General features: G+C 70.8%; 92 protein-coding genes, 1 tRNA gene and 2 pseudogenes (2 of these 95 only partly in view). 64 read left to right on the plus strand and 31 right to left on the minus strand.

Features of this window, described 5'->3' with window-relative positions; genetic code table 11:
* The 13 genes from GWK25_RS19000 to rfbB form a co-directional block, all read left to right on the plus strand.
* Nucleotides 1–1585, plus strand: partial view of a type I polyketide synthase gene (locus tag GWK25_RS19000; protein ID WP_215451757.1) — the final stretch only. It extends 4568 nt beyond the left edge of the window; the window shows 1585 of its 6153 coding nt (coding positions 4569–6153); its start codon lies off the left edge, out of view; it ends in the stop codon at nt 1583–1585.
* 1 nt (nt 1586) lies between these two features.
* On the plus strand, nt 1587–2459 hold the full coding sequence (locus tag GWK25_RS19005) for a 3-hydroxyacyl-CoA dehydrogenase family protein (protein WP_215451758.1): 873 nt from the start codon (nt 1587–1589) through the stop codon (nt 2457–2459).
* The gene (locus tag GWK25_RS19010; RefSeq protein WP_215451759.1) at nt 2456–2734 is read left to right on the plus strand and encodes an acyl carrier protein; all 279 of its coding nucleotides are present in this window, start codon (nt 2456–2458) and stop codon (nt 2732–2734) included. The genes GWK25_RS19005 and GWK25_RS19010 overlap by 4 nt, the downstream gene beginning before the upstream one ends.
* Nucleotides 2727–3842 carry an acyl-CoA dehydrogenase family protein gene (locus GWK25_RS19015; RefSeq protein ID WP_215451760.1) on the plus strand — a complete coding sequence of 372 codons (1116 nt, stop codon included), beginning with the start codon at nt 2727–2729 and terminating at the stop codon, nt 3840–3842. Before GWK25_RS19010 ends, GWK25_RS19015 begins: the two co-directional genes overlap by 8 nt.
* Nucleotides 3839–4996 (plus strand): HAD family hydrolase, encoded by a 1158-nt coding sequence (locus tag GWK25_RS19020; protein WP_215451761.1) that lies wholly within the window; start codon nt 3839–3841, stop codon nt 4994–4996. The genes GWK25_RS19015 and GWK25_RS19020 overlap by 4 nt, the downstream gene beginning before the upstream one ends.
* Nucleotides 4993–5271 carry a hypothetical protein gene (locus GWK25_RS19025; RefSeq protein ID WP_215451762.1) on the plus strand — a complete coding sequence of 93 codons (279 nt, stop codon included), beginning with the start codon at nt 4993–4995 and terminating at the stop codon, nt 5269–5271. The genes GWK25_RS19020 and GWK25_RS19025 overlap by 4 nt, the downstream gene beginning before the upstream one ends.
* A 35-nt stretch (nt 5272–5306) precedes the next feature.
* Complete coding sequence (locus GWK25_RS19030) at nt 5307–6560, plus strand: glycosyltransferase (protein WP_215451763.1); 1254 nt, start codon at nt 5307–5309, stop codon at nt 6558–6560.
* A gap of 163 nt (nt 6561–6723) precedes the next feature.
* Nucleotides 6724–8226 carry an NDP-hexose 2,3-dehydratase family protein gene (locus GWK25_RS19035; protein ID WP_215451764.1) on the plus strand — a complete coding sequence of 501 codons (1503 nt, stop codon included), beginning with the start codon at nt 6724–6726 and terminating at the stop codon, nt 8224–8226.
* Entirely contained in the window at nt 8226–9275 is a 1050-nt protein-coding gene (locus GWK25_RS19040; protein WP_215451765.1) for a Gfo/Idh/MocA family protein, read from the plus strand. Before GWK25_RS19035 ends, GWK25_RS19040 begins: the two co-directional genes overlap by 1 nt.
* Nucleotides 9275–10018, plus strand: a complete 744-nt coding sequence (locus GWK25_RS19045) for an NAD(P)-dependent oxidoreductase (RefSeq protein ID WP_215451766.1) — start codon at nt 9275–9277, stop codon at nt 10016–10018. The genes GWK25_RS19040 and GWK25_RS19045 overlap by 1 nt, the downstream gene beginning before the upstream one ends.
* Nucleotides 10019–10364: 346 nt before the next feature.
* Entirely contained in the window at nt 10365–12377 is a 2013-nt protein-coding gene (locus tag GWK25_RS19050) for a carbamoyltransferase C-terminal domain-containing protein (protein WP_251829938.1), read from the plus strand.
* A gap of 279 nt (nt 12378–12656) precedes the next feature.
* A complete protein-coding gene (rfbA, locus tag GWK25_RS19055) occupies nt 12657–13565 on the plus strand; it encodes a glucose-1-phosphate thymidylyltransferase RfbA (protein WP_215451768.1) in 909 nt (302 codons plus the stop codon).
* Nucleotides 13562–14542 carry a dTDP-glucose 4,6-dehydratase gene (gene rfbB / locus GWK25_RS19060; RefSeq protein ID WP_215451769.1) on the plus strand — a complete coding sequence of 327 codons (981 nt, stop codon included), beginning with the start codon at nt 13562–13564 and terminating at the stop codon, nt 14540–14542. The genes rfbA and rfbB overlap by 4 nt, the downstream gene beginning before the upstream one ends.
* 225 nt (nt 14543–14767) lie before the next feature.
* Here the strand turns inward: rfbB and GWK25_RS19065 are convergent, their stop codons facing one another.
* The 3 genes from GWK25_RS19065 to GWK25_RS19075 form a co-directional block, all read right to left on the minus strand.
* Complete coding sequence (locus GWK25_RS19065) at nt 14768–15436, minus strand: O-methyltransferase (protein WP_215451770.1); 669 nt, start codon at nt 15434–15436, stop codon at nt 14768–14770.
* Between the two features lie 119 nt (nt 15437–15555).
* On the minus strand, nt 15556–15879 hold the full coding sequence (locus GWK25_RS19070) for a hypothetical protein (RefSeq protein ID WP_215451771.1): 324 nt from the start codon (nt 15877–15879) through the stop codon (nt 15556–15558).
* 20 nt (nt 15880–15899) lie between these two features.
* On the minus strand, nt 15900–16685 hold the full coding sequence (locus tag GWK25_RS19075; protein ID WP_286014537.1) for a thioesterase II family protein: 786 nt from the start codon (nt 16683–16685) through the stop codon (nt 15900–15902).
* A gap of 203 nt (nt 16686–16888) precedes the next feature.
* Between GWK25_RS19075 and GWK25_RS19080 the strand changes: the two genes are divergently transcribed.
* From GWK25_RS19080 to GWK25_RS19100, 5 genes are all read left to right on the plus strand, one after another.
* A complete protein-coding gene (locus GWK25_RS19080; RefSeq protein ID WP_215451772.1) occupies nt 16889–17713 on the plus strand; it encodes a metallophosphoesterase in 825 nt (274 codons plus the stop codon).
* Nucleotides 17710–18390: a 4'-phosphopantetheinyl transferase superfamily protein gene (locus GWK25_RS19085; protein ID WP_215451773.1), complete on the plus strand. Its 681-nt coding sequence runs from the start codon at nt 17710–17712 to the stop codon at nt 18388–18390. Before GWK25_RS19080 ends, GWK25_RS19085 begins: the two co-directional genes overlap by 4 nt.
* Before the next feature lie 114 nt (nt 18391–18504).
* The gene (locus tag GWK25_RS19090; protein WP_215451774.1) at nt 18505–20610 is read left to right on the plus strand and encodes an AfsR/SARP family transcriptional regulator; all 2106 of its coding nucleotides are present in this window, start codon (nt 18505–18507) and stop codon (nt 20608–20610) included.
* A 103-nt stretch (nt 20611–20713) separates the two neighbouring features.
* The gene (ccrA, locus tag GWK25_RS19095) at nt 20714–22102 is read left to right on the plus strand and encodes a crotonyl-CoA carboxylase/reductase (protein WP_215451775.1); all 1389 of its coding nucleotides are present in this window, start codon (nt 20714–20716) and stop codon (nt 22100–22102) included.
* Nucleotides 22099–22962: a 3-hydroxybutyryl-CoA dehydrogenase gene (locus GWK25_RS19100; protein WP_215451776.1), complete on the plus strand. Its 864-nt coding sequence runs from the start codon at nt 22099–22101 to the stop codon at nt 22960–22962. The genes ccrA and GWK25_RS19100 overlap by 4 nt, the downstream gene beginning before the upstream one ends.
* An 80-nt stretch (nt 22963–23042) precedes the next feature.
* On the opposite strand, the gene GWK25_RS19105 is transcribed toward GWK25_RS19100, so the two are convergent.
* Genes GWK25_RS19105 through GWK25_RS19125 form a run of 5 tightly spaced genes read right to left on the minus strand, consistent with a single transcriptional unit; the run spans nt 23043 to nt 27587 of the window.
* A complete protein-coding gene (locus GWK25_RS19105) occupies nt 23043–24878 on the minus strand; it encodes an ABC transporter ATP-binding protein (protein WP_215451777.1) in 1836 nt (611 codons plus the stop codon).
* A complete protein-coding gene (locus tag GWK25_RS19110) occupies nt 24875–25312 on the minus strand; it encodes a lasso peptide biosynthesis B2 protein (RefSeq protein ID WP_215451778.1) in 438 nt (145 codons plus the stop codon). Before GWK25_RS19110 ends, GWK25_RS19105 begins: the two co-directional genes overlap by 4 nt.
* Nucleotides 25309–25563, minus strand: coding sequence for a lasso peptide biosynthesis PqqD family chaperone (locus tag GWK25_RS19115; RefSeq protein WP_215451779.1), 255 nt, complete (start codon nt 25561–25563; stop codon nt 25309–25311). The genes GWK25_RS19110 and GWK25_RS19115 overlap by 4 nt, the downstream gene beginning before the upstream one ends.
* A gap of 36 nt (nt 25564–25599) precedes the next feature.
* The gene (locus GWK25_RS19120) at nt 25600–27450 is read right to left on the minus strand and encodes a lasso peptide isopeptide bond-forming cyclase (protein WP_215451780.1); all 1851 of its coding nucleotides are present in this window, start codon (nt 27448–27450) and stop codon (nt 25600–25602) included.
* A 26-nt stretch (nt 27451–27476) separates the two neighbouring features.
* Nucleotides 27477–27587, minus strand: a complete 111-nt coding sequence (locus GWK25_RS19125; RefSeq protein ID WP_107047813.1) for a keywimysin-related RiPP — start codon at nt 27585–27587, stop codon at nt 27477–27479.
* 590 nt (nt 27588–28177) lie between these two features.
* Between GWK25_RS19125 and GWK25_RS19130 the strand changes: the two genes are divergently transcribed.
* On the plus strand, nt 28178–29560 hold the full coding sequence (locus tag GWK25_RS19130) for a DUF5685 family protein (protein WP_215451781.1): 1383 nt from the start codon (nt 28178–28180) through the stop codon (nt 29558–29560).
* 66 nt (nt 29561–29626) lie between these two features.
* On the opposite strand, the gene GWK25_RS19135 is transcribed toward GWK25_RS19130, so the two are convergent.
* Both GWK25_RS19135 and GWK25_RS19140 read right to left on the minus strand, forming a co-directional pair.
* Nucleotides 29627–30481, minus strand: a complete 855-nt coding sequence (locus GWK25_RS19135; RefSeq protein ID WP_215451782.1) for a YhjD/YihY/BrkB family envelope integrity protein — start codon at nt 30479–30481, stop codon at nt 29627–29629.
* Between the two features lie 7 nt (nt 30482–30488).
* On the minus strand, nt 30489–31355 hold the full coding sequence (locus GWK25_RS19140) for an oxygenase MpaB family protein (protein ID WP_215451783.1): 867 nt from the start codon (nt 31353–31355) through the stop codon (nt 30489–30491).
* A 150-nt stretch (nt 31356–31505) separates the two neighbouring features.
* Here GWK25_RS19140 and GWK25_RS19145 point away from each other — a divergent pair, with 150 nt between their 5' ends.
* The 3 genes from GWK25_RS19145 (at nt 31506) to GWK25_RS43545 (ending at nt 34456) form a co-directional block, all read left to right on the plus strand.
* Nucleotides 31506–32183 (plus strand): class I SAM-dependent methyltransferase, encoded by a 678-nt coding sequence (locus GWK25_RS19145; protein WP_215451784.1) that lies wholly within the window; start codon nt 31506–31508, stop codon nt 32181–32183.
* A gap of 107 nt (nt 32184–32290) precedes the next feature.
* On the plus strand, nt 32291–33343 hold the full coding sequence (locus GWK25_RS19150) for a hypothetical protein (protein ID WP_215451785.1): 1053 nt from the start codon (nt 32291–32293) through the stop codon (nt 33341–33343).
* 480 nt (nt 33344–33823) lie between these two features.
* On the plus strand, nt 33824–34456 hold the full coding sequence (locus tag GWK25_RS43545; protein WP_251828923.1) for a hypothetical protein: 633 nt from the start codon (nt 33824–33826) through the stop codon (nt 34454–34456).
* A gap of 19 nt (nt 34457–34475) precedes the next feature.
* Here GWK25_RS43545 and GWK25_RS19160 read toward each other — a convergent pair whose 3' ends face one another.
* Nucleotides 34476–35327: a class II glutamine amidotransferase gene (locus GWK25_RS19160; RefSeq protein WP_215451786.1), complete on the minus strand. Its 852-nt coding sequence runs from the start codon at nt 35325–35327 to the stop codon at nt 34476–34478.
* 200 nt (nt 35328–35527) lie between these two features.
* A complete protein-coding gene (locus GWK25_RS19165) occupies nt 35528–37333 on the minus strand; it encodes a helix-turn-helix domain-containing protein (RefSeq protein ID WP_215457440.1) in 1806 nt (601 codons plus the stop codon).
* A 239-nt stretch (nt 37334–37572) separates the two neighbouring features.
* Between GWK25_RS19165 and GWK25_RS19170 the strand changes: the two genes are divergently transcribed.
* The 13 genes from GWK25_RS19170 (at nt 37573) to GWK25_RS19230 (ending at nt 54191) form a co-directional block, all read left to right on the plus strand.
* Entirely contained in the window at nt 37573–39351 is a 1779-nt protein-coding gene (locus GWK25_RS19170) for an FAD-dependent monooxygenase (protein WP_215451787.1), read from the plus strand.
* An 18-nt stretch (nt 39352–39369) separates the two neighbouring features.
* A complete protein-coding gene (locus GWK25_RS19175; protein WP_215451788.1) occupies nt 39370–40266 on the plus strand; it encodes an intradiol ring-cleavage dioxygenase in 897 nt (298 codons plus the stop codon).
* A 5-nt stretch (nt 40267–40271) separates the two neighbouring features.
* A complete protein-coding gene (locus GWK25_RS19180) occupies nt 40272–41339 on the plus strand; it encodes a maleylacetate reductase (RefSeq protein WP_215457441.1) in 1068 nt (355 codons plus the stop codon).
* Between the two features lie 106 nt (nt 41340–41445).
* On the plus strand, nt 41446–42357 hold the full coding sequence (locus tag GWK25_RS19185; protein ID WP_215451789.1) for a YceI family protein: 912 nt from the start codon (nt 41446–41448) through the stop codon (nt 42355–42357).
* Nucleotides 42358–42475: 118 nt separating this feature from the next.
* Nucleotides 42476–43684, plus strand: coding sequence for a TIR-like protein FxsC (locus GWK25_RS19190; RefSeq protein WP_215451790.1), 1209 nt, complete (start codon nt 42476–42478; stop codon nt 43682–43684).
* A 35-nt stretch (nt 43685–43719) separates the two neighbouring features.
* Nucleotides 43720–47676 carry an FxSxx-COOH system tetratricopeptide repeat protein gene (fxsT, locus tag GWK25_RS19195; RefSeq protein ID WP_215451791.1) on the plus strand — a complete coding sequence of 1319 codons (3957 nt, stop codon included), beginning with the start codon at nt 43720–43722 and terminating at the stop codon, nt 47674–47676.
* 170 nt (nt 47677–47846) lie between these two features.
* Entirely contained in the window at nt 47847–48059 is a 213-nt protein-coding gene (locus GWK25_RS19200) for a hypothetical protein (protein WP_215451792.1), read from the plus strand.
* The gene (locus GWK25_RS19205) at nt 48041–49309 is read left to right on the plus strand and encodes an FxsB family cyclophane-forming radical SAM/SPASM peptide maturase (RefSeq protein WP_308404265.1); all 1269 of its coding nucleotides are present in this window, start codon (nt 48041–48043) and stop codon (nt 49307–49309) included. Before GWK25_RS19200 ends, GWK25_RS19205 begins: the two co-directional genes overlap by 19 nt.
* A gap of 47 nt (nt 49310–49356) precedes the next feature.
* A tRNA-Pro gene (locus GWK25_RS19210) sits at nt 49357–49430 on the plus strand.
* A 393-nt stretch (nt 49431–49823) separates the two neighbouring features.
* Nucleotides 49824–51044 (plus strand): ABC transporter substrate-binding protein, encoded by a 1221-nt coding sequence (locus GWK25_RS19215; RefSeq protein WP_251828924.1) that lies wholly within the window; start codon nt 49824–49826, stop codon nt 51042–51044.
* 70 nt (nt 51045–51114) lie between these two features.
* Nucleotides 51115–52074 (plus strand): carbohydrate ABC transporter permease, encoded by a 960-nt coding sequence (locus GWK25_RS19220; RefSeq protein WP_251828925.1) that lies wholly within the window; start codon nt 51115–51117, stop codon nt 52072–52074.
* Nucleotides 52074–52907: a carbohydrate ABC transporter permease gene (locus GWK25_RS19225; protein WP_184902218.1), complete on the plus strand. Its 834-nt coding sequence runs from the start codon at nt 52074–52076 to the stop codon at nt 52905–52907. Before GWK25_RS19220 ends, GWK25_RS19225 begins: the two co-directional genes overlap by 1 nt.
* 90 nt (nt 52908–52997) lie before the next feature.
* Nucleotides 52998–54191: an ABC transporter ATP-binding protein gene (locus tag GWK25_RS19230; RefSeq protein ID WP_215451793.1), complete on the plus strand. Its 1194-nt coding sequence runs from the start codon at nt 52998–53000 to the stop codon at nt 54189–54191.
* Between the two features lie 75 nt (nt 54192–54266).
* On the opposite strand, the gene GWK25_RS43550 is transcribed toward GWK25_RS19230, so the two are convergent.
* Nucleotides 54267–55622: a helix-turn-helix domain-containing protein gene (locus GWK25_RS43550; RefSeq protein WP_308404266.1), complete on the minus strand. Its 1356-nt coding sequence runs from the start codon at nt 55620–55622 to the stop codon at nt 54267–54269.
* A gap of 268 nt (nt 55623–55890) precedes the next feature.
* On the opposite strand from GWK25_RS43550, the gene GWK25_RS19245 reads away from it, so the two are divergent.
* Nucleotides 55891–56433, plus strand: coding sequence for a peptidoglycan-binding protein (locus GWK25_RS19245; RefSeq protein ID WP_215451794.1), 543 nt, complete (start codon nt 55891–55893; stop codon nt 56431–56433).
* Between the two features lie 56 nt (nt 56434–56489).
* Here the strand turns inward: GWK25_RS19245 and GWK25_RS19250 are convergent, their stop codons facing one another.
* On the minus strand, nt 56490–57524 hold the full coding sequence (locus tag GWK25_RS19250; protein WP_374200622.1) for a glycoside hydrolase family 43 protein: 1035 nt from the start codon (nt 57522–57524) through the stop codon (nt 56490–56492).
* A gap of 113 nt (nt 57525–57637) precedes the next feature.
* Between GWK25_RS19250 and GWK25_RS19255 the strand changes: the two are divergent.
* A pseudogene (locus tag GWK25_RS19255) lies at nt 57638–58622 on the plus strand (aldo/keto reductase).
* 212 nt (nt 58623–58834) lie between these two features.
* Here GWK25_RS19255 and GWK25_RS19260 read toward each other — a convergent pair.
* Nucleotides 58835–59314 (minus strand): MarR family transcriptional regulator, encoded by a 480-nt coding sequence (locus tag GWK25_RS19260; protein WP_308010910.1) that lies wholly within the window; start codon nt 59312–59314, stop codon nt 58835–58837.
* 225 nt (nt 59315–59539) lie between these two features.
* Here GWK25_RS19260 and GWK25_RS19265 point away from each other — a divergent pair, with 225 nt between their 5' ends.
* Complete coding sequence (locus GWK25_RS19265) at nt 59540–60508, plus strand: alpha/beta hydrolase (RefSeq protein WP_215451795.1); 969 nt, start codon at nt 59540–59542, stop codon at nt 60506–60508.
* 102 nt (nt 60509–60610) lie between these two features.
* On the opposite strand, the gene GWK25_RS19270 is transcribed toward GWK25_RS19265, so the two are convergent.
* The 3 genes from GWK25_RS19270 to GWK25_RS19280 form a co-directional block, all read right to left on the minus strand.
* Entirely contained in the window at nt 60611–62830 is a 2220-nt protein-coding gene (locus GWK25_RS19270; RefSeq protein ID WP_215451796.1) for an NADP-dependent isocitrate dehydrogenase, read from the minus strand.
* 203 nt (nt 62831–63033) lie between these two features.
* On the minus strand, nt 63034–64116 hold the full coding sequence (locus GWK25_RS19275) for a mechanosensitive ion channel family protein (protein WP_215451797.1): 1083 nt from the start codon (nt 64114–64116) through the stop codon (nt 63034–63036).
* 268 nt (nt 64117–64384) lie between these two features.
* Nucleotides 64385–65347, minus strand: a complete 963-nt coding sequence (locus tag GWK25_RS19280; RefSeq protein ID WP_215451798.1) for a lysylphosphatidylglycerol synthase domain-containing protein — start codon at nt 65345–65347, stop codon at nt 64385–64387.
* Nucleotides 65348–65496: 149 nt separating this feature from the next.
* On the opposite strand from GWK25_RS19280, the gene GWK25_RS19285 reads away from it, so the two are divergent.
* On the plus strand, nt 65497–67395 hold the full coding sequence (locus GWK25_RS19285) for an ABC transporter ATP-binding protein (protein WP_215457446.1): 1899 nt from the start codon (nt 65497–65499) through the stop codon (nt 67393–67395).
* Nucleotides 67396–67415: 20 nt separating this feature from the next.
* Here the strand turns inward: GWK25_RS19285 and GWK25_RS44765 are convergent, their stop codons facing one another.
* The 7 genes and pseudogenes from GWK25_RS44765 to GWK25_RS19315 all read right to left on the minus strand — a co-directional run bounded on the left by GWK25_RS44765 (nt 67416) and on the right by GWK25_RS19315 (nt 70485).
* Nucleotides 67416–67508 carry a DUF6766 family protein gene (locus tag GWK25_RS44765; RefSeq protein WP_374200693.1) on the minus strand — a complete coding sequence of 31 codons (93 nt, stop codon included), beginning with the start codon at nt 67506–67508 and terminating at the stop codon, nt 67416–67418.
* 64 nt (nt 67509–67572) lie between these two features.
* Nucleotides 67573–67737: pseudogene (locus tag GWK25_RS44770) on the minus strand (DUF6766 family protein); the annotation flags it as partial.
* An 87-nt stretch (nt 67738–67824) separates the two neighbouring features.
* Entirely contained in the window at nt 67825–68277 is a 453-nt protein-coding gene (locus tag GWK25_RS19295) for a hypothetical protein (RefSeq protein WP_251828927.1), read from the minus strand.
* 91 nt (nt 68278–68368) lie between these two features.
* Nucleotides 68369–69124 carry a metallophosphoesterase gene (locus GWK25_RS19300; RefSeq protein WP_215451799.1) on the minus strand — a complete coding sequence of 252 codons (756 nt, stop codon included), beginning with the start codon at nt 69122–69124 and terminating at the stop codon, nt 68369–68371.
* Nucleotides 69121–69429, minus strand: coding sequence for a BON domain-containing protein (locus GWK25_RS19305; RefSeq protein ID WP_251828928.1), 309 nt, complete (start codon nt 69427–69429; stop codon nt 69121–69123). Before GWK25_RS19305 ends, GWK25_RS19300 begins: the two co-directional genes overlap by 4 nt.
* Entirely contained in the window at nt 69413–70030 is a 618-nt protein-coding gene (locus GWK25_RS19310) for a nucleotidyltransferase family protein (protein ID WP_215451800.1), read from the minus strand. The genes GWK25_RS19305 and GWK25_RS19310 overlap by 17 nt, the downstream gene beginning before the upstream one ends.
* Nucleotides 70031–70224: 194 nt before the next feature.
* Nucleotides 70225–70485, minus strand: a complete 261-nt coding sequence (locus GWK25_RS19315; protein ID WP_215451801.1) for a DUF5988 family protein — start codon at nt 70483–70485, stop codon at nt 70225–70227.
* 518 nt (nt 70486–71003) lie between these two features.
* On the opposite strand from GWK25_RS19315, the gene GWK25_RS19320 reads away from it, so the two are divergent.
* On the plus strand, nt 71004–73844 hold the full coding sequence (locus GWK25_RS19320) for an RICIN domain-containing protein (protein WP_215451802.1): 2841 nt from the start codon (nt 71004–71006) through the stop codon (nt 73842–73844).
* Between the two features lie 29 nt (nt 73845–73873).
* Complete coding sequence (locus tag GWK25_RS19325; RefSeq protein ID WP_215451803.1) at nt 73874–75580, plus strand: ThuA domain-containing protein; 1707 nt, start codon at nt 73874–73876, stop codon at nt 75578–75580.
* A gap of 75 nt (nt 75581–75655) precedes the next feature.
* On the opposite strand, the gene GWK25_RS19330 is transcribed toward GWK25_RS19325, so the two are convergent.
* The 3 genes from GWK25_RS19330 to GWK25_RS19340 all read right to left on the minus strand — a co-directional run bounded on the left by GWK25_RS19330 (nt 75656) and on the right by GWK25_RS19340 (nt 82114).
* Complete coding sequence (locus tag GWK25_RS19330; RefSeq protein WP_215451804.1) at nt 75656–76870, minus strand: IS30 family transposase; 1215 nt, start codon at nt 76868–76870, stop codon at nt 75656–75658.
* Nucleotides 76871–76998: 128 nt separating this feature from the next.
* Nucleotides 76999–78489: an arabinofuranosidase catalytic domain-containing protein gene (locus GWK25_RS19335; RefSeq protein ID WP_215451805.1), complete on the minus strand. Its 1491-nt coding sequence runs from the start codon at nt 78487–78489 to the stop codon at nt 76999–77001.
* A gap of 73 nt (nt 78490–78562) precedes the next feature.
* Nucleotides 78563–82114, minus strand: a complete 3552-nt coding sequence (locus GWK25_RS19340; protein ID WP_215451806.1) for a ThuA domain-containing protein — start codon at nt 82112–82114, stop codon at nt 78563–78565.
* 584 nt (nt 82115–82698) lie between these two features.
* Between GWK25_RS19340 and GWK25_RS19345 the strand changes: the two genes are divergently transcribed.
* The 6 genes from GWK25_RS19345 to GWK25_RS19370 all read left to right on the plus strand — a co-directional run bounded on the left by GWK25_RS19345 (nt 82699) and on the right by GWK25_RS19370 (nt 90667).
* Complete coding sequence (locus GWK25_RS19345) at nt 82699–84210, plus strand: sugar ABC transporter ATP-binding protein (RefSeq protein WP_215451807.1); 1512 nt, start codon at nt 82699–82701, stop codon at nt 84208–84210.
* Nucleotides 84207–85178, plus strand: coding sequence for an ABC transporter permease (locus GWK25_RS19350; protein WP_215451808.1), 972 nt, complete (start codon nt 84207–84209; stop codon nt 85176–85178). Before GWK25_RS19345 ends, GWK25_RS19350 begins: the two co-directional genes overlap by 4 nt.
* Nucleotide 85179: 1 nt before the next feature.
* Entirely contained in the window at nt 85180–86151 is a 972-nt protein-coding gene (locus tag GWK25_RS19355) for an ABC transporter permease (RefSeq protein WP_215451809.1), read from the plus strand.
* A 22-nt stretch (nt 86152–86173) separates the two neighbouring features.
* On the plus strand, nt 86174–87346 hold the full coding sequence (locus GWK25_RS19360; protein WP_215457449.1) for an ABC transporter substrate-binding protein: 1173 nt from the start codon (nt 86174–86176) through the stop codon (nt 87344–87346).
* Nucleotides 87347–87350: 4 nt separating this feature from the next.
* Complete coding sequence (locus GWK25_RS19365; protein WP_215451810.1) at nt 87351–88229, plus strand: sugar phosphate isomerase/epimerase; 879 nt, start codon at nt 87351–87353, stop codon at nt 88227–88229.
* A gap of 119 nt (nt 88230–88348) precedes the next feature.
* Nucleotides 88349–90667, plus strand: a complete 2319-nt coding sequence (locus GWK25_RS19370; protein WP_215451811.1) for a ricin-type beta-trefoil lectin domain protein — start codon at nt 88349–88351, stop codon at nt 90665–90667.
* A gap of 58 nt (nt 90668–90725) precedes the next feature.
* Here GWK25_RS19370 and GWK25_RS19375 read toward each other — a convergent pair whose 3' ends face one another.
* Nucleotides 90726–91496, minus strand: coding sequence for a FadR/GntR family transcriptional regulator (locus GWK25_RS19375; RefSeq protein WP_215451812.1), 771 nt, complete (start codon nt 91494–91496; stop codon nt 90726–90728).
* A 159-nt stretch (nt 91497–91655) separates the two neighbouring features.
* Here GWK25_RS19375 and GWK25_RS19380 point away from each other — a divergent pair, with 159 nt between their 5' ends.
* The 11 genes from GWK25_RS19380 to GWK25_RS19430 all read left to right on the plus strand — a co-directional run bounded on the left by GWK25_RS19380 (nt 91656) and on the right by GWK25_RS19430 (nt 104595).
* Nucleotides 91656–92927: an ABC transporter substrate-binding protein gene (locus GWK25_RS19380; protein ID WP_215451813.1), complete on the plus strand. Its 1272-nt coding sequence runs from the start codon at nt 91656–91658 to the stop codon at nt 92925–92927.
* Nucleotides 92928–92940: 13 nt separating this feature from the next.
* Entirely contained in the window at nt 92941–93912 is a 972-nt protein-coding gene (locus tag GWK25_RS19385) for a carbohydrate ABC transporter permease (protein ID WP_374200623.1), read from the plus strand.
* Entirely contained in the window at nt 93912–94739 is an 828-nt protein-coding gene (locus GWK25_RS19390) for a carbohydrate ABC transporter permease (RefSeq protein ID WP_215451814.1), read from the plus strand. Before GWK25_RS19385 ends, GWK25_RS19390 begins: the two co-directional genes overlap by 1 nt.
* Nucleotides 94740–94742: 3 nt before the next feature.
* Nucleotides 94743–95945: a mandelate racemase/muconate lactonizing enzyme family protein gene (locus GWK25_RS19395; protein ID WP_215451815.1), complete on the plus strand. Its 1203-nt coding sequence runs from the start codon at nt 94743–94745 to the stop codon at nt 95943–95945.
* Nucleotides 95942–96205, plus strand: coding sequence for an SDR family oxidoreductase (locus GWK25_RS19400; protein ID WP_251828930.1), 264 nt, complete (start codon nt 95942–95944; stop codon nt 96203–96205). The genes GWK25_RS19395 and GWK25_RS19400 overlap by 4 nt, the downstream gene beginning before the upstream one ends.
* A 115-nt stretch (nt 96206–96320) precedes the next feature.
* Entirely contained in the window at nt 96321–97310 is a 990-nt protein-coding gene (locus GWK25_RS19405; RefSeq protein ID WP_251828931.1) for an RNA polymerase sigma factor, read from the plus strand.
* 441 nt (nt 97311–97751) lie between these two features.
* On the plus strand, nt 97752–99233 hold the full coding sequence (locus GWK25_RS19410) for a ricin-type beta-trefoil lectin domain protein (protein WP_215451817.1): 1482 nt from the start codon (nt 97752–97754) through the stop codon (nt 99231–99233).
* Nucleotides 99234–99336: 103 nt separating this feature from the next.
* On the plus strand, nt 99337–102258 hold the full coding sequence (locus GWK25_RS19415; protein ID WP_215451818.1) for a glycoside hydrolase N-terminal domain-containing protein: 2922 nt from the start codon (nt 99337–99339) through the stop codon (nt 102256–102258).
* Nucleotides 102255–103574, plus strand: a complete 1320-nt coding sequence (locus tag GWK25_RS19420) for an RICIN domain-containing protein (RefSeq protein WP_374200624.1) — start codon at nt 102255–102257, stop codon at nt 103572–103574. Before GWK25_RS19415 ends, GWK25_RS19420 begins: the two co-directional genes overlap by 4 nt.
* Before the next feature lie 184 nt (nt 103575–103758).
* Nucleotides 103759–104178, plus strand: coding sequence for an aspartate 1-decarboxylase (gene panD / locus GWK25_RS19425; protein ID WP_184902292.1), 420 nt, complete (start codon nt 103759–103761; stop codon nt 104176–104178).
* Between the two features lie 72 nt (nt 104179–104250).
* A complete protein-coding gene (locus GWK25_RS19430) occupies nt 104251–104595 on the plus strand; it encodes a GNAT family N-acetyltransferase (protein ID WP_215451819.1) in 345 nt (114 codons plus the stop codon).
* A 514-nt stretch (nt 104596–105109) separates the two neighbouring features.
* Here GWK25_RS19430 and gndA read toward each other — a convergent pair.
* Nucleotides 105110–106549 carry an NADP-dependent phosphogluconate dehydrogenase gene (gene gndA, locus GWK25_RS19435; RefSeq protein WP_215451820.1) on the minus strand — a complete coding sequence of 480 codons (1440 nt, stop codon included), beginning with the start codon at nt 106547–106549 and terminating at the stop codon, nt 105110–105112.
* Nucleotides 106550–106884: 335 nt separating this feature from the next.
* Here gndA and GWK25_RS19440 point away from each other — a divergent pair, with 335 nt between their 5' ends.
* A complete protein-coding gene (locus GWK25_RS19440; protein WP_215451821.1) occupies nt 106885–108042 on the plus strand; it encodes a transglycosylase family protein in 1158 nt (385 codons plus the stop codon).
* A gap of 33 nt (nt 108043–108075) precedes the next feature.
* On the opposite strand, the gene GWK25_RS19445 is transcribed toward GWK25_RS19440, so the two are convergent.
* The gene (locus tag GWK25_RS19445) at nt 108076–109269 is read right to left on the minus strand and encodes a DMT family transporter (protein ID WP_215451822.1); all 1194 of its coding nucleotides are present in this window, start codon (nt 109267–109269) and stop codon (nt 108076–108078) included.
* Nucleotides 109270–109497: 228 nt separating this feature from the next.
* Between GWK25_RS19445 and GWK25_RS19450 the strand changes: the two genes are divergently transcribed.
* From GWK25_RS19450 to GWK25_RS19470, 5 genes are all read left to right on the plus strand, one after another.
* Nucleotides 109498–110238, plus strand: coding sequence for a (2Fe-2S)-binding protein (locus GWK25_RS19450; RefSeq protein WP_215451823.1), 741 nt, complete (start codon nt 109498–109500; stop codon nt 110236–110238).
* 96 nt (nt 110239–110334) lie between these two features.
* Entirely contained in the window at nt 110335–111486 is a 1152-nt protein-coding gene (glgA, locus tag GWK25_RS19455; RefSeq protein WP_215451824.1) for a glycogen synthase, read from the plus strand.
* A 55-nt stretch (nt 111487–111541) separates the two neighbouring features.
* Entirely contained in the window at nt 111542–112762 is a 1221-nt protein-coding gene (glgC, locus tag GWK25_RS19460; protein WP_215451825.1) for a glucose-1-phosphate adenylyltransferase, read from the plus strand.
* A gap of 178 nt (nt 112763–112940) precedes the next feature.
* Nucleotides 112941–114284 carry a wax ester/triacylglycerol synthase family O-acyltransferase gene (locus tag GWK25_RS19465; protein WP_215451826.1) on the plus strand — a complete coding sequence of 448 codons (1344 nt, stop codon included), beginning with the start codon at nt 112941–112943 and terminating at the stop codon, nt 114282–114284.
* 203 nt (nt 114285–114487) lie between these two features.
* On the plus strand, nt 114488–115343 hold the 5' portion of the coding sequence (locus GWK25_RS19470) for an SDR family NAD(P)-dependent oxidoreductase (RefSeq protein ID WP_215451827.1). 647 nt of this gene lie beyond the right edge of the window; only the first 856 of its 1503 coding nucleotides appear in the window; the start codon lies at nt 114488–114490; its stop codon lies off the right edge, out of view.

The following is a 115343-nucleotide window of genomic DNA, read 5'->3' on the forward strand; positions in this document are numbered from 1 at the left end:
GGACCAGGATCTGACGGCGTTCGTCCTGTTCTCCTCCTCCGCCGGAGTCTTCGGCAGTCCGGGCCAGGCCGCCTACGCCGCCGCCAACGCCTTCACCGACGCCCTGGCCGCCGCCCGCCACCGGGCGGGGCTGCCCGGCACCTCCCTGGCCTGGGGGCTGTGGGAGCAGCGCACCGGTCTCACCGACGGCCTCGGCGACACGGACCTGCGGCGGATGGCACGCAGCGGGGTGCGCGCCCTGCCCACCGAGGAGGGCCTGGCCCTGTTCGACGCCGCACTGGCGGGCCACGACCCCGTCCTCGTCCCGGTGGGCCTCGATCTGCGGGCCCGGTCGGGCGGTCCGGTGCCCCACCTGCTGCGGTCGCTGGTCCGGACCCCCGCCGTACGCCGGCGTGGCCCGCAGACCGACGCGTCGCTGCGGCCCCGGCTGGCCGCCGCGCCGGAGGCCGAACAGGGCCAGATCCTGCTGCGGCTGGTGCGGACCCAGGCGGCCGAGGTGCTCGGCCACGCCGACCCGGACGCGCTGTCCGGGGGTGACGCCTTCCTGGAGAGCGGGTTCGACTCGCTGACCGCCGTCGAGTTGCGCAACCGTCTCGCCGCCGCGCTCGACCTGCGGCTGCGCCCCACCGCCGTACTCGACTCGGGAACCCCCGCCCGGCTGGCCGAGCACCTGCGGGCGGAACTGGCCCGCGCCACCGCTCCCGGAGCCGGGCGAGGGGCCGGTGAACCGCCGCACGACCCGGTCAGCGCCCTGTTCCGGCAGGCGTGCGAGGTGGGCCGGATCCACGAGGGCATCCAGATCCTCCAGCAGGCCGCGAAGCTCCGCCCCGACTTCGGGTCCGGCCCCGAGCTGCTGAGCTCGTCCGGACGGCGTCCGGAGCTGCTGCGGCTGCACGTGCGCGACGACGCGCCCGAACTGGTCTGCTTCGCCTCGGTGGTGGCGCTCGGCGGAGCCCATCAGTACAGCCGCTTCGCGTCCGCCTTCGAGGGCCGATACGGGGTCAGCGCGCTGGACGCGCCGGGCTTCGCCCCCCACGAGCCACTGCCCGCCGACATGTCCGCCCTGCTGGACTTCCAGACCGAGGTCCTCCTGCGGCGCCTCGGTGACCGGCCGAAGGTGCTGCTCGGCTCCTCGTCGGGCGGCACCCTCGCCCACGCCGCCGCCGCCCGCCTGGAAGCCCTCGGGGCAGGACCGGCCGCCGTGGTGCTGCTGGACACCTATCTGTCCGGGGACGAGGCGATGACCCAGTTCGACGACGTACTGGTCAGCGGCATGTTCGAGCGCGAGGACCGGGCCGCCCCGATGGACGGCACCCGGCTGACCGCCATGGGCCGCTACTTCCAGCTCCTGGACGACTGGGTGCCGCCGCCCGTCGAGGCACCCGTGCTGCTGGTCCGCGCATCGAGCCCCCTGGCGGAGCCGGCACCGGACAGCGACGTCGACTGGCGGGCCTCATGGCCGTCCGCGCATTCCGTCCTGGACGTTCCGGGAAATCACTGGTCGATGATGGAACAGCATCTCAAAACGACGGTCGAAGCCGTCGATGGATGGCTCGGCAGAACTGTGAAAAATGAAGGGGAGTGAAATGTCGGAAAACAATGCTGGTGGTGCCGGAAAGGCGCCTCGCCTCACTGTCCTGGGCGCAGGCGTCATGGGTGTCGGCATCACCACACTGGCGGTCGGTCACGGTGTGCCGGTGACGCTCGTCGACGTCGACCAGGCCAAACGTGAGGCTGCCGAAGCCCGTATCGCCCACGAACTGAGGATCGCGCGGCTGATGGGCGCGCTGCCGGACGACCTTCCCACCGGGGAACTCGTCATCGGCGATTCCGTGTCCGAAGCGGCCGGTTCCGCCGCTGTCATCGAGGCCGTCACGGAAATAGCGGAAATCAAGGAGAAAGTGATCGCGGAGGTTTCCGCGGTCGTTTCCCCTGGTACTGTCCTGGTGTCCAACACATCGTCCATTCCCATTGACGAACTGGCCTCGGCCGCCGTGCGTCCGGCGGAACTCGTCGGCACGCATTTCATGAACCCGTCCTATCTGATCCGCACGGTCGAGGTCATCCGCGGCGCCCGCACCGGCGAGGCCGCCATGGACTCCGTACGGGCCCTGCTCACCACCCTGCGTCGTCAGCCCGTCGTGGTCCGGGACGCCCCCGGCTTCGTGACCAGCCGGGTCCTGCACCCGATGATCAACGACGCGGCCCGGGTGGTGCAGGAGGGGACCGCGACCGCCGAGGACGTCGACGCCCTCATGCAGGGCTGCCTGGGACACGCCACGGGTCCGCTGCGCACCGCGGACCTCATCGGCATCGACAACCTCGTCGACTCGCTGAACGTGCTGTACGAGCGCACAGGTGACAGCGGCTGCCGTCCCTGCGACCTGCTGCTGGAGAAGGTCCGGGCGGGCCACCACGGCCGGAAGTCCGGCCGTGGTTTCTACGAATACGAGGGATGAAAGACATGACCATGCCATCCGAGGGCACCGTGGAGAAGGAACTCCTCGACTTCCTGCACGTCCGCACCAAGACCGTCTGGGAGGAGGACACCGACCTCTTCGCGGCCGGCGGGCTGTCGTCCCTGTTCGCCATGGAACTCGTCGTCCACCTGGAGAAGTCCTACGGCATCGCGATCCGGGGCGCCGATCTGCGGCTGGACAACTTCCGTACCGTCACGGGAATGGCGGCACTCGTCCACCGTCTGCGCGCGGCAGCCGGGGACGGCGGTGAGTGAGCCCCTCGCCGAGGCGACGGCCTCGGTCACCGGCCTCGTCGGTGACCGGGCCGGTGACTGGGACCGCTCTGGCCTGCTCCCCGCCGAGCTGCTGAGAAAGCTCGGCGCCGCCGGGCAGTTGTGCACCGGCGTGCCCACCGAGTACGGCGGCCTCGGCTGGGACAGCCGCACCGGCGGCGAGTTCACCGCCCACGTCGGCAGCCTGTGCAGCTCCCTGCGCAGCGTCATGACCTCCCAGGGCATGGCCGCCTGGACCGTCGAACGGCTCGGCGACGAGGCGCAGCGCCGCGCGCTGCTGCCCCGCCTCACCTCGGGCGAACTGGCCGCCGTCGGCTTCAGCGAGAGCCAGGCCGGCAGCGATCTGTCGGGCATCGACACCCGGATCACCGTCGACGGCGACACCGTCGTGGTCGACGGACACAAGGTGTGGATGACGGCCGCCCACTACGCCGACCTGCTCATCGTCTTCGGACGGATGGGCGACGGCGCCGCCGCCGTGGTCGTGCCCGCCCGGGCGCCGGGCGTCGACGTACGGCGCGTGGCCGACCCCCTGGGCTGCCGCGCCGCCGGACACGCCGAGGTCCGCCTCGACTCCGTACGCCTTCCCGCCGACAGCGTGCTGGGCGGCGAGGGCCTGTCCCTGCCGCTGCTCGTGACCACCGCCCTGGCCTACGGGCGGATGTCGGTCGCCTGGGGATGCGTCGGAATCCTGCGCGCCTGCCTGGCCGCGACGACCCGGCACGCCGCGTCCCGCGAACAGTTCGGGCAGCCGCTGGCCCGCCACCAGCTCGTCGCCAAGCACCTCGCCGACCTCTTCGTCGCGGAACAGGTCGCCTCCCGCGCCTGCGAACACGCCAGCCACCGCTGGGACAACGGTTCCCCCGACATGGTCGTCGCCACCATCCTCGCCAAGCACGTCAGCGCCGGCCACGCCGCCCGCGGGGCCGCGTCCGCCGTGCAGGTCATGGCGTCGGCGGGAGCCCAGGACGGCCATCCGGTGGCCCGCGCCTACCGGGACGCCAAACTCATGGAGATCATCGAGGGCAGCAACGAGATGTGCGAACTCCTGCTCGCCCAGCACGCGTTGACAAGTGTGGAGCCGACATGAGCGACAAGACCGGCGCCGACGCGCCGGCTCTCGTGAAGTGCCTGGTCTGGGACCTGGACAACACCCTCTGGCAGGGCACGCTGCTGGAGGACGCGGAGGTGCGGCTGCCCGACGCGATACGGGCGGCGATCGTCGAACTCGACTCGCGGGGCGTCCTGCAGTCCGTCTGCAGCCGCAACGACCACGACCTGGCCTGGGCCCGTCTCGAAGAGCTGGGCGTCGCCGAGTACTTCGTGCTGCCCGAGATCGGCTGGGGGCCCAAGTCCGAAGCGGTCCGGCGGATCGCCGAGGGCCTGAACTTCGCCCACCGGACCATCGCCTTCATCGACGACCAGCCCGCCGAACGGGCCGAGGTCGCCTACCACCTGCCGGACGTCCGCTGCTACCCCGCCGAGGAAGCGGTCACGCTCACCGGCCTGCCCGAGTTCAGCCCCGCCGTGAGCACGGTGGACTCCCGGCGCCGGCGCGAGATGTACCAGGCCGGTTTCCGCAGGGAGACCGAACGGTCCGCCTACGACGGCCCCGACGAGGAGTTCCTCCGCTCCCTCGACCTGGTCATGCGCATCGCACGGGCCACCGAGGAGGAGATCACCCGGGTCGAGGAACTCACCCTGCGCACCAGCCAGATGAACGCCACCGGGGTGCACTACTCCGACCGGACGCTGCGCGAGCTGTCGGCGGACCCCGGCCATGAGGTCCTGGTCACCACCCTCACCGACCGGTTCGGACCGCACGGGGCCGTCGGCGTCACGCTGGTCGAGAAGCACCCGGCCGTGTGGCACCTGAAGCTGCTCGCCACCTCCTGCCGTGTGGTGTCCTTCGGCGCGGGATCGGTCATCCTGAACTGGCTCGTGGACCAGGCCGCCGCGGCCGGCGTCCACCTCGTGGCCGACTTCCGGCGGACGGACCGCAACCGCATGATGGAGGTCGCCTACCGGTTCGCGGGCTTCGACGAGGAGCCCTGCGCCTGCCGCGACGCCGTGCGGACCGCGTCGGCACGGGCGGCGCAGGGAGCGGAAGAGCAGGAGACGACGGAGGTCGAACGGCTGCATCTCGTCGCCGCACCCCGGCCCCCCTCCACGACCGTCCGTCTCATCGCCCCCGATCTGACGGCGCAGCCCGCCGCCGACCCCTCGGTCGTGGCCCCGGCGTGAGGGTCCCCCCACCGAAGACAGCTCACGGCGGGCTCCCGGACCACCTCGTCCAGGAGCCCGCCGAGGACTCGTACGACGTGGCGGTGGCCGGTCCGCCGAGAGGAGTACGCAGCGTGCTCGTGGTCGCCGGGTTCCGCCGTCCGGCGATATTCGGACGCTATCCGTCCCGCCTAGGCTCGGCCCGGCCGGGACTGCTCCATGGCGGGCGGGCCGTCAGCTCATCGACGGGCGAGGACCACTGGCAGCACCGGTACCTGACGCTGACCCCGGCCTGACGCCCGTCCGGCGGAGTGCGGACTCGAGGAGAACGATGCGGATCGTCCTGCTGACCATCGGTTCGCGCGGTGACGTGCAGCCGTTCGTGGTGCTCGGCGTCGAGTTGAAGGCTCGCGGGCACGAGGTGGTGCTGGCAGCCGGGGCGGAGTTCAGGAGCATGGCCGACCGGGCCGGTCTCGGCTTCCGGGCCCTCGAAGCACTGCCCGCCGGCTACGCCGATTCGGTGCTGCGCGATCCGAAGGTGCAGGCCGCCCTGCGGCGTGGGCCGTCGATGTACCGGATGGCCATGGCGGCGCCACGGCTGACCGGTGCCCAGCAGCAGGCCCTGATCGACGAGATGGTGGCCGCCGGCGAGGGCGCGGACATGGTCGTCAACACCACGCTGACCCGGATCGGCGCGCTGGCCCTGCCGGACGTGCCGTGGTGTTCGGTCGCGTCCTGGCCGGTGACCGAGACCGCCGCGTGGCCCGCGCTGGGCGCGCCGAAGCTGTCGCTGGGCGGCGGTTACAACCGGTTCACCCACCGGGCCATGGGCGCGCTGGAGTGGCTCGTGTACCGGCCCAGCGTGAACCGCGGCCGGGTTGCCGCCGGGCTGCCGCGACTCGGGTTCCGCTCACCCTTCCGTGACGACGGGGTCACCCGGCCGCTGCTGTACCAGTTCAGCCCACACGTGTTCACGCCGCCCGCGGACTGGCCGGAGAACTGTCACATCACCGGGTACTGGTCGGACAACGTGCGTTGGGACAATCCGGCGGAGGTGACCGAGTTCGTCGAACGCGGCGATCCGCCGCTGGTGGCCACCTTCGGCAGCTCCTGGGCGGTGGACGGTCCCGGCCTGCTCGAGGCGAGCGTGGCGGCAGCGGCGGCGACCGGGCACCGGCTGGTGGTCGTCGGCGGCCCGGACGGCCCGCTGCCCGCCGGCGTCGACGCGATCCGGACCGAGAGCGCCGACTTCGTCTGGCTGCTGCCCCGCGCCGCCGCGGTACTGCACCACGGCGGCCAGGGCACCACCGCGTCCGTGGTGTCCGCCGGCGTGCCACAGGTCGTCGTACCTTGCTATGCGGACCAGCCGGTGTGGGCGAGCCGGATGGCCACGCTGGGCGTCGCACCGCCGCCGGTGCCGTTCTCCCGGTTGACCGGCGACCGGCTGGCCGCCGCCGTGCGAGCCGCCGTCGACGATCCGGCGATCGCCACTCGGGCGGCGGCGCTGGCCGCGGCGGTGCGCGCTGATCGAGGCGTGGCCGCCGCCGCAGACGTCATCGAGAAGCACGCCGTCACCTGGCGCTGACGGCTTCCGGTGGCAGCCACTCCCCAGCCGGAACTGGAGGAACCTTGACCGCTCTCCTGGCTTCAGCAGGGAGATCCGACCCCCGCGCGTCGCACTTTCCGCCGCACGGCGACGTTCGTTCTCTTCCCGGCCCGAAGGTCGTGGTGTCCACGAAGGAGTCCGCATGACCGCATCCCCGGTCGCCCCCGGTGGTCTCTTTCGGACCCACGACCCGTCGGCGGCGCTGCGAGTCGCGCGATCCGCACTGTCCACCCAAAGCACCGTGACGGCCGCACCGGACTTCCGGTCCTGGTTCGCCGAACGGCTGGCCGTGGCCAGGACCACCACGGTCACCGGTATCGACTTCGCCGACCTGGTCGGCTGGCGTTTCGCCGACGACACCGGAAACCTGGTGCACGACAGCGGAAAGTTCTTCGCCGTCGAGGGCCTGTCCGTGGCCGCCGCTCACGGCCCGGTGGCGAACTGGTCGCAGCCGATCATCGATCAGCCGGAGACCGGCGTGCTGGGCATCCTGGTCAAGGAGTTCGACGGGGTGCTGCACTGCCTGATGCAGGCCAAGATGGAGCCGGGCAACTGCAACGTGCTGCAACTGTCCCCGACCGTACAGGCCACGCAGAGCAACTACACCGCGGTACACCGCGGCCGCCCGGTGCCCTATGTGGACATGTTCCTGTCCGCGCCACCGCAGTCGGTGCTCGCCGACGTGCTGCAGTCCGAGCAGGGCTCGTGGTTCTACCGCAAACGCAACCGCAACATCGTCGTGGAGGCCACCGGGGACGTCGAGGTGCTGCCCGGCTTCTGCTGGCTGTCAGTGGGCCAGGTGCACGCGCTGCTCACCGAGGACCACCTGGTCAACATGAACACGCGCACCGTGCTGTCCTGCCTGTCCTTCTCCGGACCGAACCTCGTGGGCGAGCTGGGCTGTGACACGTCCGGGTTCCGGGCGGCCCTCGTGCGGTCGCTCGGAACGGAATGGGGCGCACTGCACACGGACGGCGAGATCCTGAGCTGGATCACCGACCTGCGGTCCCGCCGCGAGGTCCAGGCCACCCCGATCCCGCTGCGCGAGGTGCGCGGCTGGCGCCGGCAGCCCGACCGGATCACTCACGACACGGGCGCCTTCTTCGACATCCGCGCGGTCGCGGTGGACGGCGGGGGCCGCGAGATCGACAGCTGGACGCAGCCGGTCCTCGCCCCGCACGGGCTCGGCGTCGTGGCGTTCCTGGTCGCCCGGTTCTCCGGGGTGCTGCACATACTGGTCGGCGTCCAGGTGGAGCCCGGGCTCGTGGACTTCGTCGAGCTGGCGCCGACGGTGCAGTGCACACCGGACAGCTACGAGCACCTGCCGGCCGAGGCCAGGCCGGCCTTCCTGGACGACGTGCTGGCCGCGCCGGCCGACCGGATCCGGTTCGACAGCGAGCTCTCCGAGGAGGGCGGCCGGTTCTTCCACGCCCGTACCAGGCACATGATCGTCGAGGTCGACCCGGTGGTGGCGAACGGCGCCGGACCGGCCCGGCACCGGTGGATGACCATGGCCCAGATCGTCGGGTTGCTACGGCACAGCCACTACGTGAACGTGCAGGCCCGCAGTCTGGTGGCGTGCCTGCACAGCCTCGTGGCCGGCCTCGACGACGACAGTCCCGTCGCGCAGGGTGGGGGCGCCTGATGGTACGGCCTCTCGCGGAACCCGCCCCCGGAGCGGACTTCGACCCGGCGGCCACGGTGCGGATCGGTGTGCTGGGGGCGGCATCCATCGCGTGGCGGCGCATGCTGCCTGCTCTGACCGGTACGGCCGGGGTGGCGGTCGCGGCCATCGCGAGCCGGGACCGCTCCAGGGCCGCGGCGTTCACCGAGCGGTTCGGTGGCGAGCCGATCGAAGGGTACGCGGCGCTGCTGGAGCGCGCCGACATCGACGCCGTCTACGTCCCGCTGCCGAACTCCCTCCATCACGAGTGGGCTGCGGCCGCGCTCACGGCCGGAAAGCACGTCCTGGCGGAGAAACCGCTGACGACCTGCGCCGCCGACACCGCTGATCTGGTGCGCCTGGCCGAAGTGAACGACCTCGTGCTGCGGGAGAACTTCACGTTCCTGCACCACCCGGTGCACGCCGTCGTGCGGGACATGGTGACCGCAGGTCGAATCGGCGAGCCTCGGCACTTCACCAGCTCGTTCTGCTTCCCGCCGCTTCCCGCCGCCGACGTGCGTTACCGGCCCGAACTGGGCGGCGGGGCGTTGCTGGACGCCGGTGTCTACCCGATCCGGGCGGCACAACTACTGTTCGGCAACGGGATCGAGGTCGCCGGCGCGGTGCTGCAGGTGGATCCGGTCAGCGGAGTCGACGTGTCCGGCAGCGCGCTGCTCACGACCGGCGACGTGGTCGTCACGGCCGAGTTCGGCTTCCGGCACGGCTACGGTTCCCGCTACCGGCTGTGGGGCTCGTCCGCCCAACTGCTGCTGGAGCGCGCGTTCACCCCACCCGCGACCCACCAGCCGGTGCTGCGCATCGACGAACAGGACCATGCCGAGGAGATCGTGACGCCCGCCGCCGACCAGTTCGCCCGAGCGGCCGCCGCTTTCGCCGCCGAGGTCCGAGCCCGCCGAGCCGGCGTACCGAACTCGGCGGCGGCGTCCAACGCCGACACCCTGTGCACCGCCGAACTCCTTGACGCCATCAGGGCATCCGCTCGCGTCGTCACCGTGTCCGGAGGACACTGATGCTCGTCATCGGCCGGGGCTTCCTCGCAAGCCACCTCAGCACGATCGCCGACCGGCACCCCCACGCCGTGGTGGTGGCTGCCGGCGTGTCCAGCGTACGGGTGACCGATCCGGCGGAGTTCGCCAGGGAGCGGGCGCTCATGGCCGATGTGACGCAGCGCTGCCTGCGAGAGAACCTGACCGCGGTGGTGCTGTCGACCGCGTCGCACGCGATGTACGGCTCGACCGACCACATCGTGGAGGAACGGGAACCCGTCTCGCCGAGTTCGCCCTACGGGCGGCACAAACTGGAGCTGGAGCGGCAGGTGGCGGACTCGGGCGCGAACTGGCTCGTGCTGCGGCTGGCGCACGTCGTCGGCGCACGACAGCGGCCGCACCAACTGCTGCCCGCGTTCGTCGAGCAGGTACGTTCGGGAACCGTGCGCCTCTACCGGGACACCTACCGAGATCTGGTCGACGTGCGCGACGTCGTGTCCATCGTGGACGGTCTGCTGACGGCCGGCGTGCACGGCGAGGTGGTGCACGTCGCCTCCGGCACACCGGTTCCGGTGACCGCGATCGCCGCCGGGGTGCGGACTCGGATGGGCCTGCCGGCCCGGTTCGAGGTCGTCGACGCCCAGCCGGTGCGCACGACGGTCTCCACCGCCCGGTTGCGCGCCCTGCTGCCGACCGCCGCCCTGCCGGGCGGTGCCGGCCACCTCGATCGGCTGCTCGACCGGTACGTGGCCGACTACGCCGGCTGAGCTCGCGCCGGGCATGGCGCGCCGAACTGCTAGTCGCACTCGGTGAGGCCGAGCTCCGCAGCCTCGAGAGCGGGGCCGAGCGGGTCGCCTTCATGGCCACACTGCCGGACACGGACGCCACCGGGAGCCCTGATCCTGCCGTGTCGGCTTCCGCTGCCGCGCCACGGATTGCCGTCCTGACCAGGCATTTCCGGCCCATCCGTCGGCGATATTCATCCGCTATGCGTCCCACCTAGGCTGCTGCAGAACTCCCGGGACCCGCATCCACTCAGTGTCGTGGTCCGGCAGGGGCCGCAGCCTGACGGCAGGCGGGTCGGCAAGTCAACGACGAGTTGGGGTGGTCACGATGTTGGTGCTCGGGCTGAGCGGAAACTTCTCCGCGCGGGACTCGGATCTGGTCCCCCTCATGCCGGACCAGCTGTTCCACGACTCGGCCGCGTGCCTGGTGCGGGACGGCGAGGTGATCGCCGCCGTCGAGGAGGAACGGTTCAACCGGATCAAGAAGACCACCAAGTTCCCGGTCAACGCGATCCGTGCGTGCCTGGATGTGGCGGGGGTGACGGTCGACCAACTCGACGGCGTGGCGTACTACTTCCCCGAGGACTTCGTCGACACCACGCTCAACTTCTTCTACACCGTCCACCCGAAGGTGCCCACGGTGTACTGCCGCCAGCTGATCAAGCAGTGGTTCGCCGAGGAGTTCGACTGGGATCTCGACGACGACAAGCTCGTCTTCACCCCGCACCACGACGCCCACGCGATAGCGGCGGTGGCCCGGTCCGGAATTCCGGAGTCGCTGGTGCTGGTCCTGGACGGCCGCGGCGAGGAGAACTCCGGCACCGTCTACCGGTCGGGCGAGGGACGGCTGGAGAAGCTGGCCGACTACCCGGTCTTCAAGTCACTGGGCATGCTCTACCTCAACGCCACCCAGCTGCTCGGCTACGGCTTCGGCGACGAGTACAAGGTGATGGGCCTGGCACCCTACGGCGACCCGGCGACCTTCCGCGACGCCGTCAGCTCGCTGTACCTGCTGGGCGACAACGGTGATTACAACCTGCTGCCGAACATGTCGGTGCCCGACCTGGTCGGCCCGTCGATGCTGGCGAGGGGCATCACGCCGCGCCGCAAGGGCGAGCCGTTCACCCAGCAGCACAAGGACTTCGCCGCCGCGACCCAGGAGGCGCTGGAGAAGATCGTGCTGCACGTGCTGACGCACTGGGCCGAGTCGACCGGCCTGACCCGGCTGTGCTTCGGCGGCGGCGTGGCCCACAATTCCACCCTGAACGGCAACATCCTGCGCTCCGGGCTGTTCCGCGAGGTGTTCGTGCACCCGGCGTCGCACGACGCCGGCGCGAGCGAGGGTGCCGCATTCCTCGCGGCCGACCAGCTGGGCGGTGCGGCCCGGCCGGTCCGCCGGTCCCGCACCGCGAGCTCGGGCCCCGCCCTGGGTACCGAGGCGGAGGTCCGCGACCGCCTGGGCGCGTGGGGTGCGGTGGTCGACTTCGAGCGGCACGAGGACATCGTGGCGGTCGCGGCCGGACTGCTGGCCGACGGCGCGGTCCTGGGCTGGGCGCAAGGACGTTCGGAGTTCGGCCCGCGGGCGCTGGGCAACCGGAGCATCATCGCGGACGCCCGGCCGGCGGAGAACCAGACCAGGATCAATGCGATGGTGAAGCAGCGGGAGAGCTACCGGCCGTTCGCGCCCGTGGTCACCGCCGAGGCGGCCGCCGACTACTTCGACCTGCCCGCCACCGAGGCGAACTACGACTTCATGTCCTACGTGGTTCCCGTCCGCGAGGAGCGCCGGCCGGAACTGGGCGCGGTCACCCACATCGACGGCACCGCGCGGGTGCAGGTCGTCGACCCGGTCGCGAACGAACGGTTCCACCGGCTCGTCGCGGCCTTCGGCGAGCGCACCGGGACACCGGTGCTGCTCAACACGTCCTTCAACAACAACGCAGAGCCGATCGTGCAGACCCTCGACGACGTGGTGGCGTGCTTCCTCACCACCGATCTGGATTGCCTGGTGGTCGAGGACTTCCTGGTGCGCCGGCGTTCGGCGGACCCATCGGCCGACCTGGACGCACTCGTTCCCCGGTTGCGGCCGGTGACCAGGCTGGCGCGCCGGCTCGGCACCGGGGCCGCCGCAGCGGGTCCCGCCTGGCACGAGATCTCCCTGGACTACGCCGGAGCTCCGGAGACCAGGGTGTCGGGGGAGCTGTTCACGCTGCTCAGCGTCGTGGACGGTGTGCGCACCGTCGGTGAGCTGGCGAAGGAGGCCGGCGTCGTCCTCGACGAGGTGCGTGCCGAGCTGTACGAAGTCTGGCAGCAGCGGTACCTGACGCTGACCCCGGCCTGACGTTCGTCCGGCGGAGCGCGGACTCATGGAGAACGATGCGGATCGTCCTGCTGACCATGGGTCCGCGCGGTGACGTGCAGCCGTCCGTGGCGCTGGGCGTCGAGCTGAAGGCTCGCGGGGAGACGGGGCCCGGCGAACCGGACCGATCCCGACCATGCGACGACCCTGCTCGAGGTCCCCCGCGCCGGTCGTCGGCCTCGCTCCCCGAAGCGCGCAGGAGAACGGCTCAGGACGGGCCCCGACGATGCCCAGACACCGATCACGAGGAGCGTGGAGCGCATGAAGGGGATCATTCTGGCGGGCGGCAACGGCACCCGCCTGCAGCCCCTCACCTTCGCGGGTTCCAAACAACTCGCGCCGGTCTACGACAAGCCGATGATCTACTACCCGCTCTCCGTGCTCATGCTGGCGGGCATCCGGGACATCCTCATCATCACGCGTCCTGCCGACCTCCCCGCCTTCCAGGCGCTTCTGGGCGACGGCCGGCAGCTGGGGCTGTCCCTCGACTACGCCACGCAGGACAAGCCGCGCGGTATCGCCGACGCCTTCCTCGTGGGGGAGAACCACATCCGCGGCGAGCAGTGCGCGCTGGTCCTCGGTGACAATCTCTTCCACGGCGCCAACCTGCCCGCCATGCTGCGGCGTACCGCGCTCAAGATGGGTGGCTGTGTGCTGTTCGGCCACGAGGTGGCCGACCCGGAGAGGTTCGGAGTCGCCGAGATCGACGCGCAGGGCGAACTCGTCTCCATCGAGGAGAAACCCCGCAATCCGCGCTCGAAGCTCGCCATCCCGGGGTTGTACTTCTTCGACGCCCAGGTCACGGACATCGCCAGAGACCTGGAGCCGTCCCCCCGGGGCGAGCTGGAGATCACCGACCTGCTGCGCGTCTACCTGGAGATGGGCACCGCCGAACTGGTGTGGCTCAGCAGGGGGGTCACGTGGCTGGACACCGGCACTCATGAATCCCTGCTCGAAGCGGGCACTTTCGTGAGGGACACGCAGCGCAGGCAGGGCACCCGCCTCGCCTGCATCGAGGAGATCGCCATGCACATGGGATACATCGACCCGGACGACTGCCAGGCGCTGGGTGCGAGCATGGGCAATTCGCCCTACGGCGAGTACGTCATGGAGCGGGCACGCCTGTCCAAGGCGGGCGTGCTGCCTCCGCTTCCTTCGGAGGGGCTGTGAATCTGCTGGTCACCGGCGCCGCCGGCTTCATCGGCTCCGCCTATGTACGGATGCTGCTCGCGGGCGACACCGCACAGCGCGGCGGGGTGTCCCAGGTCACGGTGCTGGACAGCCTGACCTACGCCGGGAGCCTGGACAATCTCGATCTCGGCGATCCCCGGCTGACGTTCGTCCGGGGCGACATCTGCGACGCCCCCCTCGTCGACAAGCTGATGCAACAGGCCGGCCAGGTGGTGCACTTCGCCGCCGAGTCCCATGTGGACCGCTCGATCGCCTCCGCCGACGCTTTCGTGCGCACCAACGTCTCGGGCACCCAGACCCTGCTGGACGCCGCGCTGCGACACGGCGTCGACCGCTTCGTGCACGTGTCCACGGACGAGGTCTACGGCTCGGTGGAGAGCGGCTCGCGCACCGAGCGGGACCCTCTCGACCCCAACTCCCCCTACGCCGCCTCCAAGGCGGCCTCGGACCTTCTGGCCCTGTCGTACCACCGCACCCACGGCCTCGACGTGCGGGTCACCCGGTGCAGCAACAACTACGGGCCGCGGCAGTTCCCCGAGAAGATCATCCCGCTGTTCCTCACGACGCTGCTCGACGGTGGTGACGTCCCGCTGTACGGCGACGGGCTCAACCGGCGCGACTGGCTGCACGTCGAGGACCACTGCGCGGCCGTCGAGCTGGTCCGCGCCGGCGGTGTCGCGGGCCGTGTCTACAACATCAGCGGCGGTATCGAGCTGAGCAACCGGGAATTGACCGAGCGGCTGCTCGCGGCAGTCGGCGCGACCTGGGCGCGCGTACGGCAGGTACCGGACCGCAAGGGCCACGACAGGCGCTATGCGATCGACTGCACCAGGTTGCGGACCGAGCTGGGCTACCGTCCGCGGCACGACTTCGAGTCCGGTCTGGCCGAGACCTTCGCCTGGTATCGCGACAACCGGGACTGGTGGGAGCCCCTCACGCGCCGGCAGCCCGCCTGAGAACGCGTGGGGGGCGCGCGCCGCACTTCCCCAAGGGCACCGACCTGAGCGCCCATATCCCCGACCACCCGGAGGTCGTGGCCGCCGAACTCGACAGCGTCCCACGCAAAACGCTCGGCCGGTAAACCCCAGCCGAGCGCCTCGCCGAGCCACTGGACCAGGGCCCGCTGACCGGCAGTTTTGCAACGACTCCTCGCATGTGCCCTCGACCGGAGCCCGGCGCCGTCAGGCGTCCTTGCGCCGGGCGAGCGTGATGCCGTCGGCCATGGTGAGCATGCTCAGGTCCACCCGCTCGTCCGCGCGCAGGCGGGCGTTGAGTTCACGGATGCCCTCGGTGTCGGCGTCGGTGAACTGCGGATCGGTGACCCGGCCGAAGAAGAGCGTGTTGTCCACGACGACGAGGCCGCCGGGTGCGAGCAGCTCCAGGGACAGCTCGTAGTAGCGCGGGTAGTTCGCCTTGTCCGCGTCGATGAACACGAGGTCGAAGACGCCCCGGCCCTCGTCGGCGAGCAGCTTCTCCAGGGTCTCCGCCGCGTCGCCCACCCGGAGGTCGATCAGGGAGTCCACCCCGGCCCGCTTCCAGAACTCCGCGCCGATCGACGGCCAGCGATCGGTGATGTCGCACGTCACCAGTCGTCCGTGGGCCGGCAGGGCGCGCGCCATGCACAGGGTGCTGTAGCCGGTGAAGGTGCCGACCTCCAGGACGGCGGCCGCCCGGGTGAGCCGGACCAGCAGCGCGAGCAACTGCCCTTCCTCCGCGGGCACCTGCAGGGCCACGCCGCCGGGCAGCCCGGCGGTCGCCTCGCGCAGTTCCAGCAGGATGTCGTCCTCGCGCAGCGAGGTGTGCCTGACGTACTCCAGAAGCTGTGGCGTCATGCCGATCTGCTCAGCCATGGGGGATCTCCGTCCCGGTGGGAGTCGGTGTGAGCGGCACGCCGGGCGCGGCGGGGGAACGCCGGACGACGAGCCGTGCGTGCTCGGGTACGGGCCCGCCTCGGCGTCGTTCCGCGCGGTCAGAGCCCGGCGGGCCCGGGGGTGGGGGGAACCTGGCGGCCGTGGCCGCCCACGCCCTCGTCGTCGGCGCCGTGCCACAGCCTGGCGTCGTAGGGGATGTCGGGCACCGGAATAGTGGCTCGTTCTCCGGCCGGCGGGCGGGCCGGCACAGCGTCGGCAGGTTCACCGACGAGCGCGCGGACACGGAGGCGCAGCCGTTCCACATCGTCGGCCAGTCCGGTGAGCGCGGGAGGCTCGCCGAATCCGGAGGACCGCAGTGAGCCGACGCAGCGCGCCAGCCGGTCGACGGTGCCGAGCAGTTCTCTGATGGCGGCTGGGGGCATCGAGCTTCCTCCGAGTCTGCCTAATGAGTGCCCGCGCCGAAGACCGGGAGCGAGCTCAGGCGATCGCGGACCGTGCTGTGCACCGCGTCCGGGTGATCATTGAGAAAGAAGTGACCGCCCTTGAACACCTGCGTGGTGAACGGCCCCTCCGTGTACTCGCGCCACGCCTCGACCTCCGCCACGGCCGCACGCGGGTCGGCGTCCCCCGTCAGCGCCACCACCGGGCAGCGCAGTGGCGGCCCCGGCACATGTACATACGTCTCCGCCGCGCGATAGTCGCCGCGTATGGCGGGCATGACCATCTGAAGGATCTCCGGGTCGGCCAGCGCCACGGCGCCGGATCCGCCCAGCAGCTCCAACTCCCGCAGGATTCCCCGGTCGTCGCGCTGGTGGATGTACTCACTGCGTTCGAAGCGCGGCGCCCGGCGCCCGGAGAGGAACACGGTGACCGGGCTGTTCGCCCCGCCCTCCCGCTCCAGCCGGCGCGCCACCTCGTAGGCGAGGGTGGCGCCCATGCTGTGCCCGAACAGCGCCAGCGGACGGTCGTCGGCCGATGCGGTCAGGACCGACACCAGCCGTTCGACCAGCTCCGGAACGTTGTCGACGCACTTCTCGGCCCGCCGGTCCTGACGGCCCGGGTACTGCACGGCCAGCACCTCGGCCGTGGGCGGCAGCGCGTTCGCCATGGCGTGGTAGGCACTCGCCGATCCGCCGGCGTGCGGGAAACAGACGAGTCGTGCCCGGGCCCGCGGGGCGGCCACGAAGCACCGGAGCCACAGGTCCGGTTCCTCGGCGCTTCGATCCATCGTCCGTCCTTCGCCGTGGTAGGTCGTGTGCCTGGCGGCAACGTAACGGAGGTTAGGCAGCCCGAATCGGTGGCGGCCACCCCTAGCCACCCCCTACAACCCCCAGAGATCCTCCCAGCCACCCCAGATCCGCTGCGTCGGCGCGGGCAGCAGCCGGTAGAAAGTGCTGCATGAGATCTTCCGGACGGGTATCAGGCAGGCTCATGGCAACAAGTGATCTTCATGTGGCCTATCCGGAGAACCGGCACATCGTGGCCGGCATGCGTCCCCAGTCCGACGACGACTGGCTCATCGTGGCCGGCGACGTCGGTGAGATTACCGAGGACTTCACGTGGGCGCTGACCCTGTTGCGAGAACGATTCGACACTGTGATCTGGGCACCGGGGAACCACGAACTCTGGACCCCTCCCAGCGACCCTGTCCAGTTACGCGGGGAGGAACGCTACCGCCATCTCGTGGACATCTGCCGCGGGCTCGGCGTCCTCACCCCCGAGGACCCGTACCCCGTGTGGGACGGACCGGGCGGCCCCGTCACCGTCGCACCCCTCTTCGTCCTCTACGACTACAGTTTCCGCACCCCCACCGCCGCGACCAAGGAGCAGGCGCTCGCCCAGGCCTACGAGGCCGGTGTGGTGTGCACCGACGAGATGCTCCTGCACCCCGACCCCTACCCGACCCGCGAGGCGTGGTGCCACGCCCGGCTGGTGGAGACCGAGCGCCGGCTCGCCGAGCGCGATCCCGAGCTGCCGACCGTACTGGTGAACCACTTTCCCCTGGTGCGGGACCCGACAAGGGTCCTGTACCACCCGGAGTTCGCCCAGTGGTGCGGAACCGAACAGACCGCCAAGTGGCATGTGCGGTTCGACGCCAAGGTCGTGGTCTACGGGCATCTGCACATCCCCCGCACCACCTGGCACGACGGAGTCCGCTTCGAGGAGGTCTCGGTCGGCTATCCCCGCGAGCACCGGCAGCGCGGCATGCCCCGAGGCGTCCTGCGCCAGATCCTTCCGGCGGTGACCGCCCCGTGATCGACCAGTTGCTGCCCGCCACGGTCGCCTCCGCCTGGGCCCGGGAGGATCTCCCCGGCACCCGTCTGTTCCTCGAGGAGGAGGCGGCACTCGGCGACGCCGTCGACAAACGCCGCCGCGAGTACACCACCGTACGGGCCTGCGCCCGCAGAGCCTTCACCCAACTCGGCATGGAACCGGCGCCCGTCGTCCCCGGGCACCGCGGGGCGCCGCAGTGGCCGGACGGCCTGGTCGGAAGCATGACGCACTGCGCCGGCTACCGTGCCGCCGCCCTCGCCCGAGCGTCCGACGCCCTGGCCCTGGGCATCGACGCCGAGCCCCACGAGCCACTGCCGGAGGGGGTCCTCGACGTCGTGGCCCGGCCCGAGGAACGCTCCTGGATCGCCGGGCAGGGCAGTGGTACCGGAGTGTGGTGGGACCGGCTGCTGTTCGGCGCCAAGGAAGCCGTCTTCAAGGTCTGGTACCCGCTCACGGGTCGCGAACTGGACTTCGACGAGGCCGTCGTCGATTTCCGTCCCCGGGAAGTCGCCCCGGGACACGCGTCGGGTGTCTTCGACGCCCGGCTGCTGGTGCCCGGTCCACGCGTGCTCACGAAGCTCTCCGGTCGCTGGCTGGTGCGGGACGGCCTGTCCGTCACCGCGATCGCCCTGCCCGCTCGGCCACCCGTGCACGGGTGACGGCTGCGGAAAGGGTTCCACCCACTGTCGCGTCGCGTGGTGCGCGCCCAGCGTGCCACGGGGGACCTCGCGATCGACGGAATCGCATCATGTTTTCGTAGGGGTGAGGCAGTTATGGAGTTCTTGTTGCTAGGTCCCCTGGTCATCCGGTCGGGCGGGAACGAGTTGAGAGTCCCCGCCGCGAGGCAGCGGGTGATCCTCGCCGCCCTCGTGCTCAACGCGAACCGAGTGGTCCCGGTGGACAACATCGCGAGCTTTGTCTGGGACGGCACCCCGCCGCCCAGCGCCGTCGCCACGATCCGCACCTATGTCATGAGGTTGCGTCAGGTCCTGGGCATGGCCGGGAGGGCGCGGATCACCACCCGGGCGCCCGGCTATCTGATCGAACTGGAGGAGGACGAGACCGACCTCGGACGGTTCACCGCCCACCGGAAGACCGCCGACGCCCTCGTCCAGGCGGGCCGCACCGCGGAGGCCGCCGAGGAACTCCGCAAGGCGCTCGCCCTGTGGCGGCACGACCCGCTGATGGACGTACCCTCGCGCACCCTTCAGGACATGGAGGTCTCTCATCTGCAGCGGCTCCACCTGCAGACCCGTATCTGGTGCGTGGACCTCGACCTCGAACTGCAGCGCCATGCCGAGATCCTGCCCGAGCTGTGGCAGATGGTGCGGGAACACCCGCTCCACGAGGGGCTCATCGGCCGTCTCATGCTGGCGCTGTTCCGCTCGGGCCAGCAGCCGGAGGCCCTCGACCTGTTCCAGCGGACCCGCGCCGCGCTCATCGACCAGCTCGGCACCGAGCCCGGCACCGAACTGCGGGCCGTCCAGCGGCGCATCCTGCGCGCCGAGGACGAGCCGCCGCGGCACCGGCCCGCCTTCGAGGAGCGCCCCGAGGTGCACGGCGGCCCCGGCCGGGCCTGGCCCGGCTGGCCGACCCCCGCCCAACTGCCGCAGGGCGTAACGGACTTCACTGCCCGCAGCCGGGAGACCGCCGTGCTGGGACGGCTGCTGCGCGGCAAGGCGCCCGCCGTGGGCCCGGCCACCACGGTCGTGATCAACGGTGCCGCCGGCATCGGCAAGACCGCGCTGGCACTGCACGCGGCCCACGCCGTCCGCGGTGACTTCGCCGACGGACAGGTCTACGCGGACCTGGAGGGCAGCACGGGGAACCCCGCGCAACCCGCCGAGGTCCTCGCCCGGTTACTCGTCGGCCTCGGGGTGCCCGACGTCGCGGTGCCGAGGACGATGGTCAACCGCACCTCCCTCTTCCGGTCCCTGGTCGCCGACCGCCGCATGCTCATCGTGCTGGACGACGCCGTGAGCACCGCCCAGGTCCGCCCCCTCATCCCCGGCAGCGGCGGAAGCCGGGTGATCGTCACCAGCCGCCACCGGCTCGCCGACCTCGACGGGGTCCTCGACGTCACCCTGGACGCGCTCGACGAGGAAGCCTCGCTGCAACTGCTGGAACGATTCGTCGGCCGTTCCCGCATGGACGCCGAACGCGCCGCCGCACACCGGCTCGTCGAAGCGTGCGCCGGCGTGCCGCTGGCCCTGCGCATCGTCGGCACCCGGCTGCGCTCACGACCCCGCCGCAGCCTCGGAGCCCTGGCCCACCGCCTGCTCGAACAGCGTCGCCTGCTCGACGAACTGCACATCGGCGACCTGTCGATCCGCACCGGACTCGACGCGGGATACGCCGCCCTGCGCGGCCGGTCCGTGCACGGCATCGATCTCGCGGCGGCGTTCCGCACCCTCGGCGCCGCCAACATGCCGTACGTCCGCGGAGAGACAGCCGCGTTGCTGCTGGGCTGCTCCCAGGAGAACGCCGAGGACGTGCTCGACGTCCTGGTCGACGCACACCTGCTGCGCGAGCACGACCACTTCCGCTACCACCTCGACGCCCTGGTGCGCGCGTACGCCCGCGAACGCGCCGAAGCCGAGGAGCGTCCGGAGCACCAGGTGGAGACACTGCGCTGCCTGCTCCGGTGGTACCTGCACACCCTGTTCCGGAGCGTCCGTCCGGGCCGGACGGGGGAGCCGGAAGGGACGTACCTGCTGCGCCCGCCGACCGTGGAGTGGACGGACGACGACCGCGCCGGACTCGTCGAGGCCCTCGCCGAGGCGGAGCGGACCGGCGTCGACCTGATCGGCCGCCGACTGGTCGGTGAACTACGGGTACGGCTGCCACCGGTCGCGGCGCCCCGGGCCGCGTCCGGGTGAACCCCGGGCAGCCGCGAACCGCCGCCCGGCCCGAACTCCCGGACGTCGCCGCCGTCCCCTCTCCCCAGCCCCTCGCCGTCCCCCTCCCACTTCAGGAGCCCCCATGGACCCCTTGACCGAAGCGGTGCTCGCCGGCGCGCCCCCCGACCGGCTGGCGAAGGAACCCTTGCCCACCGAGTACACCGCCGCGCATCTGCGCGCCGAGGACGTGGACGTGTTCGGCGACGCCGCCGACCGGGACGTACGCCGCACCCTCCGGGTCGGTCCCGTACCCATGCCCGAACTGGCCGTGGACGAAGTGCTGATCGCCGTGATGGCCAGCAGCATCAACTACAACACCGTCTGGTCGGCGACCTTCGAACCCGTACCGACCTTCAACTTCCTGCGCAGACTGGGCCGCCAGGGCGGATCCGCCGCCAGGCACGACCTGCCCCGGCACGTCGTCGGATCCGACGCCGCCGGAGTAATCGTCCGCACGGGTGCCGGGGTACGGCGCTGGCAGGTGGGCGAGCACGTCGTCGTCAGCTGCGTCCAGGTGGACGACCAGGAACCCGCCACCCACGCCGACGGCATGCTCGGTGCCGAGCAGCGCATCTGGGGTTTCGAGACGAACTTCGGCGGACTGGCCCACTACGCGGTGGTCCGGGCCAGCCAACTGCTCCCCAAGCCGGCCCACCTCACCTGGGAGGAAGCCGCCTCGACGATGCTGTGCGCCGCCACCTCCTACCGGATGCTCGTCAGCGACCGGGGCGCCCGGATCAAACAGGGCGACATCGTGCTGATCTGGGGCGCCACCGGCGGACTCGGCGCCTACGCCGTCCAGCTCGTGAAGAACGCCGGCGGCATCGCCGTCGGTGTCGTCAGCACGGAGGAGAAGAGCCGACGGGCGCGGGCGCTCGGCTGCGACGTCGTCATCAACCGCGCCGACATCGGCCTGGACGGCGATCTCGCCGACGACCCGGACGCGACCATAGAGGCCGGCAAGCGCCTCGGCAGGATCATCCGCGCCGAGACCGGCGAGGACCCGCACGTCGTGTTCGACTACATAGGCAGGGCCACGTTCGGCATCTCGGTCTTCGTCGTCCGCCGCGGGGGCACCGTGGTCACCTGCGGATCCAGCACCGGCTACCAACACCGCTTCGACAACCGGTACTTGTGGATGCACCTCAAACGGATCGTGGGCAGCCACGCCGCGAACCTCCAGGAACAGGCCGAGTGCAACCGGCTGTTCCGCCTCGGCCACCTCGTTCCGGTGCTCTCCGCCGTCCACCCGCTCGCCGAGGTGGCGGAGGCCGCCCGGCTCGTACAGACCAACCGGCACACCGGCAAGGTCGGCGTCCTGTGTCTCGCGCCCCGGCCCGGTCTCGGGGTGACCGACCAGGCCCTGCGGGACCGCGTGGGCGAGGACCGGCTGAACCTGCTGCGCGACGCCGCTCCGGCGACCCCCGCGCCCGAGCCGGCCGTCGCCGGACGAGGGGGGACCGGGCGATGAGCGCCATCCAGAAGGTCGCAGTCGTGGGCTGCGGCGTCATGGGCGCGGGCATCGCCCACGTCTGCGCCCTCGCCGGAGTCGACGTCGTGGTCGCGGCGTCCTCACCCGCGTCGCTCGACCGGGGCAGGGCGCGGCTCACCGGCTCGCTCGACCGGGCGCTGGGCAAGGGCCGGATCACCGACCGGGACCACGAGAACGCCCTGGCCCGGGTGTCGTACACCAGTGACCTGGCGCAACTCGCCGACCGGCAGCTGGTCATAGAGTCGATCAGCGAGGACGAGCAGGCCAAGCGCGAGCTGTTCGCCAGGCTGGACCAGGTGCTCCAGGACCCCGAGACCGTCCTCGCCTCCAACACCTCCTCCCTCTCGGTCCTCAGACTGGCCCGGGCCACCGCCGACGGCGGCCGGGTGCTGGGCGTCCACTTCTTCAACCCGGTGCCCGCCCTGCCGCTGGTCGAACTGGTCCCCACGCTCCTCACCCGGGAGAAGACCGCGGTACGGGCCGAGGAGTTCGTGACGGACACGCTCGGCAAGCGCGTCATCCGGTCCCCGGACCGCGCAGGCTTCACGGTCAACGCCCTGCTCATTCCGTACCTCCTGGCCGCGATCCGCATGGTGGAGGCGGGCCACGCGTCGGCGGAGACGGTGGACGACGCCATGACGCTGGGCTGCTCCCACCCGATGGGCCCGCTGCGGCTCGCCGACCTGATCGGGCTCGATGTGGTCACCTCCATCGCGGAGGCCCTGCACGAGGAGTTCCGCGAACCCCAGTACGCCCCGCCACCGTTCCTACGGCGCCTGGTCGAGGCCGGCATGCTGGGCCGCAAGACGGGCAGGGGGCTGTACGACTACGCCCCTTGACCGACGGCGCGGAGGGGGTGGGCGCCGTCCACGAGCCGATGTGCGCCTCCGCCCGTCAGCACGTGCTGGCCGCGCCCGGCTCACCCGCCCGCCCGGAGCATCTGGCTCGCGGCGAGCTCGCGATAGAGGGCACTGCTGACCAGCAGTTCCTCGTGGCGTCCGGCGGCGGCTGTGCGGCCGTCCTGGAGCACCACGATGTGGTCGGCGTGCTGCACGGTGGACAGACGGTGGGCGATGACCAGCAGGGCGCACTCCTGGGCGATGTCCTTCATGACGGTGGTGAGCGCCGATTCGTTGATCGCGTCGAGGTGGGAGGTGGGCTCGTCCAGGAGGAGCAGCGCGGGGTCGGCCAGCAACGCGCGGGCGAGGGCGACACGTTGACGCTCGCCGCCGGAGAGGTTGCCGCCGCGTTCACCGACGGCGGCGGCAAGGCCCCCGGGCAGCCGCTCGACGACCTCTTCGAGCCGGGCCAGTTCGACGACGCGACGGATCTCCGCTTCCGTGGCGTCGGGTACGGCGTAGGTGATGTTGTCGCGCAGGGTGCCGTGGACGACATGGGCGTTCTGGTCGACCACGGCGATGCCTTGGCGGCAGGCGCCACGGGTGAGTTCGGTCGCGGGCCGCCCGTCGAAGAGCAAGGTGCCCGCGTCCGGCTCGTAGAACCTCGCGGCCAGCGCGAACACCGTGCTCTTGCCGGCGCCGGACCGGCCCACCAGGGCCACGTGCCGGCGCTGCGGGACGGCGAACGAGACACCGCGCAGGACCGGTCGCTCCGGGTCGTAGCCGAAGTGGACGTCGTGCAGGGCGAGGACGGGGTGTTCGCGGGTGCCGGACGGCCCGGTCGGCCGCGGTGCGGGCGCCGGGCCCTTCGGCTTCTGGGGCGTCGTGGGCTCCACAGGGAGGCGGAGTACCTCGTCGATGCGCTGGTAGGCGCCCATCCCGCGTTGGACCAGGCCCATGGCGCGGAAGACGGAGGACAGCGGCAGGACGAGGTAGGAGGCGTACAGCAGGAACGCGACGAGGTCACCGAGGGAGCCCGCATGGCCGCCCACGCGCAGGCCGCCGACGACCAGGACGATGAGGAAGGATCCCTGGACGGCGAGTTCGACGGCGGAACTCATCACGGAGGCGAGCTTCGCGGTGCGCACCCCCGCGCCGTAGGCCGCGTCCACGCGGGCGCCGATGCCGGCCGCCTCGCGCTCCTCGGCGCGGTGCACGCGCACCATCGGCAGGGAGCCAAGGACGCGTTCCATGTCGGCGGCGACGGCGCCGACCGAGCCCTGCATGTGTTCGGACGCGAGCCTGATGCCGGTGAGCAGCGAGGCGACCACCACGGCCGCCGCTGCCACGGTGACGGCGACCAGGAGCAGCAGCAGAGGGTCCAGCCACGCCATGAGGGCGATCGCCCCGGCAGCGACCAGGCTTCCCGTCACGAGATCGACCAGGGCCTGCGAGACGACCTCCCGCAGCAAGGTGGTGTCGGCCGTCACCCGGGAGGTGAGGTCGCCGCCCCGATGGCGGTGGTACTCCCTCATCTCCAGCCGGAGCAGCCGGCCCACCAGTCCGTGCCGGAGTTGCCGCACGACGCCTTCGCCCATCCGTTCCAGAAGGAAGCGTCCTGCTGCCCCCACCGCCGCCTCGACGGCGAACAGCGAGCCCAGGAGCACCAGCAGCGGCCAGATGAGCTGTCCGCGGCCGCTCGCGTCGACGACCTGCTTGGCGACGAGCGGCTGGGCCAGCCCCAGGGCGGAGCCCACGAGGGTCAGCAGGCTGGCGACGGCGATGGCCCTCCGGTGCCCGGCGGTGAGCCGGTACATCGTGGCCACCGCCGCCAGGGTGGACTTGCCGGTTTCGGGCGCGGCTTCGGCGTCGGTGGCCGCGGCCCGGCTGTCGTGCGAGGCCGTCGCGCCGGTCATCGGTCGGTAGGTCGTGGCACCGGCCCGACGGCCACCAGCCGGGCGAAGTAGCCCTGTGGGACCCCTTCGCCGACGGGTCGGCCCTCGGCCTCGATCCAGGCGTGTGCGGTGAAGGGCGGGGTGACCCGCACGCCGGTGCACCAGGTCGCCCAGGTTCCGCCGAGCCGGCACAGCAGCGCCGCTCCCAGGGAGCGCGGCAGGCAACCCTTAGGCCCGGCACAGCGCAGGCTGGCGGCACACATGGCGTCACGTGCGTTCTGTGCCTGCGCGGGCGTCGCGGGCGTGGCGCCGCGCCGCAGGATGCCCAGCACGGTGCGGATGTGGCGGGGCGGCAGCAGGGCGAGGGCGACGGCGGGGAGCAGGACGAGTCGGGCGGTCAGGCGTCGGGCCAGGGGGACACCGGTGGGCCGCTCCAGCGCGCTGGGCGTGGTCATGAGGCGAGCCCCGAGCCGCGCAGCTCCCGTACGAGCGTCTCGACGTCCTGCAGGGCCTGCGCCTGATCGATGTCGAACTCCCGGACCAGGGCGGCGGCCGCGTCCGCCTCCTCACCGCCGTCCAGCAGGGTCCGCACCACCAAGGTGGCCGTCGGGTTCAACTCCCAATAGGCGCCCGCCTGTTCATCCAGCAGGACGGTGCCGTAGTCGGTCTCGGCCGTGGAGACGTTGTCGCCGAACCGCAGGGACATGTGAGGGCCTTTCTGGCGTGTGTGACATGGGCGCGATCAGGGGTGTGGAACACCGGTGCGGCCGTGGGTGAGTCCGCGCAGCCACACCTCCGCGGCGATCGTGGAGTAGAGGATGGCGTCGGAGAGCCCGGGGGAGGCGGGCCGCCGGGCGAGGCGGCGCAGCTCGGCGCCGTTCACCAGGCCCAGCTCAGCCAGCCGTGAGTCCTCCCACAGGGCCAGAAGATCGGCGCGGTGTTCCCGCAGTCCGTTGGAGGCGTCCATGGAGGCCGTGGCCTTGTTGCTGCGTCGCAGGCACTCCTCGGGCACGATCCCGCGCATCGCGGCGCTCAGAGCGGGCTTGTAGCGCCAGGGCGTGACGCGTTCGCTGGGGCGTACGGCGAGAAACGCCTCGATGACGCGGTCGTCGAGGAAGGGAGAGGCCATCGGCAGGCCGGCTCGGGCCGCCATCCGGTCCCACTGCCGGATGACGCGGGTGCACGAGCGGATCTGCTCCAGGTCGGTGTGCAGTCCACGGTCCGGATGCAGCGGGGAGGCCGTCGTCGCGGCATCGAGCAGGGCCCGGCGGGCCATCCGCTCGGCCTCGGGGGTCACCCAGTCGAACAGGCGCGGGGCCATGCCCCAGCCCAGCCCGGTCGTGACGGAAGGGGGCAGCGGGCCTCGCAGGCCACCGGCGGCGTCGGCAAGCCATTTCCCGTACGGCCGGGAGTCGGCGAGAGCGCGCAGTGTGCCGCCGATCGGCCATTGCCACAGCGCCCGGAACCCGCGCAACTGGCGCAGTGCGAACAGCGGACGGGTGCGCAGCAGCCGGTGGTAGTACGCCTCGGAGCACCATGCCACGTGGTCGCCGCCGATCCCGGTCAGGTGCAACCGGCTGCCGCGTGCGGCGAGGCCGGGAAGGTGGTGCAGCACCCTGGAGCGGTCCATGACGCCGATGGTGGGTTCGTCGAGGAGGTCGTCGATGTCGAGCAGGTCCTCGTAGACCAGCGGCGAGGCGTCGGCGTCCCAGACCACGTGTTCGACGTCCGGCAGGTGCCCCACCGCCCGCTTCGCCCAGAACAGGTCGGTGTCCGCCGGATCCCGTCCCGGCCAGGTACTGGCGACCACGCGGGCGGGGGAGCGGTCGGCCAGGAAACAGAGGGAGGTGGAGTCGAGGCCTCCGGAGAGGTCGCAGCTCAGCACTCCGCCCTGACGGGTGCGCGCACCGACGGCCTCCTCCAGCGCCGTCCGGATCAGGGGCGCCGCTTTGCCCAGCGGCCGGACCGGCTCCGGCGGTGTCCACCACCGGGTGTGCCGTACGGTGCGGCCGTCCGCGGCGACGACCACGGCTTCCTGCGGAGGAACGGCGGTGACCGCACGCCACATCGAGGTCTCGAACAGCGGGTACGGGGCGGGCCAGAGCAGCCTGACGGCCAGTTCCTCCACGTCGGGGTCCTGGCCCAGGACGGCGGCCAGGGTGTCGGCGCGGGTGGCGGCCACGCGTACGCCGTCGATCTCCGCGTGGAAGACGAGTCGCAGTCCGGAGGCCGTGCCCTGCACCCTGATCCGTCCGTCGAGGGCGCCGACGAGGTGAAAGCTGCCGGAGAGCGACCGGGCCAGTGCGTCGAGCTCCGCGAGATCGCGCAAGCGTGCGGCCCGGCGCCGTAGTTCGTCGGCGTCGATCGGGCAGCAGCCGACGACGGCGAGGGAGGCGCCGCCGACGCTCGCCGCGACGACCTCGTCGTCGTGCCAGTGGCCGACCAGCCAGGGCCGGCCCGACGCATGCGCGAGGGTCCGGCTTCCAGGACGGGCGAAGGAGCGGGCCGCGGCGGCCGTGTCCGCACGGTCCGTGAAGACCGCGAAGTGCGCGTCGCCGGGGCCCGTCCCCGCACTTTCGTGCAGTTCAGTCATGACGTCGGGTCAGGGACCGTCGGTCGTCAGTTCTTGCTCAGGATCAGCCGGTCGTTGCCGGAGCGCTGGAGGAGCCCCGTCTCCTTCCGGAAGGTACCGAGCCGGACGAGCGTCGGCGCCTCATAAGCCTTCTTCATGACCACTCCTCAGGTGCGGGATCGCGGCCACCTCCCTGACCGACGGCCCAGCGGGCTGAGCCCGTGTGCGGTCGGTCGGCTCAGGGCTCATCGGGAACCCGGGCCGGGAAGCGGACACAACACCAGGTAGCTGCAGAGCGGGGGGGCCAAAACAAGAGCCCTTGCAAAGTTCGGATGGTATGGAAACTTTGCATGCCCTGGGTTGTGCGCCCGCTCTCGTCCGGGTTGCCGTCGGCGCAGTATTGCTGTGCGGCCCGGGTGGACACATGCACGAATGCGCGTTTTGACGTGCCGTCCGGCACTTGCTCACCGCACCTGCCAGGGCGTGCTTGCCGGCGGCCTCGGGTGGGGCGCCGCCGGGGCGCCATCACGCGCTCGACGTGCTCCTCCTCGCGTCCCCGCGGCTTCCCGGAAGCCATCGAGGGCTCGCCTCCTCCCGGCGTGGTCGATCTCGGACAACCCCCTTCTCACCTCTGTGGACATTCTTCCGAATCGACCCTCTAGGATGTCGGCCGCACATCACGTCACCTGCGGTGACGTCCGGTCCGTCCGGCGGTTGCCGGGGGCAGAGGCTACGGGGGAGATCTTCGGTGTTCGGAATCATCAGGCCATGCCGTCATCGCCTGGGCGAGGGCATGCGCACCGAGTGGATGGCGCATCTGTGCGGGCTGTGCCTGGCGCTGCGCGGAGAGTACGGGCAGTTCGCGCGGGTGGCCACCAACTACGACGGACTGATCGTCTCGGTGCTGACCGAGGCGCAGTCGGAGCGCACCGGCGACCGGCGGCGGGGTGCCGGTCCCTGCCCGCTGCGCGGGATGCGGTCGGCGGACGTGGCGCAGGGCGAGGGCGCGCGGCTGGCGGCGACGGTGTCGTTGGTGCTGGCGGCGGCGAAGATACGTGACCATGTGGCCGACGGCGACGGCCTGTTGGGGCGCCGCCCGGTGACACTGGCGGCACGCCGCATCGCCCGCGGCTGGGACCGCGCGGGCGCCGTCGGCGGCGAACGGCTCGGCTTCGACACCGCGGTCCTGCTCGGCGCGGTCGAACGCCAGCCGGAGATCGAGCGGTCGACCGGTCCCGGCGGCTCGCTGCTGACGGTCACGGAGCCCACGGAGACGGCGACCGCCGCCGCCTTCGCGCACACCGCGGTGCTCGCGGGCCGCCCGGGCAACGCCGAACCGCTGGCGGAGGCCGGCCGTCTGTTCGGTCGCCTGGCGCACCTGCTGGACGCGGTGGAGGACCTCGACGCCGACGAGGCCTCCGGCGCGTGGAACCCGATCGCCGTGACCGGCGCGGACCGCGCCGAGGTGCGCCGGCTCTGCGACGACGCCGTCCATGGGATCCGACTCGCCCTGTCCGACGCCGAGTTCGTCGACGGCCGGTTGGCCCGGGCGCTGCTGGGCGAGGAGTTGCAGCGCGCCGTCGACCGTGTCTTCGACCCCCGGCACCGCCACCACCAGCGCCGCCACCAGGCGCGGGGCCCGCGCACGCTGCCCTGGCTGGGAACCCGAAGGACGACGGAACTGCCCTCGCAGACCGCGACCGGAACCACCTGCGGCGTGGGGGCGCTCGCGGGCGCCGCCCCCGAGGGCGCCGCGATGGCGTCGGACCGGCCACGGGAAGGGGAGTGCCGGCGCTGTGGCCGCTGGCGGCAGTTGTGCGGCCGGTGCGGACTGTGCTTCAGCTGCTGCACCTGCAACGACGACGACGGCGGCCCGGACGAGGGAGAGCCCTGGCAGTTCGGCGAGGGGAACCGCGGCGGCGGCTCGGGGCAGAACGGTTCCGGGGGTGACGGCTGGTTCGGAGGTTCGGGCAGCGGCAACTCGGGCGGATCCTCCGGTGGCTCCGGTGGCTCCGGTGGCTCCGGTGGCTCCGGCGGTTCGGGCGGCTCCGGTGGTTCGGGTGACGGCTGCGGCGGCGGTGGTGGCGGCTGCTGCAACCCGTGCAAGTGCTGCTGCGACTGCTGCGACTGAACGGCCGACGAGGCGGGCCGGCCCTGGAGCAGCGGTCGGCCCGTCGCCTACTGAGAGAGGCTGCCGTTACTGAGAGAGGCTGCCGTGTCGACCGTGCCGGCGCCGCCGCTCGTGCACATGGCGGCCCAGCAGCGCGCCGCCGAACACCACGAAGCCCACTCCGATGAGCCAGGACTGGATGATCAGAACGGTGCCGACCGCCCCGTAGGTGATCGCGTTGCTCACGATCAGCGGTGAGAACACCTGGTCCGAGAACCAGCGCAGGCCGCCCAGGCCCGCCACCGTGGCCAACGCGCCCGGGAACAGGGCGGCCCACGGCACCCGCTCACCCAGCAGGAAGTGCTGGCCCCACCAGAAGAACAGCACCCCGAACAGCAGGGCGAGGAAGACGCGTACGGCCGACTGCGCCGCCCCGTCCCGCAGTACCGCCCCGCTCCGCGTCTCGGCCAGCAGGTATCCCAGGAGCGCGGCCAGCCACACGACGCGGCGCCACGCATGGTGCCAGGGGCCGGCCGGCACCTCCCAGATCCTCTCGTAGCCGTTCTGCACACTCGCGGCGAAGCTGACGCCGAACAGCGCGACGAGCAGCCCACTGAGGAGGCTGGTCGCGCTGAGCACCTTGCGTGGTGCGGCGAACAGGTCGAGCACCACGTCGGCCGGGCGCCCGGACAGGCTCATGGCGTCGATCACCCACAGGGCGAAGCTCCGCTCCTGGAAGGGCAGTGCCGCCGCCACGACGATCAACAGGGGAACCAGCGTCACCAGGCCGAACGCGGAGAAGCCCATGGCCCGGTGCAGCAGTTCCAGTTCGCTGCCGTGCCGCCAGAGCCGTCCGGCGGCCGAGTCGTGCCACCGGGACCGCAGTCGGTGGTGGCGCGGCCGCGGCTCCCGCGCGGAGCCGGAGCCGTTGGGGTCGGTCACGTGCGCCTCACTTCCCGGCGCGCCCGGAGGGGCGGGACGGGGCCATGACCCAGCGGATGGTCCGCGTCACGGCCTGGCCGGTGGGGTGTACGGCGAGGTTCTCGACGACCGGCACGCGGGGCAGCCACAGCATGCCGCGGGCCCAGTGCGGGAGCAGTGCGACGGCGTTCACGGCCAGGGCGCCGTAGAAGGGTCTTACCGCGAGGGGCAGGGGAGGCTGGAACAGCAGGAAGCGGGCGGCGGCCCTGGCCTCGGGCGTCGCCCGCAGTTCGGGCCGGTAGGCGCACAGGCGCTCGGACAGCTCGTGGCGGTCACGCGGCGGGTCGGTCACCCCGAGCGCCTCGGCGACACGCGCGGTGTCGGCGACATAGGCGTCGTAGCCGGCGGTGTCCAGGGGGCGGGCGCCGTAGCGTTCGTGGGCGCGCAGGAAGCTCTCCGTCTCGGCGGCGTGCACCCAGCCGAGCAGATGCGGATCGGCCGCGTGGTAGGGCACCCCCTCGGTGGTGGTCCCCCGGATCCGCTCGTGGATGCCGCGGACGCGATCGACCGCCCGCTGGGCGTCCGCGGCGGTGCCGTAGGTGGTCATGGCCAGGAACGTGCTGGTGCGCTGCAGCCGGCCCCACGGGTCGCCGCGGTAGCCGGAGTGCCCGGCCACTGCCGCCATGGCGAGCGGGTGGAGGGACTGCAGCAGCAGTGCGCTCAACCCGCCGATGAACATCGAGGCGTCACCGTGAACCGTGCGGATCGGGCGGTCGGGCCCGAACCAGCGCGGCCCGGGGGTGTCGTGTATGCGGGCTCGCACCGCCGGTCCGTCGGGTCCGGCGACACGGCGGAACAGGGCCTGGCTCAGTTGGTCACGGACTGCGGTCAGCACGCTCGGCCTCCCCTCTCCTACTGCCCAGTGTCCGACATACCATCTTCAAACGGTGATAAATGCGCATTCCGTGCACGGGTGGGCGTGTGTCGAGCGGGGAAGCGGCAGCCGCTCCATGCGTCGAGGAGGGCAGGGGCCAACGTCGCGCGCATGGTCGACCACGATGCTCCCCATCTCGACGATCTCCGTGCCACCCGCGAGGCCTACGACGCCGCCGCCGTCACCTACGCCCGGCTCTTCCACGACTCGCTGCGTGATCTCCCTCTGGACCGAGCGATGTTGGGAGTCTTCGCCGAGGTGGTCCGCGCGGCCGGGGGCGGCAGGGTCGCCGACCTGGGGTGCGGGCCCGGCCATGTCACCGCTCACCTGGCCGAGTCGGGGCTGGAGGCGTTCGGGGTCGACGCCTCTCCCGCGATGATCGAGTTGGCTCGGCAGGCCCATCCGGAGCTGCGGTTCGAGGTGGGTTCGATGACCGCGTTGGACATCCGCGACGGCGAGCTCGACGGCGTGCTCGCACGATGGTCCGTCATCCACACTCCGCCCAGCCGACTCCCCGTCGTCCTGGGCGAGTTCCAGCGGGTGCTGGCACCCGGCGGCCACCTGCTGATCGGCTTCTCGGCGACCGACGGCCCCGCCCACCCGACGCAGGTCTTCGACCACGCCGTCGCGCCGGCCTACCGGTGGTCGCCCGATCACCTCGCCGCGCTGCTGCGCGAGTCCGGGCTGGCCGAGACGGCCCGGCTGGTGCGCGAGCCGCAGCCCGCCGACCGGCGGCAGTTCCAGGAGGTTCACCTGCTCGCCCGCAAGGCCTCGACACCGCCCGCCTGACGGAGGCGGCGGGCCTCCGGGCGGGGCCTGTGTTCGGCCGGATGCGGTCTGTGCACGGTGGGGCGAGCCCCAGTAGCTTGTGCGACCGTCGCGTCCTGGGAGGTCTCGTGAACGGTCTCCGTGCGGTGATGGTCTGTCTCGTACTCACGTGCGCCGCGGTGACATCACCCGCCGTGGCCGCGAAGCCTGCCTGGTCGGAGCTGGCGGTGCCGGCGGCGGCCCCGCCGGTGGCGGTGGCCGATCTCGCCGCCCGGGGGTCACACGAGGCCTGGGCGACCGGCTCCGAGCAGACCGCAGACGGCCCGCGGCCCACGTTGTACCGGTGGGACGGCACGGCTTGGAGCCGTGACACCGCCTTCCCCGGCGCCGACGCGACGGGCCGGCTCGGCAAGGTGCGGTGCGTCGACGACGAGGTGTGGATCCTCCACGTACGCGACGGGGCGGGGGAGATCCTGCGCCGGTCGGCGGCGGGCGCGTGGAGTGCCTTACCGCTGCCGCAGGAGCTGCGCGTCCACCAGGACTTCACCGCCGTGCCCGGCGCGGCGTGGGTGGTCGGCGAGGACGACACCGGCCTGAAGGTGCTGCGGTACGACGGCTCGGACTGGACCGCGCAGCCCACCCCGGACGGTGTGCTCTACCTGATGGGGATCACCGCGCGTGCCGCCGACGACGCCTGGGCCTGGGCGGACACCGCCACCGGCACCACCGTCCTGCGCTGGGACGGTACGGCCTGGCGGGACGCGAACGTGCCCCTGCCGCCGGACAGCAACGTGCACACGGTCCTGCTCGAACCGTCGGGGCGGGTCACGATCGGCGGCACCCGGTACGCCGACGGCGTGCCCGGCACCTACCTGATGACCTTCGACGGACACTCCTGGCGCACCAGCCACCCACCGCTGGGCGACACCCACACCGCGGGCATGGTGCGCGGCCCGGACGGCGCACTGTGGCTGCCGGTGCGCAGCGACCGCGCGTTCCGGTCGAAGTACGCGCGGGTGGACGGCCGCCGCACCACCTACTCCTACGGCCCCGAGCGCACGAACGCGATCGACGTCCGACCGCGGGCCCTGGCGAAGGCCGGGACCTCGCTGCTGGCCTTCGGGACCGTCGAGATCTACGGCTCGAAGCCGAATCTGATGAGCGAGCGGCTGGGAGGCTGACCATGGCACGCCGACCTCTCGTCACCGCTCTCGCCGTCACCATGGCCTTCCTGACCCTCATGACCGGGGCCGCGGCGGACACCCTGTCCTGGAGACACGTTCCGGTCCCGGCACAGGTGCGCCCGCAGGCCAGCCTGAACGAGGCCGTGGCGTTCGGACCGGACCACGCGTGGGCCGTGGGCGCCGACGCCGTCGGCCGGGAGGCGCCGGGCTTCCCGCTGGTCCTGCGCTGGGACGGAACCGCGTGGCGGCGCCACACGCTGTCCGGCGTCGGGTGGCAGGGAGAACTGCTCTCAGTCGCCGCCGTCTCGTCGACCGACGCCTGGGCGGTCGGCCGCGACTCGGCGGGCGGCGCCCGTCTGCTCCGCCACGACGGCACCGGCTGGTGCGAGAGCCGCCCCCCCGAGCGGTGTCGACCTGACCAGGGCCGTCGCCGGCGGCGGCGAGACCTGGCTGATCGGCTCCCGGGACGGCGCGCAGGTGCTGCTGCGCCGGGACGGGCGCGGCTGGCAGGACGTGCCGGCGCCGCCGGGATCGGTGTCCGGGCTGCACATCCTGGCGGCCGACGACGTCTGGGCCGCGGGCGCCACCGGCTCGGGCGCGGCCGTGTCGCACTGGGACGGGCGGACGTGGCAGCAGACGATCGTGGACGGGTTCCCGCGCTCGGCCGTCGGCAGTGTGCTGGCGGTCTCGCCCACGGAGGTGTGGGCGGGCGGCACCGCCGGATTCATCGGTGGCCCGGCGGGCCGCCCGATACCGCCGCTGCTGGTCCGCTTCGACGGGCAGACGTGGCACCGGGTGACCGTCCCCACCGACTTCGGCGGGATCACTTCACTCACGCCCACCACGTCCGGGGCGCTCGGCTGGGTCGCGGTGTCCCGTTCCCAGAAGTGGGGCCCGCCGGGGAGCAGCCCGCCGCTCGTTTCGGGCCCGGACTTCCTGCACTGGGACGGTCAGGCCTTCACCGGGTACGACGAGCCGACGGTGGCGGGGGAGGGCAAGTCCTCGGTGCTGCGGTCGGCGCCGGTGCCGGGCACCGGGTCGGTGTGGTCGGTCGGGCGGGCCGCCGGACCCGAGGGCACCTTCGCACCCCGTGTCCTGCGCTTCGGCTGAGCCGCGTCACGAGGCCCGGTCACACCCGCGTTCTGCCTGCCAGGGGCTGCGGGGCGAAGGAGCGCAGCAGGTCCGCGCCGGGCCGGACCATGCCGTAGCTGCTCTCGGGGACCTCGTTCCAGGCGCCGGGCAGATCGCCCAGGGGCTCGGAGACGATGAGGCGGGTGTCGTCGGAGACCTCGCGCAGGAAGGCCAGGTCGGGGTGGAGCGAGCGCAGCGTCTCCACACGGGTGCTGTAGAACAGCGAGCGCGACGTCTTCTGGCTGGAGTAACGAAAGGCCCACACCGACTCGCCGTCCGTGACGGCCACCGTCATCTGCAGCGGGTACTCCACCCCGTGCTCGTGACCGACCTGCTCCACCAGACCCGCCATCCTCGCCACGGCACCAGGAGGGTCCTCCTCCAGGCCGTAGGTCAGCGCCAGACGGAACATCAGCTCGGAGTCGGTGGACCCCTCGATGCCGGCGAAGAGCTCCGGGTCCACGGCCAGGGAAAGGTCCCGCCGGACCAGATGGAAGTCGGCGATCGCCCCGTTGTGCATCCACATCCAGCGGCCGTGGCGGAAGGGATGGCTGTTGGTCTGCTGCACCGCCGTACCGGTCGAGGCCCGGATGTGGGCGAAGAACAGTGGGGATTCGACGTGGTCGGCGATCTCCCGCAGGTTGCGGTTGCTCCACGCCGGACCGATGTCGCGGAAGATCGCCGGGGTCCGCAGACCCGGCGAGTACCAGCCGACGCCGAACCCGTCACCGTTGGTGGTCTCCACGCCCATGCGTGAGTGCAGACTCTGGTCGATGAGGGAGTGCGTCGGCCGGTAGAGAATGGTGTCGAGAAGGATGGGCGTTCCCGAGTAGGCGAGCCACCGGCACATCGACCGACCACCTCCTGCCGAGCGGGTAGCCGGCATTCCCACGCCGGCCTTCCCATGGTGGTGCGGCCGTCCGGTGATCGCCACACGAGGGGACACACGCCGGGGCGTACGGCGGGAGGCGTACGACGGGACACACGCCGGACCGGACGGGCGCGGTCGGCTGTCCCCGCGTCGGCGCACGCGGCACCGCTGCGCGCCCCTCAGCTCCGATAGTCCCGCAGCTTCCGGTACAGCGTGGCGCGGGCGATGCCCAGGGCCGCCGCCGTGCGGGCCTTGTTGCCACCGTTGCGGCGCAGGGCCTCCAGGATGGCGGAGCGTTCGGCGTGCTCCATGGGGCTGAGCCGCCGGGCCGCCGGGCCCTCACGGACGTGGTCCGGCAGTTCGGCCCGGCGGACGGGCCCCGACGCCCGCCGTTGCTCGGCCAACGCCCGGACGACATGCACGAGTTCGGTGACGTTGCCGGGCCACGGATGCCGTTCCAGGGCGCGCAGGGCGTCCAGTGTCCAGGTGAGCGGAGGCTGCCCGGGCGCCGGCTTCGGAGCCAGGGCCTTCAGCAACTCCCTGATGTCCTCGGGGCGTTCACGCAACGCGGGCAGACTGACCGAGCGGGCGGCCAGTGTGTCCAGGAGCCGCTGGAGGCAGGGGCCCGGGGGCGCCCCGGGCGTGTAGGTGGCCAACAGGGGTGCGCCCGGGTGTGCTTCGAGGAGTGAGTTGAGCGTCGCGATGTCGGGTTGCGCGAGACGCTCGACATGGCGGATCAGGAGCGCATGCCCCTCCTTCAACGCCTCGACCGCGGAGCCGAGTTCGCCCTCCGCCGCGTCGACGACCAGCGACTCGGGGGCGAGGGCGTGGGCTAGCGCCGTTTTGCCGGTGCCTCGTTCGCCCACCAGCAACAAGGGCTCCGGTGACCGGGCCAGCTCCGTGGCCCGACCGACCGCGTGCCGCCACGGCACCGAGCGCCCGGCCGGCGCCGCGACATCCCGGTCGCCCTGCCCGGCCCGCCCGCATCGCCCGACCGGCGTGACCGTGTCGGCGCAGAGCGGCTCCAGGACGGCCACCGCGCCGATGACCGCCCCACGGTGCCAGACCGGGGTGACCGTCGCGGAACACCGGACGTCCTCCGGCAGCCGGACCCGCCACGCGTCCGAGGCCGCACCGGTCCCGGACGGGGCCTCGCCCGGCGCCGGTTCACCCCCGGAGGTCGGTGCCGCCCTGTCCTCCGCCTCCCGCAGCAGCACGACGGCACCCCGCTCCAGCGCCTCCAGCCCCTCCGGTGACAACAGCCGGCCCGCGGCCTCGCTCACCAGCCGGTTGCGGCCGTCGAGGGCGACCACCGCCCGCCCCCGCTCCCGAGCGGCCCGCAGATACGCGTCCAGCAGCACCCGCTCGGCCGGCCGCGACCGCGCCAGCAGCTCCGCCTCCACGGCACCGGCGGCCGCCTCGGCGAGGGAGGCCCACGGATGCGGGGCGCACGCGGCGCACAACTCGGAGGTGACCGTCACGGTGCCCACGGTGCGTCCGGTCTCCGGCCCGAGCACGGGCACGCTGACCGCGGACATGTCCTGCCACAGATCGAGGAAGTGTTCCGGGCCGTGCACCTCGGCGCGACGGCGGGTGCGCAGCGCCAGTGCCGCGCTGTTGTGGCCGACCACCTGCTCGGAGAGGTCCTCGTGGTACGGATCGCCGGGCGCGCGCCCGGTCGCCCACAGCACGCGCAACCGCTCGTCGGTCAGCAGGAGCGCCGTTCTCCCGGTGCCCACCGCGGGGGCCAGCCGTTCGAGCACGGGCCGGGCCGCCGCCAACAGGTCCGACTCCTCCGGCGGTACGCCGCCGGGGCCGTCACCGTCAGGCAGTGCGCCGCCGCGCTCCTCGTCGGCCCGTACGGCGTCGTGCCGTACGCCGAAGAAGCGGGCACGCTTCCAGGCGGCGACGGTCTCCTCCGGCACCCCGTCCGGCAGCCGGCGGCCTTCCAGGAACGACTCACGGGCCCTGCGCAGCGACGCCATGGCAGGGTCGACGGGGAGATGATCTGCGGTGGTCACGACCCCCTCACCGTACCCGTCATGCTTGAAGGAGCAACAAGCACCCCGAGCAACCACCCGACGCGCCGCCCCGAGCAACCACCCCGCCCCACCACCCCGAGCGCGACGCACGCACTGTCTCGTATTGAGACACCCACGCTCCCGCGCCGCCCTCCATGATCTTGAACGGTCGGTGCCTGTCCTCATTCCCTGGAGCGTTTCCCGTGCACACCGTCGAGCCGGTCGCAGAGCCGGATGTCGTGACCGACGTACTGATCGTGGGCAGTGGCCCGGCAGGCGCCTCCGCCGCGCTAGCCCTGAGCACGTACGGCGTCCCGAACATCGTGGTCACCCGCTATGCAAGTCTCGCCGACACGCCCCGGGCCCACATCACCAATCAGCGCACCATGGAGGTGCTGCGGGACCTCGGCGTCGAGGACGAGGTCGTCGCGAAGGCCACCCCGCAGCGGCTGATGGGCGACACGACCTTCTGCACCAGCCTCGCGGGGGAGGAACTGGGCCGGATCCGCTCCTGGGGCAACGACCCGCTCGTCCAGGCCGCGCACGAACTGGCCAGCCCCACCCGCATGTGCGACATGCCGCAGCACCTCATGGAGCCCGTCCTCGTCGACGCGGCCGTCGCGCGCGGCACGAACCTGCGCTTCAGCACCGTCTACAAGTCCTTCGTCCAGGACGACGACGGCGTCACGGTCACCGTCGAGGACCGGCTGCGCGGCGACGAGTACACCATCCGCGCCAAGTACCTCATCGGCGCCGACGGCGGCCGCTCCCAGGTCGCCGAGGACGCCGGGCTGCCGATGGGCGGTCAGATGGGTGTGGCCGGCAGCATCAACATCGTCTTCGACATGGACCTGTCGAAGTACACCGCGCACCGCCCGTCCACCCTCTACTGGGTGCTGGCCCCCGGCGCCACCGTCGGCGGCATCGGCGCGGGCCTGGTGCGGTGCGTGCGCCCCTGGAACGAGTGGCTGATCGTCTGGGGCTACGACGTCGCCGCGGGCGCCCCCGACCTGACCACCGAGTACGCCGAGTCGATCGTCCGCAGGCTGGTCGGCGACGACGAGATCCCCGTGACGATCAAGTCCTCCTCGGCCTGGACCGTCAACGAGATGTACGCCGAGACCTACTCCCATGGGAGGGTCTTCTGCGCCGGCGACGCCACCCACCGCCACCCGCCGTCCAACGGCCTCGGCTCCAACACCTCCATCCAGGACTCCTACAACCTGGCCTGGAAGCTCAAGCTCGTCCTCGACGGCACCGCGTCCCCCGCGCTGCTCGACACCTACACCGCCGAACGCGCCCCGATCGGCAGGCAGATCGTCACCCGCGCCAACAAGTCCATCGGCGAGACCGCCCCCGTCTTCGAGGCCCTCGACGGGCTCTCCCCGCAGACCCCCGACCAGCTGTGGGCCAACATCGCCGCCCGCAAGGACGACAGCGAGGCGGCCGAGAAGCAGCGGGCGCGGCTCCGGGAGGCGATCGCGTTCAAGGTGTACGAGTTCAACGCGCACGGCGTCGACCTCAACCAGCGGTACTCCGCGACGAGTTCCACGGCGGTCGTCCCCGACGGCACGCCGGACCCCGGCTTCGCCCGCGACCCCGAGCTGTACCACCAGCCGAGCTCCCGCCCCGGAGCCAAACTCCCGCACGCCTGGATCACCTCCGGCACCCGCGCCCTCTCCACCCTCGACACCGTCGGCCGCGGCCGCTTCACCCTGCTCACCGGCATCGGCGGTACCCACTGGCTCCGGGCCGCAAAGGCCCAGGACCTGGAGATCGCCACCGTCGTCATAGGCCCCGGCCAGGAGTACGAGGACCCGTACGGCGACTGGGCACGGCTCAGGGAGGTCGCCGACGGGGGAGCGCTCCTCGTGCGGCCGGACGGTTACGTCGCCTTCCGCCACGCGACGCCGGCCGCGACCCCGACGGACGCCGAACGGCTGTTGACCGGGGCGGTGCGGCGCATTCTCGGGCACGGCTGACCGGGGGATCCTTCAGACATGACCACCGAATTCACCACCCGCGTCACGGAGGCCGTCGTCGCCAGCCTCGACGGCACGGCCGATCCGCGCCTGCGCGAGCTGCTGACCGCCCTCACCCGCCACCTCCACGCCTTCGTCCGCGAGACCGAACCCACGACGGCGGAGTGGGAGCGGGCGATCGCCTTCCTCACGGCGACCGGGCAGGCCTGCACGGACACCAGGCAGGAGTTCGTCCTCCTGTCGGACGTCCTCGGCGTCTCGATGCTCGTCGAGACGATCAACAGCGACGAGCGCGGCGGCGCGACGGAGTCGACGGTCCTCGGCCCCTTCCACATGACCGAGTCACCGGTCCGGGAACTCGGCGCCGACATCGACCTGGTCGGCGGCGGCGAACCGTGCGTGATCAGCGGCCGCGTGCTGTCCGGCGACGGCACCCCGCTGCCCGGCGCGACCCTCGACGTCTGGCAGGCGAACGCCGAGGGCTACTACGACGTCCAGCAGCCCGACGTCCAGCCGGCGGGCAACGGCCGCGGACTGTTCACGGCGGACGGCGAGGGCCGCTTCTGGTTCCGCACCTGTGTGCCGAGCCCGTATCCCATCCCCACGGACGGCCCGGTCGGCGACCTCCTCCGGGCGACGGCCCGGCACCCCTACCGCCCGGCGCACATCCACTTCATCGCCTCGGCCGAGGGACACACCCCGGTCACCACGCACATCTTCGTGGCCGGCAGCGACCACCTCGACTCCGACGCGGTCTTCGCGGTCAAGGACAGCCTCGTGCAGGACTTCGCCGAGACCGACGACCCGTCGCTGGCACGACGGTTCGACATCCCGAACCCGTTCCGCCACGCCCGCTTCGACCTCGTGCTCAACACGTCGGACGTACCGGCCGAACGCCACCCGGAGCGGTCGTGACCGCGATGGAATTCGTGTACGAGGCCCAGCCCGTCCGGGTCGTGATGCGCCCCGGCGCGTCGGTGACGGCGGTGCCGGGGGAGGCCGAACGGCTCGGTCTGCGGGCCCTGTTGGTGGTCTGCGGACCGAGGGGCACCGAGACCGCGGAAGCTGTCGCGCGGGCGCTGGGCGACGCGTGCGCCGGGGTGTTCGCGCGGGCTCGCCAGCATGTGCCGGTGGAGGTGGCCGACGAGGCGGTCCACGCGGCGCGCGCCGCGGGCGCGGACGGCCTCGTGGCGGTCGGCGGCGGCTCGGCGATCGGACTGGGCAAGGCGATCGCGCTGCGCACCGAACTGCCGCTGATCGCCGTGCCTTCGACGTACTCCGGCTCGGAGATGACCTCCGTCTGGGGCCTGACGGAGCACGGCGCCAAACGCACCGGCCGCGCCCCGTCGGTCCTGCCGCGCAGCGTCGTCTACGACCCCGAACTCACCCTCACCCTCCCGGTGCCCCTCTCCGTGACCAGCGGCATCAACGCCCTCGCCCACGCCGCCGAGGCCCTGTACGCGCCGGACGCCTCGCCGCTGGTGTCGCTGACGGCGGAGGAGGGCGCCCGGGCCATGGCGGGCGCGCTCCCCGCGGTGGCGGCCGACCCCGGGGACCTGGAGGCACGCGGCCGCGCCCTCTACGGCGCCTGGCTCTGCGGCACCGCGCTCGGCGCGACCACGATGGGCCTGCACCACAAGCTGTGCCACGTCCTGGGCGGCACCTTCGGCCTCCCGCACGCCGAGACCCACACGGTCGTCCTCCCGTACGTGCTCGCCCACAACGCCCCGGCGGCCCCCGAAGCCATGACGGCCCTCGCCCGGGCACTGGGAACCGACAACCCCGCCGAAGCCCTCCAAGACCTCGCCGGCGGCCTCGGAGCCCCCCGATCGCTCGCCCAACTCGGCCTCGAAGAGGCCGACTTGGCGACGGCAGCGGCTCAGGTGACGAGCCAGGCCTACCCCAACCCACGCCGGACCTCCACAGCGGAAGCCCTGAAGATCCTGAGAGCGGCGTACACCGGCGACCGCCCTCGGGCATGGTCCTGACCATGCCCCGCCCCGCCCAGCGCCGACGCACGCACGACTGACTGCCGACGCGCGAAGAACCGACGGCCGCCGCACAGGCGACGACGAGACTCGAAAGGTGAACACCATGCCCCTCGCACTGCTCCGGCGGCGACGCGGGAATGCCCCCGGAGGCGCCGCGGGCGCCCTGTTCCCGGTGCCGGACGGCGCGGGTGTCGTCCTCCGCGAGGTACTGGACCCCGTGAACCAGCCCATGGCCGCGGCGGACGTCACGGTGACGGAACTGCGCACCCACCGCGTGGCGGCCCGCGGCGCGACCGACCCGTACGGCTTCTTCACGGCCGCTCTGCCGCCGGGCACCTACAGCATGCTGATCATGGCCGAGGGGCTGGAACCGCACCGGGAGACGATCGAGGTCACCTCGGACAGCGGTGTCTCCCGGGAACGGGTGTGGCTCCAGTCGGCCCGCGCGCTCGAACTCCCGCCGCCCGGAACCTGGCTCTTCGACCCGCCGCACACCGCGATCCGCTTCATCGCCAAGCACGTCGGCATGGCCCATGTGCACGGCCGCTTCGAACGCTTCGAGGGCGGCCTCGCGGTCGACCAGGACATGACGCGCTCGCGCGTCCACGTCCGCATCGACGCGTCCAGCATCAACACCGGCAACAACACCCGTGACACGCACCTGCGTTCAGCGGATTTCCTCGACGTCGAACGCTTCCCGTACATCGACTTCACCAGCACGCGCTTCGCCTACCGCGGCGGCAGCAAGTGGACCCTCCAGGGCAGCCTCACCATGCACGGCGTCAGCCGCTCCGTCGCCCTCGACACCACCTACCTCGGCACCGTCAACGGCGGCTACGGCGAGGAACTCCGCTGCGCCGCCCTAGCCAAGTCCGAACTCCACCGCGAGGACTACACCCTGAACTGGCGCTCCATGCTCGCCCGGGGCATAGCGGTCGTGGGCCCCACCATCCAACTCGAACTGGACGTCCAGGCGATGTACCGCACCCACGACACACCTACGCCGCCGGAGTAGGGCGACCCGGGACGTGGCCGTCGGGCGTTCACTCGGTGGTCGCCCGTATGTCTGAGAGCGGCGGGGGCAGGGTAGGACCACGGTGCCGTCGATGCGGTGCGGCACGCTGGGGGGCGCCTTGGATCAGCCGTACTTCTTTCTCAGTTACGCCAGGCGGGACGACCGGGCGGCCTACGTCGGGCGGTTCTACAACGACCTGCTGCACGCCCTCGACCTGCCGGGCACGTTCTCGGCCCGCCAGCCCACCTTCCGTGACGTCGAGAACATCCTGCTCGGTGACGACTGGCTGCTGGAACTGAGCCGCGCGGTCGGTTCGTGCAAGGCCATGGTCGCGCTCTACTCGCCTGCCTACTTCCGCAGCGAGTACTGCGGCAAGGAGTGGACCCACTTCGCCGCACGGGTCAAGCGCTACCAGGAGAGGACCTCCGTGCAGCCGCGTGCGCTGGTCCCGGTGCTCTGGGAACCGGTGCCGCAGCGCAGGATGCCCGCCGAGGTCAGGGCGGTCCAGTACACCGAACCGGGCTTCGGCGAGGAGTACCTCAGACACGGGTTGCTGCAGCTGATGCAGTCGGATCCCGGCGGAGCCGCGTACCGGCACGTGGTCGAGGAACTGGCCCGCCGGGTACGCGGGGCGGCCGATCCCTTCAACCTGCCCACCGACGAGCCTCCCGCCTTCGACCTGTCGACGGTACGGGGCTGCTTCCCGGTCAACGAAGCACCGGAACTCACCGGGCACGTCCGGATATTCGTCGCCGCCTGCACCAAGTCACAGCCTCCGGTGGGCCGTTCGCACACCACGTACTACGGGGAGGCGCCGTGGATGTGGGCGCCCTACAGCCCACCGCGCGTCCCCACCGTCGTGGAGCGGGCCAAGCGGGTCATCACCGGCGACGGACACACCGCCAGCGTCGAGGCGGTGAGCCCCCAGCTCATCCGCCACCTCAACCGCGCCCGCAGCCTCAACCAGGCATGCGTCCTGCTCGTGGACGCCTGGTCGGCGCGCGAAGCGCCGTACCGGGGGGCGCTCGTGCGCTACGACGAACTCCACCACCCGACGACCGCGGTGCTCGTCCCCTGCCACGAGCACGACAGGGAGTCGGGCACGGACAACGAGACGCTGTGGGACGCGGTCAAGGAGGTCTTCGAGCGCAACTGGCTGCGGCGCAACGACCCTCACGACCCTGTGTTCTGGGCCCCTGTCGACCAGCACGAGTTCGACGACATGCTGGCCCGGGCCGTGACGGTGACCCAGAACCGGATCGCCGCCAGCGGCCAGGTCCGGCGTCTGCCGCCGGGCGGACCGCCCCCGACGATGCCCCGTCTGTGACCCGTCCGACCGACCACGACTGCCCAGGAGACCGGATGAGCACCTCCAGCGCGCCGGACGGCCGAGGCCAGGTCGTCACCTTCTACTCGTTCAAGGGCGGTGTCGGCCGCACGATGGCCCTGGCGAACGTGGCCTGGATCCTGGCCAGCCGGGGCAAACGCGTGCTGGCCGTCGACTGGGACCTGGAGGCCCCGGGCCTGCACAGCTACTTCCATCCCCTGCTCACCGACCCCGAGCTGCGCGACACCGACGGGCTGATCGACCTGCTGCGCGCCTACCAGCAGGCGGTGCTCCTGCCCGGCCACGAGGAGGCCCCGCAGGACGAGGGCTGGTTCCGCCGGACACTGGACCTGAGACCGTACGTCGTCGGCCTCGACCTCAAGTTCGCGAGCGGCGGACGGCTGGACTTCCTGCCCGCAGGCAGGCAGAACGCGGCCTATTCGGACTCCGTCACCACCTTCGACTGGCACGCGTTCTACGAACGACTCGGCGGCGGATCGTTCCTGCTGGAGATGCGCGAGGAGATGGCCGCCCGCTACGACTACGTCCTGATAGACAGCCGCACCGGTGTCACCGACAGTTCGGGCATCTGTACGGTGCTGCTCCCCGACACCCTCGTCCTCGGCTTCGTCTACAACGTGCAGAACATGCGCGGCTCCGCGCACGTCGCCCGCGCCGTGACGAAGGGCTCACGTCGCCCGATACGGCTGCTGCCGGTCCCCATGCGCGTCGAGGACGCGGAGCGGGAGCGACTGGAGATCAGCCGCGACCGTGCCAGGGAGGTCTTCGGCGGCCATCTCGCGTGGCTGGACGAGGGAAGCGTCGAACGCTACTGGGGCGACGTGGAGATCCCGTACAAGACGTTCTACGCCTACGAGGAGATCGTCGCGCCCGTCGGCGACCGTCCGTTGCAGGAGGGCACGGTCCTCAAGGCCTGTGAGCGGCTCACGGACTGGCTCACCGACGGCGAGGTCCGCAGGGGCGTTCCGCTGCCGGACGAGGAGCGACAGCGGCTGCTCACCGCCTATATGAACAAGAGCAGGGCCATCAGCGCCTGCCTCTTCGTCAGTTACGCGCCCGGGGACCGGATCTGGGCGGAGTGGGTCGCCTGGCACCTGGAATCCGCCGGGTTCCGCGTCACCCTGCACGACGTCACCGCCACCCGCCCCGGCGAGACCGCCCCGGAGGTGGTGCGCGCCCTGGCGGAGGAGGGCAGAGTCCTCGCGCTGCTGTCCGAGGAGTACGCGGCGGTTGCGCAGTCGGCCGTGCTCTGGCGTGCGCTGACCGGCCGGGAACGCGCCCTCGCCCCCGAACTGATCGCCGTTCGGATCCACGGTGGCGAACGGGCCCTTGAGCCGCCCTTCGACCTCGCCGCCGCCCCCAGCATCGCCCACCTCACCCCGGTGAACGCGGTACGGCGCCTGCGGCAGAGCGTCGGCCCGCCGCCCTCGGCCCCCACCCCCGGGCGCGGCACACCCGCGCTGCTGACTCCGGAACCGCCGCGCTATCCGGGAACGAATCCGTCCGTCGAGTCGCTGCTGCCGCGCAACACCGGCTTCACCGGCCGGAACGCACTGCTGCACGAACTGCGCGACCGCCTCACCTCGGCGGATTCCGGCACCCCGCAGGTCCTCGTGGGCCTCGGCGGAGTCGGCAAGACACAGACGGCACTGGAGTACACCTACCGATTCCGTGGTTCCTACGACGTGGTCTGGTGGGTCCCGGCGGCCGAACCCACGGTCATCGCCAGCGAGTTGGCACGCCTCGCGCCGCAACTCGGCATCGAGCACGGGGAGGACACGGCGCTCACCGCGGGGCGGGTGCTCAGGGCCCTGGCCGGCGGGACCCCCTACCGCAACTGGCTGATCGTCTTCGACAGCGCGGGCTCACCGGAGGAGACGGCCGACTGGCTCCCCGCCGAGACCTCGCAGGGCGGACATGTGATCGTCACCTCCCGCGACCGCACGTGGGAGGAAGCGGGGAACGTACTGCCGGTCGAGGTGTTCAGCCGGTCCGAGAGTGTGGCGCTGCTGGGGCGGCACAACCCGGGACTCGACCCGGACAGCACCCAGCAGATCGCTCACGAACTCGGCGATCTCCCGCTCGCCGTCCACCAGGCCGCCGTGTGGCTGAGCGCCACGGCCATGCCCGCCGACCGTTATCTGCAACTCCTGCGCACCCATGCCACCGAGCTGCTCAAGCGCACGGAGAAGCGCTCGCTGGAACTGGCCGGATGGCTGGTGTCGTTGGAGGAGATCCGTGCCAACAGTCCGGCCGCCGCAGACCTGTTGGAGATCTGTTCCTTCTTCGGCGCCGACCCCATCCCGATGGACCTGCTCTACACCCGTTCCCTGATGGACGCCCTCACGCTCGGCGAGGACGAACCCCGGGACGAGGTGACCATCAGCGAGGTCTTCCAGGAGATCAACCGGTTCGGGCTGGCCCAGGCGGACCAGGAGGAGGGCACGCTGGTCGTCCACCGTCTGGTGCAGGCCGAGATCCGCCACTCGATGCCGGTGGAACGGCGCCTGGCACTGCGCTCGGTGGTGCACTCCGTACTGGCGGCGGGAAATCCCAAGTCCCCCGGAGCCCCGGAGAGTTGGGCGCGCTACGCGCAACTCCTGCCCCACCTGTGGCCCAGCCGCGCGGCGCGCAGTGACGACCCCGCCGTGCAGCAGTGGATCATTGACACGGTCCGCTGTCTCTGGCGCCGCAATCTGCTCGGCCCCGGGCGGGACACCGCCGAGCGTGTCCTCGCCGAGTGGACCGAACGCCTGGGCCCGGACAGCATCCAGGTCCTCGGTCTGCGCACTCAGCTCGGCAACATCCTGCGCTCCCAGGGCGCTTCGCGTGAGGCCTGGCGCAACGACCTCGACGTCCACACGCGGCTGGCCGCCCTGGTGGGCCCGGAGCGTCGCCGTACCCTCATCGCCGCCGCGAACGTGGCCGCCGATCTCAACGCCCTGGGCCGTTACGCGGAGGCCAGGGAATGGGACCGCGCCACCTACGAGGCCAGCAAGGCGGCCTGGCCACCCGACGACCTGCGGTTGTCCATGCACGCCAGCAACCTCGGCGTATCCGAGTACCTGTGCGGAGACCGGCTCGCGGCCCTGGAGATCCACCGGCGTGTGTACCGCGACCGACTCGACCTCAAGGGCCCCACGGACATCTACACCCTCAGCGCCGCCTCCAACTACGCCCGCGACCTCCGCGAGACCGGTGACCTCCGTGCGGCGCTCGTACTCCTTGAGGAGACCTGCCAGTTGCTGTGGGAACGGCTGGGCCCCCGCCACGCCCAGACGCTGTCCACCCAACGCAATCACGCGGTGGCACTACGCAGGTCGGGCCGCTACGAAGAGGCCCGCGACCTCGTCGCGTCCGTCCACCTGATGTACGCGGAGGACCGTGGCCCCGATCACCCGGACACGCTGGCCGCCCGTGCCGACCTGGCCAATGTGCTCGCGGCTCTCGGCGACGTCGACAGGGCTCGTGATCACGCCGATCACATCCTGGCCCGCCAGCGGCAGACCCTGGGGGAGTCGCACCCCTACACACTGGGCTGCCAGAACAACCTGGCGATCTATCTGCGGCTCGGCGGCCACGCGGCGGCCGCCCGAGCGACCTCGAAACGTGCTCTCAGGGCATTGACCGACACGCTCGGCGCACGGCACCCGTACACCCTGGACGCGATGATCAACTATGCCAACTGCCTGGTCGACACAGGCGAGACGGAGGCGGCCATCGCCCTCGAACGCGAGGCGCTCGCAGGGGTGTTGGAGACTCTGGGGGCCGACCACTACGACGTCGTCACCCTGCGCTCCAACCTGTCGATCGATCTCGCGGGGGTGGGAGTGACGGAGGAATCGGAGGAGCACTACAGTGGGGCCCTGCAACTCGCCGCCCGCACCTTGGGCGTGAACCACCCGACCTACGAGGCGGTGGACAGCGGGGTGCGGCTGGACGCGGACATCGAGCCACCCTTCACTTTCTGATTCCGCGCCCCGAGAGCGGTATGTGCCTTACCGGAACAGTGAGGTTCTCTTTACGGCGCTTTGTGTTGGTTCCTGCCGTTTTCCTTTGTTTCGCTGCTATTCTCCGCTCACCGCCGCAGGCGTCTCCCGCCAAGCGGCCCCCGTGTCAGCTTGGCCCCCCTAGGAGTGCGGTGTCACCCTTCTTGTCCCCGTCGGATACGTCTGCGGGCCGCGCCCCCTCCGGCGCGGGCCCGATCGGGCCCGCCGAGGACTGCCCCGATACCGTTCCCGAGAGCAGCGCGCTCGGTCACGTACTGCGCCGCCTCGCCCAGGAGGCCGCGTATCCGGACGCCCCGCACCTGGCCGAGTTCGAATCCTCCCTCGAGTGCGAAGCGCCGATGTAGTGACGCTCCCGCCGGTCCAGCCGAGTCACGCGTCCCTGCGCCAGTTCATCCTCAAAGTGCACAGCCGCTGCAACCTCGACTGCGACTACTGCTACGTCTACCACTCCGCCGACACCAGCTGGCAGGCCAAACCCCGGGTGATGGAGCCGGCCGTCGTCGAGCGGGTGGCGCGGCGGATCGCCGAGCACGCCGTGGCGCATCGGCTGCCCGATGTGCGGGTCGTGCTGCACGGCGGGGAGCCGCTGCTGCTCGGGGCAGGGCGGCTCGGGGAACTGCTCGGGGTTCTCGAACAGGGGCTGACGAAGGCGGCGGTGCCCGTCCGCTTCTCCCTCCAGACCAACGGCGTGCTCCTGACCCCCGACAACCTGGACGTGCTGCGGCGGTACCAGGTCGGCGTCAGCGTCAGCCTCGACGGCACGCGCGTCGCCCACGACCGGCATCGCGTCTTCCCGCAGGGCCGGGGCAGCCACGGGAGGGTGCTGGAGGGCCTCGCTCGGCTCGGAGCGCCCGAATCCCGGCACCTGTACGCGGGTCTGCTGTGCACGATCGACCTGGCCAACGACCCCGTGGAGACCTACGAGGCCCTGCTCGCCTCGCATCCTCCCCGCGTCGACCTCCTTCTGCCGCACGGCACTTGGGAGACCCCGCCCCCGGGTGTCGCCGAGCGCCGTCGGCGGATACCCGACGTCCCGCCCGTGACCGCTCACCCCAGGACGGTCCACCAGGAAGGCACACCGTACGCCGACTGGCTGCGGCGCGTGTTCGACCGTTGGTACGACGCGCCCGTACGGGAGACGGGCATCCGGCTCTTCGAAGAGCTGATGGCCGGCGTCCTCGGGGGCACGATGCGCACCGAGTCCGTCGGTCTGGCCCCGGCGACACTGGCCGTCGTCGAGACCGACGGCTCCATCGAGCAGTCCGACTCCCTCAAGGTCGCGTACGAGGGGGCGCCGGAGACGGGGCTCGACGTGTTCCGCCACAGCTTCGACGACGTCCTGGACGAGCCCATGGTCCGTCAGCGGCAGTCGGGCACCGGCGGACTGGGGGCGACGTGTGGACGCTGCCCCCTGGTCACCGTGTGCGGGGGCGGGCTCTTCGCCCACCGGTACGCCGCCGGCAGCGGCTTCCGCAATCCGTCCGTGTACTGCGCCGACCTGGCCGCGCTGATCCTGCACATCCGGGACCGCGTCCGGGCCGATCTCGCCGGGACGACGCGGGAGCTGCCCGAACTCGGCGTCAGGGCTACGTAGGGTAGGGTTTACCTGCGCGTTCACACGGAACACCGTGCCGAGCGCGACGGGACGTGGCGCAGCTTGGTAGCGCACTTGACTGGGGGTCAAGGGGTCGCAGGTTCAAATCCTGTCGTCCCGACTTGTGAAGCAGCAGGTCAGAGGTCATCTCCGATGGATCGGAGGTGGCCTCTTCGCCGTTTCCGGGGCACCGCGGCTGATGGATCCAAGCCGACGGATCGAAGCCGACGGATCGAAGCCGACGGATCGAAGCCGACGGATCGAAGCCGACGGATCGAAGCCGACGGATCGAAGCCGATGATCTGCTGCCTTATGTGCTTGATCTTCCTTTATGTCCTCTTTAGTGTTCGTCCGGGAGGGAGACGCTGCGAGGTCCCAATCCCGTGCCACCGTCCGGAAGCGAGGTGTGGAGCGCGTGCACGCGAGGTACGGCTGTCGGCCCGTTCCGGGGCGCAAGGGTCGCACGGGATGCCGCGGACGGAGGCGATGGCTGCGGGCCTTCGCCGTACTGCCGTTGCTGGCATCGGTGCTCGCCGCTTGCGGCGATGACGAGGGCTCCGGCAGACCCACTCTCGACTGGTACAACTTCCCGGACGACTCCGGTGCGCTCCAGAAGGCGGCCGACCGGTGCAGCCAGGCGTCGGGCGGCCGTTACAGGATCAGCTACCACAAGCTTCCGCGTGCCGCGGACGGTCAGCGCCAGCAGCTGGTCCGCAGACTCGCCGCCGAGGACGACTCGCTCGACATCCTGGGCCTGGACGTCACCTGGGCGGCGGAGTTCGCCGAGGCACGCTGGATCCGGGAGTGGACGGGGGCGGCGAAGCGGCAGGCCGTGGAGGGCACCCTGCGCGTACCGCTGCAGACCTCGACGTGGAAGGGCAAGCTGTACGCCGTCCCGTACAACACCAACACCCAACTCCTGTGGTACCGCAAGGACCTGGTGCCCACCCCACCCACGACCTGGGCCGAGATGCTGGACATGGCCGAGGCGCTCGCCAGGCAGGGCAAACCGCACTTCGTGGAGATCCAGGGCGCCCAGTACGAAGGGCTGACCGTCTGGTTCAACACACTGATCAACAGTGCGGGCGGCTCCATCCTCAATGCGAGCGCGACCGAGCCCTCGCTCGGTCCTCCTGCCGTGCGCGCCGCCGGGATCATGCGCGATCTGGCGAAGTCCGCGGCCGCGGACCCTTCCCTGCCCAACCAGATGGAGGACCAGAACCGCCTCGCCATGGAGTCGGGGACGGCCGCGTTCGAGCTCAACTACCCATTCGTCTATCCGTCGATGAAGGCGAACAACCCCGAGCTGTTCAAGAACTTCCGCTGGGCGCCGTACCCCCGGGTCGACGCCGGCCGCCCGGCACGGCCCACGATCGGCGGCATCGACCTGGCCGTGAGCGCCTACTCGCGCCACCCCGATCTGGCCTTCGAGGCGGCGCTGTGCCTGCGCAACCGGGAGAACCAGCTCGCCGCCGCGCTCGAGGGCGGTCTGCCCCCCACCTTGCGAGCCCTGTACGACGAGCCCGCGTTCATGAAGGAGTACCCCTTCTCCAAGGACGTGCTGGCCGCCCTGGAGTCGGCGAGCGTGCGCCCGATCACTCCGGTCTACCAGAACGTGTCGATCGCGGTCTCCCACACCCTGTCGCCGCCGTCCGGAATCGAACCGGAGAGCTCCGTCGACACCATCGGGGAGCAGATCGACGATGCCCTGCGATCCGAGGGTGTGATCCCGTGAACCACTGCCCACCGCACCACTCCGCCGGCCCGTGCCGCATCGCGCGGGCGTCGTACTCGGGCGGGCGGACATGAGCACGCGGGCGCGACCCGCCGGAGCGCCGACGCCCCCCGAGTCGGAGACGGGGCGGGTGAAGGCGGACCGGGCGGCGCTCTCGGCGGGTGCCCGGCAGGAGCGGCGTCTCGGCTGGCTGCTCTGCGCGCCCGCGGTCGTCGTCATGACGGCGGTGACCGCCTACCCCATCGGGTACGCCGTCTATCTCTCTCTCCAGCGGTACGACCTGCGCTTCCCCGGCCGGGCGGAGTTCGTGGGCCTGGACAACTACGGGGCGGTGCTCTCCTCGCCGTTCTGGTGGGACGCCTTCTGGGTCACGCTGTTCATCACAGCCGTGTCGGTGGCGATCGAACTGGTCCTCGGAATGGGGCTCGCCCTGGTGATGCACCGCACGATCTTCTGGCGCGGCGCCGTCCGCACGGCGGTCCTCGTCCCGTACGGGATCGTCACCGTGGTCGCCGCCTTCTCCTGGCAGTACGCCTGGACACCGGAACTCGGGTACCTCGCCGAGCTGTTGCCCAGCGGAGAGGCTCCGCTGACCGAACAGTGGCCCGCCCTCTGGCTGATCATCCTCGCCGAGGTGTGGAAGACGACGCCGTTCATGGCCCTGCTGCTGCTCGCGGGCCTCGCACTGGTCCCCGAGGAGACCTTGAAGGCGGCCATGGTGGACGGTGCCACCGCCTGGCAGCGGTTCACCAAGGTCATGCTGCCGCTCATGAAACCGGCGATCCTGGTGGCGCTGCTCTTCCGCACCCTGGACGCGTTCCGGATCTTCGACAACATCTACATCCTGACCGCGGGCGCCCAGGGGACCGGCTCCCTGTCGATCCTCGGGTACGACAACCTGTTCACCGCCCTGAACCTGGGCATCGGGTCGGCGATCTCGGTCCTGATCTTCATCTGCGTCGGGATCATCGCCTTCGCCTTCGTCAAGATGTTCGGCACGGCGGCGCCGGGCTCGGAGGTGCGGAACTGATGGCCGAGGCGGGAAAGACACATGCCGCCCGATGGGGTGTCATCAACCTGGTGGTGGTCCTGTACGCCCTGTTCCCGGTGTGGTGGATCGCCGCGCTGTCGTTCAAGGACCCCGCCACCCTCACGGACGGCGACTACATCCCCAGGGACTGGACCCTCGAGAACTACCGCGGCATCTTCGAGACCTCCGAGTTCACCCGCGCGCTGATCAACTCGATCGGAATCGCCCTGATCGCCACGGTGATCGCGGTGGCACTCGGCACCATGGCGGCCTACGCGGTGGCCCGGCTGCGCTTCCCCGGCAAGCGGGTGCTCATCGGCATGTCCCTGCTGATCGCCATGTTCCCCCCGATCTCCCTGGTGTCACCGCTGTTCAACATCGAGCGGATCATCGGGATCTTCGACACCTGGATCGGGCTGATCATCCCGTACATGACCTTCTCCCTGCCGCTGGCGATCTACACCCTGTCGGCGTTCTTCCGGGAGATCCCCTGGGATCTGGAGAAGGCCGCCAAGGTCGACGGGGCGACGCCCGCGCAGGCGTTCCGGATGGTCATCGTGCCGCTGGCCGCGCCGGGCGTGTTCACCACGGCCATTCTCGTGTTCATCTTCTGCTGGAACGACTTCCTGTTCGCGATCTCCCTGACGTCCACCGAGTCCGCGCGCACCGTACCGGCCGCGATCGCGTTCTTCACCGGAAGCTCCCAGTTCCAGCAGCCCACAGGATCGATCGCCGCCGCCGCTGTGGTCATCACCATCCCGATCATCGTTTTCGTCCTGTTCTTCCAGCGGCGCATCGTCGCCGGACTGACCTCCGGGGCGGTCAAGGGGTGAACGGGCAGACCGCGGTGGACGGGCCCCCGGTCCGGGACACGGACAGCGGTACTCGGACCCGGAAGGCATGAAGGCAAGGAGGCACCAGCCATGGCCGAGATCATCCTCGAGGGAGTCACCAAGCGCTTTCCCGACGGGGCCGTCGCCGTGCGGGACGTGGACATCGAGATCGCCGACGGCGAGTTCGTGATCCTGGTCGGTCCGTCGGGATGCGGCAAGTCCACCACCCTGAACATGATCGCCGGACTCGAGGACATCACCGAGGGCACCCTGCGCATCGGCGACCGAGTCGTCAACGACCTGGCCCCCAAGGAACGCGATGTCGCCATGGTGTTCCAGAGCTATGCCCTGTACCCGCACATGAACGTCCGGGAGAACATGGGCTTTCCGCTGCGTCTGGCCAAGGTGGACAAGGCCACCATCGACGCCAAGGTGACGGAGGCCGCCCGGATCCTCGACCTCGCCGATCACCTGGAACGCAAACCCGCCAACCTCTCGGGCGGACAGCGTCAGCGGGTGGCCATGGGGCGGGCCATCGTCCGTGACCCCAAGGCGTTTCTGATGGACGAGCCGCTCTCCAACCTGGACGCCAAACTCCGGGTGCAGATGCGCACCCAGATCTCCCGGCTGCAGCGGCGCCTCGGCACGACCACCGTGTACGTCACCCACGACCAGACCGAGGCGATGACGCTCGGCGACCGCGTCGTCGTCATGCGACAGGGACTGGTCCAGCAGATCGGCACACCGGCCGACCTGTACGACCTGCCGCGCAACATCTTCGTCGCGGGCTTCATCGGCTCCCCGGCGATGAACTTCCTGAACGCCACCCTGGAGGGCGGTGCCCTGCGCTCGTCCCTGGGCGACCTGACCCTCGACGACCGTACAAGGCAGGCCCTGGAACGTCAGAACGCGCCCCGCGAGGTCATCGTCGGGCTGCGGCCGGAGGCGTTCGAGGACGCGGCCCTCTCGCCCGACCGGGACCGGACGGGCCCGGTCTTCACCGCCACCGTGGAGGTGTTGGAGTCACTGGGATCCGACGCGTACGTCTACTTCACGGCCGAGGGCGGGCCCGCGACGACCACCGAACTGGAGGAACTCGCCAAGGACTCGGGCCTGCGCGACACCGGCGCCGACACCCACAACATCGTGGCCCGACTGGACGCCGCCACGCGTGCCCGCGAGGGCGAACCGGTGCAGTTGCGGGTCGACATGGCCAAGGCTCATGTGTTCGACCCGGTGACCGGAGCGAATCTCACGCATCCGACGAGGGAGAGAGCGGACTGACGACGCGGCAGGCGGAGGCGGCACGCGGCGGCAGGACCGAAGCCGTACCGGTGCGACCGGTACGGCTTTGTCCGTTCAGGAGGAAGGCTCCGAGGAAGAGGGCCCCGAGGAGGGCTTTGAGGAGGGCTTCGAGGAGGAGGACTCGGTGTACGCGCGCTCGCAGTAGGGCCAGTCACCGAAGTCGCCCGCGCGTTTCCACAGGCGGTGGGCCGCCTGGATGTTCCACTCCGGTTCCAGGGCCTTGCGCGGTGTGCCGCCGAGTTCGCGCAGCCGGGTGTCGGAGATCTGGAAGACGCCCCAGTTCCTGGTGCCGTTGGTGTTCGGCAGGATGTGGAGAGGGTCGAGGAAGGACTGGCAGTCGGCGATGGCGACCGCGTGCTCGGGGTCCTCCGCGAACACCTGCCGGACGCGTTCGCGTACCTTCTTCGGCGACCAGCTCCGGATGCGCACCTTCGGGTCGTAGAGCGCCTGCTTGGTCCGCAGGCCGACCACGCCGTCCGGGTCGAGGCCGTGCAGCACCTGGAACGCGGTGACGCGGCGCAGGGTCTGCGGTCCGAAGGAGCTGTCCACGGAGATGTCCGCGCCGGCCGCGGCGAGCAGTCGCTGCACCTCCTTGACGCAGGTGTCGTGCTGCCCCATGCCGACCGGTTCCGCGCACGCGGCGGAGAACAGCAGGCGTCCGTCCTCCGCGTTCTCGGCGGCGGCCCGCTGACGGGTCGCCAGCGTGATCCAGGTCCCGCCGGCCACCAGCAGGAGAAAGCACAGACCGAGGATCGGCAGCGCACGCCGGCGCCAGGGGGTGACCGTCACCGACCCGGCCTGCGCCCCCGCGCTCCCGGCCGCCGTCGGCACCGTCCCGGCCGCGGTGGCCGCGCTCCCGGCCGCCGGAGGTGCGGTCTCGGCCTCGGTCGCCACGGCCTCAGTCGCCGGAGGTGCGGTCTCGGCCGACGAGGCCACGGTCCCGGCCGTCGACAGCACGGTCCGGGCCGCCACAGGCCCGGCTTCAGCCGTCGCCGTCGACTCGGATTCCCTCGCCGCCACCCCGGGCTCCGCGACCGCCGTCGGAGCCGGTTCCGTCCCGTCCGGTCTCGTGGTGGGCCGACCCGCGTCCGGAGCCTTCCCCTCCCCTTCCGCTTTCCCTTCCCCCTCGGCTTCCCTCTCGCCTTCGCCCTCGGCGGGCATCCGGCTCATGTCGGCCACTGCCCAGAGCCGGTGGAGTTCTCGTAGTTCGGTCGGGGAGGCTCCGCAGACCAACGCGAAGCGGTGCACAGGGCCGTAGTCCGGCGGCACGTACGAACCCGAGCAGTAGCGGTGGAGGGAGGATCTGCTGCTGCCGGTGCGTTGCGCGAGCGCCTCGTAACTCAGGCCAGACCGCTCCTTCAACGACCGCAGGAACGCCGCGAATCGTTCCGGATCGACGGTGGCTTTCACAAGGTCCCCTAGTAATCGGTCAGTTGGAGATCGGACCCTAGAGCATTTTCACCCCGTGCGCATCTTGTGTTCGCCGTGTGCGTGTTCGGTGCACGCCTCACCGGATGTCCCACCGGCGTCCCAGAGCCACGGAAACGCCCAGGCAGCGCGGACGACGGCATCCCACTCTCCCGTGACCTGCGGTTTTCCTTGCCGCGCCGGCTCCCTCGTCGCCAGAGTCTGCGGTGCTCGCCGGGCCCCGGTCCGGCAACTCGAAGAGAGGACTCCCATGAGCTTGCGCACACGATTCAAGCTGGCCGCCTGCACCGTCGGCGTCGTGGCCACGGCCACCCTCGCGCTCGGGACCACGCCGGCCGCCGCGAGCGGGACGTACAGCGGGCTCGCCTACGTCTACGGTGCCGACAGCTACACCGACGACTGGGGCAACGAGGGCATCCTGTCGACCGGCACCAACACCAACTCCAACGCCACCTGCCTGTGGCAGAAGATCCTCTGGGCGGACGGCTTCCTCGACTCCGCCGCGCACATCGACGGCAAGTTCGGCTCCCGGACCAAGGCCGCGACCGAGGACCTCCAGAGGTACTTCGCCCTCGGTGTCGACGGATCGGTCGGCCAGGAGACCTTCGGCCACATGGACAAGTGGCTCTACTTCGTTTCCGGCAGCACCGCCGACGGTCACACCGCGAACCTCCGCTACGACGGGATCGTGCGCGACTTCAACCTCAGCCGCAACGCGGACGGCAACTACAGCTTCCCCGACGGCGACGGCAACACGCGGCTCGCCGGCTACAACTACCTGTCCTGCACCTGAGCCTCCTGCGCGTCCGACGGCGCCCGACCGCGGCCAGGGGGGTGCCGCGGTCGGGCTCAACCGCCTCCGTCGAGGTCGTCACGGCGGCGTAGCACCCGCAACTCGCTGCCGGCGAACTCCATTTCGTAGAGCTTGCCCCGGGCGTTCTCGAAGGGGCGGTGGACGATCAACATCAACCGCCCGTCGAACGTGCGGAACAGCATGCCGTGGCCGCTGTCCTCCCGGACCAGCGGCCGCCGTTGGTCCCACGGCCCGGTGAGGTCGCCCGACCTGGAGACCGCGTAGGTCTGTACGTAGCCGCCGCTGATCGTGCCGTCGTCACCGGCCACGTTCTTCTCGTACGTCGACCACAGCATCAGCAGGGAGCCGTCGGGCGTCCGGTACAGCTGGGGGCCGTCGGTGATGTACGGCGCGAGCTGGTGCGGCACTCCGCCGGGGATCTGGTCGGTGAGCCAGGACGCGTCGGAGGCCTTGAACAGGAAGACCGGGTTCCCGAGAGTGCGGGCCAGATCCGGGGCCAGCCGGATCGCCTCCACCGTGCCGTCGACGGTCTGCAGCCACTCGTGCGCGTAGACCATCCAGGGCTGCCCGGCCGCGTCGACGTACAGCGTGCCGTCGAGAGTCATGAGGTGCTCGGGCGGGGTGGGACGCGTGGGGTCCACGACGGTGAACGGGCCCAGCAGCGAGTCGGACACCGCGGTGACCGTGCCGCGCATATGGTTCGGGAGCTGGAAAGGCGTGCCGTACCGGCCGGCCGGTGGCACCTTGAGCGGCTTCCCCTCGTCGTGCAGCGTGGTGAACAGGTAGTACCTGCCGTCCCACGCGTGCACCTCCGGCGCCCACGCGCCGTCCGTCGCCCAGATTCCCTCCTGCTCGGCCGTCCGGAACACCACGACCGGCCGCGTCCAGTCCCGCAGATCGGTGCTGCGGTAGACCATCGTGCCGGTCCCGTCCACACCCGAGACGGCAGGATCGTTGGACGTGTAGAGGTGATACGTACGGGTCTCGGCGTCGGCGACGACGAACGGATCGTGCAGCGGCATGTCAGGAAGCCGCAGGTCCGCGAGGCGAATGGGTTCGGTTTCGGTCACGGCCGAAGGATAGTGACCGGAGATCGGCCAGCGAAGGGCGTTGACTTCGCGTGCGCTTCAAGTTGAAGACTCCCCTTCGGGCCCGAGAGCCGGGCGGAACGGGAGACGGCAGCATGAAGTACCGCACGATAGGCAGTGATCCGGCGACCCGCCGCGAGGTGAGCGTGCTCGCGCTCGGCGCGATGCTGTTCGGCTCGCGGACGGACGAGAAGACCTCCTTCGCCCTGCTCGACCGCTATGTCGAGGCGGGCGGGAACTTCATCGACACGTCCGACAACTACGCGTTCTGGATCGACGGCGGACAGGGCGGCCAGAGCGAGGAACTGCTCGGCCGGTGGCGGCGCAGCCGGGGCGTCGGCGAGGAGATCGTCATCGCCACCAAGCTCGGCGCCCGCCCCCTCGCACCCGGCACCGGGTACGTCGACAACGCCGAGGGCCTGTCGGCGAAGGTGATCCGGGAATCGGCCGAACGCAGCCGGGAACGCCTCGGCGTGGAGCGGCTGGACCTGCTCTACGCCCACATCGAGGACCGTACGGTGACGGCGCGGGAGACCGTCGAGGGGTTCGCGGAACTCGTCGCCGAGGGCCGCGGTCGGACTGCTCGGCGCGAGCAACCACGCCGTCTGGCGGGTGGAGCGGGCCCGCGCCCTCGCCGCTGCGGCCGGGCTGCCCGGCTACGAGGTGCTCCAGTACCACCACAGCCATCTGCGCCCGCGCACCGACGTCCCCAGCGATCTCTGGGCCGACGGCACCCTCGGCGCGGCCACCGCCGAACTGCTGAGCTATCTGGAGGCCGAGCCCGGCCTCACCCTGGTCGCCTACTCGCCCCTGCTCAAGGGCGGTTACGTACGGCCGGACACCCTTCCGTCGGACTACGACCATCCCGGCACCCCCGCCCGGCTGAAGGTGCTGGGCCAGGTGGCACGGGAGACCGGAGCGACCGTCAACCAGGTGGTGCTGGCCTGGCAGTTGAGCGGCCGGTTCCCGATCGTCCCGCTGGCGGGGGTGTCGTCGCTCGACCAACTGGAGGAGAACCTGGGCGCGGTGGAGCTGGAGCTGACGGAGGAGCAGCGGGCCCGGCTGGACGCCGCACACTAGTGCCGCGACAGGCAACGTTCGCACCGTCGCGACGCCCGGCACGCTCCCCCAGTCTCGGCTTCGCTCGACCGGGAGGTGCCCCCACCGCCGCACCGGGCACAAACCCAAGTACATCCAGTACGAGGACTTCCGGCCGGCACGCCGAGGGCACGCACCAGACGCCGCTCCTTCTCCCACGGAGATCCATCAGAAGGGCCCTAGCCGTGTCCGGGTCAGCCCTGGCTGACGTTGGCCGTGAGCAGCCGCAGCAACTGCTTGGCCATGGTGTGCTGTTCGGGGGACAGCCCCATGGCCTCGCCGATGTCCACGGGGACGGTCCGGGCCCGCTCCTCCAGCCGGGCGCCGGCGTCGGTGAGGCGGATGGAGACGGAGCGCTCGTCGTCCGTACGGCGCTCGCGGCGCAGCAGGCCGGCGGCCTCCAGGCGCTTCAGGAGCGGGGAGAGGGTGCTGGACTCCAGCTGGAGCGCCGTGCCCAGGTCCCGCACGGAGATCGAGTCCTGCTCCCAGAGCACCAGCATGACCAGGTACTGCGGATAGGTCAGCCCCAGCTCGTCCAGCAGGGGCCGGTAGCGGGCGGTCACCGCGCGCGAGGCGGCATACAGGGCGAAACAGAGCTGGTCGTCCAGGAGCAGTGTGTGCCCCCGGGTCGGTTCCGCCCCGGCAGCGGTCGCGATGTCGCCGGCTGTGCTCACGGTGTCGCTCCTCGGTCCCGTGCTCTCGCATGACGATCTCCCACCCTACCCGCGGGTCATCCCACTCTATCGGGCGCTAAGGGATCGAGCGAGAGTTAATCGTGCACGTATTGATTGTGCACGATTTAATTGAGCGCTACTGTCTTGCTTGTGCCACCCATACGGCGAAGGGCATGGCCCCAACCTGCCCGCCGCACCCGTCGCACCTCTCGCGAGGAGATCGTCATGACCGAGTCCACCGCCCCCCGTCCTGTCCTCGAACCCGCCGCCGCGGCCTTCGTCGAGGCGACCGCGAACCCGCCGTACCTCTTCGACCTCGGGCCGGTCGAGGGCCGCAAGGTCGTCGACGAGGTGCAGTCGGGCGACATCGCGAAGCCGGCGGTGGACGAGGAGTGGGTGACCGTGTCGGGCGGGCCCACCGGCGAGGTCAGGGCCCGTGTCGTCCGCCCGGCGGGCGTCGGGGGCGTGCTGCCGGTGATCCTCTACATCCACGGCGCGGGCTGGGTGTTCGGCAACGCCCACACCCACGACCGTCTGGTGCGCGAGCTGGCCGTGGGCGCGCGGGCCGCGGTCGTCTTCCCCGAGTACGATCTCTCGCCCGAGGCCCGCTATCCGGTGGCCGTCGAGCAGAACTACGCGGTGGCCCGCTGGATCGTCGCCGAGGGTGCCGGCCGGGGGCTCGACGCCACCCGGATCGCCGTGGCCGGTGACTCCGTCGGCGGCAACATGACCGCCGCGCTGACCCTGATGGCCAAGGAGCGGAGCGATGTGCCCCTGGTCCAGCAGGTGCTCTTCTACCCGGTCACCGACGCGGCCTTCGACACCGGTTCCTACCGCCGCTTCGCCGAGGGCTACTTCCTGCGGCGTGACGCCATGCGGTGGTTCTGGGACCAGTACACGACCGGCGAGGAGGAGCGCGCCGAGATCACCGCCTCACCGCTGCGCGCCACGGCGGAGCAGCTGCGGGGGCTGCCGCCGGCCCTCGTGATCACCGCCGAGGCCGACGTCCTGCGCGACGAGGGCGAGGCGTACGCCGACAAGCTCCGCGAGGCCGGGGTGCCGGTGACCGCCGTGCGCTACCAGGGGATCATCCACGACTTCGTCATGCTGAACGCCCTGCGCGGGACGCACGCGGCCGAGGCCGCCATCGGCCAGGCGATCGCCACCCTGCGCACGGCGCTCGGCACGGTCTGACCGTCGTACGCCCCCGCGACAGCACGCCGCCCCGGCCGGGAGTGATCCCGGCCGGGGCGGCGGTGTGCGGACCGGAGGGTTCGCACGGGGTTACGGCGAGGCTCAGGCGAAGTTCGCCAGCGCCTCGTTCCAGGTGGCCGACGGGCGCATGACCGAGGCGGCCTTGGCCGGGTCGGGCTGGTAGTAGCCGCCGATGTCGGCCGGCTTGCCCTGGACGGCGATCAGCTCGTCGACGATTCGCTGCTCGTTCGTCGTGAGGGTCTCGGCGAGCGGGGCGAACGCCTTGGCCAGGTCGGCGTCGTCGGTCTGGGCGGCCAGCTCCTGGGCCCAGTACAGGGACAGGTAGAAGTGGCTGCCGCGGTTGTCGATGCCGCCGACGCGACGCGAGGGGGACTTGTCCTCGTTGAGGAAGGTCGCCGTGGCGCGGTCCAGGGTGTCGGCGAGGACCTTGGCCTTGGTGTTGCCGGTGGTCGTCGCGTACTGCTCCAGGGAGGGGACCAGGGCGAAGAACTCGCCGAGCGAGTCCCAGCGCAGGTAGTCCTCCTTGACCAGCTGCTGGACGTGCTTCGGGGCGGAGCCGCCGGCGCCCGTCTCGAAGAGGCCGCCGCCCGCCATGAGCGGGACGACCGACAGCATCTTGGCGCTGGTGCCCAGCTCCAGGATCGGGAACAGGTCGGTGAGGTAGTCGCGCAGCACGTTGCCGGTGACCGAGATGGTGTTCTCGCCGCGGCGGATGCGCTCCACCGACAGCTTGGTGGCCTCGACCGGGGCGAGGATACGGATGTCCAGGCCCTCGGTGTCGTGCTCCGGCAGATAGGCGTTGACCTTGGCGATCAGGTTGGCGTCGTGCGCGCGGGTCTCGTCCAGCCAGAACACGGCCGGGTCGCCGGTGGCGCGGGCACGGGTGACGGCCAGCTTGACCCAGTCACGGATCGGGTCGTCCTTGGTCTGGCAGGCGCGGAAGATGTCACCGGCGGAGACCGTCTGCTCGATCACGACGTTGCCGGCCTGGTCGACGAGGCGGACCGTGCCGGTGGTCGGGATCTCGAAGGTCTTGTCGTGGGAGCCGTACTCCTCGGCCTTCTGCGCCATGAGGCCGACGTTCGGGACGGAGCCCATGGTCGACGGGTCGTAGGCGCCGTTGGCGCGGCAGTCGTCGACGACGACCTGGTAGACACCGGAGTACGAGGAGTCCGGGAGCACCGCGAGGGTGTCGGCCTCCTGGCCGTCCGGGCCCCACATGTGACCGGAGGTGCGGATCATGGCCGGCATCGAGGCGTCGACGATGACGTCGGACGGCACGTGCAGGTTGGTGATGCCCTTGTCGGAGTCGACCATCGCCAGGGCCGGACCCTCGGCGAGCTCGGCGTCGAAGGAGGCCTTGATCTCGGCGCCCTCCGGCAGGGCCTCCAGACCCTTGTAGATGCCGCCCAGACCGTCGTTCGGGGACAGGCCGGCCGCGGCCAGCGTCTCGCCGTACTTCGCGAAGGTCTTCGGGAAGAAGGCGCGCACCACGTGACCGAAGACGATCGGGTCGGAGACCTTCATCATCGTGGCCTTGAGGTGCACGGAGAACAGGACGCCCTCGGCCTTGGCGCGGGCGACCTGCGCGGTCAGGAACTCGCGCAGCGCGGCGACGCGCATCACGGAGGCGTCGACGACCTCGCCCGCGAGGACGGGTACGGACTCGCGCAGCACGGTGGTGGAGCCGTCGTCGCCGACCAGCTCGATCTTCAGCGAGCCGGCCTCGGAGATCACCGCGGACTTCTCGGTGGAGCGGAAGTCGTTCTCGCCCATGGTCGCGACGTTCGTCTTGGAGTCGGCGGACCAGGCACCCATGCGGTGCGGGTGGGTCTTGGCGTAGTTCTTGACCGAGGCGGGGGCGCGGCGGTCCGAGTTGCCCTCACGCAGGACCGGGTTCACGGCGGAACCCTTGATCTTGTCGTAGCGGGCGCGGATCTCGCGCTCCTCGTCGGACTTCGGGTCGTCCGGGTAGTCCGGCAGCGCGTAGCCCTGGCCCTGCAGCTCGGCGATCGCGGCCTTCAGCTGGGGGATCGACGCCGAGATGTTCGGCAGCTTGATGATGTTCGCCGCGGGCGTCTTGGCCAGCTCGCCCAGCTCGGAGAGGGCGTCGGGGATGCGCTGGCCCTCCTCCAGGTACTCCGGGAAGACGGCGATGATGCGCCCGGCCAGCGAGATGTCACGGGTCTCGACGGAGACACCGGCCTGCGAGGCGTACGCCTTGATCACGGGCAGGAACGAGTGGGTCGCCAGGGCGGGCGCCTCGTCAGTGTGCGTATAGATGATGGTCGAGTCAGTCACCGGGTGCTCCGCTCCACGTCTGCAACATTGCTCGACATCAAGATATCTCGTACCGGGGAGGTACTCGACAGGGGGCGGGGAGAGGGGCGCGTTGTCGGGTGACCGTGCGCGGGGCTGAAGAGCAGGGGGCGCAGCCCCCGCTCTTCAGGGGCGCGGGGAACTGCGCGAGAAGCCCCACCGGGCCCGCACCCGATCACCGTCCCTCACGGCGCCACGTCGACGGCGGTCCCTCGCTGATGAGGGATCTCCACGCTCCCCCCACCCGTCTGGAGCGTGATCGCCCGGCGCGGCACCGGCACGCTGATCCCCTCGGCCCGGTACCGCCTGTGCAGGCGCTTGATGAACTCGTGCTTGATCCGGTACTGGTCGCTGAACTCCCCGACCCCCAGGATCACGGTCATCCCGATGCGCGAGTCACCGAACGTGTGGAACCGCACGGCAGGCTCGTGGTCGGGAACCGCGCCCTCGACCTCCTTCATCGTCTCGGCGATGACCTCGTTGGTGACCCGCTCGACGTGCTCCAGGTCGCTGTCGTAGCCGACACCCACCTGCACCAGCAGGGTCATGTCCTGCTCGGGCTGGTTGAAGTTGGTCATGTTGGTGCCGGCGAGCTGGCCGTTGGGGATGATCACCAGGTTGTTGGAGAGCGACTTGATCGTCGTCTGGCGCCAGTTGATGTCGACGACATAGCCCTCCTCGCCGCTGCTCAGCTTGATGTAGTCGCCCGGCTGGACCGTCTTCGAGGCGAGGATGTGGATGCCCGCGAAAAGGTTGGCGAGGGTGTCCTGGAGTGCCAGCGCCACCGCAAGACCGCCGACACCGAGGGCGGTGACCAGCGGAGCCACGGGGATGCCCAGGGTCTGGAGGATCACCAGGACGCCGATCGCGAGGACCGTGACCCGGGTGATGTTCACGAAGATCGTGACCGAGCCCGCGACACCGGCCCGGGACTGGGCGAGCGTGCGCACCAGACCGGCGATCACCCGGGCCGCCGTGACCGTGGCGACGAGGATGAACAGCACCGTCAGTGACTGGTTCACGTTGTGCTGCACGGTCTTGGTCAGCGGCAGCACCGCCCCGGCGGCGGCCGCCCCGCCGACGAACGCGCTCCACGGCACCAGCGAACGCAGCGTGTCGACGATGACGTCGTCACCGCTCCAGCGGGTCTTCGTCGCGTGACCACCCAGCCAGCGCAGCAGCAGCCGCAGCAGGAACGCGGCCAACAGGCCCGCGACCAGGATGATTCCGGCCACGAGACAGTCGTCGAGGGTGAGGGTCCGGGTCATCGCTCGCCTCCCGTGGGACGCGGGGAGCGGCCGGGGAACCGTATGTCGTGTCCCGAGGGCCGTATGTGATGTGTCGTCACCTTGCCACCTGCTCGAATCAAGAGTGCGTGTTCTCGCCCGCCCCGACGCGTGTACGACGTCGGGCGCGATCGCTCATCCTGCCGTATCCGCACGGCTGATCGGCACCGGACCTGCGCGGATCGGCCGACGAGGGCCCCCGCGCCTCCGGGAATGTCCGGATGTGCTCGGCGGTACGACAGCTTCCTCCTCAGATCACCTTCAGCCGGACCAGCGCGCCGAGCGTCAACGCCCCCGGCAGCAACGGAAGCCAGAGCGTGACGATCCGGAACGCCAGCACCACCGCCGTCACCACGGCCACGGGGCCACCGGCCGCCACCAGCGCGACCACGAGCGCGGCCTCCACCGAACCGAGGCCGCCCGGCGTGGGGACGACGGCAACCGCGACGGTGGCGGCGAGATAGGCGAGCGCCATGTGCGTCACCGGGACGCGGAGCCCCAACGCCAGCCCCACGGTGACCAGTACGCCCGCCTGGAGCGCGGGGAACGCCAGCGAGCCGCCCCACAGCGCCAGCACCCGTGCCGGTCGCGCGTGCACCGCGCGGGCCTCGCCCAGCGCGGTGCGGACGAAACCGAACACGGCCGCACGCAGCCGCCGTACCAGGAACACCGCGGCCACGGCGCCGCACCCGACGACAACCGCCGTCACCAGCAGGGGAGTCGGGGTGCCGACGGGCAGGAGCGGGCCGATGCGCAGCGCCCGGGGGAACGCCACCAGCAGGGCCAGCAGCAGGCCGACCCGGGCGACGGACTCCGCCAGCAGATACAGCGCGAGCGCAGCCGACGAACGGGACAGGGGCACCCCGCACACCGTCATGAACCGCAGGTTCACCGCGCTCGCGCCCAGACCCGTCGGCAGCAGATGGTTCGCCGCGCCCGCCGCGAACTGGGTGGCCAGCAACCGCCCGGCGGGCAATCGCTCGACGAGCGCCCCCTGCCGCGTCACGGCCGCCGCGACCCAGGTCAGACAGGTCACGCCGGCCGCCGCGACCAGCCACGGCCACCGCGCGGTCGCGAGATGCCCGAAGCCCTCGACGAGTACGGAACGGTGCCGCACGGCGACCACCAGGACCAGCGCGAGGGGGAGCAGGCAGAGGATCCGCCGCACCGGAACACGGTGGGTGAGCGGTCGTGGGAGCTGTGTCGCAGTCACACCGCAAGAGACTCTCCGCGCCCGGCCAACAGGGGGTTGCGGGCGCGCGGACGGCGGTCGACCGGCGGCGGACTTCACCGCACCCGGGCGTGCGCCGAAATACGGTTGACCTCAACTTTGGTCGAGGTTCTAGCTTCTTCCCCATGAGTATGGAGACCACCGCCTGGACCCAGTTGCAGGGCATGATGACCGCCCAGCGGCACAGCCGCCCCCTCGCCCGGACCACGCTACGGCGCGTCGGAGCCTTCGCCCGTCCACATCGTCGCCGTATCGCGTGGTTCGTCGGCATCGGCGTCGTGACCGCGCTGCTCGCCGTGGCGACGCCGGTGCTCGCGGGGAACGTCGTGGACGTGATCGTCTCGGGCGGGGACGAGAACCACGTCGTCCGTCTTGCCGTGCTCATCGCCGTCATCGCCGTCGCCGAGGCGGCGCTCGGACTCGTGGGCCGACGCCTGTCGGCGACGCTCGGCGAGGGCCTCATCCTCGATCTGCGGACCGCCGTCTTCGATCATGTGCAGCGCATGCCGGTCGCGTTCTTCACACGTACTCGTACGGGAGCGCTCGTCAGTCGTCTCAACAACGACGTCATCGGCGCCCAACGCGCTTTCAGCAACACCCTGTCCGGAGTGGTCGGCAACGTGGTCACGCTGCTGCTCACCCTCGCCGTGATGCTCACGCTCTCCTGGCAGATCACCCTGCTCTCCCTGGTCCTGCTGCCCGTCTTCGTGGTCCCCGCCCGGCGCATGGGCCGGCGCATGGCCCGGCTCCAGCGGGAGGCGGCCGACCTCAACGCGGCCATGGGCACCCGGATGACCGAGCGCTTCTCCGCACCCGGCGCCACCCTGGTCAAACTCTTCGGCCGGCCCGACGACGAGTCCGCCGAATTCGCGATGCGGGCCCGCCGGGTACGGGACATCGGCATCCGCACGGCGATGGCACAGTCGGCGTTCATCACCGCCCTCACCCTCGTCTCGGCCCTCGCGCTCGCCCTGGTGTACGGCCTCGGCGGCTGGTTCGCGCTGCGCGGCACCCTGGACGCGGGCGCGATCGTGTCCCTGGCCCTGCTGCTGACCCGGCTCTACGCCCCGCTGACCGCGCTGGCCGGGGCGCGCGTCGAGGTCATGAGCGCCCTGGTGAGCTTCGAGCGCGTCTTCGAGGTACTGGACCTCAAGCCGCTCATCGAGGAGAAACCGGACGCCCGCGAGGTTCCCGAGGGCCCGGTGGCCGTCGAGTTCGACGACGTCCGCTTCGGCTACCCCTCCGCCGAAAAGGTCTCCCTCGCCTCATTGGAGGAGGTCGCCTCGCTCGACACCCGGGGCGGCACCGAGGTCCTGCACGGCGTCTCCTTCCGCGCCGAGCCCGGCCAGACCGTCGCCCTCGTGGGCTCCTCCGGCGCCGGCAAGTCCACCGTCGCCCAACTGCTGCCCCGGCTCTACGACGCGGACGCCGGCACGGTCCGGATCGGCGGCGTCGACGTCCGCGACCTCAGCGCGGCGTCGCTGCGCGGCACCCTCGGCATGGTCACCCAGGACGGCCACCTCTTCCACGACACCGTCCGCGCCAACCTGCTCCTCGCCCGCCCCGACGCCGGCGACGAGGACCTGTGGGACGTCCTGCGCCGGGCCCGCCTCGACGACCTGGTGCGCTCGCTGCCCGACGCCCTCGACACCGTCGTCGGCGAGCGCGGCTACCGCCTCTCGGGCGGCGAACGGCAGCGCATGACGATCGCCCGGCTGCTCCTGGCCCGTCAGCGCATCGTCGTCCTCGACGAAGCCACCGCACACCTCGACAACACCTCGGAGGCCGCCGTGCAGGAGGCGCTCGCCGAGGCGCTGGAGGGCAGGACCGCCGTGGTCATCGCCCACCGCCTGTCGACCGTGCGGACCGCCGACCAGATCCTCGTCGTCGAGGCGGGCCGGATCGTGGAGCGCGGCCGGCACGAGGAACTGCTCGCGGCGGACGGACGGTACGCGGAGCTGTACCGCACCCAGTTCGCGAGGCCGACGGACCACGACCCCGAGTCACAAGCACCGGTGGCGGCGGTCTAGAAACCCGCGTTTCCCGGGGTTCAGCCCTCGACGCCGGTCGTCGCGTGGGCGGCGCCGACCGGCTTGGACTCCGGGGAACCGCGCTGGCGCAGATAGAACGAGAGGATCGCCATGGAGGATGGTGAGGAACTCGGACTGCCAGTTCTGCATCACGTCGACCGCGAAGTCCGACGACGTCACGTACTCGCCGAGCGAGATCCGCTGGAGGTCCTCCGCGGCGAGCTGGTTGTCGAAGTCGGCGTGACCGGCGAACGCCTGGCCGACCAGGGCGAGGGCGAACAGCGCCAGGAAGGTGAGCCCCAGGCCGTTGTCCCGGAGGAACCGCCGTACGGATCCGGTCATCGGTGCAGCACCCCCAGGGCGACGCAGTAGGCCAGACCGCCCGCGATCACCAGCAGGCACAGGGCGAACATGACGCGCACGACTCCCTCAGTCACCCTTCAGCAGGCACCGGTAGGGCCGCTCGGGACGCGGGGCGCACCCGGCGGCGAGGACCTTCCAGCCGTCGGAGAACCGCGACAGGAACAAGGTGTCCGCCGAGAACTCCACCCGGGCCTGGCGTCCGGCGACATCGACGCCCTCGACCTCGTCCTCGGCCGCCGCGACGAACGGAACGCCCTCCTCCCGAATTGCCTCCTCGCACGGCGTCCCCGAGGACTGCTCGAGCTCGTCCCGGACAGCCGGCGCCAGCACCGCGCACACGGCGGCCCCGTCCTCCGCGCCCAGCGCCCGCTCGAAGCCGACGGCCGCGTCCCGGGCCGCTGTTCGCCGCTGCTCGACCGATCCGCAGCCGGCCGTCAGCAGCACCACGGCACCCGCCGCGACGCCCCATCGCCACCGCCACGGCATCCGGGACGTCTCGTCCGGCCGTCCGCCACCCATGTCGAGGGACGGTAACCCCGCCGCCGGACCCGCACCCGGGTGCCGCGCGCCGGGGCCCGCCCGTCGTCCCCCGGCCGGGGCCAACCGGCCGCTACGAACCCGCCCCGCCCGCGCCGCGCTCCCCGTCCACCGGCAGCCGGTACACGGCGAAGGCACGCCGGATCACCGGCTGGGCGACATTGCGCACCCGCACCCCACCGCTGGTGATGCCGTGCTCGGTGCCCAGGTGGGCGTGGCCGTGGACGGCGAGGTCGGCACCGGACTCGTCCATCGCCTCGGCCAGCAGGTAGCTGCCCAGGAACGGATAGATCTCCAGCGGTTCACCGACGAGTGTGTCCGGTACGGGGGAGAAGTGGGTGAGCGCGATACGGACGGTGCAGCCGTCCTGCGCCAACTCGTCCAGCGCGCGGCGCAGACCGTCCGCGAGCCCTCGGGTGTGACGGACGAAGGCCTTCATCTCGGGCTCGCCGAACTCGCTGCCGCTGCGCCCCGCGAAACCGCCGCCGAACCCCTTGGTCCCGGCGACCCCTACCCGTACGCCGTCGACCGGGACGACGGTGGCCTCGCCCTCCAGCACGGTCACCCCCGCGTCCCGCAGTACGGCCGTCACGTCCTCGGGGCGCTCGGCGTGGTGGTCGTGGTTGCCGAGGACGGCGATCACCGGCACCGGCAGCCCCGCCACCTCGTCGGCGACGACCCGCGCCTCCTCCGGCGTGCCGTGCCGGGTCAGGTCCCCGGCGAGCAGCAGCAGGTCGGCGTGGTCGGGCAGGGTGTCGAACGCCGGGCGGAGCAGGCCCCGGCTGTCCGGCCCCAGATGGATGTCCCCGACGGCCGCGACCCGGATCACGACAGCTCCTCGGGACGGTCCGGGGCGGTGACGTCGGCCAGCGTGATGTCCGCCCGTACGGGCACGCCGGGCAGCTCCTCCGCCGCCAGCCGCAGGATCGCCTCACGGTCGGCCGCGGTGGACGCCGTACCGGTGATGTGCACGGCGTCGCCCCGCGCCTCGATCCGCATCCCGAGCTCGGCCAGATCACTCCGGGCGAGCCGCTCCTCCAAGTGGGCTATGCGGTACTCGGTGTGCGCCGGCGGGTGTGGGTGTTCCGGGCCGTTCGGGCCGTTCGTCCGCGGGTGGTCATGTCCTGTCGCCATCGCCGGTCTCCTCCGGCTCGATCACGTTGAGGCGCTCCAGCAGGAAGAGGAACGCGGCCGGCATCGGCTCGTCACCGCACTCCTGGCGCACCCGGCCCCAGTCGATCTTCTCGCGCAGGGTCCGGGCGAGCGGCAGCACGGCACCGAAGTCGCAGTAGTGCTCGGAGAACGCCAGCAGACGCCCGATGAGCAGGTCCGTCACCGCCAGCACGGGCATCCACACGGACTGGACCGACAGCACCTCCGCCCGGTCCAGCAGCTCACGGCTGACCGGAGCCCGCGACGGCCGGAAGATCAGATCGACCTCCTGGCCCTGGCTCCGGGTCTTCACCAGCCAGTCCTCGGGCGGCTCGACCACGCTCAGCCCGGCCGCCTCCAGCGTGCGGGTGACCGCCCCGACGTCCTCCGGCAGCACACAGAAGTCGACGTCGTGCTGGAGCGTCTCCGGGCCGCCGTGGGCGTACACCGCGACGCCGCCCGCCAGCGCGAAGGGATGCCCACCGGCCTTGAGCAGCGAAGCGACCTCCTTGGCCGCTTCGAGGATGGCCTGGGTCCGATCGGGAGGGAGCCCGTCGTCGTCCGGGCCGGCGAGATCGCCCATGCCTTCCACGATAGTGCGACCCAGGCCGATGGCCAGACGTGCGCACACCTTCACCCTGCGTCATCGCGGCCGGTGAAGGTCATGACGCTCGCACAGGAGGGACGAGCGTGTCCCGGACCCCCGGCACTGTTGGGCACTGCGGAGCGGAGCGGAACACAGTGCCGCGGATCCGGGACATGCGCGGAAGGTGCCGCCTACTCGGCGATCCGGGTACGGCCGACCCACCGGAAGGTCGGGTTCTCGGATCCCTCACCGTCGCCGGCCCTCGACGGCGCCGGACGGACGGTCTCGAAGTGTTCGTAGCCATTGCCGTAACGAATCTTGATCTTCTCGTCCGAGAAGATCACCTCGTCCAGTTCGGTGAGATCGACCGTCCCGGACAACTCGTGGGGACCGCCCTCCAGCTGTACGGAGCTCAGCGCGATGGCGGAGGAATCGTGGGTGACTCTGCGCATGGGCCTCCTCTCGTCTCGCACCGATTCTTCGTCGCACCGCGGTCCCCGGCCACCCCTGAAGTCCCCTATATATCGGCCTGTTGGACCACGATCCCCCCAGAGGCTCGAAGGGGGTCTTAGGGGTAGCCGCGGCAGAACCCGGGCTCCCTGTCGTCGGGCGATGCGGCGGACGTGACGACTCCGTCGGGGGCATGCGGGTGCTGTTCGACGGCATCCCGTCGCACATCGATCGGCTGTCACTTCGGGGCGAAGGAAAGCCTGGCCGGTCCGGAAGGAAGTATGGACGTGGTCGGCTGAAGCCCTCTAGCCTTGTCGGTGTACCGTCATGGTCGTCGATGTGACCCGACAGCGCGGTAACCATCGACTTCTCCTGCTTCCGAGCTGTTGCCCCCGCTCGGCATAGTGGCCTGCCGAAGCACACCCGGCGGGCCGAAGCGACGCATCCCGCTACGGCATCGGCGCGGCAGCGCGCGCCCCAAGCCTGGCAGCCACCTGTTCAGGAAGGGGACCGCATTGTCATGTTCGCGAAAATAAAGAGGGCTCCCGCGCGTTGGCCGGCCATCGGTTCGGCTCTGCTCCTGATCGCGGCCGTTCTCACAGCGGCCTTGTCCAGTGCGACCCCGGCCTCGGCGCACCCGATCAACGGCGCCGACTTCCAGCAGGTCCAACTGGCCCGCGGGGTCGCGGAGGTCGGTGAGCCGATGTCGCTGGCCGTACTCGCCGACCGGTCGGTGCTGCACACCGCTCGCAACGGGACCGTGCGCCGCACGGACGCGGGCGGCACCACCACGGTGATCGGCAACATCCCCGTGTACGCGCACGACGAGGACGGCCTGCAGGGCATCGGCATCGACCCGGGCTTCGCCACCAACCGGCACATCTACCTCTACTACGCCCCGCCGCTGTCCACGCCGGGAGGCGACGCACCGACCACCGGCAGCAACTGGTCGGCGTGGCAAGGCGTCAACCGGCTCTCCCGCTTCACGCTCAACGCCGACTTCACGCTCAACCAGTCCAGCAAGGTGGACATCCTCGACGTGGCGGCCGACCGGGGTATCTGCTGCCACGCCGGCGGGGACATCGACTTCGACGCGGCAGGCAACCTGTACCTGTCCACCGGCGACGACACCAACCCGTTCGAGTCCGCCGGATACTCCCCGCTCGACGAACGGACCAACCGCAACCCGGCGTTCGACGCGCAGCGCACCGCCGCCAACACCAACGACCTGCGCGGCAAGATCTTACGGATCAAGGTGAACGAGAACGGGTCGTACTCGATCCCGGCAGGCAACTTGTTCCCGGCCGGCACGGCCAGGACCCGCCCGGAGATCTACGCGATGGGCCTGCGCAACCCGTTCCGGATGAGCGTGGACAAGGCCACCGGCATCGTCTACGTCGGCGACTACGGCCCCGACGCCGGCTCCACCTCGGCGCGCGGGCCGCAGGGCCAGGTCGAGTTCAACCGCGTCACCGGCCCGGGCAACTACGGCTGGCCCTACTGCACCGGCACGAACACGAGCTCCGAGACGTACGCCGAGTGGGACTTCGCCGCCAACTCGGCGGGCGCGAAGTACAACTGCTCGGGCGGGCCGACGAACAACTCGCCCCGCAACACCGGCCTGAGCGTGCTGCCCGCAGCGAAGCCCGCCTGGATCCGGTACGGCGGCGACGCCGGCAGCCCGTCGGCGTTCGGCGGCGGCTCGGAATCGCCGATGGCGGGCCCGGTGTACCGCTACGACCCCGCCGTCACCGCGCCCACGAAGTTCCCCCAGTCGTTCGACGGGCAGTTCTTCGCCACGGAGTTCGGCCGCGGCTGGATCAAGCCGATCCACCTCAACACCGACGGCACCCCGGGGACCATCGACAGCTTCCCCTGGACCGGCAAACAGGTCATCGACTCGGCGTTCGGACCGGACGGCTCCTACTACGTGCTGGACTACGGCTCCGGGTTCTACCAGGGCGACCAGTACTCCGCCCTGTACCGCTTCGACTACGTCGGCGCCGGCAACCGCGCGCCGACGGCAGTGGCCGGCGCCAACCGGACCTCCGGCACGGCACCGCTGACCGTGACGTTCTCCTCGGCCGGCTCGTCCGACCCCGAGGGCGGGGCACTGACCTATGCGTGGAGCTTCGGTGACGGCACCAGCTCCACCGCCCCCAACCCCACGAAGACATACAGCACGAACGGCGAATACACGGCCACGCTGACCGTGCGCGACCCACAAGGTGCCACCGGCACCGCCGATGTGCGGATCACCGTCGGCAACACCGCGCCGACCGTGACCATCAACAGCCCCGCTGCGGGGGAGATCTTCGCCTTCGGCGACACCGTGCCGTTCAGTGTCACCGTGACGGATCCGGAGGACGGCACGGTCGACTGCGCCAGGGTCAAGATGACGTACATCGTCGGTCACGACAGCCATGGCCACCCGGTCACCTCGAAGACCGGTTGTTCCGGCACCATCACCATCCCGGTCGACGGTGAGCACGACGACGCGGCGAACATCTTCGGGGTCTTCGACGCCGAGTACACCGACGACGACGGGCTCACCACGCACACGCAGCACACCCTGCAACCGAAGCACCGGCAGGCCGAGCACCACAAGACATCGTCCGGCGTCACCACCTACGACAAGTCGCCCGCCGAGGGCGGCAAGTCCGTCGGCGACATCGAGAACGGCGACTGGATCGCGTTCGAGCCGTACAGGCTGAGCAACGCCACGTCATTCAGCGCCCGGGTGGCGTCAGCCGGCGCGGGCGGCACCCTTCAGGTCCGCGCAGGCTCGCCGACCGGCACCGTCCTCGGCTCCGCCACCGTCCCGGTCACCGGCTCGTGGACGACGTTCACCACTGTCAACGGCACGGTCTCCGGGGCACCGGCCGGCACCACGACGCTCTACCTGACCTTCGCCGGCGGTTCCGGATTCCTCTTCGACGTCGACGCGTTCACCTTCGAGACCGGCGGCGGCCCGGCCCCTGGCGCGGGTCCGGTCACCGGGCTGGCGGGCAAGTGTCTGGATGTCCGCAACGGCGGTTCGGCGGACGGGACGGCGGTGCAGATCTCGTCGTGCACGGGTTCGGCGGGGCAGCGGTGGACGGTGGCGCCGGGGTCGACGGTCAAGGCGCTGGGCAAGTGCCTGGACGTCAGTGGCAACGGCACGGCGGACGGCACGAGGGTCGTGCTGTGGTCCTGCAACGGGGGCGCCAACCAGAACTGGCAGGCGAACGCGGACGGTTCACTGCGCAATCCGCGGTCGGGCAAGTGCCTGGACGTGTCGGGCGCCAACTCGGCGGACGGCACCCTCGTGCAGCTGTGGACCTGCAACGGCGGAGCCAACCAGAAGTGGACCCTGCCGTGATCCCTGTCACCGAGAAGAGAGCGACGGACATGCGCAGAAAAACCCGATCCCTGCTCGGTGGGGCGGTCGCGACACTCGCCGCCCTGGCCCTCCTCGGGCAGCCCAGCCCTGTCCATGCCGCCGACACGGCCTACGACGTCCTCGTGTTCTCCAAGACCGCCGGTTTCCGGCACGACTCGATCCCGGCGGGGACCCAGGCCATCCGTGACCTGGGCGCGGCGAACAATTTCACGGTGACGGCCACGGAGGACGGCAACCAGTTCACCACCGCCAACCTGAGCCGCTACGAGGCGGTGATCTTCCTCAACACCACCGGCGACGTGCTGAACGACGCCCAGCAGTCGGCGTTCCAGTCGTACATCGGCGCGGGCGGCGGCTTCGTCGGCGTCCACTCGGCCGCGGACACGGAGTACAACTGGCCGTTCTACGGTGAACTGGTCGGCGCCTACTTCGCCCGGCACCCCGCTGTCCAGCAGGCCGCCATCAAGGTGGAGGGGCGGGCGCACGCGGCGACCGCCCACCTGCCGCAGACATGGACCCGCACCGACGAGTGGTACGACTACCGCACCAACCCCCGTACCACCGCGCGCGTGCTCACCACGCTCGACGAGTCGTCGTACTCGGGTGGGTCGATGGGCGCCGACCACCCGCACAGCTGGTGCAAGACCTTGTCGGGAGGCCGGTCCTTCTACACCGGCGGCGGGCACAGCCAGGCGTCGTACGCGGAGCCCGCGTTCCGGGCACACCTGCTCGGCGGCATCCGGTACGCGGCGGGCCGGACCAAGGCCGACTGCCGGCCCGAGACCGGCTACACGGCCCTCTACAACGGCTCGACCACCGGCTGGTCGCAGGCCGGTCCGGGCGGCTTCACCAACTCGGATGCCACCCTCGCCTCCCACGGCGGCATGGGCATGCTCTGGCACAGCGCTCGGCAGTTCACCAACTACTCGCTGAAGCTGGACTGGAAGATGCCCGGCGACGACAACTCCGGCGTGGTCGTGGGCTTCCCCCCGACGACCGACCCGCAGTCGGCGCTCGACAACGGCTACGAGGTCCAGATCGACGCCACCGACGCGCCCGACCGCACGACCGGCTCGATCTACGCCGTCAAGGGCCCGGACACGGCCGCCCGGGACATGGCGCTCAACCCACCGGGCGAGTGGAACACCTTCGAGGTGCTGGTGGAGGGCGAGCGGCTCCAGGTCTGGCTCAACGGCGTGAAGATCAATGACTTCACCAACACCGACCCCGCCCGCTCACTCGCCGGCCACATCGGCATCCAGAACCACGGCACGGGAGACGACGTGTCCTTCCGCAACATCCGGATCAAGGAGCTGGGCGGCGGTCCGGCCCCTGGCGCGGGTCCGGTCACCGGGCTGGCGGGCAAGTGTCTGGATGTCCGGAACGGCGGTTCGGCGGACGGGACGGCGGTGCAGATCTCGTCGTGCACGGGTTCGGCGGGGCAGCGGTGGACGGTGGCGCCGGGGTCGACGGTCAAGGCGCTGGGCAAGTGCCTGGACGTCAGTGGCAACGGCACGGCGGACGGCACGAGGGTCGTGCTGTGGTCCTGCAACGGGGGCGCCAACCAGAACTGGCAGGCGAACGCGGACGGTTCACTGCGCAATCCGCGGTCGGGCAAGTGCCTGGACGTGTCGGGCGCCAACTCGGCGGACGGCACCCTCGTGCAGCTGTGGACCTGCAACGGCGGAGCCAACCAGAAGTGGACCCTGCCCTGAGCCGACGCGGCATGACGGAAGGGCCACCGCCCCTGGGCGGTTTCTAGGGATCGTCGCAACACGTGGTTGGTTTGATCAGGCCGCGAGTAGCTTATGCAGGCGCTCGGCTGGGGTTTCCCAGCCGAGCGTTTTGCGTGGGCGGCCGTTGAGCTCGGTGGCCACGGCGGTCAGGTGCTCGGGGGTGTGGAGCGAGAGGTCGGTGCCCTTGGGGAAGTACTGCCGCAGCAGGCCGTTGGTGTTTTCGTTGGAGCCGCGCTGCCAGGGACTGGCGGGGTCGCAGAAGTAGACGGGGATGCCGGTGGCGATGGTGAACCCGCCATGCGCGCCCATCTCGCTTCCCTGGTCCCAGGTCAGGGACCTGCGGAGGTGGGAGGGCAGGGTCTGCACCGTGGTGACCAGCGCGTCGCGGACGCTCTCGGCGCTGTGGTCGCCGGGCAGGTGCAGGAGCATGACGTAGCGGGTGGCACGCTCGACCAGGGTGCCGATGGCCGACTTTCCGTCCTTGCCGATGATGAGGTCGCCCTCCCAGTGGCCGGGCACGGCCCGGTCCTCCGCTTCGGCGGGCCGTTCGCTGATCATGACCATGGGGGTGGAGAACCGCGGCTGGCGCTGCTGGGCCTGGCGGCGCGGCTTGCGCCGGGTGCGGCCGGTCCGCAGGGCGCGGGCCAGTTCGCGGCGCAGTTCGCCCCGGCCTTGGACGTAGAGGGGCTGGTAGACCGTCTCGTGGACCACGTGCATCTCCGGCCGCTGGGGGGACTGTGCCCGCAGAGCCTGGCAGATCTGCTCCGGACTCCACCGTAGGTCCAGGTGGTCCTGGATGAAGTTCCGCAGCTCGGGGTTCTGGCCGGTCCTGCCCGGCTTGGGCCGGGGCCTGCGGGCGTCGGCGCGGGCCTGGGCGGCGTGCGGGCGGTACTGGCCGTTGCCGGGGTGCCGGTTGCGGCGGATCTCCCGGCTGACGGTGGACGGGCTGCGGCCCAGCTCGGCAGCGATCGCCCGGACTGTCGCCTTCTCCCGTAGCCGGTCGGCTATGTGGATCCGGTCGGCCTCACGCAGATACCGGGACGGACCGGAAGGCGGCACCACCGCATTGATCGGTGGTGCCGCCTTCTGTCTGCGGTCGGCGCTGCGGCCGTTACGCCACTTCCTGCCGGTTCGAGCGTCGATCCCGACGAGCCGGCAGGCTTCCTTGTTGCTGTAGCCCTGCTGCACGAGCCGGGAGTATTCCGCACGCTCCCGCCTCAGCCTCACAGGGCCCTGAGCCGTCCGATCCCTACGGATCTCGAAGTCCATTGCATCCCCTGAGCTGGGGTGTTGCAACGACCACTAGAACCCAAGGGGGAGTGAGGGCGGCCCTTCCGGGTTCCCGGGCCGGGTGTGGCCGGCGGCAGGCCGTGCCGCGTCTCGGCGCGGGCGGCGACTCAGCGGTAGCCGGCGGCGACGATGTTGGCCTGTATCGCGCTCTCGGTCGTGTCGGACGGGTATCCGGACACCATCGCGCCCTCGTAGAACGTGCCGGCGCTGAGGTTCGCGCCGCCGCCGGGCTTGCAGCAGTCACCACCGCTGCCGAGGATGATGGCGCCCTGCTTCTTCATGGGGCTGTAGCCGGGCGGAAGCGCGCCGTCCCAGAGCGTGGTCAGGCTTCCGGTCTGGGCGTTGCCGCCCTTGAGCGCGAAACGGCTCGTCCCGTTGTTCTTCAGCATCGCCGTCACGAACTTGCTGGTGAAGGCCCGCTGGTTGGGGTTCCACGTCTGACTGCCACCGGAGTAGAGCCCCCATTCGAGGTCGGCCTGGACCCATGGGCCCCGGCCGGCGCACCCGCCGAACCAGCACTGGGTGCTGAAATTGATCGCGTCCATCGCCCCGGCCGCATCGGCCGCCCGGGTCGTCTCACTGTTGCCGTAGTCGAAGCAGCAGCCGCCGTTGACATGGGTGCCGCTGGTCACCATGTACATGCCTTCCGGGGCGCTGCCGGTCGGAACGCCGGTCAGATGGCCGTCCCGCCAGTAGCTGTTGCCGGGGTTGATGTACAGCGAGTAGGCCTTGCTGCCGCCGACCGCCAGCGACTCCGACGTCGCGATCGCCGGGCGGCTCTGGGGGGAGCCGGGAACCACACTCGATCCCTGGTACCACAGGTCGTTGCCGCGGCCGGACTGGTCGTAGACGACGGTGATGACACAGGTGGTCCCCGCGCAGAACGAGTCCTGCGCCGCCGCATCGGCGGAGCCGCCCGCGCTCAGGACGCGGATGTTCCGGGTCGTGCTGTCGGACGAGCGCCGGACCTGGTAGAGGTTGCCGTTGTAGGTGCCGTAGAGCGCTCGTACGGTGCTGTGGGCGGCGATGCAGGGGGTGCCGCCCGAGGCGTAGATGTCGCACGTGCCCGCGCCGCCCGGCACCGGCGGGGTCGGCTGCGTCGGCGAGTCCCACTGCTGGTTGGTGCCGCCGTTGCAGGACCAGAGGATGATCCTGGTGCCGCCCGCGGTGCCGGCGGCGTTGGCGTCGAGGCACAGTCCGGACTGGACGCCGGTGATGGTGCCGTTGGGGTTGACGTTCCACTGCTGGTTGTTCTGGCCGTTGCAGTCCCAGACGACGACGGCGGTGCCGTTGGTGGTGCCGCGTCCGCTGGCGTCGAGGCACTTGTTGCCCTGCAGGGTCAGTTGTTTGCCGGCGGTGTAGGTCCAGGTCTGGCCGACCGCGTCGGTGCAGTCCTGGAGTTGGGTCTGGGTGCCGTTGGTCGTGCCGGCGCCGGGGACGGTCAGGCAGCGGCCGGACTGCACGCCCACGACGGGGGCGCTCTGCCCGGGCTCGATCGGTGCCGCCACCGCGGTGGCGCCGACGGCGACAAGCACCAGGGCGGCGCCCAGTGCGGACAGCCGTCCGGACCGGCGGGGCCGAATTCTCCGAAACACCATGACGGTTCCTCACCTGTTCGTAGGGAGGGATGCCCGGCGCGCGACCGCGCCGGGCATCCCCGTCCGGACCGGGCTATACCGCGGTGAACCGCCACTGTTGGTTGGTGCCGCCGTGGCAGTTCCACTGCAGGAGTCGTGCGCCGTCGGCCGTCGAGCCGCCGTTGACGTCCACGCACAGTCCACTGGGGAGGCTTTTCACCGTGTACACACCCGCCGTGCCGGTCGGTGTGACAAGGAACTTCTGCGCGTTGCCGTTGTCGCAGGTGGACTGCTGCAGGAACGCGCCCTGGGCGGTGGACCCGCCCGTGACGGCGAGGCACTTGTCGCTGTGCGCCGCCTTCAGGTGGACGGCGCCCCCGCCGGCGTCGACGGCCTGCCACTTCTGGTTGCCGGCGCCGGTGGCCGGCCACTGGACGATCTGGGCGCCGTCGGCGGTCGAGGCGCCGTTGACGTCCATGAATTTGCCGCTGTGCTGTGCTGCGACCGTCCAGGTCCGACCGGCCACGCCACCGCCGCCGCTGCCCGGTTCGCCGACCCCGTTGCCGCCGAAGGTGAGCGAGTCGAGGTCGAACCAGTTGTTCGAGGTGCCCTTGAACACCAGGTAGAGCGCGTGCGAGCCGGAGAGATCGGCTGTGTTCACCGCTGACGTGGACTGGTAGGTGTTCCAGCCGCCGGTGCTGGGCACTGGTGTCGTGGCCAGGAGCGTGCCGGTCGGGGAGTCGGCGCGCAGTTCGATCGTTCCGCCGCCGCTCGGCGACGACAGGCGGTACTTCACGCTCGTGACGCCCGACAGGCTCATCGGTTTGAACGCGATCCAGTCGCCGTCGGAGACGTTGCCGACCCGCTTGCCGCTCTCCGCGCCGGACTGCTCGACGACCTGCACACCCGAGTGGTCCGTGTAGAACTCGGCCTGCTTGTGCTTGGGCTGGAGGACCGCTTGAGCGTATCCGGTGAGCGGGTCCGCACCGCCGGAGCCGCCGTCGTCGGTGTAGCGGGCGTTGAGGACGTAGTAGAGGTTGGCGCCCTCAGGGTGCCCGCCGAGCAGCGTGGTGTCGATGGTGCCCGAGCACCCCGGGTAGTCCCTGGTCTCATGCTGGTGGTCGTCGTGGCCGAGGGCGGGGTTGACGAACACCTTGGCGCAGTCGATGGGCGCGCCGCCGGGGTCCGAGACGGACACCTTGTACGAGACGCGGTCGCCGAAGTCCAGCATGCCGCCGTTGGACGGAACCGTGATGGTGACGGTCGGTTCGGTGTTGCCCACGGTGATCGGCACGTTGGCGAAGGCTGTCCTGCCGGTGTTGTCGGTGACTTTGAGCTGGGCGGTGTAGTTGCCGTTCGCGGTGTAGGTGTGTGACGGGTTGGCCGCCGTGGACGTGGTGCCGTCGCCGAATGTCCAGTGGTGGCTGAGCGTGTTGCCGGGATCCGGGTCGTTGGACCCCGCGCTGCTGAACTGCACGGTCAACGGCGCGTTCCCGCTGGTGGGCGTGCCGGTGGCCTTGGCGATCGGCGACCGTCCGCCGTGGTTGTAGTCGATGCGGTAGAGACCCGAGTCGTTGTTGCCACCGGAGAAGTTGTTGCCCCACTCGAGCAGGTACAGCGAGCCGTCGGGCCCGAACTCCATGTCCATCGGCTTGAGGAACTTGGCGGCGGGCAGGAAGGGGTTGGTCCGGGTGACCGCGGTCGCGGAGTCGAAGTGGACCTCCTTGACGGTGTGGCGCGACCACTCGTAGAAGAAGTGGACCCCGTCGTAGTAGGGCGGGAACTTCGTCTCGGACGGGTTCGCGGCGCTGTACCGGTAGACCGGTCCGCCCATCGGCCCCGAGCCGCCGGAGCCGAGTTCGGGGAAGTTCGACGAGACGCCGTAGCCGTACCACATGTTCGGCGCGACGATCGGCTTGAGGCTGGTCAGGCCGGTGTTGTTCGGCGAGTTGTTGACCGGCGCGTTGCAGTTGAACTTGGCGCCGACGACGCCGGTGCTCGGGTTGAACGGCGCGTAGGCCTGGTTGTCGCCGTGGCAGAACGGCCAGCCGTAGTTGCCCGGGGCCTTGATGACATTGAGCTCGACGAGCCCCTCGGGGCCGCGGTTCGTCGCGGGCGGGTTCCGGTCCGGGCCGTAGTCGGCGAGGTAGACCCACCCGGTCTCCGGGTCGATCGAGAAGCGGAACGGGTTGCGGAATCCCATAGCGTAGATCTCCGGCCGGGTCTGCGCCGTGCCCTGCGAGTAGAGGTTGCCGGCCGGGACGGTGTAGCCGCCGTCGGCCGACGGCCGGATGCGCAGGAGCTTGCCCCGCAGGTCGTTGGTGTTGCCGGCGGTGCGGGCGGCGTCGAGGTTGGCCTTGCCCTGCCGCCAGTCCAGCGGGGCGTAGCCCTGCCAGTTGGAGTCGAGGTTGGGCGGGACGTCGTCCCCGGTGCCGATGTAGAGGTTCTTGTCGGGCCCGAACTCGATGTACCCGCCCGTGTGTCCGGGCTCGGCGAACGTGCGGTCCCGGGTCGCGGGGATGTCGATGATCGTCACCTGGCTCGACATGTTCAAGTTGTCGCCGGTGAGCGTGAACCGGGAGACGCGGTTGATGTCGTTCGGGACTCCGGCCGGGGAGTGATACAGGTACACGTAGCCGTTGTCGGCGAAGTCGGGGTCGAGGGCCAGTCCGGTGAGGCCGTCCTCTCCGCCGGTGTACACGCTGAGCGTGGCGGCTGTCACGGTCCGGTTGGTGGTCGGTTTGAAGATCTTCAGCTGCCCGCCCCGCTGGACGTAGAGCACTCGCCCGTCCGGGGCGACCGCGAGGGCCATCGGGTCCGCGGTGTTGTCGTCGAGGGTGCGCTTCTCGAAGTTGCTCCACACCGTGCCGCCGCAGTCGCCGGGTTCGGCGCCGGCCGCCCACTTGACGCCGCCGAGGACGTGGTTGCGGAAGTGGGTCTCGCTGTAGGCCGCGCTGGTGTGCCCCATGCCGGTGGCCCACACGCGGCCGCCGCCGGTGTTGCGGCACCAGGAGATGGGGTGGTCCGGCCCCATGGCGCGGGGGCCCGGGTTGTACGTGCGCTCGTCCGCGGTGACGAGGACATGGACGTCGCCGCGGGGGTTGCGGTCGAAGTTGTACCACTCCTCGCTGCGGTTCCACCGGTCCGGCAGGCCGGCCGTCGACGGATGCTTCTTGTCCGCGACGATGGCGGTGCCGCCCAGCACTCCGGGGGAGTGCTCCGGCATGTGCGCGCCGCCGTTGACGGTCTGGTCCCACCAGGGGTACTCGTTCTCGATGCCCATGTCCGTGGCGTTGTGGATCGCGACGATGCCCTTGCCGCCGGCGAGGTAGCCCTCCATCGCCTGACGCTGGGCCGCCGTGGTCCACACCATTCCCGAGGTCTGGAACATGATGATCACGTCGAAGGTGGCGAGGTTCGCCGGGGTGAAAACGCTCGAATCCTCGCTGTGGACCAACTCGAAGTTGTTGGCCGCCGCCTGCTCCCGGAACATCGTGAGGCCGGCGGGGATCGAATCGTGTCGGTAGCCCGCGGTCTTCGTGAAGACCAGGGCTCGGAAGGCCGGCGCCGCTGACGCCGGTTGGGCGACGACGAGCGACAGGAGCACGCTCGCGATCACCCCGAAGACAAAAATGATGCGACGCATGCCGTCTCCCATTTCGGCGGAGCAACGATGGCATGACCACGGGCACGCGCCGGCCGCACCTCCGATGCGTCGGAGTGCGCGAGCGCGTCGTAGGCACACGTGTGCCGTCAGCTCGTCGTCCGTCCGCCGTGACGGACAGTCAAGTCCCTACGGAAGCAAGGGGAGTCACACCGGATGCGACCGTCTCCCGTGGTCTGCGGGCCAGCATGCAGCGGCGTGTCACAACAGTCAATATGAATCGGGTGCGGCCGATTCCATAACACATTTTGCGCATCAATCGTGGTCGGTTCGGCGCGCGACTGTCGTCGGGTGGATTCCGTAACGCATTTTGGACACCGATTTTCGTGGTCCGGTGTGCGACTCCGGGCGGGCCGATTTGATAACAGATTTCGACGCATCGATCGCGGCCGGCCGATCGCCGGTCCGCATTGAGCAGTTCGAACGGCGAATATCCTGCTGCGATGTCCGCTGGTATTGCCAGGTGCTGATCGAGGCATTTACCCTCGGGGCCGCGATGTCGCCATCGCGTCCGGCGAAATTTCGCGGTCATTCGACCTGACGACGCGAATGCAGAGGTTTCCACGATGTCTGGCCTGCTGCCGTCGCCGCTGCTCGCTCTGCGAGGCATCGGCAAGTCGTTCCTCGGTGTGCGGGTGCTCGACGGCGTCGACCTCCAGGTCCGGCCGGGCGAGGTGCACGCGGTCGTCGGCGAGAACGGCGCCGGCAAGTCCACGCTCATGAAGGTGGTGTCCGGCGTCCACCAGCCCGACGAGGGAACCGTCGAGTTCGCCGGCGCACAGCAGACCTTCCGCAGCCCGCGCGAGGCCCAACAGGCCGGTATCGGCATCGTCCACCAGGAACTGACCCTGCTGCCCGAGCGCACCGTCGCGGAGAACGTCTGTCTGGGCCGCGAGCCCTTGCGCCGCGGGCTCGTCGACCGCAGGGCGATGCTCAGCCACACCGCGGAGCTCCTCGCCTCGATCGGGGAGGGCTCGATACCGCCCGACACGCGCGTGGGACGACTCGGCGTGGCGCAACAACAGGTGGTCGAGATCGTCAAGGCGCTCGCCCTCGACACGCGGCTGCTCATCATGGACGAACCCACCGCGGCTCTCGCCGACCACGAGGTCGACCAGCTCTACGCGCTCGTACGGCGGCTGCAGGCGCAAGGGATCGGCGTGCTGTACGTCTCGCACCGCCTCAAGGAGGTCTTCGACCTGTCCAGCCGGATCACCGTGCTCAAGGACGGCCGGGCGGTGGCCGCATTGGACACCGCGGACACCGGCCCGGATCAGCTGGTGCGCCACATGGTCGGCCGCGAGCTGTCGAGTTACTACCCCGACCGGGCGAAGCCGCAGGAGCTGGGCCCGGTGCGGCTGACCGTCCGGGGCGGAGGCAACCGGAAGCTGCGCGGCATCGACCTGCGGCTGCGCGCCGGCGAGGTGCTCGGCGTCGGCGGCCTGCAGGGGTCCGGCCGGTCGGCGCTGGCCCGCGCACTGTTCGGCGCCGCACCGTTCGGCACCGGCCGGGTGACCGTCGACGGAGCGCCGGTCCGGCTGCGCTCGCCCCGCGCCGCGATGCGGGCCGGTATCGCCTACGTCTCCGAGGACCGCAAGGGAGAGGGGATCGTCGCCGAGCATTCGGTGCTCGACAACGCGCTGTTGGCCGGCCGCGCCGTCCGCCCGGTCCGGTTCGGCCGACGTGCCCGGACCGCGCGGATCGGGGAGCTGCTCGCGGCCGTCGAACTTCGCGGCGCGAGGGAGGACCAGGAGATCCGTTTCCTGTCCGGGGGCAACCAGCAGAAGGTCGTGTTGGCCAGGTGGCTCGCGCTCGCACCGGGGATCCTGCTCTTCGACGAGCCGACCCGCGGCATCGACGTGGGCGCCAAGTCGGCGATCCACGATCTCGTCCGCCGACTGGCCCGCGACGGCGCCGCCGTGCTGATGGTCTCGTCCGAGCTGCCCGAGCTGCTCGGCATGAGCGACCGGATCATCGTCATGCGCGACTGCCGGATCGTCGGCGAGCTGCCCGCCGGCGCGACGGAGGAGGACGTCGTCGCCCTGGCGGTCGGCACCGCGCGGGAGGCGGCCGGATGAGCGGCGCGCTGTCCCTGCCGGCCCGGTGGACCCCGCCCGGCGTGTTCGTCGCGCTGGTCCTCACCCTGGCGACCGGCTGGATCGTCGTCACGGTCGACGGCGGCCGGCTGTTCAGCGTGCCGACGACGGTGAGCCTGCTGCACGTCGCCGCCGGTCTGGGCCTCGTCGCGGTCGGCCAGACGCTGGTCGTCGTCGGAGGCTCGCTGGACCTGTCCGTGGCGTACGTGGTCAGCCTGAGCACCCTCGTCGCCGCCGAGACCATGGCCGGTGACGACGGTGCGCTGCTGCCGGCGATCGGCCTGACGCTCGCCGTCAGCGCCACGATCGGCCTCGTCAACGGCCTGCTCGTCACCGCCGCGCGGATCAACCCCTTCATCGCGACCGTCGGCGTCGGACTGCTGTTGAAGGGATACCTCGACAACGGATACGACGGCCCGGCCGGCAAGACCGCACCGGCCCTGGTGCAGGGCCTGGGCTACCAGCGCATCGGCCCGGTGCCCCTGTCGTTCCTGCTGCTGCTCGCCGTCGCCGCCGCGGCCTGGTTCCTGCTGGCGCGCACCCGCTTCGGCCACCACCTGATCGCCGTGGGCGGTGACCCGGAGGTCGCCCGGCTCTCCGGCGTGCGGGGCGGCCGGGTCCTCGTCACCGCCCATGTGCTGTGCGCCCTCTGCGCCGGCCTCGCCGGGGTCTATCTCGCCAGTCGGCTCGGCGCCGGCGCACCGAGGGTCGGCACCGAGGGACTGTACGACCTGGAGTCGATCGCCGCGGTGGTGCTCGGCGGCACCGCCCTGGCCGGCGGGCGCGGCGGCGTCGCCGGCACGGTCGGCGGCGTGCTGCTGCTCGCGAGCATCGACGCCATCTTCAACCAGCTCGAGGTCGACGTGTTCTTCAAGCAGGTGATCCGTGGCGTGATCATCATCGCGGCGGTCGCCGTCTACGCCCGCCGGGCGCTGCGAAAGGCGTCATGACATGCGGATCGCGCGCCCACTGCGGCTCCTCGAGCTCCGCTCCGGCAGTCTCGCACCGATCATCGTGATCCTGGCGGTGTTGCTGGTTCTGCTGACCGCCCGCCAGCCGGACTTCCTCTCGCCGCCGTCGCTGATGTCGTTCCTCGGCCGCTCCGCGCCGGTCGTGCTGCTCGCCGCCGGCCAGTACTTCGTGATCGTCTCCGGCGAACTGGACCTGTCCGTCGGCTCTCTGGTCACCGCGCAGGTGGTCGTCGCCGCCCGGCTGATCGACGGTGACCCCTCGGCCGGCTGGCCCGTCGTGGTACTCCTGCTCGCGTTCGGCATCGCCGTAGGCCTCGTCAACGGCCTCGTCACCACGTGGCTGCGGGTGCCGTCGTTCATCACGACCCTCGGGATGTTCCTGATCCTCATCGGCGCCGTGTACCTGTGGTCCGACGGTGCCCCGAAGGGCGGCCTCTCCGAGAGGTTCCGTCGGCTCGGCCGGTCGGCGTTCGAGGATGTGCCCGTACTGGGCCGGATACCGTACGCCCTGGTCGTCCTGCTGGCGGCGGCCGCTCTGGCGCTGGTGCTGACGCGTTCGGACTTCGGCCGCACCCTGGTCGCCGTCGGCGGCAACCCGCGGACCGCCGAGCTGAGCGGCGTGCGCGTGTGGCGCGCCAAGACCCTGGCGTTCGTCCTCAGCGGGCTCGCCGCCACGCTCGCGGCGGTGCTCATCGGCGGGTACAGCGGAGTGTCGTTCCAGGCCGGTGCCGGCCTGGAGTTCGGCGCGATCACCGCGGCGGTCCTCGGCGGTGTCGCTCTGGGCGGGGGCCGCGGTTCGGTCGTCGGCGCGATGCTGGGCGCGCTGACCCTCGAGACGCTCTTCACGCTCATGAACTTCTACGGCGTCTCCGGCGCCCTCGAACCGACCGTCCAGGGCGCGATCATCCTGTTCGCCGTGGCGGCGGCGTCCTTCCGTTTCCGGTCCGGATGAAGGGGATTCAGTGAGGCATTCCATGACGGTGCTGGCCGTCAGCACCCTACTGGTGCTGGCCGGCTGCTCCACCGACGAGCCCACCACCGGCGCATCGGGTTCGCCCTCCGCGGGCACCGGGTCGGGCACCGGCAAGCAGTCGAAGTTCTTCGTGCGGGCCGACTACGAGGAGCAGCTGGCGCTCCTGGACTCCACGCCCACCGGACCGGCCGGCAAGCCCTGGGAGCAGGCGCTCGACCCGGAGATGGTGCAGACCGCGAAGTTCAAGAAGCCCGGACCGTACAAGATCTGCTTCTCCAACGCGGGGCTGAACAACCCCTGGCGCCAGGTCGGTTTCAAGACCATGCAGGCCGAGGTCGACACGCACCGCGGCCGGATCTCCGAGTTCGTCCACGTCGACGCCGAGGGCAAGGACCAGAAGCAGATCGCCGACATCAACGACCTGCTCGGCAAGGGCTGCCACGCGCTCATCGTCTCGCCGAACACCACCGCGACGCTCACCCCGGCCGTGGAGGCCGCCTGCCGGAAGGGCCTGCCGGTCGTCGTCTTCGACCGCGGCGTCGACACGACCTGCCCGGTGACGTTCGTCAACCCGATCGGCGGCTACGGATTCGGCCACGTCGCGGCGGAGTTCGTCACTCAGAAGATGAAGAAGGGCGGCAAGGTGCTCGCGCTGCGCATCCTGCCCGGCGTCGACGTGCTGGAGACCCGTTGGTCCGCGGCGAAGGTCGCCTTCGACAAGGCGGGCGTCGACGTCGTCGGCGTCGAGTTCACCGACGGCGACCCGGCCAAGACCAAGAAGATCGTCAACGACTACATCCAGCGGTACGGCACGATCGACGGTGTCTGGATGGACGCCGGGGCGGTCGCGGGCGCGGCGGTCGAGGCGTTCGAGGACGCGGGCAAGCCCGTGCCGCCGATCAACGGCGAGGACCAGCTCGACTTCCTGAAGCTGTGGAAGGACAAGAAGCTCACGGCGATCGCGCCGACCTACCCGACCTACCAGTGGCGCACCCCGATCATCGCCGCGCTGAGGATTCTCGACGGCGAGCAGGTGCCGAACCCGTGGAAGCTGCCGCAGCCGACCATCACCCAGGACAACCTGGACGAGTACGTCGACCCCACCATGCCGCCGCTGCACTACGCGATGTGCGGCTGCACCGACCTGCCCGGCTACCCGAAGCGCTGGAAGTAGCCCGGTGTACAGCGTCGGTGTCAACCCGTGGGTCTGGGCCTCGCCGGTCGACGACGAGGCCCTGGCCGAACTGGTGCCGCGGATCGCCGCGTTCGGCTTCGACGCGGTCGAGCTGCCGATCGAGCGACCCGGCGACTGGGACCCGGCCCGCACCCGGGACCTGCTGGCGGCGTACGGCCTGCGCGCGGTCGGCGTCTGCGCGGTCACCTCGCCCGGACGTGACCTCGTGAACGCCCCGCCGGAGGACGTGGCCTCCACCGTGGAGTACCTGAAAACGTGTGTGGACAGCGCGGCGGCCGTCGGCGCGGCCTGTGTCGGCGGGCCGGTCTACGCCGCGGTGGGGCGTACCTGGCGCATGACACCGCCTGAGCGCGCGGCCTGCTACGCGGAGGTCCGCCGCGCCCTGCGGCCAGTGGCCGACCACGCGGGGGAGCGGGGCGTGAGCATCGGCGTGGAGGCCCTCAACCGCTATGAGACGAGCGTCGTCAACACGGTCGAGCAGGCGGTGGAGCTGATCGACGGCCTGCCCGCGAACGTCGGTCTCATGATCGACACCTATCACATGAACATCGAGGAGGCCGACCCCTACGAGGCGCTCGTCACGGCCGGTCCGCACCTCAAGCACGTCCAGGTCAGCGGCACCGACCGCGGCGCCCCGGGCGCCGACCACTTCGACTGGCCACGCTTCCTCGCCGGTTTGGCCAAGACCGGCTACGGGGGCGCGGTGTGCATCGAGTCGTTCACCGCGCAGAACGAGGCCATCGCCACCGCGGCCTCGATCTGGCGGCCGCTCGCCCCGTCGCAGGACACCCTCGCCCGTGACGGGCTGTCCTACCTCCGAACTGTCCTGCGCGGACTGGAAAACGCTCCCTCGACCGGGTGATGGGGATGGGGTCGCTCTTGCCGTCATCCCCTTCGGCCCGGGAACCGCCATAAGGAGAAAACGTGTTCAGCACTCTCAGTCTACGAAGGCGGCTTCTGGCCGGAGCCGCCACAGCCGGTTTGACCGCGACCGCCGTAGTGGCGTTCCCCGCGCCCGCGTCCGCGGCTCCCCGCACTGTGTACGTCTCCCCGTCCGGCACCGGCACCGACTGTTCCAGCGCGCAGCCGTGCTCGCTGACAGCCGCGCAGGCGGCGGTGCGATCGCTCAACGACGCCATGTCGGACGACATCGTGGTGCAGTTGGCCGACGGTGTGTACCGGCTGGCCCAACCCTTCCGGCTGACGGCGGAGGACTCCGGATCGGGCGGTCACACGGTCCGGTGGCAGGCCGCCCCGTCGGCGCGCCCGGTGATCACCGGTGCCCGTGCGGTCACCGGCTGGTCGGTGGCCGACGCCGGCAAGAACATCTGGAAGGCCGACGTGCCCGCCGGTCTCGACACCCGGCAGCTCTATGTCGACGGCGCCGTCGCCACCAGGGCCCGCACCCAGGTCAACAGGGCCGATTTCACGGCCTCCAGCGCCGGAATGAGGTTCTCCAGCAGCGCCCTGAACTATCTGAACAACCTCTCCAACCAGAGCCGGGTCGAGGTGGAGAGCGTCAACTCCTTCACCGACCGGTACTCGCCGGTGCAGAGCATCAGCGGGAACTTCATCACGATGCAGCAGCCGGCGTGGAACAACAACAACTTCGGCTACGACACCCTCATGAAGCCGCACCGGGCCGGGCCGTTCTACCTGTCCAACGCGTACGAATTCCTGGACGCGCCCGGCGAGTGGTATCTCAACCCCACGACCAGAGCCCTGTACTACATCCCCCTGGCCGGTCAGAACATGAGCACCGTCAGCGTGGAACTGCCCACGCTGCAGTCGCTGGTGAACCTCGGGGGCACGTACGGCGAGCCGGCGCACCACATCGCGTTCAGCGGGATCACCTTCACCGGCACGAGCTGGCTGGGCCCCAGCAGCAACCAGGGTTACGTGGACCAGCAGACCGGCGCGTACCTCGCCGGCAACTGGAACTGGCCGGGTTTCGACTCCTGCCACAACGGCTGCACGCAGTTCGAGGCCGCCCGGCCGCACTGGCAGCAGATGCCGGCCGCCGTGCAGATCTCCGCCGCCAACACCATCACCTTCAGTGACTCCCGGTTCGTCAACCTGGGCCAGACGGCCATCGGCATCGGCAACGACGCGAACGCGCACGCCAGCGGCGTCGGCCTGGGCGCCGCCGACATCACGGTGACCCGTTCCGAGATCGCCCGCAGCTCGGCCGGCGGCATCCTCGTGGGCGGCGTGCGCGCCGACGCCCACCACCCCGGCGACCAGCGCATGGTCAACAGGGACATCACGATCAGCAACAACCGCATCCACGACCTCGGGGCGGACTACCGGGGCATCGTCTCCGTCCTGACCACGTACGTCACGGGCAGCACCGTCGCCCAGAACGAGGTCTACAACATGCCGTACTCCGGCATGTCGATCGGGTACGGCTGGGGCGCCAACGACGCGGGCGGCAGCACCCACTACGCGGGCCGCGGCCTGTACAACTACCAGCCGCGCTACACGACGCCGACCACCGCGTCCAACAACCGGCTCATCGGCAACTACATCCACGATGTCATGCAGCAGATGAACGACGGCGGCTGCATCTACACGCTCGGATGGAACCCGGGCGCGCAGATCAGCCGGAACCACTGCCTGCGGACCAACGGCTACTTCGGGGTGTACTTCGACGAGGGGTCGAAGTACTACACGGCCACCAACAACGTCTTCTCGAACACCGGTACGTGGGCGACGGCCAACTACTGGGGTGGCGAGAACATGGGGAACTGGACGGTCACCAACAACTGGTCGACCAACGGCAGCACGAACATCACCAACGGGGACCGCGGCAACGTGGTCTCCGGCAATGTCACGGTCACCAACGGCAACTGGCCCTCCGGTGCCCAGGACGTGATGGCGTCCGCCGGACCGCAGGGCACCACCCCGCCGCCCACGGGGCAGCAGATCGTGGGCGTGCAGTCCGGCCGCTGCCTGACCGTCCCCGGCGCCGGCACGACCAACGGCACCCAGACCCAACTCCAGGACTGCACCGACGCGGTCGGCCAGACCTGGACCTACACCGCCGGCAAACAACTGACCCTGCAGGGCAACAAGTGCCTCGACGCCAGCGGACGCGGCACCACCAACGGCACCGCCGTCGTCGTCTGGGACTGCAACGGCCAGAACAACCAGCAGTGGAACGTCAACCCCAACGGCACCATCACCGGCGTCCAGTCCGGACTGTGCCTCGACGCCAACGCCGCCGGCACCGCGGGCGGCACCAGGATCATCCTCTGGTCCTGCAACGGCGGCACCAACCAGCAGTGGGCATCGCGATAGCGGAACGCGTCGGTCTCGCTCGCGGCAGGGGCCCCTGGGCCGCGAGCGGGGCTCGCCTCTAACGCCGCAGCCAGGTCGGCTCGCCCGGCCCGCTGCGGCGTACCACCCATGCCTCGGTGATGTGGGTGAACATCGCCTCGGCCGCACCCTTGGGGTCGTGCGCGGCGATCCGCTCGTAGATGCGCCGGTGACCGTGGTTGGACGCGACGCAGAAGGCGCGGCCGGTTCGGCCCGTGTAACGGGCGGAGTTGATGACCTGCCGCTCCAGGGAACGGACCACGGCACGGCCGATGCGGTTCCCCGACGCCTGCATGACGGTGTCGTGGAAGGCCCGGTCCTCTTCGTGGTAGGAATCGGGGTCGTCGACGAGCTGGTCCATCCGTTCCACCAGTCCGCCCAGTTGGTCGATCACCTCGGCGTTCGCCAGGCGGGCGGCGACGTTGGCCATGTCGGACTCCAGCACGCGGCGGGTCGCGACGAGGTGGTCGAGGATGGCCAGGCTCTCGTCCTCGGCGATGGTCGCGCCGAGGACCAACTCGTCCAGCATGTTCCACATCGCCGGCGGGGTGACCATCGTGCCGGCGCCCTGGCGGACCTGCACCAGCCCCTTCTCCTGAAGGATCTTCACCGCCTCGCGCACCACGGTACGGCTCACCGAGAAGGTCGCGCAGAGCACGGGCTCGGGGGGCAGCGGCGAACCGGACGGATGGACTCCACTGACGATCCGCTCGACCAACTCGGCCGTGACGGCTGCGGCGAGATTCGCCGGGCGCCGGCTCCAGGCGGGGGCCTCGGAGGCCTCTGCGGATGACTGCGGTACTGCCGTCATGACACTCCCCGGGGGCCGTGCCGTACCACGGATGCTCGCCAACTATACGGCATCCCTGTTGACGTCATACGTCATACGAGTTACATACGTCATACGAGTTGCGTTCCTCCTCAACCTCAATTGCCGGACAGCCGGCCACCTCAGGAGAGCGGGGCAGCAATGAAGCAGCGAACACTGTGGTCGGCGATCCCGGTTGCCGGACTCGTCGTGCTGGCCGGCTGCGGAAGCGCCGCCGACCCGGATGCGGCGTCCGGTGGTTCGAAGGGCAAGCTCGTCGTCTGGGACTGGAAGTCCGGCGACGCCGCGGCGTCCACCTACATCAAGAAGGCCAAGGCCGACTTCGCCGAGCGACACCCCGGTGTGACGGTCGAGTTCGTCGCGCAGCCGTTCGACCAGTACTACACCCTGCTCGGTGCCGCCATCCAAGCCGGCAAGGGGCCGGACGTCATGCTCTTCAACGGCGGCGGGCAGATCCGTGACCGCGCGGACTCCCTACTGCCGTTGGACGAGTACGTCCGTGATGACAAGAAGCGGCTGGCCGGGTGGGAGGCCTTCACCAAGGACAGCAAGACCTACGCCGCTCCGGTGACCTTGCAGGGCCACCCGATCTACTACAACAAGTCGCTCTACCGGAAGGCAGGGCTCGACCCGGAGCAACCGGCCACCAGCTGGGACGAGTTCGTCGACAACTGCCGGACCATCACCGAGGCGACCGGTGCCAGGTGCTTCGCGCAGGGCAACAAGGAAGGCATCGGTATCCAGTTCTTCCTCTCCGGGCTCGGCTCGGGCGTCCTGTCGCCCACGGAGTACGACGACTGGATCGCCGGCGAACGAGACTGGTCCTCACCGGCGGTCAAGCGGGTCTTCTCGCTCTGGAAAGAGACCGACGACAAAGGCCTGAACAACGACGGGGCGAACTCGACGGCGATGTTCAACGACGCGTTCGCGGTGTTCGAGTCCGACAAGGCCGCCCACGTCATCGGGTTGATGTCGGACATCGGACACTGGAAGGACTTCGCCGAGTTCCTCGGCGCCGACGATGTCGGCGTCATGAAGTCGCCCATCGTCACGGCCGGCGCCACGCCGAGCCTTCCCTACGACGGCGGCATCGGCTACGCCGTCGCGAAGCGGACCAAGGACCCCGAGGCCGCCGCCGACCTGGTGCGTTCCCTGACCTCGACCGACGCACTGAAGTCGTTCCACGCCGACGCGGGCGCCATCGCGTCCGACCGTACCGTGGACGTCTCGGGCGCCGGCCCGGCCGTCGCCGCCATCGTGTCCGAGATCGACCGCGGCAAGCCCGCCCTGCACGTGGCCCTGCCGTCCAAGACCGTGGACCTGATGGGGCGGCTGTCCCAGCAACTGTTGAGCGGATCGGTCACGGTCGACGCGGCGGTCGAGCAGCTGGCGGCGTCCGACCAGGCGGGCTGAGGCCATGTCACCCATGGGTCCACCGGCCCGCGCCGCTCAAGCAGAGCGGACCGACGGGGCACGAGCAGGCGCGGCGGTGGGTGACCGCGGCCCCGCGCCGACATCCGCGCGAGTGCGCAGCGGCCGGCGCGCCGAACGCCTCGCCCCCTACGTCCTGGTCGCTCCCGCCGTCCTGATCATCGTGCTCCTCCGGCTCTGGCCCCTGGGACTGGGTGTCAACTTCTCCTTCACCGGCGACGGCGAACACAACGGCGCCACGGTGGGGCTCGGCAACTACGCCGAGCTCATCGACGACCCGCTGTTCCGCACCGCGCTGGGCAACGTCGGACTGCTGGTGCTGCTGCTGCCGGTCGCGGTCGCCGTCCCTGGACTGCTCGCCACCTTCATCTACCTGCGGGTGCCGGGACACCAGGTCTTCCGGAGCGTCTACTTCTTCCCGGCCGTGCTCTCACCGGTGATCGTCGGTGCGATCTTCAACCTGCTCCTGGCCTTCGACGGACCGCTGAACGCCGTGCTCGGCGGCTCGGGGCTCGGCCCGGTGGACTGGCTCGGCGATCCCGACGTAGCCATGTTCACCGTCGTCGGCGTGCACATCTGGGCGACATCGGGGATGGCGCTGGTGGTGTTCCTGGCCGGGTTCTCGACCCTGGACCCCGCGCTCCTGGACGCCGCCCGGGTCGACGGCGCCTCGCTCGCGCGGATGATCTGGCACGTCATCATCCCGGGTCTGTCCCGCACCATCCAGTTCGTCGTCGTCACCACGATGATCGGGATGCTGACCTCGATGTTCGGTCTGCTCTACGTCATGACCAGCGGTGGCCCGGAAGGGTCGACCTACCTGCCGGAGTACTACATCTGGGTCCAGCAGGGGCAGATGAGCCGCCCGGCGCTCGCGTCGGCCGCGTCCACCGTCCTCTTCCTCATCATGCTGGTCGTGGGCCTGCTGCAGGTCGGCCTGCTGCGCCGGGCGGGGAGGGAGGACTGATGTCCCGCCTGGGACCGAGCAGATGGCTGATCGCCGTGCCGATGGCGCTCCTCGCCCTGGCGACGGTCTACCCGCTGCTGTTCACCGCCAACGTCGCGATGAAGACCCGCCGGGAGTACATCCTCGACCGGTTCTCCCTGGCAGGCACTCTGCGGTGGGACAACCTCGGCGCGGCGTGGAACAGCGACGGCATGGGGCGGTACTTCCTCAACTCCGTGATCGTGGTGGCCTGCGCCGTGGCGCTGTTGCTGCTCTTCGGGTCCATGGCCGGGTTCGCGCTGGCCCGGGTGCGGTTCCGTGGCTCGTCCACGCTGACGCTGGTCTGCCTCGCGGCACTGTTCATCCCGTTCCAGGTCATCATGGTGCCCCTGGCCAGGATCATGGCCGACGGCGGTCTCATCGACACCTATCCGGGGCTGGTCCTCGCCTACGTCGCGCAGTTCCTGCCGTTCACCGTCTTCCTGATGACGAGCTACTACCGAGCGGTGCCCGCCGAACTCGTCGACGCCGCACGGATCGACGGCAACACCCTCTACGGCGTCTACCGGCGGATCATGCTGCCGATGGGTGCCCCGGCACTGCTGTCGGTGGGCATCCTCGACGCGCTGTTCTGCTGGAACGACGTGCTCATCTCGCTGCTGATGATGCCGTCGGCCGACCATCGCACCCTGATGGTGGGCATCACCGCACTGCGCGGCCAGTACTCCGCCGACATCCCCACCTTCGCAGCCGGCGTCCTGATCGCCGGGCTCCCCGTGTTGGTGACCTACCTGTTCCTGCAGCGCCAGATCGCCGACGGCGTGACGGCCGGCGCGACGAAGGGATGACGCATGCGCATCACCGGGTACAGAACCCTGACGACGGCACAGCGATGGGGCCGACCTGTCGGTGACGCCAACGGCGTCTACCCCGACGGCGTCGTGCCCGTGCCGGTCGTCATCGTCGAGACCGATGAGGGGATCACCGGAGTCGGCCTGGGACCGCACGTGGAAGCCGAGGCGATCTTCGCCGCCATCGACGGCCGGGACCCGCGTGCGGTGACCGCCCTCTACGACCGCATGCTGCGGCACACCTTCAAAGCCGGGCACGCCGGCGTGGTGTTCGGCACGATCGGCGCGTTCGACACGGCTTTGTGGGACATCAAGGCGCAGGCCTTGGGCGAGCCGCTGTGGCGGTTGCTCGGCGGCTACGACCGCGTGGTCCACGCCTACGCCTCCGGCCTGGACATCGGCCTCACCGACGACGAGCTCGTCGCCACCTACCAGGCCTATGCCGACCGCGGTCTGAGGGCGGCGAAGCTCAAGGGCGGCCTGGACATCGAGCGCGACCGGCACCGACTCTCGCTCGTACGCGAGGTACTGACCGAGGCCGCGCACGGGACCCGGCCAGGGCTCATGCTGGACGCGAACGAGTCCTGGAGCCGCAAGCAGGCGGTGCGCCACGTCGGTGAACTGGAACGCACACTCGACCTGACCTGGATCGAGGAGCCGGTCCGGCGCTGGGACGCCGACGGCCTGGCCGCCGTCAGCCGTGGCGTACGGACGGCGGTCGCCAGCGGGGAGAACCTGACCGGCCTCGAGCAGTTCCGCCCGCTGATCGCGGCGGGAGGCGTCGACATCGTCCAGACGGCCGCGGTCTGGGGAGTCACCCACTTCCTGCGTGTCGCCGCGCTGGCGCACGCCTACGACCTGCCGGTCAGCCCGATCGGCAACACGCCTGTCGCGCTGCTGCACGCCGCGACGTCGGTGCCCAACCATCTCGTCAGCGAACTGCAGGGCCTACAGCCGCCGATCGGCGTCGCGATGGACCTGCACGTCGAGGACGGCGCCTTCGTGCTCGGCGACACACCGGGCCTGGGCATCCGGATCGACGAAACGGTGATGACCGCGGCCGGTCAGCGAACGGCACACGCACCCGACGGACCGCACATACGGCCGGAGCGGGCCGGCCGACGACTGCTCGCGGTCACCCCTGGACCATGCCGATCCACCGCGGAAGGGACGTTCGACACCATGAGGCTGGAGGATCGATGAAAGCGGCTGTCCACCGCCGGGCCCGCGCCCTCGACGCCAACGCCAACGCCGTCGCACCGGGCCGCATCGCCGCCGACGACACCGAGGCGTCACGCGCGGACCCTCGGCGCGACCGGGCGCTCCAGGGCCGGATCATGGCCGGTCGCCGGAGACCCGCCGACGGTCTCGCCGGGGCCGCGTTGTTCCTCACCTCCCCGGCGTCGGACCACGTCGACGGAGTCGCTCTTCCCGTCGACGGCGGAGGGCTGGGGCGATTATGAGCCGCCGAGCATTACCAGCCGGTCACGCCCGCGTCGATGGCGCGTGTGAATCCGATGGTGGCGACGTGCGCGGCACCCGGGCGGTCCTGCCCGCGGCACCATGTACGGACTCGTGATGCGCGCCGGCCGAGTCGACGAGACGAGCCTGGTCGTCGCCGCACAGGCCGGCGATCCACGAGCGCTCGACGACCTGGCCGCGACGTACCTGCCGATGGTGTACGCGATCGTGCGCAGGGCACTGGGTGAGCTTGCGGACGTCGACGACGTGGTGCAGGAGACGATGCTGCGGGCACTTCCCGAGCTGCGCACGTTGCGCGCCCCGGAGTGCTTCCGGCCCTGGCTCGCCACGATCGCCACGCGACAGATCAGCACCCATCTGCACCGGCGGCGGACGGACGCCGAACGGACGGCCCCCCTCGACGAGATGACCGACCCGCCGGACGCCGACGCCGACGCCGAGAACCTGGCCCTGATCCACGTCGAGCTGTCCGGGCATCGCCGCAAGACCGTACGCGCCAGTCGATGGCTCGACCCGGGCGCCAGGAAGCTGCTGTCGCTGTGGTGGCTGGAGACCGCGGGCCGGCTGACGAGGGCGGAGCTCGCGGCGGAGCTGGGAACGAGCGTGGCTCACGCGGGTGTGCGCGTCCAGCGGATGCGGAACCAGCTGGAGTTGAGCCGGTCACTCGTCGCCGCGCTGGAAGCCAGCCCCCGGTGCCCACAGCTGACCGCCGCGCTGGAGGGCTGGGACGGCGTACCGAGCACGCTGTGGCGCAAGCGCATCACCCGGCACACCCGATCCTGCGCGGACTGCGCCCTGGCCGCTGACGAACTGGTACCCCTTGAGCGGCTGATCGTCGCCCTGGCTCTGCTCCCCGTCCCTCCGGCGCGGCAGACCACCGTGCCGGACGAACCCGCGCGCGCCGGGGCGACCGAGAATGCCGTCGTGCGGGGAGCCGAGTCGGCACCCAGGTCATCGCGTTCGGCGACGGCGCCATGCTTTTCGGCGCTACGGCGACTGCGACTGTTCAAGCCGATCGCCGATAACGAAAACTTCCTCGATATACACGCGCCCGTCACTCAAATTCGCCGCCTGGAAACGTTATGAGAGGAGGCCGTCAATAGTCCCGCTTCTCCTGTTGCTTGTACGACGGCTCAGGCGGGATATGTATCGATGATTCCCTCTTGAATAGGCCATGGCAATCTGTCAATCTTCTAGTCGTTCGACGCGTGACGTTCCCCATTCATGACCTGTGAAAGCGGAATCCGAAACCGATCTACGGATCGCGAGTCGCAGTTTCCGTACCAGGACATGGACCCCGACGCCGGCGGCAAAGATCCGGGCCGAGCCGGGGAGCAAGGCTTTCCAGGCGCCACGGCAGCGGCTTGACGCTGACATGCTCGCTGCGCGAGCGATCTGGGAGGGGGCCGGCGCGGAGAGGGCAAACTCCGCGCCGGCTCGGCCCCCGCCGAGTCCCGGCTGCCACAGGCGTCAACGGCTCCCGCACAGCGCAGACGTGACCACACCGCCGACCGGGAAGACACGACCATGCCCCGCACCCATCGCCGACGCTACCTCGCCCGGGCGCTCACCTGCGTCCTGACCGCGCTCAGTACGCTCGCGATCGTCGAACCCCAGAGCGCCTCTCCGGCCGCCGCCGACACCGCCCAGTTCCGTGGTGTCAACTGGGCCCGGCTCGGTGACAACTTCCACGATGGCCCGCTGGTCCTGCACGGGTTGAGCGGCTCCGACAGCTACCGGACGGTCGTGGCGAAGGCCAACGCCGTCTATGCCGGCTTCGAGAACAACCTCGGCGCCAACACCGTTCGACTCCCGATCAACACCTACACGGTCGGGACGAGTTGGTGGAGCGCGTACACAGGTGCGATAGACGCAGCGACCGCGAAGGGATTCAAGGTCGTCCTCTCCTACTGGGAGGACGGGGTGGCCGCCCGCGGTGGTCGCATCGTCAACCCGAGCGCCTTCGACACCATGTGGAACACCGTGCTCGCCCGGTACGGCAGCAACAACCTCGTCCACTTCGAGCCGATGAACGAACCGGCGGGGCACAGCGCCGGTGAGTGGGCGAACCTGGTGAGCAACTGGATCGGCAGCCACTCGGCGATCCCACGGAACCGCGTCTTCGTCAGCGGCGCCGGCCTGAACACCGACATCAAGTCCATGTGCGCCGACCGCCGCCTCGACGGGACGTTCCTGTCGCTGCACCACTACACGTTCTTCAGCGGTGCGAAGACCTACGACCAGTGGGTGGCGTATCTGCGGGACGCGATCGGCTCCTGCGCCGACCGCACTGTCGTCGACGAGTTCGGCGCGCCGATGGACACCGGGCTGAACTACCACGACGCCGGCAGCACGGACAACTTCGTGCGCTACTTCCGGGCCACCACCACGGTGCTCCGGGAACTGCGGATCGGCTCCGTCTACTGGCCCGGGCTGGGCGGAAAGATACGCGCCGGCCAGAGTGACGACTGGTATGCCATGCAGAAACTGCACGGCACCGGTACCGACCTCACGCTCAGCACCCCCAGCGCCAGCGGCCGCGAGCGCCTCCGGTACGGCTGGGGCCTGGACGGCGACGCCCCGGCCCCGACGAACTCGGTGCGCAACGTCGGCACCGGGCGCTGTCTGGACATCCCCGGCGGGACCACGGCGAACGTCCAGGTCCAGGTGGACACCTGCGCCGACACGGCCGGTCGGCAGTGGACCTTGACGCCCGGCGGACAGATCACCGCACCGGGGGGCCAGAAGTGCCTGGACGCGTACGGCAACGGGACGACGAACGGCACCGTCGTCGGCACGTGGGCGTGCAACGGCGGCGACAACCAGAGGTGGACGGTGGGCACTGACGGGACCATCCGCAGCGATCACTCCGGCCTCTGCCTCGACGTGAACACCACCACCTTCAAGGTGCAGCTGTGGGCGTGCTGGGGCGGCGACAACCAGAGATGGCAGATCCAGAACACTGACGCGCGACGCGACGCCCGACACGGCGGACACGGTGAACGGTGACCGTCTGCCGCGGCGCGCCCCGCGTACGGCCGTCGCCCTCCTCACCGGCGGATTGTCATCAGCCAAGTCAATGACCTGCTCCAGTCCGTGAAGGGAGTACGACATGTCCGAGGTGACACGCAGACGGTTCCTCGCCGCCGGGGCGGCGGCTGGAGCAGGGATCGTGCCGGGTGGGTGGACGGCCGTCGCCAGGGCCGGCACGGCCGCGCCGCCGGAGGTTCTGGCCGCCGACGGCCTCGCCCTGTGGTACGACAAGCCGGCCGGCACGGACTGGCTGCGGGCACTGCCGATCGGCAACGGACGCCTCGGCGCGATGGTGTTCGGCAACGTCGACACCGAACGGCTGCAGCTCAACGAGGACACCGTGTGGGCCGGCGGCCCGTACGACTCCGCCAACACCCGCGGCGCGGCCAACATCGCGGAGATCCGGCGGCGGGTCTTCGCGGATCAGTGGGGACCGGCGCAGGACCTGATCAATCAGGCGATGCTGGGCAGCCCGGCCGGACAGCTCGCCTACCAGCCGGTAGGAAACCTTCGGCTCTCCTTCGGCAGCGCCACCGGTGCGTCGCAGCACAACCGGACGCTCGACCTCACCACCGCCACGGCCACCACGACCTACGTGCTGAACGGCGTGCGGTACCAGCGTGAGGTTTTCGCCAGCGCACCCGACCAGCTGATCGTGACCCGGCTGACGGCCGACCGCGCCAACTCCCTGACCTTCACCGCCACCTTCGACAGCCCACAACGCACCACGGTGTCCAGCCCGGACGGGGCCACGATCGCCCTCGACGGCACCTCCGGCACCATGGAAGGCATCACCGGGCGGGTCCGATTCCTCGCCCTGGCCCATGCCGCCGTGACGGGCGGCACGGTCAGCAGCTCGGGCGGCACTCTGCGGGTCTCCGGCGCCACCAGCGTGACGGTGCTGGTGTCGATCGGCTCCAGCTACGTCGACTTCCGGAACGTCGGCGGCGACTACCAGGGGATCGCGCGGCGCCACCTCGACGCCGCCCGCAACGTCGGCGTCGACGAACTGCGCCGTCGGCATCTCGCCGACTACCAGGGGTTGTTCAACCGGGTGTCGATCGATCTGGGCCGCACGACGGCTGCCGACCAGCCGACCGACGTACGGATCGCACAGCACGCGCAGGTCAACGACCCGCAGTTCTCCGCCCTGTTGTTCCAGTTCGGCCGGTACCTGCTCATCTCGTCCTCGAGGCCGGGCACCCAGCCGGCGAACCTGCAGGGCATCTGGAACGACCAGATGGCTCCGTCCTGGGACTCGAAGTTCACCATCAACGCCAACCTGCCGATGAACTACTGGCCCGCCGACACGACGAACCTGTCCGAGTGCTTCCGCCCGGTCTTCGACATGATCGACGACCTGACGGTGACCGGCGCCCGGGTGGCCCAGGCGCAGTACGGCGCGGGCGGCTGGGTGACGCATCACAACACCGACGCGTGGCGGGGGGCCTCGGTCGTCGACGGAGCGCAGTGGGGGATGTGGCAGACCGGTGGCGCGTGGCTGGCCACCCTGATCTGGGACCACTACCTGTTCACCGGTGACATCGACTTCCTCCGCTCGAACTACCCGGCCCTGAAGGGTGCCGCCCAGTTCTTCCTCGACACGCTCGTCGCCCACCCGACGCTCGGACACCTGGTCACCAACCCGTCGAACTCTCCGGAGCTCCCTCACCACGCGAACGCCACCGTCTGCGCCGGGCCCACCATGGACAACCAGATCCTGCGCGACCTCTTCAACAGCGTCGCCCGCGCCGGTGAAGTCCTCGGCGTGGACGCCGCCTTCCGGGCTCAGGCGCTGGCGGCCCGGGACCGGCTGGCGCCGACGCGGGTCGGCTCCCGGGGCAATGTCCAGGAGTGGCTGGCCGACTGGGTGGAGACCGAGCGGACTCACCGGCACGTCTCCCACCTGTACGGTCTGCATCCGAGCAACCAGATCACCAAGCGCGGCACACCCCAGTTGCACGAGGCCGCGCGGCGGACGCTGGAGCTGCGCGGTGACGACGGGACGGGATGGTCGCTCGCATGGAAGATCAACTTCTGGGCCCGGTTGGAGGACGGCGGCAGGGCCCACAAGCTGATCCGGGATCTGGTGCGCACGGACCGGCTCGCGCCCAACATGTTCGACCTGCACCCGCCGTTCCAGATCGACGGCAACTTCGGCGCCACCTCGGGCATCGCGGAGATGCTGTTGCAGAGCCACAACGGCGAGCTCCACGTGCTGCCGGCGCTGCCGGCCGGCTGGCCGACCGGGCGGGTGAGCGGACTGCGCGGCCGCGGCGGACACACCGTCGGCGCCGAGTGGAGCAGCGACCGGATCGAGTGCGTCGTCACACCCGACCGCACCGGTGCCGTCCGGGTGCGCAGCCGGATCTTCGCCGGTGACTTCACGCTGAAGGATGATGCGAGCGGCGAGCCGGTCCAGCCGAAGCGGCTCGAGACCGATCTCATCGAGTTCACCGGCCAGGCCGGCCACACCTACCGCGCGTCCGCACGCAGGTCGGGGCCGGTGGAGACCGGCGTGGCCTATCGGCTGGTGGCCCAGCACAGCGGCAAGGCCGCCGACATCAGCGGTGCGTCCACGGCCGCCGGTGCGCGGCTGATCCAGTGGCAGATCACCGCCGGTCCCAACCAGCACTTCGAGTTCCTGCCCTCCGACGGCGGGCACCACAAGATCCGGGTCGGGCACAGTGGGCTGTTCCTGCAAGTCGCCGGCAGCGGCAGCGGCGCCGACGTCACCCAGCAGCCGGAGAACGACACCACCGGCCAGCAGTGGCGGACGGTCGACCACGGCGGTGGCGTGATCAGCGTGGTCAACCGGCAGAGCGGCCTCGCCCTGGACGTGTGGGAGAGCTCCACCACCGACGGAGCCCGCATCTCCCAGTGGGCGGCCACGGGCAGCACCAACCAGCGATTCCGACTCGACCGCGTCCAGCCCCAGGGCGAACCGCGGTCCCGCCGACCAGTCAGAGCCGTGTCACCGAGCAGCGAGGGAGTCGCATGATGTCGATCCACAGATGGTTGTTGGGGCGAGCGGTGTGGGCGGCCTTGCTCGTTCTGGCCATGGCCGGCGGGGCAGGAGTCAGCGTCGCGGCCGACACGCCGCCCACCGCCGGGGCCACCCTTGCGGGGACCCCCGGATGCGGACGTGCCCCCACACTGACCAACGGCACGCACACGATGCAGAGCGGCGGCAAGAGTCGCTCCTTCATCCTGAGCATCCCTGAGAACTACGACAACACCCGCCAATATCGACTGGTCTTCGGATTCCACTGGTTGGGTGGCACCGCCGGGCAGGTCGCCGGCGGCGGAAGCGACGGCGATGTCTACGCCCACTACGGCCTCCGGCGGCTGGCGAACAACAGTACGATCTTCGTTGCTCCGCAGGGCCTCAACAACGGCTGGGGCAACTCCGGCGGCGAGGACGTGACCTTCGTCGACGACATGATCAGGCGTATCGACAACGATCTCTGTGTCGACACCACGCAGCGCTTCGCCCTCGGCTTCAGCTACGGCGGAGCCATGAGCTACGCACTCGCATGTGCCAGGCCGAACGTCTTCCGCGCGGTCGCCGCGATAGCCGCGCCCGGAGGGATCAGCGGCTGCAGCGGTGGCACCCAGCCCTTCGCGTACATGGGAATCCACGGCATCAACGACAACATCGGCGCCGGTCGCGGGATGCGGGACAGGTTCGTCCGGAACAACGGCTGCACTCCCCAGAACCCGCCGGAGCCCGCGTCGGGCAGCCGCACCCACATCACCACCGCCTACTCGGGCTGCCGAGAGGGGTATCCGGTCGTCTGGGCCGCGTTCGACGGAGGTCACCAGCAGGGCCCCGTGGACGGGTGCGCCGGCTGTGAGAGCGGCGCCAGGAGCTGGGTCAAGGAAGAGGTCTGGAAATTCCTCACGGGTACTGACCCGAACCCGAATCCCCCGAACCCGACCACGTTCCGGCTCCGGAGCCAGTCCGCCGACCGATGCCTGGACGTCAGCGGTGCCAACTCGTCCAACGGTGCCCAGATGGTCGTCTGGGACTGCCACACCGGCACCAACCAGCAGTTCACCCAGACCGGACACACCCTGCGGGTGATGGGCAGATGCCTGGACGTGCCGAGCAACGCCGCCTCCGGTGCCCGAGTACGGATCTGGGACTGCACCGGCGGCGCGAACCAGCAGTGGAACGTGAACACCGACGGAACCGTCAGCAACGTCCAGACCGGACTCTGCCTGGACGTCAACGGCGGCAGCACCGCCAACGGCGCCGCGGTGATCGTGTGGAACTGCCACACCGGCGTCAACCAACGCTGGGCCCGAGGTTAAGCAGAAACGTGAAGGCGGCCGCAGTGGTCGCGGCCGCCTTCATCTCCAGCGGGCCCAGCGGGCTGCTACGGGCCGCTGAAGCGATGTTCCTCACAATCATCGACTCCGACGCGTGCCCCTGTAAAGTGAAGACCGCCTTTGACCTGCACAAAGCAGGCAGGGAGCCGTCTTCCAGGAGTTCAACATGCTGCGCACCATGTTCAAGTCCAAGATCCACCGCGCCACCGTCACCCAGGCCGACCTGCACTACGTCGGGTCCGTGACCATCGACGCCGAGCTGCTCGACGCCGCCGACCTGCTGCCGGGTGAGCTCGTGCACATCGTCGACATCACCAACGGCGCCCGGCTGGAGACGTACGTCATCGAGGGCGAGCGGGGCTCCGGCGTGATCGGGATCAACGGGGCCGCGGCCCATCTCGTCCATCCGGGGGATCTGGTGATCATCATCAGTTACGCTCAGGTCTCCGACGCCGAGGCCCGCGCCCTGGAGCCCAGGGTCGTGCACGTGGACCAGGACAACCGGATCGTGGCGCTGGGCTCGGACGCCTCCGAGCCGGTGCCGGGTTCGGACCAACGGCGCAGCCCGCAGGCCGTCACCGTCTGAGGCCCGGGGGCGACCACCGTCCGAGCCCTCGGGCGAGCGCCCGGCGTCCCCGATCCGCACGCGAGGAGTGCCATGAGCGACGTACAGATCCGTGACGACCGGGCGGCCGGCCGACTGGAGGCCTTCGCCGGAGACGAACTGGCCGGTCACATCCAGTACTTCGTCCTCGCTTCCCCGCAGGAGGCGCTCGTCCCGGTCCACACGATCGTCGAGTCCGCGTACGAGGGGCAGGGCATCGCGGGCTCGCTGGCCCGGGAGCTGTACGGCATCGCGGCCCGCGAGGGCGTCGTGGTCGCCCCCCTCTGCCCGTACGTCGTGAAGTGGGCCGAACGCCACCCCGAGGAGGCCCCGGCCGCCGATCCGGAGCTGCTGCGGGCCGCGAAGGACTGGCTGATCGCCCACCCCGAGGGCTTCTGAGGGGCACGTCGGCGGGGCGTGGTCACCGCTCTCCGCCGACGGGGTGACTGCCGGTGCGGACGACGGGTACCCGTGGCATCAGTCCATGGCCGACGTATCCCTGGCTGGAGGACGCGATGACGCATCCCGACCCGGACCCCGTGAAGCCCGGCCCCACCCCGGGCCCGGGCCCCGACCGCCCGGAACCCTTCCCGGAGCCCCCCTTCCCCGACCCCGTTCCCACCCCCGACCCCCGCCCCACCCCGGAACCGGACCCCATCCCCAACCCGCCGGGCCCGGACCCGGTCCCGGGGGAGCCCAGGCCGGGCCCGCTGTCGTAGCGGAGTGAGCGGAGCGGTGGACAGAACTGTGGCCCGGCGTGAACGTCTCACGCCGGGCCACAACAACGAGCGTCAGGGGCGCGGGGCTGTGACATGCGTGGCTCCGCCGCGCGGGCGCGACCAGCCACAGCCGACCCGCGGCCGCCAACCGGTCAGCACCCCCACCCGCTCGCGCGATCCTCGGTCAGCCGACCTCAGGCCTCGACCTCACCGCGGCCCTGCCCCCACAGCGTGTGGAACGACCCCTCCCGGTCGACCCTGCGGTACGTGTGCGCCCCGAAGTAGTCCCGCTGCCCCTGGGTGAGCGCCGCGGGCAGCCGTTCGGCGCGCAGCGCGTCGTAGTACGCCAGCGCCGCCGCGAACCCGGGCGTCGGCACGCCCTGCCGCGTCGCGGCGACCAGCACCTCGCGCCAGTCGTCCTGCGCCGCCTCGATCTCCTGGGCGAACGTCTCGTCGGAGAGCAGGCTCGGCAGGTCGGGCCGGGCGTCGTAGGCCGCGCGGATCCGGTCCAGGAACGCCGCCCGGATGATGCAGCCGCCACGCCAGATCGAGGCGACCTTGCCCAGGTCGATGTTCCAGTCGTACTCGTCACGCGCGGCGTCGATCTCGTGGAAGCCCTGGGTGTACGACACGATCTTGGAGGCGTACAGCGCCTGCTCGACCCGGTCGGCGAAGGCGCCGGCCTCGGCCGCGCTGAGCGGGGTGGCCTTGGGGCCGGCCAGCGAACGCGAGGCGTCGCGCAGCGCGGCGTGGCCCGACAGGGAGCGCGCGAAGACGGCCTCGGCGATACCGGACACCGGAACACCGAGGTCGAGCGCGATCTGGACGGTCCAGCGGCCGGTGCCCTTCTGCTCGGCCTGGTCGACGACCACGTCCACGAACGGCTTGCCGGTGGCCGCGTCCACGTGCGCCAGTACCTCGGCCGTGATCTCGATCAGGTACGAGTCGAGACGCCCGGTGTTCCAGGTGCGGAAGATCTCCGCGATCTGCGCGGGGGTGTAGCCGGCCACGTCGCGCAGCAGCTGGTACGCCTCACCGATCAGCTGCATGTCGGCGTACTCGATGCCGTTGTGCACCATCTTCACGAAGTGCCCGGCACCGTCGGGACCCACGTGCGTGACACAGGGCGCGCCGTCGGCGGCCTTCGCGGAGATCTTCTCCAGCATCGGGCCGAGGGAGTCGTACGACTCGACCGGGCCGCCGGGCATGATGCTCGGTCCGTTGAGCGCGCCCTCCTCGCCGCCGGAGATGCCGGCGCCGACGAAGTGGATGCCCTGCTCGCGCAGCGCGGCCTCACGGCGGCGGGTGTCGGCGAAGTGGGCGTTGCCGCCGTCGATGATCATGTCGCCGGGCTCCAGGAGCGGCGCGAACTCCTCGATCACCGCGTCCGTCGGGCCGCCCGCCTTCACCATGACGACCAAGCGCCGGGGGCGCTCCAGCGCCTGGACGAAGTCCTTGGCGGTCTCGGCCGCGATGAAGTCGCCCTCGTGCCCGTGCTCCTCGATCAGCGCGTGGGTCTTCGCCGCGGAGCGGTTGTGGACCGCGACCGTGTAGCCGTTGCGGGCGAAGTTGCGGGCGAGGTTGCTCCCCATGACCGCGAGGCCGGTGACGCCGATCTGGGCTGAAGTGCTCATACGGTTGGCTCCTATGGATCCTGATATCGGTGGTGCCGTTCCTGCCCGCCAGTATTGTCCTTCCGGCCATCCTGACGCGCACCGGCCCTGTCCGCACTGCGCGGCCTGCCGGGCTTGAGTACGCAGGAAGGGCCCTACCTGCCTCAATGGGGCGCGCAACCCGATGCATTGCGCGCCGTCCCTGGTCACTCGTGCGCCGGACGGGCGCACTTACGCGCCGGATCAGGTCGCTTACCCGCCACACACGGGACGGGAGCGGCTGAATTTTCGTCTTGTCCTGGCCGGTTCGCGGCGCTTACTTTTGCGGCTCACTGGATAGGCGAGGGGGATACTCCATGGCCGTACGCGGTCGGCACCGGCGGTACCAACCGAACAGGATCAACCGCGCCTCACTCACCGTCACGGCGGGCGGCGCGGGGATGGCACTCCCGCTGATGGGCACCGGCGTCGCGGAAGCGGCCGATGTCGAGACCTGGGACAAGGTCGCGGCATGTGAGTCCACCAACGACTGGAACATCAACACCGGCAACGGCTACTACGGCGGCCTGCAGTTCAGCCAGTCCACCTGGGAGGCCTTCGGCGGTACGGCGTACGCCGCCCGTGCGGACCTGGCCACCAAGGAACAGCAGATCGCGATCGCCGAGAAGGTCCTCGACGGCCAGGGCCCCGACGCCTGGCCCGTCTGCTCGCAGCGCGCGGGGCTCACCCGCGGCGGCGACGGGCCCACCCGCCAGATCGAGGACGTGAAGCCCCAGACCACGCCTCAGTCGCAGGCCGGCAAGGTCGAGATGTACACGGTGGTCCGTGGCGACACCCTCTCCGAGATCGCCGACTCCCAGGACGTCAGGGGCGGTTGGCGCAAGCTCTACGAGGCCAACCGCAGGACCATAGGGTCCGACCCGGACGTGATAATCCCTGGCCAGCGCCTGAGCCTGCACACGGCCGGCCAGAAGAAGGAACAGAAACAAGAACAGAAACAAGAACAGAAGCAGGAGAAGCAGCAGGAGAAGAAACAAGAAAAGAAACAAGAAAAGAAGAAGGAGCAGAAGCAACAGAAGCAGCAGGCGTCCGACAAGCGGCAGGAGTCGGCGTCCCTCGTCGCTCCCGTGAGCGCTTCCCTCGGCACCCCCTACCGCGCCTCTGGTTCCTCCTGGTCGAAGGGTTACCACACGGGCGTGGACTTCCCCGTGTCGACCGGCAGCACGGTGAAGTCCGTGGCCGCGGGGGAGGTGGTCACCTCGGGCTGGGGCGGCTCCTTCGGCTACCAGGTGGTGATCCGGCACGCCGACGGCCGGTACTCGCAGTACGCCCATCTGTCGGCTATCTCCGTGAAGGCCGGACAGAACGTGAGCGCCGGACAGCGCATAGGCCGGTCCGGTTCCACGGGCAACAGCTCGGGCCCGCATCTGCACTTCGAGGTGCGGACGGGGCCCGGCTTCGGCAGCGACATCGATCCGATCGCCTATCTACGGGCGGGAGGGGTTCGGATCTAGCGTGGTGCGGGAGGCCCGGTCCGGGCCTCCCGCTCAGGATTTCACGCGGTCGCGATGCCGGTCCAGGAGTGCCCTCGGCACGTACGGCCCGCCGTGGAAGGGCAGCGGCAGCAGGTTGCCGGGCAGGGCGTCGCCCTCGTGCTCCGGCTCGTACTCCGGCGTCCGCCCCAGGAACAGGGCCGGTACGACCACGGGACTGTCCAGGTCGATCCCGCCCTCGACCCTCTCCTGCGCCCCGAAGGTCTGGTGCGGCAGACCCGCGAGCAGCTTCTCGACGGTGAGCGACTGCGGGTCGACGCCGAGCGTCGCACGCCCGGAGATCGTCGCCGCCGGTTGCCCGACGGAAGGGACCGGCAGACGCTCGTCGTCCCGTTCCGTGTCCCGTTCCGTCCGCACCTCGTCGCCGAGGCGCTCGGTGGTCAGCAGGATCAGACCGCCCGCCGCGACGACACCGCAGCCCAGGGCGAGCAGGGTGCCGGTCGTGCCGTAGCGGAACGTCTCGCCGAACATCGTGATGCCGACCGCGGCCGCCACGACCGGGTTCACCACGGTCAGGGTGGCGAGCGGGGCCGCCAGGCCGCCGCCCCGGTAGGCGGCCTGGGACAGCAGCAGACCGGCCGTCGCGAAGACGCCGATGACCGCGAGGGTCGGCAGATCGGAGAGCGTGACGCCGTCCGTCCAGTCGACGGCGACCGTCTTGGTGAAGACCGAGGACATGCCGAACGCGACACCGGAGGCGACCGCGAGCAGGATGCTGCGGACCGCCGGATGCCGGTGCGCGGCGCGTGCCGCCACCATCAGCGCCGCCACCGCGCCCCCGCTGACCACGGCCACCAGGACCCGCTGGGCGTCGCCCAGGGACTGGACGTCTGCCGAGCCGACCAGGGAGAGCAGGCCCGCGAGACCCACCGTCGCCATGATCGCGCCCCGCCAGGCCGTCGCACCGGCCTGGCGGCCCACGAAGAGCGCCGCCATGGGCAGGGCGAACACGATGGTCAGCGCGCCGAGCGGCTGCACCAGGCTCAGCGGGCCGTAGGCGAGGGCCACCACGTGCAGCAGTCCGCCGAGACCGTTGAGGCCGACGGCGGCCCACCATCCCGGCCGGCGCAGCGGCGCGTAGGACTGGCCGGGCAGGGACACCGCGACGCGCTCCTGGACGATCGCCCCGCCCGCGTATGCCACGGCGGAGACGAACGACAGCAGTACGGACAACGCGAGGGCGCTCATGTGCGGCTCCTCAGCGAGGCGCGGGGGCTCCCGGCCCGGCGCGGCGAACGCTCGGCTTTCATAATGACCACGATGCCTCGGATGGGCGTCGGCGTCGTCGTACCTGAGCACTCAATGGGTCCTACTACCGTTGGAGTACGAGGGGCCTCCCGTCATCCCTCAGGGGGGCGACACGGGGTGCACTCCACCGGCTGGACGGGTACCCGGCCCCTGGTACTACTCGTCCTCGTGGATCACGACCCCGGCCTCGGCGCCCTCTCCTCCCTCGGCGGCTTCTTCGTACTACGCACGGGGCGACCACCGCACGACGGACCGCCGACGCTCGCGGAGGCCTACGCGGCACGGGATGCCGATGTGAAACAGGAGGTTTACGCGAATCCCGTAATTTTCCGTGTCCGGAAGGTCGCGCGCAGTCTCCGGGCGCCCGAGCTCCGCGTGGCCGCGTCCATCGCCCACCTCGGCTTCGCCGCCCGCCTGTGGTCGGTGGCCCTGGGGTCGGCCGCCCTGTACGGCAGCGTCCCCGACCTCGACCCCCGTCTCCTGCGCTGGGACGCCGACGCGAGCGCCCCCGACGAACTGTGGCTGGCCGAGGTGCGCGGCCTGCCCGCCGAGCGGATCGGCGAGGTCGTACGGGAGGCCCACCTGGTACCGCTGGCGGCGGCTCTCCGCGCTCAACTGCCGCTTTCCGAGCGGCTGCTGTGGGGGAACGCGGCCTCCGCGCTGATGGGCGCCGTGCGTCAGATCGACCGGTGGGCGGTCGACAACGGCCGCACGGACGTGGCGAGTCGGGCCCGGGCACTCGCCGCCGAGCTGTTCGCGCACCCCACTCTGGCCGGCGCGCTCGACCCGGCCACCCTGCGCCGCCGCAGCTGCTGCCTCTACTACCGGCTGCCCGGCGGCGGGCTGTGCGGCGACTGCTGCTTCGACCGGCCGCCCGGTACCGACGCCCGCCGCGGCCCTCGCTCCTGACACCGGGGCGTGCGCCCGCGCGAACATCGTGGTCTTCCCCAACTGCCCCTTCTGGGTGACCATGTGGGAACCAGCCGCTGAGACAGGGGGTTCCGGGTGCGAGTCGGCCTGCTGACCCGGGAGTATCCGCCCGACGTCTACGGCGGCGCGGGCGTCCATGTCGAGTTTCTCGCCCACGAGTTGAGATCTCTGGTCGATCTCGACGTGCACTGCTGGGGCGAGGGCGCCGCCGGTGGTGTGGTGCGCCACCGACCCTGGTCCGCGCTCGACGGCGCCAACGACGCGCTGCGCACCTTCTCCGTGGACCTCTCCGTCGCCGCCGGCCTCCAGGGCCGCGAACTGGTCCACTCCCACACCTGGTACGCCAACCTGGCCGGCCACCTCGGCAAACTGCTGCACGGTGTCCCGCACGTGATGACCGCCCACTCGCTGGAACCGCTGCGTCCCTGGAAGGCCGAGCAACTCGGCGGCGGTTACGCCCTGTCCAGCTGGGCCGAGCGCACCGCGATCGAGTCCGCCGACGCGGTGATCGCCGTCTCCGGCGCCATGCGCGACGACATCCTCGGCTGTTACCCCGCCCTGGACCCGGCGCGGCTCCACGTCGTGCACAACGGCATCGACACCTCGCTCTACCGGCCGGACCACGCCACGGACGTCCTCGACCGCCTCGGCGTCGACCCCGGCCGCCCGTACGTCCTGTTCGTCGGCCGCATCACCCGGCAGAAGGGCGTGCCCCACCTGCTGCGCGCCGTGCGGGACATCGATCCTGCCGCGCAGGTGGTGCTCTGCGCGGGCGCCCCCGACACCCCGGAGATCGACCAGGAGTTCCGCGACCTCTTCGCGGAACTGAGCCGCGTGCGCAAGGGCCTGTTCTGGATACCGCAGATGCTGCCCCGCCCGGACGTGATCCAGCTTCTCACCCATGCGGCGGTGTTCGTCTGCCCGTCGGTGTACGAGCCGCTCGGTATTGTCAACCTTGAGGCCATGGCCTGCGGCACGGCCGTGGTGGCCTCGCGGGTCGGAGGTATACCGGAAGTGGTGGAGCACGGTGTCACGGGCCTCCTCGTACCGACCGAGGAAGACTTCGGACACGGACTGGCCCGGGCCCTGGACTCGGTGCTCGCCGACCCCGCGACGGCCGCCCGGATGGGCGAGGCCGGCCGGGAGCGTGCGGTGCGGGAGTTCGGCTGGGATGCGGTGGCCCGGCGGACCGTCCGGCTGTACGAGAAAGTCCTCGAACAGGGGTAGTCACAGAGCAGTCAGGATCAGCGTTCGGCACGACCGGGCGTAGAGGGGCGGCGGCATGCGGCGCGGTGGACCTTCGGTGCTGGGAATCGTACTGGCGGGCGGTGAGGGCAAGAGGCTGATGCCCCTCACGGCCGACCGCGCGAAACCAGCGGTGACCTTCGGCGGTACGTACCGCCTGGTGGACTTCGTCCTGTCCAATCTCGTCAACGCGGACATCCTGCGCATCTGCGTGCTCACGCAGTACAAGTCGCACTCGCTGGACCGGCACATCACCACGACCTGGCGGATGTCGAGCCTGCTGGGCAACTACGTCACCCCGGTCCCGGCCCAGCAGCGGCTCGGCCCGCGCTGGTACCTGGGCAGCGCCGACGCCCTCCTGCAGTCCCTGAACCTGGTCCACGACGAACAGCCCGAGTACGTGGCCGTGTTCGGCGCCGACCACGTGTACCGCATGGACCCCCGCCAGATGCTGGCGCAGCACATCGAGGGCGGCGCGGGTGTGACGGTGGCCGGTATCCGGGTGCCGCGCGGGGAGTCGTCCTCCTTCGGAGTGATCACGCCCGGCTCCGACGGCCGGACCGTCGAACGCTTCCTGGAGAAGCCGTCCGACCCCCCGGGCCTGGTCGACGACCCCGAATGCGTGTTCGCCTCGATGGGCAACTACATCTTCACCACCAAGGCCCTGGTGGAGGCGCTCCAGCGGGACGCGGAGGACGAGGACTCCGTCCATGACATGGGCGGCTCGATCCTCCCCCAGCTCACCGAGCGGGGGGAGGCCCAGCTGTACGACTTCAGCGCCAACCACGTGCCGGGCGAGACCACCCGTGACCAGGGCTACTGGCGGGACGTCGGCACCCTCGACGCCTACTACGACGCCCATATGGACCTCATCGCCGAGCGGCCCGCCTTCAACCTCTTCAACCGCAGCTGGCCCATCTACACCAGCTCCGGCCAGCTCTCCCCGGCCCGTTTCAACGCGGGCGGGATGGCGAGTGAGTCGATCATCAGCGCGGGCTGTCTGATCCGCGGCCAGGTCACGCGCTCTGTGCTCTCCCCGGGGGTCGTCGTGGACCCGGGAGCGGTCGTGCAGGGCTCGGTCCTGCACGACAACGTCCACATCGGGCGGGGCGCGGTCGTCCGGGGCGCCGTGCTCGACAAGAACGTCCAGGTGCCTCCGGGGGCCACCATCGGAGTCAACCCCGAACGGGACGCCGAGCTGTACACCGTCTCCGGGGGCGGCGTGATCGCGTTGGGCAAGGGGCAGCAGGTCTCCTAGTCGGGGCGTCTAGCCCTTCAGGGTGACCGCAGTGCACACAGATGTCCCATGGGTCCCGCCTTTTCTCGGAGGCGGGACTTAACCTGTTGTTAACTGTGCGTAGCTTGATCGTACTTGACCGTAATCGGGCAGCAGCGATTGACTACCGACTCACCCGTCGTCGACGCGAGGCAAGCCATTGACTTCTGACCTGCTCGCCCCCCTCGACCTTGCGTTCTGGAACATCGAGTCCGCCGAACACCCCATGCACCTGGCCGCCCTCGGCGTCTTCACGGCGAACTCGCCCACCGCGGGCGCCCACGCCGCCGAACTGCTCGCCACGCGCGCCGCCGCGGTGCCCGCCCTGCGGATGCGGATCCGGGACGTGTGGTTCCCCGACGTCCGGCTGCCCCTGGCGTTCGGCGGCGCGACCCGGGAGCCCGTCGCCGACTTCGAGCCCTTCGACCACGTACGGCTGCACGCTCCGACCGTCGACTTCCACACGGTGGCCGGACGGCTGATGGAGCGCCCGCTGGAGCGCGGCCGGCCGCCCTGGGAGGCGCATGTGCTGCCGGGGGAGGACGGCACCTCCTTCGCCGTGCTCTTCAAGTTCCACCACGCCCTCGCCGACGGACTGCGCGCGCTGACGCTCGCCGCCGCCGTCATGGACCCCATCGACATGCCCGCGCCCCGGCCGCGCCCCGCGGAGCCTCCCCGCGGCCTGCTCGACGTGCGCAAACTCCCCGACCTGGTCAGGGGTACCCTCTCCGACCTCGGGCGCGCCCTCGACATCGGCGCCTCGGTCGCCCGCACGACGCTCGACGCGAGCCTCGGCGCCCGGTCCCCGGCCGCGCTGACCTCCGGGGCGAGCGGCACCCGCCGTACCGCCGGGGTCCTCGTGGACCTCGACGACGTGCACCGGATCCGCAAGACCGTCGGCGGCACCGTCAACGACGTCCTCATCGCCGTGGTGGCGGGCGCGCTGCGCCGGTGGCTGGACGAGCGGGGGGACGGCAGCGAAGGGGTCGCGCCGCGGGCGCTGATCCCGGTCTCCAAGCGCCGGCCGCGCACGGCGCACCCGCAGGGCAACCGGCTCTCCGGGTACCTGATGAAACTGCCGGTGGACGATCCGGACCCGCTGCGCCGGCTGCGTACGGTGCGTGCGGCGATGGACCGGAACAAGGAGGCGGGGCCCAACCGGGGCGCGGGCGCGGTGGCCCTGCTCGCCGACCACGTGCTGCCGCTCGGCCACCGGCTCGGAGGGCCGCTGGTCAGTCAGGCCGCGCGCCTCTGGTTCGACATCCTCGTCACCAGCGTCCCGCTGCCGAGCCTCGGCCTCCGGCTCGGCGGCTGTCCGCTGGCCGAGATCTACCCCCTCGCTCCGCTGGCCCACGGACAGTCCCTCGCCGTGGCGGTCTCCACGTACCGGGGGAGCGTCCACTACGGGCTGGTCGCCGACGGGGAGGCCGTCCCGGACCTGGAGCGACTGTCCGCGGCGGTCACACGGGAGGTGCGGGAGCTGTTGGTGGCGTGTGAGGTGTGACGTGGCCTGAAAGACCACGGCCCTGCCGGCCTGAAAAGCAGGGGGCGCAGCCCCTGCTTTCCAGGGGCGCGGGGAACTGCGCGACCAGCCCCCACCGGACCCGCACCCGAAGTTTGGTCACCACGCCCCCCGCTCCGTACAATTCCCCGTTCGACAGCGGATGCGGCAGGCGCGCCGCATGTGATCAGGGAAACGGCAGCGCGATGACGGTGACAGAGGACGGCCCCGCGGCCACGGACGAGGTCGTGTACGGCCCCGGCATCGACCCGGACCGGCTCGCCGTGTGTCTCAGCGTGCTGGAGGAGCTCGACAAGCTGGACGTCGACCACCCGGACGCGATCGCCGTGCGCCGGGCGACCGCCGGCGTCTACCGCACGGTCAAGCAGCGCCGCCGCCAGGAACGCCGCGCCGCCAAGACCGCCCACGACAAGGCGGTCACCGAGGCCACGGCGACCGGCTCCGCCCAGCGCATCGACGACGAGACCGAGGGCATCCTGCCGTCGTCCGTCACGGAGGAGGGGAAGATCGCGGGGATACTCCAGCGCCCGCGCTCCTGCTACACCTGCAAGACCCGGTACGTGGAAGTCGACTACTTCTACCACCAGCTCTGCCAGGACTGCGCCGCCCTGAACCGCGCCAAGCGCGACGCCGGCGCCGACCTCACCGGCAAGCGCGCCCTGCTCACCGGCGGCCGCGCCAAGATCGGCATGTACATCGCCCTGCGACTGCTGCGCGACGGCGCGCACACCACGATCACCACCCGCTTCCCCAAGGACGCCATTCGCCGTTTCAAGGCCATGGACGACTCGGGGGACTGGATGCACCGGCTGGAGGTCGTCGGCATCGACCTGCGCGACCCGGCGCAGGCCGTCGCCCTCGCCGACCAGATCGCCGAGGCAGGCCCCCTCGACGTCCTCATCAACAACGCGACCCAGACCGTGCGCCGGCTGCCCTCCGCGTACGCCGCCCTGGTGGAGGGGGAGAGCGCCCCGCTGCCCGTCGGTGAGCTCCCCGCGCACCACGTCATCGGCGCCTTCAACTCCGGCGCCGTCGGTGATC

This window comes from Streptomyces sp. ATCC 21386, assembly GCF_018728545.1.
In the GTDB taxonomy this organism is placed as follows: domain Bacteria; phylum Actinomycetota; class Actinomycetes; order Streptomycetales; family Streptomycetaceae; genus Streptomyces.

Bases quoted from the DNA above. Each gene is read 5' to 3' on its own strand.
- GWK25_RS19005 (WP_215451758.1), top strand. From the start codon at position 1,587: ATGTCGGAAAACAATGCTGGTGGTGCCGGAAAGGCGCCTCGCCTCACT.
- GWK25_RS19010 (WP_215451759.1), top strand. From the start codon at position 2,456: ATGAAAGACATGACCATGCCATCCGAGGGCACCGTGGAGAAGGAACTC.
- GWK25_RS19020 (WP_215451761.1), top strand. From the start codon at position 3,839: ATGAGCGACAAGACCGGCGCCGACGCGCCGGCTCTCGTGAAGTGCCTG.
- GWK25_RS19030 (WP_215451763.1), top strand. From the start codon at position 5,307: ATGCGGATCGTCCTGCTGACCATCGGTTCGCGCGGTGACGTGCAGCCG.
- GWK25_RS19035 (WP_215451764.1), top strand. From the start codon at position 6,724: ATGACCGCATCCCCGGTCGCCCCCGGTGGTCTCTTTCGGACCCACGAC.
- GWK25_RS19040 (WP_215451765.1), top strand. From the start codon at position 8,226: ATGGTACGGCCTCTCGCGGAACCCGCCCCCGGAGCGGACTTCGACCCG.
- GWK25_RS19045 (WP_215451766.1), top strand. From the start codon at position 9,275: ATGCTCGTCATCGGCCGGGGCTTCCTCGCAAGCCACCTCAGCACGATC.
- GWK25_RS19050 (WP_251829938.1), top strand. From the start codon at position 10,365: ATGTTGGTGCTCGGGCTGAGCGGAAACTTCTCCGCGCGGGACTCGGAT.
- rfbA (WP_215451768.1), top strand. From the start codon at position 12,657: ATGAAGGGGATCATTCTGGCGGGCGGCAACGGCACCCGCCTGCAGCCC.
- GWK25_RS19065 (WP_215451770.1), bottom strand. From the start codon at position 15,436: ATGGCTGAGCAGATCGGCATGACGCCACAGCTTCTGGAGTACGTCAGG.
- GWK25_RS19070 (WP_215451771.1), bottom strand. From the start codon at position 15,879: ATGCCCCCAGCCGCCATCAGAGAACTGCTCGGCACCGTCGACCGGCTG.
- GWK25_RS19075 (WP_286014537.1), bottom strand. From the start codon at position 16,685: ATGGATCGAAGCGCCGAGGAACCGGACCTGTGGCTCCGGTGCTTCGTG.
- GWK25_RS19080 (WP_215451772.1), top strand. From the start codon at position 16,889: ATGGCAACAAGTGATCTTCATGTGGCCTATCCGGAGAACCGGCACATC.
- GWK25_RS19090 (WP_215451774.1), top strand. From the start codon at position 18,505: ATGGAGTTCTTGTTGCTAGGTCCCCTGGTCATCCGGTCGGGCGGGAAC.
- ccrA (WP_215451775.1), top strand. From the start codon at position 20,714: ATGGACCCCTTGACCGAAGCGGTGCTCGCCGGCGCGCCCCCCGACCGG.
- GWK25_RS19100 (WP_215451776.1), top strand. From the start codon at position 22,099: ATGAGCGCCATCCAGAAGGTCGCAGTCGTGGGCTGCGGCGTCATGGGC.
- GWK25_RS19105 (WP_215451777.1), bottom strand. From the start codon at position 24,878: ATGACCGGCGCGACGGCCTCGCACGACAGCCGGGCCGCGGCCACCGAC.
- GWK25_RS19110 (WP_215451778.1), bottom strand. From the start codon at position 25,312: ATGACCACGCCCAGCGCGCTGGAGCGGCCCACCGGTGTCCCCCTGGCC.
- GWK25_RS19115 (WP_215451779.1), bottom strand. From the start codon at position 25,563: ATGTCCCTGCGGTTCGGCGACAACGTCTCCACGGCCGAGACCGACTAC.
- GWK25_RS19120 (WP_215451780.1), bottom strand. From the start codon at position 27,450: ATGACTGAACTGCACGAAAGTGCGGGGACGGGCCCCGGCGACGCGCAC.
- GWK25_RS19125 (WP_107047813.1), bottom strand. From the start codon at position 27,587: ATGAAGAAGGCTTATGAGGCGCCGACGCTCGTCCGGCTCGGTACCTTC.
- GWK25_RS19145 (WP_215451784.1), top strand. From the start codon at position 31,506: ATGGTCGACCACGATGCTCCCCATCTCGACGATCTCCGTGCCACCCGC.
- GWK25_RS19160 (WP_215451786.1), bottom strand. From the start codon at position 35,327: ATGTGCCGGTGGCTCGCCTACTCGGGAACGCCCATCCTTCTCGACACC.
- GWK25_RS19165 (WP_215457440.1), bottom strand. From the start codon at position 37,333: ATGGCGTCGCTGCGCAGGGCCCGTGAGTCGTTCCTGGAAGGCCGCCGG.
- GWK25_RS19175 (WP_215451788.1), top strand. From the start codon at position 39,370: ATGACCACCGAATTCACCACCCGCGTCACGGAGGCCGTCGTCGCCAGC.
- GWK25_RS19180 (WP_215457441.1), top strand. From the start codon at position 40,272: ATGGAATTCGTGTACGAGGCCCAGCCCGTCCGGGTCGTGATGCGCCCC.
- GWK25_RS19185 (WP_215451789.1), top strand. From the start codon at position 41,446: ATGCCCCTCGCACTGCTCCGGCGGCGACGCGGGAATGCCCCCGGAGGC.
- fxsT (WP_215451791.1), top strand. From the start codon at position 43,720: ATGAGCACCTCCAGCGCGCCGGACGGCCGAGGCCAGGTCGTCACCTTC.
- GWK25_RS19220 (WP_251828925.1), top strand. From the start codon at position 51,115: ATGAGCACGCGGGCGCGACCCGCCGGAGCGCCGACGCCCCCCGAGTCG.
- GWK25_RS19225 (WP_184902218.1), top strand. From the start codon at position 52,074: ATGGCCGAGGCGGGAAAGACACATGCCGCCCGATGGGGTGTCATCAAC.
- GWK25_RS19230 (WP_215451793.1), top strand. From the start codon at position 52,998: ATGGCCGAGATCATCCTCGAGGGAGTCACCAAGCGCTTTCCCGACGGG.
- GWK25_RS19245 (WP_215451794.1), top strand. From the start codon at position 55,891: ATGAGCTTGCGCACACGATTCAAGCTGGCCGCCTGCACCGTCGGCGTC.
- GWK25_RS19265 (WP_215451795.1), top strand. From the start codon at position 59,540: ATGACCGAGTCCACCGCCCCCCGTCCTGTCCTCGAACCCGCCGCCGCG.
- GWK25_RS19275 (WP_215451797.1), bottom strand. From the start codon at position 64,116: ATGACCCGGACCCTCACCCTCGACGACTGTCTCGTGGCCGGAATCATC.
- GWK25_RS19285 (WP_215457446.1), top strand. From the start codon at position 65,497: ATGGAGACCACCGCCTGGACCCAGTTGCAGGGCATGATGACCGCCCAG.
- GWK25_RS44765 (WP_374200693.1), bottom strand. From the start codon at position 67,508: ATGGCGATCCTCTCGTTCTATCTGCGCCAGCGCGGTTCCCCGGAGTCC.
- GWK25_RS19295 (WP_251828927.1), bottom strand. From the start codon at position 68,277: ATGGGTGGCGGACGGCCGGACGAGACGTCCCGGATGCCGTGGCGGTGG.
- GWK25_RS19305 (WP_251828928.1), bottom strand. From the start codon at position 69,429: ATGGCGACAGGACATGACCACCCGCGGACGAACGGCCCGAACGGCCCG.
- GWK25_RS19310 (WP_215451800.1), bottom strand. From the start codon at position 70,030: ATGGGCGATCTCGCCGGCCCGGACGACGACGGGCTCCCTCCCGATCGG.
- GWK25_RS19315 (WP_215451801.1), bottom strand. From the start codon at position 70,485: ATGCGCAGAGTCACCCACGATTCCTCCGCCATCGCGCTGAGCTCCGTA.
- GWK25_RS19320 (WP_215451802.1), top strand. From the start codon at position 71,004: ATGTTCGCGAAAATAAAGAGGGCTCCCGCGCGTTGGCCGGCCATCGGT.
- GWK25_RS19325 (WP_215451803.1), top strand. From the start codon at position 73,874: ATGCGCAGAAAAACCCGATCCCTGCTCGGTGGGGCGGTCGCGACACTC.
- GWK25_RS19330 (WP_215451804.1), bottom strand. From the start codon at position 76,870: ATGGACTTCGAGATCCGTAGGGATCGGACGGCTCAGGGCCCTGTGAGG.
- GWK25_RS19335 (WP_215451805.1), bottom strand. From the start codon at position 78,489: ATGGTGTTTCGGAGAATTCGGCCCCGCCGGTCCGGACGGCTGTCCGCA.
- GWK25_RS19340 (WP_215451806.1), bottom strand. From the start codon at position 82,114: ATGCGTCGCATCATTTTTGTCTTCGGGGTGATCGCGAGCGTGCTCCTG.
- GWK25_RS19345 (WP_215451807.1), top strand. From the start codon at position 82,699: ATGTCTGGCCTGCTGCCGTCGCCGCTGCTCGCTCTGCGAGGCATCGGC.
- GWK25_RS19350 (WP_215451808.1), top strand. From the start codon at position 84,207: ATGAGCGGCGCGCTGTCCCTGCCGGCCCGGTGGACCCCGCCCGGCGTG.
- GWK25_RS19355 (WP_215451809.1), top strand. From the start codon at position 85,180: ATGCGGATCGCGCGCCCACTGCGGCTCCTCGAGCTCCGCTCCGGCAGT.
- GWK25_RS19360 (WP_215457449.1), top strand. From the start codon at position 86,174: ATGACGGTGCTGGCCGTCAGCACCCTACTGGTGCTGGCCGGCTGCTCC.
- GWK25_RS19375 (WP_215451812.1), bottom strand. From the start codon at position 91,496: ATGACGGCAGTACCGCAGTCATCCGCAGAGGCCTCCGAGGCCCCCGCC.
- GWK25_RS19380 (WP_215451813.1), top strand. From the start codon at position 91,656: ATGAAGCAGCGAACACTGTGGTCGGCGATCCCGGTTGCCGGACTCGTC.
- GWK25_RS19385 (WP_374200623.1), top strand. From the start codon at position 92,941: ATGGGTCCACCGGCCCGCGCCGCTCAAGCAGAGCGGACCGACGGGGCA.
- GWK25_RS19390 (WP_215451814.1), top strand. From the start codon at position 93,912: ATGTCCCGCCTGGGACCGAGCAGATGGCTGATCGCCGTGCCGATGGCG.
- GWK25_RS19395 (WP_215451815.1), top strand. From the start codon at position 94,743: ATGCGCATCACCGGGTACAGAACCCTGACGACGGCACAGCGATGGGGC.
- GWK25_RS19400 (WP_251828930.1), top strand. From the start codon at position 95,942: ATGAAAGCGGCTGTCCACCGCCGGGCCCGCGCCCTCGACGCCAACGCC.
- GWK25_RS19405 (WP_251828931.1), top strand. From the start codon at position 96,321: ATGCGCGCCGGCCGAGTCGACGAGACGAGCCTGGTCGTCGCCGCACAG.
- GWK25_RS19410 (WP_215451817.1), top strand. From the start codon at position 97,752: ATGCCCCGCACCCATCGCCGACGCTACCTCGCCCGGGCGCTCACCTGC.
- GWK25_RS19415 (WP_215451818.1), top strand. From the start codon at position 99,337: ATGTCCGAGGTGACACGCAGACGGTTCCTCGCCGCCGGGGCGGCGGCT.
- GWK25_RS19420 (WP_374200624.1), top strand. From the start codon at position 102,255: ATGATGTCGATCCACAGATGGTTGTTGGGGCGAGCGGTGTGGGCGGCC.
- panD (WP_184902292.1), top strand. From the start codon at position 103,759: ATGCTGCGCACCATGTTCAAGTCCAAGATCCACCGCGCCACCGTCACC.
- GWK25_RS19430 (WP_215451819.1), top strand. From the start codon at position 104,251: ATGAGCGACGTACAGATCCGTGACGACCGGGCGGCCGGCCGACTGGAG.
- gndA (WP_215451820.1), bottom strand. From the start codon at position 106,549: ATGAGCACTTCAGCCCAGATCGGCGTCACCGGCCTCGCGGTCATGGGG.
- GWK25_RS19440 (WP_215451821.1), top strand. From the start codon at position 106,885: ATGGCCGTACGCGGTCGGCACCGGCGGTACCAACCGAACAGGATCAAC.
- GWK25_RS19445 (WP_215451822.1), bottom strand. From the start codon at position 109,269: ATGAGCGCCCTCGCGTTGTCCGTACTGCTGTCGTTCGTCTCCGCCGTG.
- glgC (WP_215451825.1), top strand. From the start codon at position 111,542: ATGCGGCGCGGTGGACCTTCGGTGCTGGGAATCGTACTGGCGGGCGGT.